Annotated in this window: 112 protein-coding genes and 1 pseudogene (1 of these 113 running past the window's edge); 55 read left to right on the plus strand and 58 right to left on the minus strand. The window is 61.2% G+C overall.

Annotated elements, in window-relative coordinates:
- The first annotated feature begins 134 nt into the window (after positions 1 to 134).
- Together HKK54_RS19225 and HKK54_RS19230 are read left to right on the plus strand one after the other, a co-directional pair.
- Positions 135 to 2,786: a sensor histidine kinase gene (locus HKK54_RS19225; RefSeq protein ID WP_010176198.1), complete on the plus strand. Its 2,652-nt coding sequence runs from the start codon at positions 135 to 137 to the stop codon at positions 2,784 to 2,786.
- Between the two features lie 37 nt (positions 2,787 to 2,823).
- Positions 2,824 to 3,519 carry a response regulator gene (locus tag HKK54_RS19230; protein WP_003218747.1) on the plus strand — a complete coding sequence of 232 codons (696 nt, stop codon included), beginning with the start codon at positions 2,824 to 2,826 and terminating at the stop codon, positions 3,517 to 3,519.
- A gap of 129 nt (positions 3,520 to 3,648) precedes the next feature.
- Here the strand turns inward: HKK54_RS19230 and HKK54_RS19235 are convergent, their stop codons facing one another.
- Positions 3,649 to 4,686 (minus strand): patatin-like phospholipase family protein, encoded by a 1,038-nt coding sequence (locus HKK54_RS19235; protein WP_010176195.1) that lies wholly within the window; start codon positions 4,684 to 4,686, stop codon positions 3,649 to 3,651.
- Positions 4,687 to 4,903: 217 nt separating this feature from the next.
- On the opposite strand from HKK54_RS19235, the gene HKK54_RS19240 reads away from it, so the two are divergent.
- The 3 genes from HKK54_RS19240 (at position 4,904) to HKK54_RS19250 (ending at position 6,940) form a co-directional block, all read left to right on the plus strand.
- On the plus strand, positions 4,904 to 5,182 hold the full coding sequence (locus HKK54_RS19240) for a hypothetical protein (protein ID WP_010176194.1): 279 nt from the start codon (positions 4,904 to 4,906) through the stop codon (positions 5,180 to 5,182).
- A 94-nt stretch (positions 5,183 to 5,276) separates the two neighbouring features.
- Positions 5,277 to 6,041 carry a CHAD domain-containing protein gene (locus tag HKK54_RS19245; RefSeq protein WP_169387491.1) on the plus strand — a complete coding sequence of 255 codons (765 nt, stop codon included), beginning with the start codon at positions 5,277 to 5,279 and terminating at the stop codon, positions 6,039 to 6,041.
- Between the two features lie 101 nt (positions 6,042 to 6,142).
- The gene (locus tag HKK54_RS19250; RefSeq protein WP_169387492.1) at positions 6,143 to 6,940 is read left to right on the plus strand and encodes an acyl-CoA thioesterase; all 798 of its coding nucleotides are present in this window, start codon (positions 6,143 to 6,145) and stop codon (positions 6,938 to 6,940) included.
- A gap of 19 nt (positions 6,941 to 6,959) precedes the next feature.
- Here HKK54_RS19250 and HKK54_RS19255 read toward each other — a convergent pair.
- The 3 genes and pseudogenes from HKK54_RS19255 to HKK54_RS19265 form a co-directional block, all read right to left on the minus strand.
- Positions 6,960 to 7,217, minus strand: a pseudogene (locus HKK54_RS19255) (terminase); the annotation flags it as partial.
- A gap of 108 nt (positions 7,218 to 7,325) precedes the next feature.
- A complete protein-coding gene (locus HKK54_RS19260) occupies positions 7,326 to 8,807 on the minus strand; it encodes a methyl-accepting chemotaxis protein (RefSeq protein WP_169387493.1) in 1,482 nt (493 codons plus the stop codon).
- Between the two features lie 96 nt (positions 8,808 to 8,903).
- Positions 8,904 to 9,710: a TatD family hydrolase gene (locus tag HKK54_RS19265; protein ID WP_169387494.1), complete on the minus strand. Its 807-nt coding sequence runs from the start codon at positions 9,708 to 9,710 to the stop codon at positions 8,904 to 8,906.
- Positions 9,711 to 9,948: 238 nt separating this feature from the next.
- On the opposite strand from HKK54_RS19265, the gene HKK54_RS19270 reads away from it, so the two are divergent.
- The 3 genes from HKK54_RS19270 (at position 9,949) to HKK54_RS19280 (ending at position 12,473) form a co-directional block, all read left to right on the plus strand.
- The gene (locus HKK54_RS19270; protein WP_169387495.1) at positions 9,949 to 11,370 is read left to right on the plus strand and encodes a transglycosylase SLT domain-containing protein; all 1,422 of its coding nucleotides are present in this window, start codon (positions 9,949 to 9,951) and stop codon (positions 11,368 to 11,370) included.
- Between the two features lie 103 nt (positions 11,371 to 11,473).
- Positions 11,474 to 11,908 carry a DoxX family protein gene (locus HKK54_RS19275; protein ID WP_010176187.1) on the plus strand — a complete coding sequence of 145 codons (435 nt, stop codon included), beginning with the start codon at positions 11,474 to 11,476 and terminating at the stop codon, positions 11,906 to 11,908.
- Positions 11,909 to 12,164: 256 nt separating this feature from the next.
- Positions 12,165 to 12,473, plus strand: coding sequence for a hypothetical protein (locus HKK54_RS19280; protein WP_003218736.1), 309 nt, complete (start codon positions 12,165 to 12,167; stop codon positions 12,471 to 12,473).
- 4 nt (positions 12,474 to 12,477) lie between these two features.
- Here HKK54_RS19280 and HKK54_RS19285 read toward each other — a convergent pair whose 3' ends face one another.
- Genes HKK54_RS19285 through HKK54_RS19295 form a run of 3 tightly spaced genes read right to left on the minus strand, consistent with a single transcriptional unit; the run spans position 12,478 to position 15,947 of the window.
- Entirely contained in the window at positions 12,478 to 14,283 is a 1,806-nt protein-coding gene (locus tag HKK54_RS19285; protein WP_169387496.1) for a Gldg family protein, read from the minus strand.
- A gap of 15 nt (positions 14,284 to 14,298) precedes the next feature.
- Complete coding sequence (locus HKK54_RS19290; RefSeq protein ID WP_169387497.1) at positions 14,299 to 15,024, minus strand: ABC transporter permease; 726 nt, start codon at positions 15,022 to 15,024, stop codon at positions 14,299 to 14,301.
- The gene (locus HKK54_RS19295) at positions 15,021 to 15,947 is read right to left on the minus strand and encodes an ABC transporter ATP-binding protein (RefSeq protein ID WP_010176183.1); all 927 of its coding nucleotides are present in this window, start codon (positions 15,945 to 15,947) and stop codon (positions 15,021 to 15,023) included. The genes HKK54_RS19290 and HKK54_RS19295 overlap by 4 nt, the downstream gene beginning before the upstream one ends.
- Before the next feature lie 320 nt (positions 15,948 to 16,267).
- On the opposite strand from HKK54_RS19295, the gene HKK54_RS19300 reads away from it, so the two are divergent.
- Together HKK54_RS19300 and greB are read left to right on the plus strand one after the other, a co-directional pair.
- Entirely contained in the window at positions 16,268 to 17,470 is a 1,203-nt protein-coding gene (locus tag HKK54_RS19300; RefSeq protein WP_169387498.1) for a hypothetical protein, read from the plus strand.
- A gap of 159 nt (positions 17,471 to 17,629) precedes the next feature.
- Positions 17,630 to 18,103, plus strand: coding sequence for a transcription elongation factor GreB (greB, locus tag HKK54_RS19305; RefSeq protein WP_010176181.1), 474 nt, complete (start codon positions 17,630 to 17,632; stop codon positions 18,101 to 18,103).
- A 46-nt stretch (positions 18,104 to 18,149) separates the two neighbouring features.
- Here the strand turns inward: greB and HKK54_RS19310 are convergent, their stop codons facing one another.
- Together HKK54_RS19310 and HKK54_RS19315 are read right to left on the minus strand one after the other, a co-directional pair.
- Positions 18,150 to 20,660, minus strand: a complete 2,511-nt coding sequence (locus HKK54_RS19310) for an ABC transporter permease (RefSeq protein ID WP_169387499.1) — start codon at positions 20,658 to 20,660, stop codon at positions 18,150 to 18,152.
- Positions 20,660 to 21,343, minus strand: a complete 684-nt coding sequence (locus HKK54_RS19315) for an ABC transporter ATP-binding protein (RefSeq protein WP_010176179.1) — start codon at positions 21,341 to 21,343, stop codon at positions 20,660 to 20,662. Before HKK54_RS19315 ends, HKK54_RS19310 begins: the two co-directional genes overlap by 1 nt.
- Positions 21,344 to 21,353: 10 nt before the next feature.
- On the opposite strand from HKK54_RS19315, the gene HKK54_RS19320 reads away from it, so the two are divergent.
- The 3 genes from HKK54_RS19320 (at position 21,354) to HKK54_RS19330 (ending at position 23,350) form a co-directional block, all read left to right on the plus strand.
- On the plus strand, positions 21,354 to 21,959 hold the full coding sequence (locus tag HKK54_RS19320; protein WP_010176178.1) for an arylesterase: 606 nt from the start codon (positions 21,354 to 21,356) through the stop codon (positions 21,957 to 21,959).
- Positions 21,960 to 22,015: 56 nt separating this feature from the next.
- On the plus strand, positions 22,016 to 22,309 hold the full coding sequence (locus HKK54_RS19325; RefSeq protein ID WP_169387500.1) for a hypothetical protein: 294 nt from the start codon (positions 22,016 to 22,018) through the stop codon (positions 22,307 to 22,309).
- Positions 22,310 to 22,381: 72 nt separating this feature from the next.
- Positions 22,382 to 23,350 (plus strand): L,D-transpeptidase family protein, encoded by a 969-nt coding sequence (locus tag HKK54_RS19330; protein WP_010176177.1) that lies wholly within the window; start codon positions 22,382 to 22,384, stop codon positions 23,348 to 23,350.
- A 132-nt stretch (positions 23,351 to 23,482) separates the two neighbouring features.
- Here HKK54_RS19330 and oprI read toward each other — a convergent pair whose 3' ends face one another.
- Positions 23,483 to 23,734: an outer membrane lipoprotei OprI gene (gene oprI, locus HKK54_RS19335; protein ID WP_003172710.1), complete on the minus strand. Its 252-nt coding sequence runs from the start codon at positions 23,732 to 23,734 to the stop codon at positions 23,483 to 23,485.
- 626 nt (positions 23,735 to 24,360) lie between these two features.
- On the opposite strand from oprI, the gene HKK54_RS19340 reads away from it, so the two are divergent.
- Positions 24,361 to 24,642, plus strand: coding sequence for a GNAT family N-acetyltransferase (locus tag HKK54_RS19340; protein WP_003189869.1), 282 nt, complete (start codon positions 24,361 to 24,363; stop codon positions 24,640 to 24,642).
- Between the two features lie 112 nt (positions 24,643 to 24,754).
- On the opposite strand, the gene HKK54_RS19345 is transcribed toward HKK54_RS19340, so the two are convergent.
- Complete coding sequence (locus HKK54_RS19345) at positions 24,755 to 25,831, minus strand: 3-deoxy-7-phosphoheptulonate synthase (RefSeq protein WP_003218719.1); 1,077 nt, start codon at positions 25,829 to 25,831, stop codon at positions 24,755 to 24,757.
- A 133-nt stretch (positions 25,832 to 25,964) separates the two neighbouring features.
- Positions 25,965 to 26,399, minus strand: coding sequence for a PilZ domain-containing protein (locus HKK54_RS19350; RefSeq protein ID WP_010176171.1), 435 nt, complete (start codon positions 26,397 to 26,399; stop codon positions 25,965 to 25,967).
- Between HKK54_RS19350 and HKK54_RS19355 the strand changes: the two genes are divergently transcribed.
- The 5 genes from HKK54_RS19355 (at position 26,398) to cysB (ending at position 30,325) form a co-directional block, all read left to right on the plus strand.
- Positions 26,398 to 26,790, plus strand: a complete 393-nt coding sequence (locus tag HKK54_RS19355) for a hypothetical protein (protein ID WP_010176170.1) — start codon at positions 26,398 to 26,400, stop codon at positions 26,788 to 26,790. The two genes, HKK54_RS19350 and HKK54_RS19355, sit on opposite strands and share 2 nt — an antisense overlap.
- Positions 26,787 to 27,749 carry a putative 2-dehydropantoate 2-reductase gene (locus HKK54_RS19360; RefSeq protein ID WP_169387501.1) on the plus strand — a complete coding sequence of 321 codons (963 nt, stop codon included), beginning with the start codon at positions 26,787 to 26,789 and terminating at the stop codon, positions 27,747 to 27,749. The genes HKK54_RS19355 and HKK54_RS19360 overlap by 4 nt, the downstream gene beginning before the upstream one ends.
- Before the next feature lie 15 nt (positions 27,750 to 27,764).
- Entirely contained in the window at positions 27,765 to 28,682 is a 918-nt protein-coding gene (locus HKK54_RS19365) for a 5'-nucleotidase (RefSeq protein ID WP_010176168.1), read from the plus strand.
- A gap of 63 nt (positions 28,683 to 28,745) precedes the next feature.
- Complete coding sequence (locus HKK54_RS19370; protein ID WP_010176167.1) at positions 28,746 to 29,246, plus strand: universal stress protein; 501 nt, start codon at positions 28,746 to 28,748, stop codon at positions 29,244 to 29,246.
- Between the two features lie 104 nt (positions 29,247 to 29,350).
- A complete protein-coding gene (gene cysB, locus HKK54_RS19375) occupies positions 29,351 to 30,325 on the plus strand; it encodes an HTH-type transcriptional regulator CysB (RefSeq protein WP_010176165.1) in 975 nt (324 codons plus the stop codon).
- A 5-nt stretch (positions 30,326 to 30,330) separates the two neighbouring features.
- Here the strand turns inward: cysB and HKK54_RS19380 are convergent, their stop codons facing one another.
- Positions 30,331 to 30,813, minus strand: a complete 483-nt coding sequence (locus HKK54_RS19380) for a GreA/GreB family elongation factor (protein ID WP_169387502.1) — start codon at positions 30,811 to 30,813, stop codon at positions 30,331 to 30,333.
- Between the two features lie 15 nt (positions 30,814 to 30,828).
- On the minus strand, positions 30,829 to 31,197 hold the full coding sequence (locus HKK54_RS19385; RefSeq protein WP_169387503.1) for a hypothetical protein: 369 nt from the start codon (positions 31,195 to 31,197) through the stop codon (positions 30,829 to 30,831).
- A gap of 131 nt (positions 31,198 to 31,328) precedes the next feature.
- Between HKK54_RS19385 and earP the strand changes: the two genes are divergently transcribed.
- Positions 31,329 to 32,462 (plus strand): elongation factor P maturation arginine rhamnosyltransferase EarP, encoded by a 1,134-nt coding sequence (earP, locus tag HKK54_RS19390; protein ID WP_169387504.1) that lies wholly within the window; start codon positions 31,329 to 31,331, stop codon positions 32,460 to 32,462.
- A 49-nt stretch (positions 32,463 to 32,511) separates the two neighbouring features.
- A complete protein-coding gene (locus tag HKK54_RS19395) occupies positions 32,512 to 33,084 on the plus strand; it encodes an elongation factor P (RefSeq protein WP_003218698.1) in 573 nt (190 codons plus the stop codon).
- 67 nt (positions 33,085 to 33,151) lie between these two features.
- Here the strand turns inward: HKK54_RS19395 and HKK54_RS19400 are convergent, their stop codons facing one another.
- From HKK54_RS19400 to HKK54_RS19415, 4 genes are all read right to left on the minus strand, one after another.
- Positions 33,152 to 34,168, minus strand: a complete 1,017-nt coding sequence (locus tag HKK54_RS19400; protein ID WP_010176161.1) for an alpha/beta hydrolase — start codon at positions 34,166 to 34,168, stop codon at positions 33,152 to 33,154.
- 25 nt (positions 34,169 to 34,193) lie between these two features.
- Positions 34,194 to 34,613, minus strand: a complete 420-nt coding sequence (locus HKK54_RS19405) for an organic hydroperoxide resistance protein (protein WP_169387505.1) — start codon at positions 34,611 to 34,613, stop codon at positions 34,194 to 34,196.
- 150 nt (positions 34,614 to 34,763) lie between these two features.
- Positions 34,764 to 35,216, minus strand: coding sequence for a MarR family winged helix-turn-helix transcriptional regulator (locus HKK54_RS19410; protein WP_169387506.1), 453 nt, complete (start codon positions 35,214 to 35,216; stop codon positions 34,764 to 34,766).
- 77 nt (positions 35,217 to 35,293) lie between these two features.
- Entirely contained in the window at positions 35,294 to 36,244 is a 951-nt protein-coding gene (locus HKK54_RS19415) for a LysR family transcriptional regulator (protein WP_010176157.1), read from the minus strand.
- 108 nt (positions 36,245 to 36,352) lie between these two features.
- Here HKK54_RS19415 and HKK54_RS19420 point away from each other — a divergent pair, with 108 nt between their 5' ends.
- Positions 36,353 to 37,102 (plus strand): sulfite exporter TauE/SafE family protein, encoded by a 750-nt coding sequence (locus HKK54_RS19420; protein WP_169387507.1) that lies wholly within the window; start codon positions 36,353 to 36,355, stop codon positions 37,100 to 37,102.
- Here HKK54_RS19420 and HKK54_RS19425 read toward each other — a convergent pair.
- Positions 37,092 to 37,973: a LysR family transcriptional regulator gene (locus tag HKK54_RS19425; RefSeq protein WP_178120986.1), complete on the minus strand. Its 882-nt coding sequence runs from the start codon at positions 37,971 to 37,973 to the stop codon at positions 37,092 to 37,094. The two genes, HKK54_RS19420 and HKK54_RS19425, sit on opposite strands and share 11 nt — an antisense overlap.
- Positions 37,974 to 38,043: 70 nt before the next feature.
- On the opposite strand from HKK54_RS19425, the gene HKK54_RS19430 reads away from it, so the two are divergent.
- Entirely contained in the window at positions 38,044 to 38,250 is a 207-nt protein-coding gene (locus HKK54_RS19430) for a DUF1127 domain-containing protein (protein WP_010176154.1), read from the plus strand.
- Between the two features lie 45 nt (positions 38,251 to 38,295).
- Positions 38,296 to 39,525, plus strand: a complete 1,230-nt coding sequence (locus tag HKK54_RS19435) for a winged helix-turn-helix domain-containing protein (RefSeq protein ID WP_169387510.1) — start codon at positions 38,296 to 38,298, stop codon at positions 39,523 to 39,525.
- Here the strand turns inward: HKK54_RS19435 and HKK54_RS19440 are convergent.
- On the minus strand, positions 39,505 to 40,851 hold the full coding sequence (locus HKK54_RS19440; RefSeq protein ID WP_010176152.1) for a class II 3-deoxy-7-phosphoheptulonate synthase: 1,347 nt from the start codon (positions 40,849 to 40,851) through the stop codon (positions 39,505 to 39,507). The genes HKK54_RS19435 and HKK54_RS19440 overlap by 21 nt on opposite strands.
- A 119-nt stretch (positions 40,852 to 40,970) precedes the next feature.
- On the opposite strand from HKK54_RS19440, the gene HKK54_RS19445 reads away from it, so the two are divergent.
- The gene (locus tag HKK54_RS19445; RefSeq protein ID WP_010176150.1) at positions 40,971 to 41,726 is read left to right on the plus strand and encodes a spermidine synthase; all 756 of its coding nucleotides are present in this window, start codon (positions 40,971 to 40,973) and stop codon (positions 41,724 to 41,726) included.
- A gap of 868 nt (positions 41,727 to 42,594) precedes the next feature.
- Here HKK54_RS19445 and HKK54_RS19450 read toward each other — a convergent pair.
- The gene (locus tag HKK54_RS19450) at positions 42,595 to 43,386 is read right to left on the minus strand and encodes a crotonase/enoyl-CoA hydratase family protein (protein ID WP_010176149.1); all 792 of its coding nucleotides are present in this window, start codon (positions 43,384 to 43,386) and stop codon (positions 42,595 to 42,597) included.
- Between the two features lie 423 nt (positions 43,387 to 43,809).
- On the opposite strand from HKK54_RS19450, the gene HKK54_RS19455 reads away from it, so the two are divergent.
- A complete protein-coding gene (locus HKK54_RS19455) occupies positions 43,810 to 45,483 on the plus strand; it encodes a DEAD/DEAH box helicase (RefSeq protein ID WP_003209050.1) in 1,674 nt (557 codons plus the stop codon).
- Between the two features lie 69 nt (positions 45,484 to 45,552).
- On the opposite strand, the gene HKK54_RS19460 is transcribed toward HKK54_RS19455, so the two are convergent.
- A complete protein-coding gene (locus tag HKK54_RS19460) occupies positions 45,553 to 46,320 on the minus strand; it encodes a DODA-type extradiol aromatic ring-opening family dioxygenase (RefSeq protein ID WP_169387511.1) in 768 nt (255 codons plus the stop codon).
- Between the two features lie 102 nt (positions 46,321 to 46,422).
- On the opposite strand from HKK54_RS19460, the gene HKK54_RS19465 reads away from it, so the two are divergent.
- Entirely contained in the window at positions 46,423 to 47,079 is a 657-nt protein-coding gene (locus HKK54_RS19465; protein WP_169387512.1) for a thiopurine S-methyltransferase, read from the plus strand.
- A 51-nt stretch (positions 47,080 to 47,130) separates the two neighbouring features.
- Here HKK54_RS19465 and htpX read toward each other — a convergent pair whose 3' ends face one another.
- Together htpX and HKK54_RS19475 are read right to left on the minus strand one after the other, a co-directional pair.
- Positions 47,131 to 48,018, minus strand: a complete 888-nt coding sequence (htpX, locus tag HKK54_RS19470; RefSeq protein WP_003209055.1) for a protease HtpX — start codon at positions 48,016 to 48,018, stop codon at positions 47,131 to 47,133.
- Positions 48,019 to 48,332: 314 nt separating this feature from the next.
- Entirely contained in the window at positions 48,333 to 49,544 is a 1,212-nt protein-coding gene (locus tag HKK54_RS19475; protein ID WP_010176146.1) for a pyridoxal phosphate-dependent aminotransferase, read from the minus strand.
- 202 nt (positions 49,545 to 49,746) lie between these two features.
- Here HKK54_RS19475 and msrB point away from each other — a divergent pair, with 202 nt between their 5' ends.
- From msrB to HKK54_RS19490, 3 genes are all read left to right on the plus strand, one after another.
- Positions 49,747 to 50,139 carry a peptide-methionine (R)-S-oxide reductase MsrB gene (gene msrB / locus HKK54_RS19480; RefSeq protein WP_010176145.1) on the plus strand — a complete coding sequence of 131 codons (393 nt, stop codon included), beginning with the start codon at positions 49,747 to 49,749 and terminating at the stop codon, positions 50,137 to 50,139.
- Between the two features lie 132 nt (positions 50,140 to 50,271).
- Positions 50,272 to 50,757 (plus strand): glutathione peroxidase, encoded by a 486-nt coding sequence (locus HKK54_RS19485; RefSeq protein WP_010176144.1) that lies wholly within the window; start codon positions 50,272 to 50,274, stop codon positions 50,755 to 50,757.
- On the plus strand, positions 50,754 to 51,206 hold the full coding sequence (locus HKK54_RS19490) for a MarR family winged helix-turn-helix transcriptional regulator (RefSeq protein WP_010176143.1): 453 nt from the start codon (positions 50,754 to 50,756) through the stop codon (positions 51,204 to 51,206). The genes HKK54_RS19485 and HKK54_RS19490 overlap by 4 nt, the downstream gene beginning before the upstream one ends.
- Here HKK54_RS19490 and HKK54_RS19495 read toward each other — a convergent pair.
- Positions 51,190 to 53,499, minus strand: coding sequence for a hybrid sensor histidine kinase/response regulator (locus HKK54_RS19495; protein ID WP_169387513.1), 2,310 nt, complete (start codon positions 53,497 to 53,499; stop codon positions 51,190 to 51,192). The two genes, HKK54_RS19490 and HKK54_RS19495, sit on opposite strands and share 17 nt — an antisense overlap.
- Before the next feature lie 167 nt (positions 53,500 to 53,666).
- Between HKK54_RS19495 and HKK54_RS19500 the strand changes: the two genes are divergently transcribed.
- Positions 53,667 to 54,557, plus strand: coding sequence for an ATP-binding protein (locus HKK54_RS19500; protein ID WP_010176140.1), 891 nt, complete (start codon positions 53,667 to 53,669; stop codon positions 54,555 to 54,557).
- Complete coding sequence (locus HKK54_RS19505) at positions 54,554 to 55,036, plus strand: GAF domain-containing protein (RefSeq protein WP_010176138.1); 483 nt, start codon at positions 54,554 to 54,556, stop codon at positions 55,034 to 55,036. Before HKK54_RS19500 ends, HKK54_RS19505 begins: the two co-directional genes overlap by 4 nt.
- Positions 55,037 to 55,073: 37 nt before the next feature.
- Here the strand turns inward: HKK54_RS19505 and HKK54_RS19510 are convergent, their stop codons facing one another.
- The 8 genes from HKK54_RS19510 to HKK54_RS19545 all read right to left on the minus strand — a co-directional run bounded on the left by HKK54_RS19510 (position 55,074) and on the right by HKK54_RS19545 (position 63,927).
- On the minus strand, positions 55,074 to 58,706 hold the full coding sequence (locus tag HKK54_RS19510; protein ID WP_169387514.1) for a transporter substrate-binding domain-containing protein: 3,633 nt from the start codon (positions 58,704 to 58,706) through the stop codon (positions 55,074 to 55,076).
- Positions 58,707 to 58,714: 8 nt separating this feature from the next.
- Positions 58,715 to 59,341 carry a response regulator transcription factor gene (locus tag HKK54_RS19515; RefSeq protein WP_169387515.1) on the minus strand — a complete coding sequence of 209 codons (627 nt, stop codon included), beginning with the start codon at positions 59,339 to 59,341 and terminating at the stop codon, positions 58,715 to 58,717.
- Positions 59,342 to 59,590: 249 nt separating this feature from the next.
- The gene (locus tag HKK54_RS19520; RefSeq protein WP_010176135.1) at positions 59,591 to 59,998 is read right to left on the minus strand and encodes a response regulator; all 408 of its coding nucleotides are present in this window, start codon (positions 59,996 to 59,998) and stop codon (positions 59,591 to 59,593) included.
- A gap of 225 nt (positions 59,999 to 60,223) precedes the next feature.
- On the minus strand, positions 60,224 to 61,555 hold the full coding sequence (locus HKK54_RS19525; RefSeq protein WP_003209075.1) for a deoxyguanosinetriphosphate triphosphohydrolase: 1,332 nt from the start codon (positions 61,553 to 61,555) through the stop codon (positions 60,224 to 60,226).
- A gap of 72 nt (positions 61,556 to 61,627) precedes the next feature.
- Positions 61,628 to 62,791 (minus strand): EAL domain-containing protein, encoded by a 1,164-nt coding sequence (locus HKK54_RS19530; protein ID WP_010176134.1) that lies wholly within the window; start codon positions 62,789 to 62,791, stop codon positions 61,628 to 61,630.
- 93 nt (positions 62,792 to 62,884) lie between these two features.
- The gene (locus HKK54_RS19535) at positions 62,885 to 63,226 is read right to left on the minus strand and encodes a hypothetical protein (protein ID WP_010176133.1); all 342 of its coding nucleotides are present in this window, start codon (positions 63,224 to 63,226) and stop codon (positions 62,885 to 62,887) included.
- Positions 63,223 to 63,609: a phage holin family protein gene (locus HKK54_RS19540; RefSeq protein WP_003209078.1), complete on the minus strand. Its 387-nt coding sequence runs from the start codon at positions 63,607 to 63,609 to the stop codon at positions 63,223 to 63,225. Before HKK54_RS19540 ends, HKK54_RS19535 begins: the two co-directional genes overlap by 4 nt.
- Positions 63,610 to 63,612: 3 nt before the next feature.
- Positions 63,613 to 63,927, minus strand: coding sequence for a DUF883 family protein (locus HKK54_RS19545; protein ID WP_010176132.1), 315 nt, complete (start codon positions 63,925 to 63,927; stop codon positions 63,613 to 63,615).
- A gap of 348 nt (positions 63,928 to 64,275) precedes the next feature.
- Here HKK54_RS19545 and HKK54_RS19550 point away from each other — a divergent pair, with 348 nt between their 5' ends.
- The 11 genes from HKK54_RS19550 to HKK54_RS19600 all read left to right on the plus strand — a co-directional run bounded on the left by HKK54_RS19550 (position 64,276) and on the right by HKK54_RS19600 (position 74,750).
- Positions 64,276 to 65,484, plus strand: coding sequence for an ammonium transporter (locus HKK54_RS19550; RefSeq protein WP_010176130.1), 1,209 nt, complete (start codon positions 64,276 to 64,278; stop codon positions 65,482 to 65,484).
- An 88-nt stretch (positions 65,485 to 65,572) separates the two neighbouring features.
- A complete protein-coding gene (locus HKK54_RS19555) occupies positions 65,573 to 66,592 on the plus strand; it encodes a beta-ketoacyl-ACP synthase 3 (protein ID WP_169387516.1) in 1,020 nt (339 codons plus the stop codon).
- Complete coding sequence (locus tag HKK54_RS19560) at positions 66,592 to 67,599, plus strand: NAD-dependent epimerase/dehydratase family protein (protein WP_169387517.1); 1,008 nt, start codon at positions 66,592 to 66,594, stop codon at positions 67,597 to 67,599. Before HKK54_RS19555 ends, HKK54_RS19560 begins: the two co-directional genes overlap by 1 nt.
- Positions 67,596 to 68,450: an MBL fold metallo-hydrolase gene (locus HKK54_RS19565; RefSeq protein ID WP_010176123.1), complete on the plus strand. Its 855-nt coding sequence runs from the start codon at positions 67,596 to 67,598 to the stop codon at positions 68,448 to 68,450. Before HKK54_RS19560 ends, HKK54_RS19565 begins: the two co-directional genes overlap by 4 nt.
- Entirely contained in the window at positions 68,440 to 69,798 is a 1,359-nt protein-coding gene (locus tag HKK54_RS19570) for a F390 synthetase-related protein (protein ID WP_169387518.1), read from the plus strand. Before HKK54_RS19565 ends, HKK54_RS19570 begins: the two co-directional genes overlap by 11 nt.
- A complete protein-coding gene (locus HKK54_RS19575; RefSeq protein WP_169387519.1) occupies positions 69,786 to 70,934 on the plus strand; it encodes an ATP-grasp domain-containing protein in 1,149 nt (382 codons plus the stop codon). Before HKK54_RS19570 ends, HKK54_RS19575 begins: the two co-directional genes overlap by 13 nt.
- Complete coding sequence (locus HKK54_RS19580; protein ID WP_169387520.1) at positions 70,931 to 72,070, plus strand: hypothetical protein; 1,140 nt, start codon at positions 70,931 to 70,933, stop codon at positions 72,068 to 72,070. Before HKK54_RS19575 ends, HKK54_RS19580 begins: the two co-directional genes overlap by 4 nt.
- The gene (locus HKK54_RS19585; RefSeq protein ID WP_169387521.1) at positions 72,067 to 73,068 is read left to right on the plus strand and encodes an aromatic ring-hydroxylating oxygenase subunit alpha; all 1,002 of its coding nucleotides are present in this window, start codon (positions 72,067 to 72,069) and stop codon (positions 73,066 to 73,068) included. Before HKK54_RS19580 ends, HKK54_RS19585 begins: the two co-directional genes overlap by 4 nt.
- 79 nt (positions 73,069 to 73,147) lie before the next feature.
- The gene (locus HKK54_RS19590; RefSeq protein WP_010176117.1) at positions 73,148 to 73,384 is read left to right on the plus strand and encodes a glutaredoxin family protein; all 237 of its coding nucleotides are present in this window, start codon (positions 73,148 to 73,150) and stop codon (positions 73,382 to 73,384) included.
- Positions 73,385 to 73,458: 74 nt separating this feature from the next.
- On the plus strand, positions 73,459 to 73,794 hold the full coding sequence (locus HKK54_RS19595; protein ID WP_029616120.1) for a hypothetical protein: 336 nt from the start codon (positions 73,459 to 73,461) through the stop codon (positions 73,792 to 73,794).
- Between the two features lie 65 nt (positions 73,795 to 73,859).
- Positions 73,860 to 74,750: a pseudouridine synthase gene (locus tag HKK54_RS19600; RefSeq protein WP_085989930.1), complete on the plus strand. Its 891-nt coding sequence runs from the start codon at positions 73,860 to 73,862 to the stop codon at positions 74,748 to 74,750.
- Between the two features lie 57 nt (positions 74,751 to 74,807).
- On the opposite strand, the gene HKK54_RS19605 is transcribed toward HKK54_RS19600, so the two are convergent.
- A complete protein-coding gene (locus tag HKK54_RS19605; RefSeq protein ID WP_003209090.1) occupies positions 74,808 to 75,029 on the minus strand; it encodes a YgdI/YgdR family lipoprotein in 222 nt (73 codons plus the stop codon).
- An 80-nt stretch (positions 75,030 to 75,109) separates the two neighbouring features.
- Positions 75,110 to 75,712, minus strand: coding sequence for a molybdenum cofactor guanylyltransferase MobA (gene mobA / locus HKK54_RS19610; protein WP_169387522.1), 603 nt, complete (start codon positions 75,710 to 75,712; stop codon positions 75,110 to 75,112).
- Positions 75,713 to 75,787: 75 nt separating this feature from the next.
- Here mobA and moaB point away from each other — a divergent pair, with 75 nt between their 5' ends.
- Positions 75,788 to 76,327, plus strand: a complete 540-nt coding sequence (gene moaB / locus HKK54_RS19615) for a molybdenum cofactor biosynthesis protein B (RefSeq protein ID WP_003209092.1) — start codon at positions 75,788 to 75,790, stop codon at positions 76,325 to 76,327.
- Positions 76,311 to 77,537, plus strand: coding sequence for a molybdopterin molybdotransferase MoeA (locus tag HKK54_RS19620; RefSeq protein WP_178120987.1), 1,227 nt, complete (start codon positions 76,311 to 76,313; stop codon positions 77,535 to 77,537). The genes moaB and HKK54_RS19620 overlap by 17 nt, the downstream gene beginning before the upstream one ends.
- Positions 77,538 to 77,599: 62 nt before the next feature.
- Here the strand turns inward: HKK54_RS19620 and HKK54_RS19625 are convergent, their stop codons facing one another.
- From HKK54_RS19625 to minC, 5 genes are all read right to left on the minus strand, one after another.
- Positions 77,600 to 78,889 (minus strand): M18 family aminopeptidase, encoded by a 1,290-nt coding sequence (locus HKK54_RS19625; RefSeq protein ID WP_003209095.1) that lies wholly within the window; start codon positions 78,887 to 78,889, stop codon positions 77,600 to 77,602.
- A 195-nt stretch (positions 78,890 to 79,084) separates the two neighbouring features.
- Positions 79,085 to 79,720, minus strand: a complete 636-nt coding sequence (locus HKK54_RS19630; RefSeq protein ID WP_169387523.1) for a pseudouridine synthase — start codon at positions 79,718 to 79,720, stop codon at positions 79,085 to 79,087.
- Between the two features lie 96 nt (positions 79,721 to 79,816).
- On the minus strand, positions 79,817 to 80,071 hold the full coding sequence (gene minE / locus HKK54_RS19635; protein WP_003175252.1) for a cell division topological specificity factor MinE: 255 nt from the start codon (positions 80,069 to 80,071) through the stop codon (positions 79,817 to 79,819).
- 3 nt (positions 80,072 to 80,074) lie between these two features.
- Positions 80,075 to 80,887: a septum site-determining protein MinD gene (gene minD / locus HKK54_RS19640; RefSeq protein WP_010176105.1), complete on the minus strand. Its 813-nt coding sequence runs from the start codon at positions 80,885 to 80,887 to the stop codon at positions 80,075 to 80,077.
- A gap of 199 nt (positions 80,888 to 81,086) precedes the next feature.
- Positions 81,087 to 81,824, minus strand: coding sequence for a septum site-determining protein MinC (gene minC / locus HKK54_RS19645; protein WP_003209099.1), 738 nt, complete (start codon positions 81,822 to 81,824; stop codon positions 81,087 to 81,089).
- A gap of 118 nt (positions 81,825 to 81,942) precedes the next feature.
- Here minC and HKK54_RS19650 point away from each other — a divergent pair, with 118 nt between their 5' ends.
- Both HKK54_RS19650 and HKK54_RS19655 read left to right on the plus strand, forming a co-directional pair.
- A complete protein-coding gene (locus tag HKK54_RS19650) occupies positions 81,943 to 82,878 on the plus strand; it encodes a lipid A biosynthesis lauroyl acyltransferase (protein WP_169387524.1) in 936 nt (311 codons plus the stop codon).
- A gap of 32 nt (positions 82,879 to 82,910) precedes the next feature.
- Positions 82,911 to 84,056, plus strand: a complete 1,146-nt coding sequence (locus HKK54_RS19655) for a patatin-like phospholipase family protein (RefSeq protein ID WP_010176102.1) — start codon at positions 82,911 to 82,913, stop codon at positions 84,054 to 84,056.
- An 81-nt stretch (positions 84,057 to 84,137) separates the two neighbouring features.
- On the opposite strand, the gene HKK54_RS19660 is transcribed toward HKK54_RS19655, so the two are convergent.
- The 8 genes from HKK54_RS19660 to puuE form a co-directional block, all read right to left on the minus strand.
- Complete coding sequence (locus HKK54_RS19660) at positions 84,138 to 84,923, minus strand: outer membrane protein OmpK (protein WP_003209104.1); 786 nt, start codon at positions 84,921 to 84,923, stop codon at positions 84,138 to 84,140.
- Complete coding sequence (locus tag HKK54_RS19665; protein WP_169387525.1) at positions 84,920 to 85,315, minus strand: hypothetical protein; 396 nt, start codon at positions 85,313 to 85,315, stop codon at positions 84,920 to 84,922. The genes HKK54_RS19660 and HKK54_RS19665 overlap by 4 nt, the downstream gene beginning before the upstream one ends.
- Before the next feature lie 43 nt (positions 85,316 to 85,358).
- A complete protein-coding gene (locus HKK54_RS19670; RefSeq protein WP_010176099.1) occupies positions 85,359 to 86,711 on the minus strand; it encodes a nucleobase:cation symporter-2 family protein in 1,353 nt (450 codons plus the stop codon).
- A gap of 135 nt (positions 86,712 to 86,846) precedes the next feature.
- Complete coding sequence (locus HKK54_RS19675) at positions 86,847 to 88,148, minus strand: urate hydroxylase PuuD (protein WP_008432185.1); 1,302 nt, start codon at positions 88,146 to 88,148, stop codon at positions 86,847 to 86,849.
- A gap of 50 nt (positions 88,149 to 88,198) precedes the next feature.
- Positions 88,199 to 88,702 (minus strand): ureidoglycolate lyase, encoded by a 504-nt coding sequence (locus tag HKK54_RS19680; RefSeq protein ID WP_010176097.1) that lies wholly within the window; start codon positions 88,700 to 88,702, stop codon positions 88,199 to 88,201.
- Positions 88,703 to 88,823: 121 nt separating this feature from the next.
- A complete protein-coding gene (gene alc, locus HKK54_RS19685; protein ID WP_010176096.1) occupies positions 88,824 to 89,819 on the minus strand; it encodes an allantoicase in 996 nt (331 codons plus the stop codon).
- A gap of 82 nt (positions 89,820 to 89,901) precedes the next feature.
- Positions 89,902 to 90,417, minus strand: a complete 516-nt coding sequence (uraD, locus tag HKK54_RS19690) for a 2-oxo-4-hydroxy-4-carboxy-5-ureidoimidazoline decarboxylase (protein ID WP_169387526.1) — start codon at positions 90,415 to 90,417, stop codon at positions 89,902 to 89,904.
- Entirely contained in the window at positions 90,414 to 91,340 is a 927-nt protein-coding gene (puuE, locus tag HKK54_RS19695; protein ID WP_169387527.1) for an allantoinase PuuE, read from the minus strand. Before puuE ends, uraD begins: the two co-directional genes overlap by 4 nt.
- Positions 91,341 to 91,729: 389 nt before the next feature.
- Between puuE and uraH the strand changes: the two genes are divergently transcribed.
- On the plus strand, positions 91,730 to 92,083 hold the full coding sequence (gene uraH, locus HKK54_RS19700) for a hydroxyisourate hydrolase (protein ID WP_169387528.1): 354 nt from the start codon (positions 91,730 to 91,732) through the stop codon (positions 92,081 to 92,083).
- A gap of 156 nt (positions 92,084 to 92,239) precedes the next feature.
- A complete protein-coding gene (locus HKK54_RS19705) occupies positions 92,240 to 97,453 on the plus strand; it encodes a dermonecrotic toxin domain-containing protein (protein WP_169387529.1) in 5,214 nt (1,737 codons plus the stop codon).
- Here HKK54_RS19705 and HKK54_RS19710 read toward each other — a convergent pair.
- The 3 genes from HKK54_RS19710 to HKK54_RS19720 all read right to left on the minus strand — a co-directional run bounded on the left by HKK54_RS19710 (position 97,450) and on the right by HKK54_RS19720 (position 100,111).
- Entirely contained in the window at positions 97,450 to 98,076 is a 627-nt protein-coding gene (locus HKK54_RS19710; protein WP_010176088.1) for a LysE family translocator, read from the minus strand. The two genes, HKK54_RS19705 and HKK54_RS19710, sit on opposite strands and share 4 nt — an antisense overlap.
- Before the next feature lie 63 nt (positions 98,077 to 98,139).
- The gene (locus HKK54_RS19715) at positions 98,140 to 99,486 is read right to left on the minus strand and encodes an NCS2 family permease (protein ID WP_010176087.1); all 1,347 of its coding nucleotides are present in this window, start codon (positions 99,484 to 99,486) and stop codon (positions 98,140 to 98,142) included.
- A gap of 190 nt (positions 99,487 to 99,676) precedes the next feature.
- Positions 99,677 to 100,111 (minus strand): MarR family winged helix-turn-helix transcriptional regulator, encoded by a 435-nt coding sequence (locus tag HKK54_RS19720; protein ID WP_010176086.1) that lies wholly within the window; start codon positions 100,109 to 100,111, stop codon positions 99,677 to 99,679.
- An 81-nt stretch (positions 100,112 to 100,192) separates the two neighbouring features.
- Here HKK54_RS19720 and HKK54_RS19725 point away from each other — a divergent pair, with 81 nt between their 5' ends.
- The gene (locus HKK54_RS19725; protein WP_169387530.1) at positions 100,193 to 101,359 is read left to right on the plus strand and encodes an aminotransferase-like domain-containing protein; all 1,167 of its coding nucleotides are present in this window, start codon (positions 100,193 to 100,195) and stop codon (positions 101,357 to 101,359) included.
- Positions 101,360 to 101,370: 11 nt separating this feature from the next.
- Positions 101,371 to 101,973, plus strand: coding sequence for a glutathione S-transferase family protein (locus HKK54_RS19730; protein WP_169387531.1), 603 nt, complete (start codon positions 101,371 to 101,373; stop codon positions 101,971 to 101,973).
- A gap of 75 nt (positions 101,974 to 102,048) precedes the next feature.
- On the opposite strand, the gene HKK54_RS19735 is transcribed toward HKK54_RS19730, so the two are convergent.
- Complete coding sequence (locus tag HKK54_RS19735; protein ID WP_169387532.1) at positions 102,049 to 102,936, minus strand: LysR family transcriptional regulator; 888 nt, start codon at positions 102,934 to 102,936, stop codon at positions 102,049 to 102,051.
- 131 nt (positions 102,937 to 103,067) lie between these two features.
- Here HKK54_RS19735 and HKK54_RS19740 point away from each other — a divergent pair, with 131 nt between their 5' ends.
- Genes HKK54_RS19740 through HKK54_RS19750 form a run of 3 tightly spaced genes read left to right on the plus strand, consistent with a single transcriptional unit; the run spans position 103,068 to position 106,004 of the window.
- The gene (locus HKK54_RS19740; protein ID WP_169387533.1) at positions 103,068 to 104,360 is read left to right on the plus strand and encodes a CitMHS family transporter; all 1,293 of its coding nucleotides are present in this window, start codon (positions 103,068 to 103,070) and stop codon (positions 104,358 to 104,360) included.
- 1 nt (position 104,361) lies between these two features.
- Entirely contained in the window at positions 104,362 to 105,693 is a 1,332-nt protein-coding gene (locus tag HKK54_RS19745; RefSeq protein WP_169387534.1) for an acyclic terpene utilization AtuA family protein, read from the plus strand.
- A complete protein-coding gene (locus tag HKK54_RS19750; protein WP_010176076.1) occupies positions 105,690 to 106,004 on the plus strand; it encodes an AtuA-related protein in 315 nt (104 codons plus the stop codon). Before HKK54_RS19745 ends, HKK54_RS19750 begins: the two co-directional genes overlap by 4 nt.
- 95 nt (positions 106,005 to 106,099) lie before the next feature.
- On the opposite strand, the gene HKK54_RS19755 is transcribed toward HKK54_RS19750, so the two are convergent.
- The 5 genes from HKK54_RS19755 to HKK54_RS19775 all read right to left on the minus strand — a co-directional run bounded on the left by HKK54_RS19755 (position 106,100) and on the right by HKK54_RS19775 (position 108,875).
- Positions 106,100 to 106,471, minus strand: a complete 372-nt coding sequence (locus HKK54_RS19755) for a glutathione S-transferase N-terminal domain-containing protein (protein WP_010176073.1) — start codon at positions 106,469 to 106,471, stop codon at positions 106,100 to 106,102.
- A gap of 104 nt (positions 106,472 to 106,575) precedes the next feature.
- The gene (gene folE, locus HKK54_RS19760) at positions 106,576 to 107,121 is read right to left on the minus strand and encodes a GTP cyclohydrolase I FolE (protein ID WP_003204506.1); all 546 of its coding nucleotides are present in this window, start codon (positions 107,119 to 107,121) and stop codon (positions 106,576 to 106,578) included.
- 79 nt (positions 107,122 to 107,200) lie between these two features.
- Positions 107,201 to 107,758 (minus strand): Smr/MutS family protein, encoded by a 558-nt coding sequence (locus HKK54_RS19765; RefSeq protein ID WP_169387535.1) that lies wholly within the window; start codon positions 107,756 to 107,758, stop codon positions 107,201 to 107,203.
- A gap of 75 nt (positions 107,759 to 107,833) precedes the next feature.
- Positions 107,834 to 108,154: a hypothetical protein gene (locus tag HKK54_RS19770; protein ID WP_010176065.1), complete on the minus strand. Its 321-nt coding sequence runs from the start codon at positions 108,152 to 108,154 to the stop codon at positions 107,834 to 107,836.
- A gap of 130 nt (positions 108,155 to 108,284) precedes the next feature.
- A complete protein-coding gene (locus HKK54_RS19775; protein WP_010176063.1) occupies positions 108,285 to 108,875 on the minus strand; it encodes a cysteine hydrolase family protein in 591 nt (196 codons plus the stop codon).
- A gap of 239 nt (positions 108,876 to 109,114) precedes the next feature.
- On the opposite strand from HKK54_RS19775, the gene prmB reads away from it, so the two are divergent.
- Positions 109,115 to 110,023 carry a 50S ribosomal protein L3 N(5)-glutamine methyltransferase gene (gene prmB / locus HKK54_RS19780; RefSeq protein ID WP_003213129.1) on the plus strand — a complete coding sequence of 303 codons (909 nt, stop codon included), beginning with the start codon at positions 109,115 to 109,117 and terminating at the stop codon, positions 110,021 to 110,023.
- Positions 110,024 to 110,160: 137 nt separating this feature from the next.
- On the opposite strand, the gene HKK54_RS19785 is transcribed toward prmB, so the two are convergent.
- Positions 110,161 to 110,438, minus strand: the 3' end of a protein-coding gene (locus HKK54_RS19785; protein ID WP_169387536.1) for a hypothetical protein. 526 nt of this gene lie beyond the right edge of the window; the window shows 278 of its 804 coding nt (coding positions 527–804); the start codon falls outside the window, past its right edge; it ends in the stop codon at positions 110,161 to 110,163.

Below are 110,438 nucleotides of genomic sequence, written 5' to 3' on the forward strand. Positions count from 1 at the left end.
GCAAGCCCGCTCCCACAGTTGATCTTTGTTGAACACAAAGTCTGGATTCACTGAAGATCAAATGTGGGAGCCGGGCTTGCCCGCGATGACGGCGTCACTATCACCACATCAACACCTGAAGGAAGACTGCCCGCATGAGCGACTCCGGCCGCGCCGATGCCCTGTTAGCCGAACTGCCACGGGACGGCCGCGGCCGGCTCAAAGTCTTCCTCGGCGCCGCTCCCGGCGTGGGCAAGACCTACGCCATGCTCCAGGCCGCCCACACTCAGATGCGCCAGGGCGTGCGACTGATTGCCGGCGTAGTGGAAACCCACGGCCGCGCCGAGACCGAAGCCTTGCTCAGCGGCCTGCCGCAACAGCCGCTGCTGCGCTCCGAATACCGTGGCGTGATGCTGGAGGAAATGGACCTCGACGGCCTGCTCGCCGCCAGGCCCAAACTGGTGCTGGTGGACGAGCTGGCCCACAGCAACGCCCCCGGCAGCCGTCACGAAAAACGCTGGCAAGACATTCAGGAATTGCTCTCTGCCGGCATCAACGTATTCACCACGGTCAACGTCCAGCACCTGGAAAGCCTCAACGACCAGGTACGCGGCATCACCGGCGTGCAAGTGCGTGAGACCTTGCCCGACTGGGTCCTGCAGGAAGCCGACGAGCTGCTGTTGATCGACCTGCCATCCCGCGAACTGCTGGAGCGTTTGCGCGACGGCAAGGTCTACGTGCCGGAACAGGCCCGCGCCGCCATCGACGCCTTCTTCACCCAGACCAACCTCATGGCCCTGCGCGAGCTGGCGATGCAAACCGCTGCGGCCCACGTCGACGACGACCTGGCCCAGGGTTACCGCCAACTGGGCCAGGCCGCGCCCGCCGTGCGCGGCCGGCTGCTGGTGGGCGTGGACGGCGATGCCCAGGCCGAACGCCTGGTGCGTCATGCCAGCCGTGTGGCCCAGCGTCGGCATTTGCCGTGGAGCCTGGTGCATGTGGATAACGGCCGGGTGCGGGATGAGCAGTCGCGCCTGCGCTTGCAAAACGCCCAGCAACTGGCCGAGCGCCTTGGCGGTGAAGTGGTGTTGCTGCGGGCGGGGGAGGTGGCGAAGACGCTGATCCAGCATGCGGCTGAACGGCGGGCCAGCTTGATTCTGGTGGGGCAATCGCGGCCGCGCTGGCGGCGTAATCTGTTTGGCGGCGGCTTGGCCGCGCGCCTGCTGCGTAATGCCCGGGGTCTGGAAATCAACGTCCTCGACAGCGACGAAATCCCGGCCCCGCCACGCCTGCCGGATGTGCGTGGGCTCGTGTGGTTTGACTATGCGCTGGCGGTGGTAGCGACCGTGATCGCGGCGGCCGTCGCCTGGGGTGTCGCCAGTGTGCTGCCGTTGCCGAACATCTCGCTGGTGTTCCTGGCCGCCGTGCTCCTGGTGGCGGTGCGCAGCAGTCTGGGCCCGGCGCTGGCATGTGCGGCGTTGTCTTTCCTGAGCTACGACTTCCTGTTTATCCCGCCGAATTTCTCTTTCGCGATCCAGCGTGAAGAGGACGTGCTGACGCTGTTGTTCTTCCTGCTGATGGCGGCGCTCACCGGCAACCTCGCCGCGCGCCAGCGCCGGCAGTTGCAGGCGTTGCGCGATACCCAGGAAGAAACCACCGAGCTGCTCGACCTGTCGCGCAAGCTCACCGCCGCCACGGATCGCCAGGCGGTGATCAGTGCCGCCGCGCACCATCTGGAAGGCTGGAGCGACCTGCAATTGTGCCTGCTTAACCGCGACGGGCAGGGCGACTGGAAGGTCGAGACCGGCGGCCCGATCACCTTCACCGAAGCCGAGCGCGCTGCCGCCGATTGGGCCTGGCAACATGATCAGCCGGCAGGCATGGGCACCGGCACCTTGCCGTTTGGTCGCTGGTGGTGGTGGCCGTTGTCCAGCGAGGAGGGGCCGTTGGGCCTGCTGGGTGTCAGCCCGAAAGCCGGTCTCGAATTGAGCGGCCAACGCCGTCGCCTGCTCACCGCCTTGAGCCAGCCATTGGCCCAGGCCCTGGCCCGTGCGCAACTCGGCCAGGAACTGGAAGCGGCGCGCCTGCATGGCGAAACCGAGCAATTACGCAGCGCGTTGCTGGCCTCGGTGTCCCATGATTTACGCACGCCGCTGACCTCCATGCGCGGCAGCATCGACAGCCTGCTGGCCCTCGGTGAGGCGATTCCCCTGGAGGATCGCCGGGAGTTGCTGGAAGGCACCCGCGATGAAGCCGAGCGCCTCGACCGCTACATCCAGAACCTGCTGGACATGACCCGCCTGGGCCACGGCGCCCTGAAGCTGGCGCGGGATTGGGTTTCTCCCGGTGATATCGTCGGCAGTTCCCTGGGCCGCTTGCGCGCGGTATTGGCGCCGCTGCAAGTGACCACCGACGTGCCGCCCGAGCTGCCACTGCTCTACGTGCATGCGGCCTTGATCGAGCAGGCGCTGGTCAACGTATTGGAAAACGCCGCACGCTTCTCGCCGCCCCAAGGTCGCTTGAAGCTCAGCGCGGGCGTGGTGGATAACCAATTGTTTTTTGCCGTCGCCGATGAAGGCCCGGGCATTCCCGAGGAGGAGCGTGCGAAGATTTTCGACATGTTCTACACCGCCGCCAGAGGTGATCGTGGCGGGCAGGGCACCGGGCTCGGTCTGGCGATCTGCCAGGGCATGGTCGGTGCCCACGGCGGGCATATCAGCGTGGCCGACGGCATTGAAGGCCGCGGCACCTGCATCACTTTATTCCTGCCATTGCAGGCCCAGCCTGGCCTGGAAAGCGAACCTTGAGCTACCCTCTTTTCTTCACGGATTTTGATTGGACACCATGAGCCAGACTGCGACGATTTTGGTCATTGACGACGAACCGCAGATCCGCAAGTTCTTGCGTATCAGCCTGGCCTCCCAGGGCTACAAAGTGATTGAGGCCGGCACCGGCAACGAAGGCCTGGCCCAGGCCGCCTTGAGTAAACCGGACCTGCTGGTGCTCGACCTCGGCCTGCCGGACATGGACGGCCAGCAGGTGCTGCGTGAGTTTCGTGAGTGGTCCACGGTACCGGTGCTGGTGTTGTCGGTGCGAGCCAGCGAAGTGCAAAAAGTCGAGGCACTGGACAACGGCGCCAATGACTATGTGACCAAGCCGTTTGGCATCCAGGAGTTTCTCGCGCGGGTGCGCGCGTTGCTGCGCCAGGCGCCGGCGGGGGAGGCCCAGGAAGCGGCGTTGCGCTTTGGCCCGTTGACGGTAGACCTGGCCTATCGCCGGGTGCTGCTGGACGGTGTCGAAGTGGCGCTGACCCGCAAGGAATACGCGGTGCTGGCGCAGCTGGCGCGGCATCCCGGGCGGGTGATTACCCAGCAGCAACTGCTCAAGGATATCTGGGGCCCGACCCATACCGAGGACAGCCATTACCTGCGGATTGTGGTGGGGCACCTGCGCCAGAAGCTGGCGGATGATCCGACTCAGCCACGGTTTATCGTGACTGAGGCCGGTGTTGGGTATCGGCTATTGAACACCGAAGCCTGAAGCGTTAGCTCAACCTGTGGCGAGGGAGCTTGCTCCCGTTGGAGTGCGCAGCGCTTCCAGGATTTTGGGGCCGCTACGCAGCCCAACGGGAGCAAGCTCCCTCGCCACAAAAGCACTAGTCATAAAACGTCAGTGTTGCTCACTCTCATACCGGTCCAGTGTATCGCTGGCAATCTCCCGCCCCAGTGCGATCAACTCCGGCGCCTTGTAGAACTCGAAAAACCGACAAACCCGCTTCGGCACGTTGATCAGGATATCCGGCGGGTACCCGGCGATCTTGTACTGCGCCAACGACGTCTGCATCACCTCAAAACTCTGGTTGATCAAATCCAGCAGCGACGCCGGCCCCACGTTATCGATGATGAACGAACCGGTCGCCGACTTCGGCGCGCCGGCCTTTTCCGGTGCGGCCGCCGGTTGCTGCGCTTCGGGTTCGGCAGACTCCAGCCACGGGTTGATATCGGCAGCCTGGGCCAACAGCGCTTCCTGCTCCAGCATTAACAGCTGCTCTGCCTGCTTGCGGCGAAACGGCAAGTGCGAACCCAGTGAACGCACCAGGTTGTCGAAGCGGCTCCTGAACGCCGGCGGACGCTGGATCACCGGCAGCGTGTAGTGCTTCTGGTTGGTGGAGTTGAGGTTGACCGCAATGATCAGGTCGCAGTGGCTCGACACCACCGGCACGATCGGCAAAGGGTTCAAGAGGCCGCCGTCCACCAGCATGCGGTTGCCCTGCATCACCGGGGTAAACAGGCTGGGAATTGCCGCCGAGGCGCGCATGGCCTGGTGCAGGCAGCCTTCCTGGAACCAGATCTCCTGCTGGTTGGTCAGGTCGGTCGCCACGGCGGTGTAGGGAATGCGCAGGTCTTCGATATTGATCTCGCCGACGATCTTGCGGATCTGCCCAAAGACCTTTTCGCCACGGATCGCCCCCAGGCGAAAACTCACGTCGACCAGGCGCAGCACGTCCAGGTAATCGAGGCTTTCGATCCAGTTTCGATACTCGTCCAGCTTGCCCGCGGCATAGATTCCGCCAACCACCGCCCCCATGGAGCAGCCCGCGATGCAGGCGATGTCGTAGCCGCGTTTTTCAATTTCCTCGATCACGCCGATATGGGCGTAGCCCCGGGCGCCGCCGGAGCCCAGCACCAATGCAACACGTTTCTTCATGACCTGATCCTTTGCAAAACAGGTGACCACAATGCACCCATCAAGGGGCGCGCTTCAATCATCAGCGCTGCAACCGATTATTTTCGCGATCGGGCTACTCTGCTCGGGTATGCTCTGGCAATCGGCACTGCGGATTCAGGCAGTCGGATAAGGCACTTTTCGGTGTAGACAACGTCTACACCTGTGACTGTTTTTTCTTTTCTTGAGGTGTCATTTGATGAAAGCCTGGATGTGTGTGCCTGTGATCGTGTTGGCCCTGGCCGGTTGTGCCGGGAAAACTGCTTATCGCGACAGCTGCGGCACGCAACTGGATGCTGCGTGGCACGAACTGGACCTGGCCAAGGCCGAAGGCTTTGCCGGCACCGTGAGTTATTCCAAGGCCCTTTCATTGCTGACTGGCGCCAAGACCCAGCAGCAGTTCGAAGCCTTCGAAGGCTGCTCGAACAAGGCCGAAAAAGCCCGCTTCTATATTCGTGAGTCTCGTGCAGGGCGTTGATCCCGGTCAGGGTGTCAGGGAGCGGTAATCGTTAGGGTTGTACGTGGCGTTTGTATTGCCAGGCGCCACGCTAGTCAGTTAACAGGGGAAGCGCATGGCAGGGTTGGTAGATCAGTTGGTCGCTCAGGTCATTGGCCTGGAAGTAGGGTTGCTGAACTGCCAGGCGCGCCTCGCCGCCGTCACGGACGACGAGGCCCTGCATGGCCTGCGCACCACCGTGCGGCGCTTGCGCAGCCTGTTGCGGCCATTGCGCGGGTTGCCCGGTGTCGAGCAACTCGAACAGGCCGCCAGCGCCGTCGGCCAACTGACTACACCCTTTCGCGACCGTGAAGTGCTGGCCGCGTACCTCCATCAGCACGGCTATCACGAGGCGGCTGACCGGCGTACCCGGCAGCAGGCGGCCACCTACCGCTCGGTCGCACAAGGGCCGGAGCTGGCGCAACTGCTGTTGATCCTCGAGGCATTCCCCCGCTTTATCCGCGCCTCCCAACGGCAGAAGCTGCTCAAGGGTCTGCGCGCGCGCATTGAAAAACGTTTGGCCAAGCAATGGAAACGGCTCGGCGAGGCACTCCACGACCCGAACCATGACCGTCACCGCCTGCGCCTGTTGATCAAGCGCGTGCGTTATGCGGCCGAGGCTTATCCCGAGCTGGACAAGCTGCCCCCCAAAGCCGTGTCCCGTCTCAAGGCCGCTCAAGGTGCCCTCGGCGATTGGCACGACTGCTGGCAATGGCTGGCGCAAGCCGGGCACGAGCCCGATTTGCAGCCGTGCGTGCCCGGCTGGCACCGCACCATGGCCAAGGCCGAAGGGCAGGCGGATCGTGTGCTCGATAAGCTGAGTGCTGACTGCTTCGCTTGAGTCCGCGGCCTATCTGTCCGGCTTTTTGGCTGGAATAGGTGCTGTACGGCGCAGGCCGGGTGGTTAAGATCCCTCAATCCTTTTTTCAAGTTGAGATCGCCATGCGCTTTAGTGATTTGCTCGACGCTGCCCGCAACCATCCCCTGGATGTTTCGATCCCTGCCGAATGGGCCCAGGGCCGTGCCACTTTTGGCGGCCTGGTGGTGGCGTTGCAATACGAAGCCCTGCGTGCACAGGTTCCGGCAGATCGCCCGCTGCGTTCGCTGGCGGTTACCTTTGTCGGCCCGGTGGCGCCGGATGTTTCGGCAAGCTACGAAGTCGAAGTGCTGCGCGAAGGCAAGGCTGTCAGCCAACTGCTGGGTCGTGTGGTGCAGAACGGTGAAGTGATGACCCTGGTGCAGGCCAGTTTTGGCGCCTCGCGGCCATCGCAGATCGATGTTGAAGCCGAACCGGCGCCCACCTTCAAACACTGGGATGAGTGCCAGGAGTTGCCTTACATCAAAGGGGTGACACCGGAGTTCATGCGGCACCTGGCGATGCGCTGGAGTGTGGGTGGCCTGCCATTCACCGGCAATAAATCCCGTGAGATGGGCGGCTGGGTGCGCTTGCGTGGCGATGTGAAGGAAGAGCCGCTGACCGAAGCGCATATCCTGGCGCTGGTGGATGCGTGGCCCCCGTCGGTGTTACCGCACCTGACCCAACCAGCCGCGGGCAGCACCCTGACCTGGACCATCGAATTCGTGCAGCCGCTGCAGACCCTCAGCACCCTGGACTGGTGCCAGTACTTGGTCCATATCGAGTATGCCCGCGACGGCTACGGCCATGCCGCTGCGCAGCTGTGGAGCCCCGACGGCCAGTTGATCGCTATCAGCCGTCAGTCGGTGGTGGTGTTCGCCTGAGGCTTCAGACCAGCAGGTGTTGATCATGGGAGGCGTCGCTGGCGCGGGCCTCCAGGCGACGACCGTGGTGCTGCAATGCCAGTGCCGCCACAATGCCGACAACGCCAATAGCCACACTTGCCGGGTTCTCGCTGAACACCCCGGACACCATCAACAGGAAGCCGATCACCAGCAGGGGCAGCGCCAGCAGTTGCAACACTTGATTGGTCCCATGCTGATGATTTTGCGGGTGGGTGCGCCATTGCCAGGCGGGGAGATTTGGATGACGTTTGCCCATGATCGTGATTCCTCTGTCCGTTGAAACATCTTGAACAGAGTGTAGGCCGGGCAGGGTGGGGCGGCGAATCAAGGATGGCTATGGGGGCCATAGCCATCCCTTTAAGGTTTACAGCTTCAACTGGCCGATGGCCTTGTTCAGTTCCCCGGCCAGGGTTGCCAGCTCATTGCTGGTGGTCGCCGAGTCCACAGTCTGTTGCACGGTGTTCTCGGTGACGTCTCGAATGCTCACCACTGCCCGATTCATTTCCTCGGCCACATGGCTTTGTTGTTCGGCGGCGACGGCAATCTGCGTGTTGCTCTCGCGCATTTGCGCCACGGCGCCGGTGATTTCGGCGAGGGCAATCCCGGCTTCCTGAGCCTGTTGCACACAGTCGTCGGCCTTGAACGAGCTTTCCTGCATGAAGTCCACCGCGTCCCGGGTGCCGGCTTGCAGGGCTGAAACCATGCGCGTGATTTCATCGGTGGAGCTTTGCACGCGCTTGGCCAGGTTGCGCACCTCATCGGCGACCACGGCAAAGCCCCGGCCCATTTCGCCGGCGCGGGCGGCTTCGATGGCGGCGTTCAGGGCCAGCAGGTTGGTCTGCTCGGCGATGCTGTGAATCACCCCGACCACCCCGTTGATTTTCTGGCTGTCCTCGGCCAGTTTCTGGATCATTTCGGCGGTCTGCTGCACGCCGGTGGACAGCCCGGCAATCGAGCGCTGTACCCGGCTGACCACTTCCTGGCCGCTGCCGGCGAGGGTGTCGGCCGTCTGGGACAGGTCGCGGGTAGCGCCGGCGTGCTGGGCGATATGGTAGACGGTGGCGGTCATCTCGTTGATTGCGGTGGCGGCCTGGTCGGTTTCGCTTTGCTGGCCGAGCATGCCGTGCTGCACTTCGTTCATGCTGCTGGCCAGGCGTGCGGCGCCGTCGTCCAGTTGCTTGGCGGTGCGCGCGACGGTGTTGACCACCCGTTGATAACCCGCCTGCATCGCGTTAAAGGCACTGGCCATCTGCCCGACCTCGTCCTCGCAGGCCAAGGGCACGCGGGCCGCGAGGTCGCCGGTTTTTTCGACGTGCAGCATCACGTCTTTCAAGGTGTTGAGCTGGCTCAGCAGAAAACGGATCAGCAACTGTGAGGCGCCAAGCATCGCCAGCATCAGAATCATGACCGCCACCGCGTAGTTGGCGAAACGTTCTTCGAACACTTGGCTCAGGCTGGGGGCGTAGGCCAGCACGGCGACGTGTTGGCCGTCGGCGCGGGTGATCACCTCGGCGCCCATCAGCGGGTTTTCGCCGAACAGTGGCATGGGGTTGATATCCACCCAGCCGTTGGCCGAGTCGAGGGCTGACAGATCCTGGTCGCCCAGCTGTGGGAGTTTGCCCTTGGCAAATGTCAGCCAGTGCTCGCCCTTGGGCAGTGGCTGGCCGGCGGGCCAAGCACCGAGCAAGTGCGCCTGGGCTTGCGCCGACGCCTGGGAGGCGTGGCTGCGGGCCTGCTGTTCGAGCTGCACGGCGTACAACACCAGCAACAGGGTGGTGATGAACGCGACCGCGTTGACGGCCCAGAATTTGTACTTCAGTGAGATGTTGCTAAGCCAGGCACCCATGGAAGGTTTTCTCTGATAGCGGAAACAGCATTGGCAAGGTGCCATTATTGTGCCGCTATCGAGTCGACAGGTTTTGATATGGGTCAATGCGCCGCGTCAATCCGGCACAGGCAATCCAAAAAACGCGCGGGCGCAGGCGGTAGTGTGTTGCGCGAGGTCTTCCACGGTCTCTTCGCGGTGCAAGGCCACTTCCCGCAGGATCTCCGGCAAATAGGCCGGCTCGTTGCGACCGTTTTTCGGCTTGGGCCGCAGGGTTCGTGGCAGCAGGTAGGGCGCGTCGCTTTCGAGCATCAGACGGCCCCGGGGAATTTCCCTGACCAGCGGATGCAGGTGCGTCCCGCGACGCTCGTCGCAGATCCAGCCGGTGATGCCGATATGCAGGTCCAGGTCGAGGTAGCTGAACAATGCGCGCTGCTCGCCGGTGAAGCAGTGCACCACAGCGGCGGACAGGTGATCGCGATAGTCCCGCAGGATTTCCAGCAGGCGCTGGTTGGCGTCGCGTTCGTGGAGGAATACCGGGAGTTTCAGCTCCACGGCCAGGGCCAGATGCTCTTCGAGGACTTTTTCCTGCTGGGGGCGCGGCGAGAAGTCCCGGTTGAAGTCCAGCCCGCATTCACCCACCGCACGTACACGGCTTTCCTTGAGCAAACCGCGCAGGCGCCTGGCGCTTTCGGCATTCCAGTCACTGGCGGAGTGGGGGTGGATACCGGCAGTGGCGAACAGGCGTTGCCCGCTTTCGTCCAACTGCTGGCACAGCTCCAGGGCCTGTTCGCTGCCGTCGACACTGGTACCGGTGAGCACCAATTGGCTCACCCCGGCGGCGTAGGCACGGTCGAGAACGGCCTGGTGCTTTTCGTCGAAACTTGGGTTGGTCAGGTTGACGCCGATATCAATGAGTTGCATGGTGCTACCTCCGCCTGCGGTCGGAAAGCATATCAGAGCTGTAGATTTATAAGAAAAGCCAAGAACTACAACGAGTTAAAGCTGTCTTTGAAAGTCGCAAGTAACACCGTGTTTGGTTTGTCGCCATCTGCCGTGCAACCCTTGTGCCCAAAGCCTGCGCTCATGGCGCTCTGTTTCTGTCCCCCAACGCCTCGTTTTTCGCGAAGCAATGGGCAGTATTCTTTCTTCCGGAGAGCGGATGATCCGACCCTCGGCGTTGCTTGTGTTGTGCCTGACGTTACTGCTGCCCATGGCGGCGGTTGCGCGTCTGGACGGGCCGCTGGAAGTGACCAAACCCGGCAAGGTCCGCGACCTCGCGGAAATCCGCAGCAGCCGCACCCTGCGGGTGTTGGTCAACCAGAGTCGCAACAGTTCCGGCGAAGTCCAGGGCCAGGCCATCGGTGTTGAATACCATCGCCTGCGCGCTTTCGAGCAGTACCTCAACGGTCACGCCCGTGACGGAGAGGAAATCAACCTCAAGATTATTCCCAAGGCCAAGGATCAGTTGATCGGCGCGTTGGCCCGCGGCGAGGGCGACCTGGTGGCGCCCGGCGAATTGCTCGATGTGAAGGCGGCGCACAAGATTGCCACCAGCGACCCGATTGCGAGCGACGTGCCGTTGTGGCTGGTGGGGCTCAAGGGCGAGCGACGGTTTACCAAACTGGAGCAACTGTCCGGGCGCACGCTGGCGCTGACCACCGGCAGCGCCGCGTCGGATGCGATCAATCAGGTCAACCAGAAACTGGCGCTGCACAAGTTGCCACCGGTGAAGGTGGAGTGGGTAGACCCCAGCCTGGCGGTGGAGGACGTGCTGGAGATGGTCCAGGCCGGGATTTTCCACCTGACCATCGTCGAGCGACCGATTGCCGAGCGCTGGGCGAAGATCCTGCCCAAGCTGCGTTTTGACCGGCAAGTAACCATCAGCGAACCGGGCCAAGAGTATTGGTTCGTACGCCAGGATGCCTCGATGCTGCGGGCCAGTATCGACCGTTTCCTCAAGACCTACCGCACCCCGTCCGACCAGGATGTGGCCTTCCAGCGCATCTACCGCCGTCTCTATCAAGTACGTTATCCACTGGCCCGGGCCGACCGCCAGCGCCTGGAAAAGCTGCGCCCGGTGCTGCAAAAGCATGCCCGGGAGCAAGGCATGGACTGGCTGAACCTGGCCGCGTTGGCCTTCAAGGAGTCGGCCCTCGACCCCGGCGCTCGCAGCAGTGGCGGCCCCACCGGCCTGATGCAGATCACCCCGTCGGCGGCGCAACGGGTCGGGGTCAATAACATCGAGAACCTGGACAGCAACGTGCAAGCGGGCGCGCGGTACCTGGCGATGATCCGGCGCAAGTTTTTCTCAAGCCCCAAACTCAATGAGCGCGAACGCATGGCCTTCGTCCTGGCGGCCTACAACATGGGCCCCGAGCGGGTTCAGGGAATGCGCGCCGAAGCCCGGCGCCGGGGGCTCAACCCGAATCAATGGTTTTTCCAGGTCGAGCGCATTGCCATGGAGCAAGTGGGAATGGGCGGCGTCAGCTATGTTAATAGCGTGAACAAGTATTACTTGGCGTTTGATCGGGAGCGGGAGTCCCTTGAGCCACCGGCAGCGAAAATTGCCTCGCGCAAGTAATCTATTTTTTCGATGTTAATTAGGCAATTTATCGGCTTTTATCATTGTTTAAACTGATTAATATAGCGGCCAACCAACCCCTACCTTGAAAAGGATTATCAGCATGAGCCCATTGATCACCCGAATCCTCTCCACCCGCGCCGGCTACGGCCTGACCGTTCTGCGAATTTTTGTCGGAATTATCTTCGCCGCTCACGGTTCGCAGAAACTCTTTGGCTGGTTTGGCGGTGGCGGCCTGGCGGGCACGGCCCAATGGATGGAAAGTATCGGCCTGGCGCCGGGTACCTTGATGGCCGTGTTGTCCGGCGGTACCGAGTTCTTCGCCGGGCTGGCGCTGATCATCGGTTTGCTGGCAAGGCCTGCGGCGCTGGGCCTGACGATCATTTCCCTGGTGGCGATTTTCTCGGTGCATATCCATAACGGTTTGTTCATGGCCAACAACGGTTATGAGTTCGCCCTGGCGCTGCTGGGCGGTACGCTGGCGGTGTTGCTGGAAGGTGCAGGCAAACTGTCTGCCGACCGCGCCATCACTCACTGATCCCGCGAAATTCCCTTTAAAGGCCCGCCCCGTGCGGGCCTTTTCGTTGCCAGGGATTCTTGACACCGCCCTAGCGGCTTCTCTAGGATGTTGCCCATGCGCCGATTTAAACAGCTAATTGCGGGGCGCCACCGGTGACTGATCACAGTCCCGACAGAAGCCAGAGCCCATGGGCCGGTTTCGAAATTCCGCTAAAGCGCTGGTTCGGTGTTGCCTCTCACCTGCCCGCAGACTTTCGAGGCAGAGACACGACACGATGAATGCACTACGCCCCCTCATACGCCTGGCCCCGATCACCGCGGACCTTACCCAACGCAATCCGAAAATCCTTCTGGGCGGCAAGCACCAGCCGACGCTGTTGCGCTATCTGGATGGCTGGCCGCGCCGTACGGGGCGGCCTTCGGCGTTTCTGATCCAGTTTGTCGAAGACGGCGACTCCCTCGCGCGCTTTGCATCCAACAGCTTTGACCTGGCCGTGATTCAAGCGCCGAGTGCGAGTGATGCGGGCGAAGTGATACGCCAGTTGACCCGTATTGCCCGGCAAGGGCTGATCGCCCGGCGTTGAACCCTCAGTAAAACGCCGCTGAAGGCAAGTGCTGGCGACGGCGACGAACCAGGAACATACCCCACGCAATCAGGCACAGTATCAGCGGTATCGGCAGGATATTGAGCAGCTTAATCTTGCGCTCCAGGGCATGAACCTGTGCGTATGCCTGAACCTTCAGCGCGTGAATTTCCATGGGCACTCGCAAGCGTTCCTTGTTGAGTGCCTGCAGCAGTACGTTGGAGGTGACCGCCTGGACTCCTGGCGAAAGGGTGCGGGGGTTCAGTAATTGCCACTCCTTTTCCGTTTGCTCCAGGCGTTGCGCCAGTTCGGCGGATTTTTCCCGGTAGGCCTGTGCAGCGTCTTCGCGCATTGCCTGCAGCACCTGCAGTGATCGACCGCCGCCTGCGCGGGGGCGAACGTTCATCAGGGCATCGGGCGCCGCCAGGTTATCCAGGGTGTTCAAGACAAACATCGCGTTATCGGACGACGCTCCGCTCATCGTGCGGTTGCCTGGGCCCATTCCTGCCACTCGGTCGCTGAGCAGGTCGGTGTCGGCGACCACCACGACATGGATGTTCGCAGACTTTTGCACGCTGGCATCACGCCCGTTGATCCCCTCAGGGAAAGCGGAATAGGCAGGCCCCTCGACGCGGGCGGCAATCACCTGTTGCTGGCCGCGCGCGGTTGCCTCGTTGTTCAGTGAATCAAACGGTGCTGGCAGGGCGAAGCGCTCGGCATCAAACAGTGCCGCTTGCCCGGAGCTTTGGAGCAGGGGAGTGAAGGTCATACGGCTTTTTTTGGCGGGAGCCAGCGCGCCACTGCTCAAGACATTCACGCTGCGCAGTTTCCAGGTGCTGATGTCATCCTGTGCCATCGCCTGGCGGGGCAGGGTCAGCGCAGCGGGGTGGCGCACCGCTGGCTGGCCGGTGGTCATGATCACTGAGGTGGCATAGTTGCGATCGGCGAGTACCTTGTTCGTCGACATCTGGATGCCCCAAGCGCTCAGCAATGCTTCCAGCCTGGGGTTTTCCGGGCTTGTGAGGCTGGCGTCCAGGCCGGTTAGCGGGTCGATAAACATCATCAATTTGCCTGCGCCCAGCACAAACTGATCGATTGCGTACAAGGTTTGATCAGGCAGTTTGCCGGGGTGAACCACCATCAAGGTTTTGACGTGTTCGGGAATCTTCTCGATACCTGGCTCCAGCGTGACGAGCCTGAATTGGCGGCGCATCTCTTGAAGCAGCTGCCAGGCAGGCGTATTCACGCCGTTGCGCTCGTCCCGCTCACCCTCCATTGGCAGCCGGGATATCAGGCCTATGACGGGTTGCTCGGGGTGAGTCGCCTTATGAATCAGATGGCTGATTTCATATTCCAGCAGTGATTCCCGGTCCGGGCTGAATGACTCGATGCTGTGTGGCCCATGATCGGCGCTGCTTGCGACGAGGCCGAAGAACCCTTGTTGGTCGTCAAGTCCCAGTAGCCTGGCCTTGTACTCATCCTCTGAAAAAGGGGTGGGGTCGATAAGGTGCAGGTTGATTTTGCCCTTTGCGAATTTTTCATACTCCCTGAGCAGTAACTCCACACGTTTACTGTAACTTTCCAGCGAGTTGGTTCTTTGCGGATGTTTGCTGGAGTTGAAAAAGTACAGGTCGACTGGCTGTTCCAGTGAGGTGAGTAGTGTCTCTACAGGCGCGGAGAGTGTATGAATTTTTTGTTCTGAAAAATCCAGCCGTATATTCGGAAGCTTAAGTGCCCATACTAGGTTAAATGCAAGAAAGAGCAGCAATAGGGTGAGAATTGTGAGGCTGGCGCTTAGTGGCGTTCTCATCGTCATGTGTCCTTCTCAACCGTTTCTGACATTCAGGGCGATGATCGTTGCAGCGAGAAAGGTTACGATCAGGCTGATAAAGTACAAACTGTCCTGAAGAGCCAGAACACCCTGGTCAATGGCATCGAAACGCGTCGATGGGCTCAGGGAAATAATCCGGTCAATAAGCCAGAGGGGGGCTTGGTGTTCAATGGCATCAAGAATCGATGACAACCCACTGGCGGCCAGCAGCAAGCACAGGGTTACTGTAAATATCACCACCCGGTGATGGGTCAGTGTGCAGATAAAACAGCCCACCGACAGATAACTTCCGGCTAATAGCCAACTTGCCAGGTATTGGGAGGCGATAACGGTATTGTCCGGATTTCCCAAGTAGTTAACCGTGATAACCAAGGGGAAGGTCAGCAACAAGGCAATTCCGGAAACGACCCAGGCTGCCAGAAATTTACCGGCAACCATTTCGAAGCCAGTGACCGGCAGGGTCTTTAGAAAGTCCATGGCACCGGTGTTGTGCTCGTCCGCCCACAGTTGAGTGGCAAGCACTGGCGCCAACAGTAAATACAGCCAGGGGTGCAGTTGGAAAAAACCCAGCAGGTCAACACTGCCTTGCTCCAGTAGCTGGCTTGTATGGAAGCCAAATGCAGTGGCTGCTGTCAGGAATGCTGCCGTGCTCAGATAAGTGACGGGGGTTGAAAAGTAACTGGCAAGTTGACGCTTGAATATGACCGGTAGACGTTTCAATTTGATGCCTCCTGGCTCATATGGTTGACCACTTCGTCCAAACGCCCGGTCTCCAGGTTCAGGGCATTGATTTTCCAGCGGCGGTGAGTGATCAGTGCGTTGATATGGGGGTAAATGGTTTGCCCCGGTATGGCGAGCACGGTCACTGTGCCGGGGGTCTCGCGGTCTTGCTCGATACCGGCGACCCCGGGCAACACCGCCAGGGCGAGCAGGTCCAGCGGCGTGTCTGCGGCAAGGGTGACCGCCTGGTAATGACGGGAGCTGCGCTGCAGTTCGGGCAAGGAAGTGTCTGCCACCAGGCGACCGTCGGCGATTACCAGGGCCCTGTTACAAATGCGGGTCAGCTCTTCAGGCGTTCGGGACGCAACAATGATCGTCATTTCGTCGTTCAACGACTTAATGAGCATTCTGACTTTGTGTTTTTGGTCGGCGCTCAGCCCTTCCGTTGGCTCATCGAGCAACAGTAGGCTGGGGTCATGCAAGATTGCCTGCGCGATCGCTACTTTGCGTTTCAAGCCTGGCGGGAGGGTTCCGATCGGGCATTTGAGTATCCGCCAAAGCTCCAGCCGTGCGACCGCCCGGTCAATCATTTTGCGCTTTTGCGCGCCATGGAATCCGCGTACTCCAGCGATAAACTCAAGAAAGCCTTTCACGCTCATTGCGTTGTGGGTCAGTAATGACTCTGGCTGGTAGCCTGTCACCTTCTTCGCCTGGAGAGGGTTGTGGGCTATATCATTACCGAATATTTTTATATGACCTGAAGAGGGTGCGATCGAGCCTGAAATCATTTTGATGACAGTTGTTTTTCCCGCGCCATCATTTCCAAATAGTCCCAGGCATTCCTGGGGTTGGGCGTTGAACGAAAAATCATGAATGATGCTTTTTCCGCCCATCTTTTTTGTCAGGCTCGTTATCTCGATCATTATGCTTTTCTACTGAATGGATATGGCAAGGCGCGATTAATTCGATGCCTCGATTAACCTGCTTGAGCAGCAGGTTGTGGATGTTCGAAAAGTCAAAACTTGAAATCTTTATGATTGGCGCGTGTCCAGTGTCGTACTGTTAAAAAATGGTACGTTCAATGGGCAGTCTTGGAAACGCTGAAACGCCTGAATAAGATAAGTCCTACGTGCCAAGCGATAGCTCGCTGAAACAATTGTTATGTTTTTAATGCTTCAATTACTGTCGTCTTTTATTTGGCGTGTATTCGAAGTCCGCCAATTTTTAATGGAGCCTGATCATCATGCTGCTTCTACGTACCCTTGTTCTTGAACAGTCCGGGCATGATGCACCGGTCAACGGTGCCCTGCTGTGTGGTTTTGCAGTGGCTCAGATTGCTTCGAACTTCCTTGCCTATAGTCTGGATGAAGAGACGGAGCCCGGTAGTTCACGGGTGTATATTGCGGCGTTACGTAAAAAGTCCGAACGGTACTTTCTGGGGGCGATAGACTCCAGGGAAGATCTGCAAATAGCGACCCAAGTCTTCAAGCAAATCCTGACGCTCGCCGCTGCACCCGGGGCAAAGTCCGCGAGCACCGGCGAGACGCCGATTCCCTATCATTTCGTCGATCTGAAAGGTTGCAAGCTGCCCCCCGCCAGGCCCGAAGATCATCACTCGCTGACGATCAAGAAATCCCTGGTGATGAAGGTGATTACCCTGGGCACTTCGGCGCCCGGTTTGCCCGCCATCGAAAGCAGTTCATTGATCGTGCCGTCGATTCGTTTCTCCTCAAGGATGGTTTCTCCTCCAAGGGCGGCGGAACACTCGGAGCCTGCGCCACCCGTGCCCGAACCGGCGCCCCAGGCAACCATGGAAGTGTTTGAGATAGCCGAGCCACTCGTTGAGTTGCCACCGCCAGCACTTGCCGAGGCACCTGTGGTCGCCGCTCCACCGCAGGCGCCGGCAGCCCGCCAACCTGAACCTGCCCGGCCAGAGTCGGCTTCGTTGTTTGAAGTGGACGATACGCTGGCCAATCTTGCCCGAGTGGCGCAGGAGTTGACTCAGCAAAAGCTCACCGTGCTCAGGCAGGAGGAAGCGCTTGAGCAGTTACGCCTGGAACTGCGTCAGGAAAAGGCAGACATCGAGCAGGGGAGCCAGCGGAGTGCCGAGAGGGTTGCCGAAAAAGAAGCGTCGCTGGAGTTGTTGGCGCGCACGCTGGCCACTCGTGAGGAAGAACTGGCTGACGGCTCGGCGTTAAACCGTGCGGAGCAGCGTCGAATCGACGAGCGTATGCGCTATCTGGAGAGCCAGGAAACCCAGTTGCACAACCGTGACCTGGACGTTCGTCACAAGGAGCAGCAGCTGGCGGCCGCACTGTTTCAGTTGCCTGTCCTGCGGGACAACCTGAGGGTTGCATTGCAAACCCTGGATGAGTCTCTCGCGTGGCTGAATGAGACTGGACGCAGCCAGCCTGAAAGTCGCCTGCTTCAGTCGGATGCAGACTGACACTGTGCCGGTCCCGGCACCGGAATGCGTCGGCGGGTCTGGCTACTTTCCTGTGTTCATTTATCATCGACCCCCACAGTCGGCATTGGGCGTTGAATGCGTTGCGCCTGATGCGGCAGCGGGTCAGAAAAATGGAAACTTCCAGGGGATGTAGAGCTTTTGAGCACCAAGCTGATTACCAAAGAAGGTCATGAAGCCCTGAAAAAGGAGCTTGATTACCTGTGGCGAGAAAAGCGTCCTGATACCACCCGTAAAGTGACATGGGCCGCTTCCCTGGGGGACCGGAGCGAAAACGCCGACTACCAGTACAACAAGAAGCTGCTGCGGGAAATTGACCGCAGGGTGCGCTATTTGCGCAAGCGCCTGGAAGACATGCGCGTGGTTGAGTACATGCCCGAGCAGGAAGGCAAGGTGTTTTTCGGCGCCTGGGTAGAGATTGAAAACGAGCAGGGCGAGACCAAGCGTTTTCGCATCGTGGGTTACGATGAGATATATGAGCGTATGGACTACATCTCCATCGACTCACCCATGGCTCGCGCACTGCTGCGCAAGGAAGTGGATGACGAGGCGCTCGTGCAGACCCCAACCGGCGAAGTGTGCTGGTGGATCACCGCTATCGAATATGTGAAGTAACCACGGATGGCCCGCGCGCTTTGAAGAGCGCGGGCCATCTGCGTTTTCAGCCCTCGCGCAGTACCGTCAACGGGCTGGCATTCAGCGCGCGGCGAGTGCCGAATACGCCGGCCCCGCCGATCAGCACCGCGCCGATCACCGGCAGCAGCAACAGCAAGGGGTGCGGGTGCCAGGCCAGGTCGAACGCATAGCGATACAGCACCAGCGTCACCAGTTCCGTGCCCAGCGCCGCCAGCAGGCCGCTGACCGCACCCAACAGACCAAACTCGATACGCCGGGCCTTGACCAGCAACTTGCGTTCCGCCCCCAGCGCCCGCAGCAGGGCACCTTGGCGAATCCGCTCATCGAGGGTTGCCTGGAGCCCGGAGAACAAGACCGCCATTCCCGCCGCCAGCACGAACAACAGCACGTACTCCACCGCCAGGGTGACCTGGGCCAGAATGCTGCGCAATTGTTCAAGCAGTGCCTCCACTTGCAGGATGGTCACCGCCGGGAAGGCCCGGGACAGGTCGACGATCTGCTGGTCGTGGCCGGGCGCCAGGTAGAAGCTGGTGAGGTAGGTGGCCGGCAGGTCCTTCAAGGTGCCGGGCTGGAAGATCATGAAGAAGTTGGGCTGGAAGTTGTCCCAGTTGATTTCCCGCAGGCTGGTGACCCGGGCTTCACGGTTTTCCCCGCCGACGGTGAATACCAGATGATCGTTGAGCTTGAGTTTCAGGCTATCAGCGACCTTCGCCTCCACCGAGACGCCAGGGATTTCGTCGGTCGGCTGCGCTGTCCACCAGGAGCCCGCCGTCAGCGTGTTGCCTGGTGGCAGGTCGGCGGCCCAGGTCAGGCTCAAGTCCCGCTGTACCGCACGATCGCCGCTGGAGTCCTTGCTGACGATCTCCTGCACCGGTGCGCCATTGATGCTGATCAGTCGCCCCGGCACCACCGGATACAGCGGGGCAGACTGCGCCTGCAGTTCCAGCAGGCGTGCGCCGAAGGTGTCTTTGTCGGCGGGCAGGATGTTCAAGGCGAAATAGTTGGGCGCGTCCTTGGGCAACTGGTTTTGCCAGGTGTCGAGCAATTCGCCACGCAACAATGCAATCAAGCCCATGGACAACAGGATCAGCCCGAACGCCAGGGACTGGCCCGCCGCAGCCAGTGGATGACGCAGCAACTGGCCCAGCCCCAGGCGCCAGGGCAGGGAGGCCCGGGCCAGCAGGCGTCGCAGGCTCTGCAACAGCAGCAGGAGCAGGCCGCCGAGAACCAGCGCGGCAATCACTCCGCCGCCCAGCAGGGCGAACGTCAGCACCAGGTCGAGACTCAGGCGCCACATGATCAGGCCCAGGGCGAACAACGCGGCACCGTAAACCATCCAGGTGCTGGAAGGGATGGGCAGCAGGTCACGTCGCAGTACCCGCAGCGGAGGCACGCGTCCCAGCGCGGCGAGTGGCGGCAGGGCGAAACCGGCGAGGGCCACCAGCCCGGTTCCGATCCCGGCGATGGCTGGCAGCAACCCACCGGGCGGAACGTCCGCTGGCAGCAGGTCATGCAACAGCGCAAACAGACCCAACTGCGCCAGCCAGCCGAGCAGGGCGCCGGTCAGGCTGGCCAGCAGCCCCAGTACGGACAGTTGCAGGCTGAACAGCAGCATGGTCTCGCGCCGCGACAACCCCAGGCAGCGCAGCAAGGCACTGGCATCAAAGCGCCGGCTGGCGAAGCGGTTCGCCGAGAGCGCTACCGCCACGCCGGAGAGCAGCACCGCCACCAGGCTGGCCATGTTCAAGTAACGCTCGGCTTTGCCCAGGGCGCCACCGATCTGCTGGTTACCGTCGCGCGCATCCTGCAGCCGCTGGTTGGCCGCCAGGCCGGGCTTGACCAGGTCGCGATAGGTTTGCAGCACAGTGCCGCCCTGCGGCGCGCGCCAGAGGTCGCGATAACTGACGCGGCTGCCGGGCTGCACCACGCCGGTGGCATCGAGGTCGGCCAGGTTGATCATCACCCTGGGCGTGAGGCTATAGAAGTTGCCGGCTCGGTCCGGCTCGTAGGTCAGCACGCGGGCCAGGCGCAGGGTCTTCATGCCGACGTCGATGCTGTCGCCGATTTTCAGGTTCAGTGCCGTCAGCAGCCGTGCTTCCACCCAGGCTTCACCGGGCTTGGGGCCACCTCCGGGAGTTTCCTCGCCGAACGGCTCGGCGGCGCTCTTCAGCTCGCCGCGCAAAGGATACTCCTCGTTGACCGCCTTGATGCTGGACAGCTGGATGCCGTTGTCGGTGGCAATCACGCTGGAGAACTCCACGACCCGGGCGTGCTGCAGGCCCAGTTCGGTACCGCTCTGGATTTGCTCGGTGCGGGCGGGTGAACTGCCTTCCAGCACCAGGTCGGCCGCCAGGAACTCTGTGGCGCGCAACATCATGGCGCCGTTCAGGCGAGCCCCGAAGTAACCGATGGCGGTGCTGGCGGCGACAGCCACCAGCAGGGCGAAGAACAGCACGCGCAGTTCGCCGGCGCGGGCATCGCGCAGCAACTGGCGAAGGGCAAGGCTGAACAGGCGCAACAGCGGCAAACGTGCCATCAAGGCTCCAGGGGCGCGACCATCAGGCCGGCTTCAAGACGGATCAGGCGGCGGCAACGGTGGGCCAGGCGCTCGTCATGGGTGACCAGCACCAGGGTCGTGCCGCTCTCTTTGTTGAGTTCGAACAGCAGGTCACTGATGCGCTCGCCGGTGTGGCTGTCGAGGTTGCCGGTGGGTTCATCGGCAAACAGCACGTCCGGTTCGGCGGCAAACGCCCGGGCAATCGCCACCCGTTGCTGCTCGCCGCCCGAGAGCTGGCGCGGCGAATGGGTCAGGCGCTGGCCCAGGCCGACGCGCTCGAGCAGGTGTCTGGCGCGTTCGCGGGCATCCTTGCGGCCGTCCAGCTCCAGCGGCAGCATCACGTTTTCCAGCGCATTGAGGCTGTCGAGCAACTGGAAGGACTGGAACACAAACCCTACGTGCTCGGCACGGATGCGCGCGCGTTGATCTTCGTCGAGGGTACTCAGGGCTTGCCCGGCGAGGGTGACTTCGCCACTGCTGGGCAGGTCGAGGCCGGCCAGCAAGCCGAGGAGGGTGGATTTGCCGGAGCCGGAGGCGCCGACGATAGCCAGGCTATCGCCCTTGTTCAGTTCCAGGCTCAGTTCGTGCAGGATAGTCAGTTCACCTTCCGCGCTGGGAACCACTTTGCTAAGGTTTCGCGCGGTGAGAATGCTTGCGCCCATGGAGAATCCAATGCGAATGTGGTTTTTGAGTGCTGGCCTGGCCTTGATGTGCATGGCCCAGAACGCAGCGGCGGGTACAGTCCTGATCGTTGGCGATAGTATCAGTGCCGGTTTCGGGCTGGATACCAGCAAAGGGTGGGTAGCGTTGTTGGGACAACGGCTCAAGAGCGAAGGTTTCGACGATAAAGTGGTCAACGCCTCCATCAGCGGCGACACCAGTGCCGGAGGTCTGGCGCGGCTGCCGGCGGCGCTTGCAGAGCATAAGCCCGACCTGGTGATCATTGAGCTGGGGGGCAATGATGGCTTGCGTGGGCAGCCACCTGCGCAATTGAAACAAAATCTTGCATCGATGATCGACCAGTCCAAAGCCAGTGGTGCCAAGGTGCTGTTGTTGGGCATGCAGTTGCCGCCCAATTACGGCCCTAAATACACCACCGCGTTTGCCGAGGTTTACGGGGCCCTGGCCAAGGAAAAAAACGTCCCGCTGGTGCCGTTTTTCCTGGAAGGTATCGGCGGCCATCCAGAGCTGATGCAGGCTGACCAATTGCACCCGGCAGTTGGCGCGCAGGGCAAGTTGCTGGAAAATGTCTGGCCAACGCTAAAACCACTGCTATGACGCTTTTCTAGCAGCGGTCTTTCGGCTAAGGTGGCGCCCCCGATTTGGAGCCCCCGATGTCGCGTCCTGCCTGGTCCCTGTTTGCCTACCAACTGATCGAGCCTAACGAGCAGCTGGATCTGTTCGCCTGCCAGGAAGTCCGGGTGCATCTGGTGACGCGTCAATTGGAGTTGGGCGGGTCCATCGACCGTACCCTCTGCGGTACGTTATTGCCCGCTCAGCCACGCTGGTCGTCGGTGGATCGCTCGATCTTCCAGGACCAGCGTTTGTGCCCCTTGTGCCGGGCGATCCTGGAGTCGCAAAAGCGCGGCACACCGCCGATCTGGCCAGAGCTGCGCTTCGAACTTTGAATATGGGTGCCCGCCGGGCAGCCGTGTACAATCCATTTTTTACTACCCGTCGATCTGCGAAGGAATTCCCGGATGTTGTCGCGCCTCTCCGTCGTCACCTGCTGCCTGTCTCTTGCTGCGCTCTGCGCGGCCGGTTCCGCCGCAGCCTTGCAGTTGCCTTTGCCGCCACCGGGTGAAGATATCGTTGGCCAGGTCCAGGTGATCAAGGCCAAGTACGAAGATACCTTCGCCGACCTGGGCACGACCTACGACCTGGGTTATTCGGAGATGGTCGCGGCCAACCCGGGCGTCGATGCCTGGTTGCCGGGGGCGGGTACCGAGATTGTGTTGCCGACGCGCTTCATCCTGCCGCCGGGCCCGCGTGAGGGCATCGTGATCAACCTGGCGGAATACCGGCTCTACTACTACCCCAAGGGCCAGAACGTGGTGTACACGTTCCCGTTGGGGATTGGCCGTGAGGGCTGGGGCTCGCCGGTGGCCCACACCACGATCACGGGCAAGATCCCGAACCCGACCTGGACCCCGCCCGCCTCGATCAAGGCCGAGCACGCCGCCAATGGCGACCCGTTGCCCAACGTGGTGCCGGCCGGCCCGGACAACCCGCTGGGGCCGTTCAAGTTCACCCTGGGCACACCGGGTTACCTGATCCACGGCTCCAACATGAAGTTCGGCATTGGCACCCGCACCAGCCACGGCTGCTTCCGCATGTTCAATAACAACGTGCTGGAAATGGCCAGTATGGTGCCGGTGGGCACGTCGGTGCGGATCATCAACGATGCGTACAAGTTCGGCGCAGCCGGTGGCAAGGTGTATCTGGAAGCCCATACGCCGCTGAACGACGACGGCACCCCGTCGGTGGTCGACAAGCACACTGCGGTGATCAACGCCTTGCTCAAGCGTGAAGACCTGTCCAGCAACCTGCGGGTCAACTGGGACCAGGTGCGTGATGTCGTTGCCGCCGAAGACGGTTTGCCGACTGAAATCGGTGTGCCGGGCGGGGCGCCGATGGTGTCGAGCACGCCGGTCGATCTGCAGCAATAAGCCTGCAGGTGCCATAACCCGTTATCGCCTTGCGCGGTAGCGGGTTTTTTATTGCCCGGACGTCAGCCAAATTCCAGGCAAAAAAAAGCCGATCCAAGAATGGATCGGCTTGATAACAACCCCGAAGGATTATTACTTGCGGCTTGCTTTTTCAAGCATGCGCAGAGCGCGCTCGTTAGCTTCGTCAGCAGTCTGTTGTGCTTTTTGAGCAGCAGCCAGAGCTTCATCAGCTTTACGGTAGGCTTCGTCTGCACGAGCCTGGGAGCGAGCTGCTGCGTCTTCAGTTGCAGTCAGACGAGCTTCGGTTTCTTTGGAGACGCTGCTGCAACCGGTAGCCAGAACTGCGGCCAGAGCCAGAGCAGAGAATTTCAGAACGTTGTTCATCGTGTTCCCCTTCAAGGACTTTCTATTAAATGGCTACTTTCTCAGAGTGAGCTAATAGCCGGCGTACATACTACCCATTACTTGTAGTAAGTAAACTGACGTAGCGCAAGAAGCAAAAAAAATTCTCGCGGCCAATCTATTTTGGCTAATCTTTTGAGAGTCTGTATAAAAATTATCCAGATTTTTGCACTCTGCCGGGGATTGGATCCAGCCTGAAAGGGCCGGCTGGCATGTGTTAAGCCATGTAAACATAAGTCATTTTATATATCGTCCCCGACACTATTGTTCAGATTGTCTTTTCGCCCCTCGGTATCTTTTGTGCATGTAGAGGTGACTTTAAGAGCGGGTGTTCGTCTCAAGCTTCAACTGCCGGCAATGTTCAGGCCATCGACCTAAGGATGCTCGATCGCCCTTTCTATGTCCGCCAGCGCAGAAGGATGACGAGTGCGCCTTGAGCAATTACGTGATTGGTGCCTACTATTTCCATGGGCTGGTTGTGAGCGCTAGTGCAAGGCACTGGCGGCTTTTCTCGTTGTCGAAACCGGCACCGGGTGGCGTAGATGTTCCTTCGCCGGAAAAACATCGGTAAGGTAGGGGTCAGAAACCAAGACCCGCGAGGAGTAGTGATGAGCGAGGCGTTGTCCATCCACCATGACCAGGCTGGTCATCAGTTCGAGACCAATGTGGACGGTCATCGTGCCTATCTGACCTATATGGACCTTGGGAAGCAGACCCTGGATATCTATCGCACCTTCGTGCCCAACGCGCTGCGAGGCCGTGGCATCGCTGCCGCGCTCACCGAGGAAGCGTTGAAGTTTGCCGAAGAGGCAGGTTATACGGTGATCCCGTCCTGCTCCTACGTGGAGCGCTACATGGAGCGCCACCAGCGCCATGCCGCGAAGCTCTGAGTAGCGTAAGGCGGGGCGCGGAGCGTCCCAGGCGGCATTCCCACGCAGAGCGAGGGAACGATCAAAAAAAACGCCGGGCTTAGCCCGGCGTTTTTGTGTCCGCAGTCTTTGCTCAGCCGCGTTGGCGCTTGGGCAAGACGTCCTTGAGCTTGGCATGCATGCTGCGCAAGGTGGTCTCGGTAGCAGACCAGTCGATGCAGGCATCGGTGATCGATACGCCGTATTGCAGGTCGGCCAGGTCCTTTGGAATCGCCTGGCAGCCCCAGTTCAGGTGGCTCTCGACCATCAGGCCGATGATCGACTGGTTGCCTTCCAGAATCTGGTTGGCCACGTTCTCCATCACCAGCGGCTGCAGGGCCGGGTCTTTGTTGGAGTTGGCGTGGCTGCAATCGACCATGATGTTCGGCTTGATCTTCGCCTTGTTCAGCGCCTGTTCGCACAGGGCCACGCTGACCGAGTCATAGTTGGGCTTGCCGTTGCCGCCACGCAGCACCACGTGACCGTAGGCATTGCCCTTGGTGGTAACGATGGACACGCCACCTTCCTGGTTGATGCCCAGGAAACGGTGCGGGCTGGAAACCGACTGCAGGGCATTGATAGCCACGGTCAGGCCGCCATCGGTGCCGTTCTTGAACCCGACCGCCGAGGACAGGCCGGAAGCCATTTCCCGGTGGGTCTGGGATTCAGTGGTGCGCGCACCAATCGCCGACCAGCTGATCAGGTCTTGCAGGTACTGCGGGGAAATCGGGTCAAGGGCTTCGGTTGCCGTCGGCAGGCCCATCTCCGCCAGGTCCAGCAGCAGTTGACGACCGATGTGCAGGCCATCCTGGATCTTGAACGAGTCGTCCAGGTACGGGTCGTTGATCAAACCTTTCCAGCCGACAGTGGTACGCGGTTTCTCGAAATAGACGCGCATCACCAGATACAAGGTGTCGGACACTTCCGCCGCCAGCACTTTCAGGCGCTCGGCGTATTCGTGGGCAGCCTTGAGGTCATGGATCGAGCACGGCCCGATGACCACGAAAAGGCGGTGGTCGGTGCCGTCGAGAATCTCACGGATGACTTCGCGGCCCTTGGTGACGGTCTGCAGGGCAGCGTCGCTCAGGGGGATTTCGCGCTTGAGCTGATCGGGCGTGATCAGGGTCTCGTTGGATTCGACGTTAAGGTCGTTGATCGGTAAATCAGCCATCGTGTTACTCGTCAGGGTCACGGGTGCCGGCCGCCAGCGATCCCCGTGCGGCGGAGCACAGCATGATTTAAGTGCAGCGGGGAGCGGAACCTTAGCGCGTTACAAGCCTGGGAGACAATGGGCAAAGGCCGCTTTAATCCAGCGCTGCCTGCACAAAAGCCTCATGGGAGAACTCGCTGGCATGGCGTGTGACCCATTCGCGGGCCAGGGCTTCGCTCTGCCGGGGTGTCGGCATGGCGCCTTCGTTGAGCCGGCAGTAACGTTCGATCTGGCACACTTGCTCGCCCATCCGCGCACCGAACAAGGCCTGCTCATCGGTAAAGGCAATGCCGACGCGGTAGCCGTTTTCAGCCTTGCGGCACCAGGCTACGTAGCCCGGATAGCGGGCCGTCAGGCCCAGTGAAGGGATGTGCATCTCGATGGCCGTGCCCTGGCGCCAGGCGCGGGGGTAATTGCAAGCGACGCCGCCCAGGCCGATAGTGTGCAGCCGTTGGCGGGAAATGCCGGAAATGGGACGTTGGGTTAATTCGACAGCGACATCATCAGGGTGAGGAAAGAAACGACCCATGCACACGGACTCCGAGCACCGTCCAGTTGACGGCGGTGGCAGCAGTATAGTGAAAGAACTGCACCTTACCGATTTGGATATCGACCAGCAATTGTTGGGGCTTCCGGGCACCTCGCTGCTGGTGTTTACCGGTGACGGATGCTCGCGCTGCCGCTTCCTGCACCAGCAACTGCCGGGTTGGGACTTGCCGGTGGACCGGGTCTGCTGGGTGGATGCAGGTCACAATGGTGGCGCGGTGGAGCGCTACGAGATCTTTCATCTGCCGGCGTTGTTTGTGGTGTGTGACGGCAAATTCCATGGAATATTAGCGTCATTGACGCGTCTGACCGCCGGCGACCTGACTCAGGGTGTGCAGCAGGCGCTCAAACGAATTCCAGAGGAGTTGCCATGATTGACGTAACAAAGCAGTCGCCACGGATCGGGATTATCGGCACCGGGGCCATTGGTGGCTTCTACGGTCTGATGCTCGCGCGTGCCGGCTTCGATGTGCATTTCCTGTTGCGCAGCGAGTACGCGGCGGTCAGCGAGCGCGGCCTGCAACTTAACAGCACGATCCACGGAACGGTGCACCTTCACCCGGTGCAGGCCTATGCCCGCGCCGCAGATATGCCGCCATGCGACTGGCTGCTGGTGGGCACCAAATCGACGGGTAACGTCGAATTGGCCCCGACCATCGCCCAGATCGCCGCCCCGGACGCCAAAGTCATCCTCCTGCAAAATGGCCTCGACGTAGAGGACAGCCTGCGCGAACACCTGCCGCCGTCGCTGCACCTGCTGGGTGGCCTGTGCTACATCGGTGTGCATCGCTCCGGGCCGGGAATTGTCGAGCACCAGGCGCTGGGCCGGGTCAACCTGGGTTACCACAGTGGCCCGGCGGCAAACGATGACGCCGACCGGCAGGCGATTGTCGAAGCAGGGGCTGCACTGTTTCACCAGGCCGGCATCGATTCCCAGGCCATGGCCAATGTGCATCAGGCCCGCTGGCATAAACTGGTGTGGAACGTGCCGTACAACGGTCTCTCGGTATTGTTTGGCACCGGCACCACGGCGATGATGGCGGATGAGTCCAGCCGCGAACTGATCCAGGCGCTGATGGCCGAAGTGGTGCAGGGTGCCCACGCGTGCGGGCATGAAATCCCCGCCAGTTACGCCGGGCAGATGTTCACCATGACCGAGAGCATGGATGACTACCTGCCCAGCATGTATCACGATTACGTGCACAAGCGCCCGCTGGAGCTGGCGGCGATCTACGCACGCCCCTTGGCTGCCGCAAAGGCGGCGGGTTGTGAATTGCCACGCATGCAGGCGCTGTACCAGGCCTTGAGTTTTATTGATCGGCATAACCGCTGATTCGGGGGAACACACATGGCAAAGGGATTGGGCGACAAACTGGTGCTGGCGATTTCCTCGCGGGCCCTGTTCGACCTGAGCGAAAGCCACAGGGTTTACCTGGCACAAGGGGTCGAGGCCTATCGCAAGTACCAGATCGACCACGAGGAAGAAACCCTCGAGCCCGGTGACGCCTTCCCGCTGGTGAAGAAACTCCTGAGCCTCAACGCCAGCCTCGGCCGTGCCCGGGTCGAGGTGGTGCTGGTGTCGCGCAACAGTGCCGACACCGGCTTGCGCGTGTTCAATTCGATCCAGCATTACGGCCTGGACATCTCCCGCGCCGCGTTCGTCGGCGGGCGCAGTCCTTATCCTTATCTGGCCGCGTTTGGTTGCCACCTGTTCCTGTCCACCCATGCCGAAGATGTGCGCAGCGCCCTGGATGCCGGGTTTGCCGCCGCGACCATTTTGTCGGGCGGCGCAGGGCGGGCTTCCAGCGCTGAATTGCGGATCGCTTTCGACGGCGACGCGGTGCTGTTTTCCGACGAGTCGGAGCGCATCTACCAATCGGGAGGCCTGGAAGCCTTCCAGGCCAGCGAGCGGGAGTCGGCACGCGAGCCGTTGCGCGGCGGTCCGTTCAAGGGTTTCCTGGCGGCGCTCAATTTGTTGCAGCGTGAGTTCCCCGACGAGTCCTGCCCGATCCGTACCGCGCTGGTGACCGCCCGTTCTGCACCTTCCCACGAGCGGGTGATTCGCACGCTGCGCGAATGGGATATCCGTCTCGACGAGTCGCTGTTTCTCGGTGGCCTGGAAAAGTCGGCGTTCCTCGAAGCCTTTGCCGCCGATGTGTTTTTCGATGACCAGGAAGGGCATTGCGAGAAGGCCAGGGAGTTCGTGGCCACCGGGCACGTCCCCCATGGGATCAGTAACGAGTTGAAAATTCAGACCGAGGGCTGAGCACTGCCAAAGGCGCTGCTAAGCTGAATCAATCTCCGCCATCCTGGCTGTCCAGGAGGTTCTATGATTCGTTCGATGTTGTACGCCACGGACCTTGGTCTGTACGCGCCTTATGTGATGCAACATGCCCTGGCGCTGGCACGAACGTTCAAGGCTGATCTGTATGTGATTCATGTGGTCGAGCCCATCGGGCTGTTCGCCGAATCGGTGTTGCAGAGCTACCTTGATGAGCGGGCCTTGAGTGAATGGCAAAGCCAGGGGCTGACCACGGTGATGGCAACCATCGAACAACGGGTGCTCGACAGTTTTCGCGAGGAGCTGGGGGAAGGGGAGCAGGACCTCAAGTTGATCCGTTCGGTGCGAGTGATCCAGGGCGATCCCTGCGAAGTGATTCTCGACCAGTCGCAGAAACTCTCCGTGGATTTGTTGATCGTAGGTAGTCACAGCCAGGCGGTCGGGGTGGCGACACCCCTGGGGAGAACCGCCGCACGGGTGTTGCAGCTGTCTCAGGTGCCGGTGTACCTGGTGCCGCTGTTGCAGCGTCGACGCAGTGATGACGTGTGATTGGTAGAAAACGATAAAAAGTTCTAGATTTATCCGTCTAACCTTTAATATAGTTATATACCGTCGCTGATACCCGTGGCGTCTATCCGCTTTGAGGGACACATATGAAGCTTCAACAACTGCGCTACATCTGGGAAGTGGCGCACCACGACCTCAACGTTTCCGCTACTGCTCAAAGCCTTTACACCTCGCAACCCGGTATCAGCAAGCAGATCCGCCTGCTCGAAGACGAGCTGGGCGTTGAAGTGTTCGCGCGCAGCGGCAAGCACCTGACCCGCGTCACCCCGGCCGGTGAGCGCATCATCACCACTGCTGGCGAGATCCTGCGCAAGGTCGAAAGCATCAAGCAGATCGCCCAGGAATTCTCCAACGAGAAAAAGGGCACCCTGTCGATCGCCACCACCCACACCCAGGCACGTTACGCGCTGCCACCGGTGATCAGCAGCTTCATCAAGCAGTACCCGGACGTGGCCTTGCACATGCACCAGGGTTCGCCGATGCAGATCGCCGAGATGGCCGCAGACGGCACCGTCGATTTTGCCATCGCCACCGAAGCCCTGGAGTTGTTCGGCGACCTGGTGATGATGCCGTGCTACCGCTGGAACCGCTGCGTGGTGGTCCCTCAAGGTCACCCGCTGGCCAAGCTGCCGAAGCTGACCCTGGAAGCCCTGGCTGAATACCCGATTGTGACGTACGTATTCGGTTTCACCGGCCGTTCGAAACTCGACGAAGCCTTCAGCCACCGCGGCCTGACGCCGAAAGTGGTGTTCACCGCCGCCGACGCCGACGTGATCAAGACTTACGTGCGCCTGGGCCTGGGCGTCGGCATCGTCGCCAAAATGGCGGTCGACACCAAGCTCGACAGCGACCTGGTGGTGCTCGATGCCAGCGAACTGTTCGAATCCAGCGTGACCAAGATCGGTTTCCGTCGTGGCACCTTCCTGCGCGGTTTCATGTGCGACTTCATCGAGAAGTTCGCCCCGCACCTGACGCGCGAAGTCATGGCCAAGGCCATCCAGTGCCACAACAAGCAGGAACTGGAAGAGCTGTTCGACGGCGTTGAACTGCCGGTTCACTGATCGGCTTATTTCACCTCGGTAACAGCAAACTGTTGCCGAGCGCCTCCCACCAGAATCTCCACCTCATCCCCTTCGAACTTGCCCAACAGGCTTTCGCCCAGGGGCGAGCGTGGGGTGATGACGGTCACCGGTTGCCCCACCACATCGACTTTCAACCCTGCGCCGTCCGGTGCCAGGAATAGCCACTGCTGGCGATCGTTTTCATCCACCAGCCCCAGCAATGCGCCCACCTCGATCCCGCGTTGGTCATCGTAGGCACGCAGCTGCATGTTCTGGCAGAGCGTCAGCGCCTGCCTGATTTCCTCGACGCGCCGGGCCTGGCCGGCGGCCAGGTAGGATGCCTCCAGCCCCAGGGTGTCGTACTTGTTCTCGGCGATGTTTTCTTCGTGGGTTGCGGTTTCGTACGCAGTTTGCGCAGCGCGCTGGGCGATATCGAGATCGACCGCGAGCTTGTCCAGGACCAATTGGTGAACGGCGTACTTATTCATGGGCGGCTTTCGTGATCAATCGCAAAATTGCAGGACGTTGGCCCGGCTCTTGTCGTTGGGGGCGTTCTGGTCCTGTTGCAGCCAGAACTGGCATTTGGGGTTGGACAGGTTGCGCGGGTTATTGCGGGCCTGGTCCAGGGTCTGCTGTTGCTCCTGCTTGCGCAGGTTCTCCTGGTACTGCTCGAACATGCGGTTCGGCGGCTCCGGTGCGACCACCTCCGGTTTGCCCAACTGCTGCACCATTCGGGTCACCGGTGCCACGGTTTGCTCAGGCAAATAGCGGGACCCCAGCCATACGCTCAGCACGATGGCGATAAACCCCAGCCACAAGCCGAAGGCCACGGCGATACTGAGCTTGAACAGCGAGAACGAACGATCAGACATGGTGGCCTCCTGGCGGGCACGTGCGGCATGGCGCCGATTGTCCCACAGCCGCGTGCAGAATAATCGTGATCAACCCTTCGCAATCGAGGCTTTTATGCGGACAATCGAGCCTTTGAATGTTGGAGCCCGGAATGAAAGCCCGCTGGGATATTTTTTGCAGCGTCGTCGACAACTACGGCGACATTGGCGTGACCTGGCGCCTGGCCCGGCAATTGGTGGCGGAACACGGTTGTGCGGTGCGCCTGTGGGTCGATGACCTGCGGGCATTCGAACGCATGTGCCCCGAGATTGATGTGCAGGTGCACCAGCAGTGGCAAGAGGGCGTCGACGTGCGCCACTGGCCTTGCGACTGGCCGCAGACCGACGCGGCAGACGTGGTGATCGCCGCATTCGCCTGCCAATTGCCGCCTGACTACATGGAAGCGATGGCCGCACGCGAACGCACGCCGTTGTGGATGAACCTGGATTACCTGAGCGCCGAAGACTGGGTAGTTGGCTGCCACGGGCTGCCTTCGGTGAAATTCAAGGGCGTGCAAAAGTACTTCTTCTTTCCCGGATTCCGTCCCGGTACCGGCGGTTTGCTGCGCGAAGCCGGGCTGCTGGAACAGCGCGATGCCTTCCAGCAAGACGCCGCCGCCCGGCAGCAGTTTCTGCAGGCGCTTGGGGTTTTCCCGACCACTGGCGCGCGGATCATGTCGTTGTTTGCCTACGAAAACGCCGGGCTGGCCAGTTGGCTCGACGTGCTGGCCGCCGATGGGCGTGCCACTCATCTGTTGGTGCCGGAAGGGCGGATCCTGGGTGATGTGCAGCGCTGGCTGGGTGTCGAGTCGTTAAGCGTGGGCGACGTGCACCAGCGCGATGCCTTGACGGTGCAGGTGCTGCCGTTCGTACGCCAGGAGCAATACGACCGATTGCTCTGGTGCTGCGACTTCAACGCCGTGCGCGGCGAAGACTCCTTTGTGCGGGCGCAATGGGCCGGTCGACCCCTGCTGTGGCACATCTACCGCCAGGACGAAGACATTCACCTGGACAAGCTGGATGCCTTCCTTGAGCTGTACACCGAGGGCCTGTCACCCGCCGCAAAAACCGCATTGGTCACTCTTTGGCAGGCCTGGAACGCTGATGGCGATATGGCACAAAGCTGGAAAATGCTCCTCGAACACTGGCCGGAAGTGACCGCGAACGCCGAAAGATGGGCTCTGGAACAAGGCTCGCGGACCGATCTTGCGACGGCGCTGGTACAGTTTTATGTAAATTGGATATGATACGCGACCTTGATTTTTGTAAATCCCATCCAAATTTCGGATATTCGCAATGAAAACTGGTAAAGAACTGAAACCCGGTACAGTGATCCGTCTCGAAAACGACCCTTGGCTGGTTCAGAAAGCTGAGTTCACCAAGTCTGGTCGTAACAGCGCAATCATGAAGACCAAGCTGAAGAACCTGCTGACCGGTTACAAGACCGAGATCGTCTACAGCGCCGATGACAAACTGGACGACGTGATCCTCGACCGCAAAGAAGCGACCCTGTCCTTCATCAGCGGCGACACCTACACGTTCATGGACACCACCGACTACACCATGTACGAGCTGAACGCTGAAGACATCGAAGCCGTTCTGCCGTTCGTGGAAGAAGGCATGGAAGACGTCTGCGAAGCTATCTTCTTCGAAGACCGTCTGGTTTCCGTAGAGCTGCCGACCACCATCGTGCGTAAGGTTGCCTACACCGAAGGTTCCGCTCGCGGCGACACTTCGGGCAAAGTGATGAAGCCTGCCAAGCTGGCTAACGGTACCGAACTGCAAGTGGCCGATTTCATCGAAATCGACGACCTGATCGAGATCGACACCCGTGAAGGTGGTTCGTACAAAGGTCGCGCCAAGAAGTAATTCTTGCGCCACCGGTACGACAGAAAAAGCCCGACCATGAGTCGGGCTTTTTTGTGGGTGCCGTTTTTTACTTCAAGTGTTGCTTCAGTTCCTCGGACGCCTGCAGCAGCGCCGAACGGACTTCCGGAACCTGGCTGACGACGTTCAGCAAACCGTAGTCATGGATCATGCCGTTGTAGCGCACGGCGGTCACCGGTACACCGGCTTCATCCAGCTTGCGGGCATAGGCTTCGCCTTCGTCACGCAGTACGTCGGAGCCTGCGGTCTGAATCAGTGCCGGAGGCAAACCCTTGAGCTGTGCGGCAGTTGCCCGCAGGGGCGACGCATAGATCTCGGCGCGCTGGTTGGCATCGGTGGTGTAGTTGTCCCAGAACCACTTCATCATGTTTCGGGTCAGGAAGTGGCCTTCGGCAAACTGGTTGTAGGACCCGGTGTCGAAGTTGGCGTCGGTCACCGGCCACAACAGCAGTTGGAACTTGATCGCCGGAGTGCCCTTGTCCTTGGCCATCAGGCTGACCACGGCTGCCATGTTGCCGCCGACGCTGTTGCCGGCGACGGCCAGGCGTTTGCCATCAACGTTGATCTCGCTGCCATGTTCGGCCACCCACTTGGTTGCCCCGTACGCCTGGTTGATCGCCACCGGGTAGTGCGCTTCAGGTGATGGCGTGTAATTGACGAACACCGCCGCCGCTCCCGAACCCACCACCAGGTCACGCACCAGCCGCTCGTGGGTCGGGAAATCCCCGAGGACCCAGCCGCCGCCGTGGAAGAACATGAACACGGGCAATGTGCCCTTGACCCCGGCCGGACGCACGATGGTCAGGCTCAGCGGCTGGCCATCGACCTGAATGGTCTTCTGGCTGACGTCGGCCTTGGGCAGCGTGAGCTTCACTCCCGATTGCGCGCCAGTCAGCACCGCCCGCGCTTCCTTGGGCGTCAGTTGCTCCATCGGTTTGCCGGTGCCGGCGTTCAATGCATCCAGAAACGCCTGGGTGTTGTGCTCCACGTCACCGCTCGCCGCAAAGGCGTTGGTGATCGAGAAGGCGAGCAGGGTGCCGGTGAGGACTTTGCCAAATGTGTTCATGTTCTTCTCCAAAAAACCGCGTGGGTTAGACGGTTACGTGCAGGCGTACATCGACGTTGCCACGGGTGGCGTTGGAGTAAGGGCAGACCTGGTGGGCAGCGTCGACCAGGCTTTGCGCATCGTCCTGGGCCAGGCCAGGCAGGCTGATGTGCAGGTCGATGTCCAGGCCGAAACCGCCGGGGATTTGACCGATGCCGACGTGGGCAGTGATCGAAGCGTCATCCGGGATTTTGCGTTTGGTCTGGCTGGCGACGAATTTCAGGGCACCGATAAAGCAAGCGGAGTAGCCGGCAGCGAACAGTTGTTCCGGGTTGGTGGCCTGGCCGCCTGCGCCGCCCAGCTCTTTTGGCGTGGAGAGTTTTACGTCAAGGATGTTGTCGCTGGAAACAGCACGACCATCACGGCCGCCGGTGGCGGTGGCTACTGCGGTGTAGAGAGCTTGCATGGTGATTTCCTCGTCAGTATTTGCGCTAATTGTTTGCGCGCTAAGTAAGTGGCGAGATGAATGTATCGCGCTAATAGTTAGTGCGCAAGATAAATTTACAAAAAAATCCGCGTGTGAGAGTTGGAGCCCTCTGGCACGCGGATTCCGGGGTTAAACGCTACGCTGCAAATTCCCGCGCAGCGCCAGCAAATCGCCCTGCAGCTTGCGAAGCTGTTCGATGTCCAACCCGCTGGCACCCAGGATGCACTGTGGGATATCCATGGCCTTGTCCCGCAGGGCGCGCCCGGTCTCGGTCAATTCAACCACCACCACGCGCTCGTCTTCGCGGCTGCGGGTGCGGCTGAGCAGGCCTTCGGCTTCCAGGCGCTTGAGCAGCGGCGTCAGGGAGCCGGGGTCCGTCAGCAGGCGGTTGCTGATTTCCCCGACGGTCAGGCCATCTTCTTCCCACAGCACCATCATGGCCAGGTATTGCGGGTAGGTCAGGCCGAGGGCTTGCAGCAGCGGTTTGTAGACCTTGGTCATCAGCAACGAGGTGGAGTGCAGGGCAAAACACAGTTGGTTGTCGAGCAGCAAGGATTCGCAGGTATCGAGGGGCTTGGTCATGGCAGTGCCTTAAAACGTGTCTGGTTTTGAATCTAGCGGGCAAACCTTTAACGCGCCAGACAATTCTGTCCGGCCGGTCAGCCCAAGCCGCTTTGCAGCGCCAGATCCCACGGCGGCACGGGGCTGAAGCGTGCCTTGAGGTATTCCAGCAATAAGCGGCTGCGGGCGTTGGCCTGTTGCTCCAGGCGCAAGGCATAGATGCCGGCGGTTTCAGGTGTCGGCAAGCCGTTCTCGCAGAACAGCGGTACCAGTTCGCCGCGCACCAGGTATTCACTGGCGAGCCAGGTGGGCAGGTGCGCCACACCCAGCCCGGCGAGGGCGCCTGACAGCAGGGCTTCGGCGTTGTTGGCGCTCATGCGGATGCGTTGCGGGCGGTAGGTGGCCTTGCGCCCATCCAGTTCAAAGCGCCAGGCGAACATGGGGGCCAGGCCTTCCCAGTCCAGGCCATCGTGTTCGTTCAACTGGCTGGGATGGGTCGGTGTGCCACGGTTCTTCAGGTAGCCGGGGCTGGCGCAGGCGATGCGCACGATGCTGGCCAGGGGCGTGGCGATCAGCCGGGTGTCGACGATATGCCCGGCCCGCAGCACCAGGTCGACCTTGCCCAAATGCTCGCCCTGCATGTCGACAAAGCTGTCGATCAGGTGCAGGTGCACGTCGAGGCCCGGGTACACGTTAAGAAAGTCGGCGATGGCCGGCGCAAGGTGCCGCCTGCCGAAGGCGGCCGGTGCGTCCACGCGGATCAGCCCTTCAGGTGCATGGCTCAGCGACACCGCTTCGGCCCGCGCCAGTTGCAGCTCGCTGACAATCCGCCGGGCGCGCTCGGCGAACGCCAGGCCGGCGGGCGTCGGCACCACAGCATGAGTGCTGCGCTGAAACAGCCGGCTGCCCACCGAGGCTTCCAGGCTGTCGATGCGCCGCGCCACGGCCGAAGGCGTGAGCGGATGACGGCGGGCAGCGGCAGAAAAGCTGCCGGCTTCCAGCACATCGAGAAACAGGCTCAGTTGATCGGTCAGGGTATTGGGGTTCATCAGTGGCTGCTTGTGCGAAGTTGGCATAGCCATTGTGCGTTGCTGTGCGTTTCCGCGCCAGAGCGGACTGCGTAGCATGCAAGGCCTGGGATCGGCGGGAGCGAAGTGGTGGCAGATTTAGCGTTGTATTTGGTCATGGGCGTGGCGTTGGGCACTGTCGGCGGCTTGTTCGGGATTGGCGGTGGGTTGATTGCGATTCCCGTGTTGGGCGTGTTTTGCGGCCTGGACCAACAGATCGCCCAAGGTACGGCCCTGGTGATGGTGGTGCCGAATGTGATGCTTGCGTTGTGGCGCTATCACCAGCGCAACCGGATTGAACTGCGCCATGCCTTGCCGCTGGGCGTGATGGGCTTCTCCTTTGCCTGGCTGGGTTCGATCTGGGCGGTGGGCATTGACGCGGGCGTGATGCGGGTGGGGTTTATCGCGTTCCTGTTAGTGTTGGCGTCCTACAACCTGCTCAGAATGTTTACCCATAACGCGCCGCCTTCGGCGCAGATGCGCTATTCCTGGCCATGGCTGGGGGTGCTGGGTGCGGCGTCCGGGTCCATGGGCGGTTTGTTCGGGGTGGGCGGCGCGGTGGTGGCCACGCCGGTGCTGACCAGCATTTTCGGCACCAGCCAGGTGGTGGCCCAAGGGCTGTCGCTGGCACTGGCCTTGCCGAGTACCAGCGTGACCCTGGTGACCTACGCCTGGCACCAGGAAGTGGACTGGCTGATCGGCGTGCCCCTGGCCGTCGGCGGCCTGCTCAGCATCAGTTGGGGGGTGAAGGTCGCCCACGCCATGCCGGAGCGCCTGTTGCGCGGGCTGTTCTGCGGTTTCCTGGCGGTGTGTGCGGTGATGCTGACCTTTAAAGTTTGAAGCCTTCGAGGATATATTCCGCGAGGCATTCGGTGATCGGCGAGGTAGTGCGTGGGTTGCGCAACAGCCGCAGATTGACCGACGGCAGCGGCGGGAAACCGTCCGCTGCGCCCAATATGCGCAGGTCTTCGGTCACCAGGCTTTCCATATTGATCGTGACGGCCAGGCCGGCACCCACCACCGCCAGGATCGCGGCGCCGTTGGAGCTGTGATACGCCAGTCGATACTCCTGCCCTTGTGCATCCAGCGCGGCGCGTGCCCACTGCGTGCAAAAGCTGTCGAGGCCGGAAATGGCCAGGGGCAGGGCGCTGTGCTCGTCCATGCAAAAGCAGGGCGCCGCCACCCAGACCATGCGTTCATGGCGCAGCAGTTCGCCGATTTCATTTCCCGGTTCGCGGCTGATAACGGTCAGGTCGAGGTCCCGGCGCTGCATCAGGACCAGTGACGATTCACAGTGCATTTCAATCTGGATCAGTGGGTAAGCCTTGGAAAAGCGTTTGAGAATCCCCGGCAGGTAGCGCATCACGTAGTCGTCCGGGGTGCCGATGCGCACCAGTCCGACCATGTGCGGCTCGCGCAGGGTGTTGAACACCTCGCTGTGCAGCTTCAAAATCCTGCGGGCATAGCCCAAAAGCACCTGGCCCTCGGGCGTCAACCGCACCTGTCGGCCATCGCGCTCGAACAGCTTGCGCTGCAACACATCTTCTTCCAGGCGTTTCATCTGCATGCTCACCGCCGACTGGGTGCGGTTGACTTGCTCGCCGGCGCGGGTGAAACCACCCTGATCGGCGATGGCGACGAAGGTGCGCAGCACTTCGGTGTCGATACTCGGGTAGCTGGACAATCGATCAATCTCCGAGATGTATTGCATAAGAAACATTCGTTGGATTGATCATAGCGCCAGGCACAGACTTCAGTCATCCCCACTGGAGGGCGAGATGATGAAAGGTCAAAGAGGTTTTGTGTTGATGGCGAAGCGGCCGTTTTCCGGGTTGCTTCAGTTGGGTTCCCGCTGGATCGCCGTGCACCGTGAACGCCAGTTGTTGATGGGCATGAGCGATGAGGCGCTCAAGGACATCGGGCTCAACCGTGGCGATGTCGAGCAGGAAAGCCGCCGGCATTTTTGGGAAGACCCGCTGCGAAAATGACTCGGGATGCAGTAGGGTGGTTCGCGAGCACACAAGGAGATGCACATGCCCGCAGAACTGTCCTTTTCCCTCAAGCAGGCGCGACGCCTGGCGCTGGCCGCCCAAGGCTTTTCCGGGCGCCAGCCGCCGGCGCTGATCAAGGCCGCGCAGGTCAATCGCCTGGTTGAGCGTTTGGGCGTGTTGCAGATTGATTCGGTAAACGCGGTGGTGCGCTCGCACTACCTGCCGCTGTTTTCCCGTTTGGGTAACTACTCTCCCTTGATTCTTGAACAGGCCGCGTGGAGCTCGGGTCGGCGCCGTTCGCTGTTCGAGTATTGGGGCCACGAGGCCTCGTTGCTGCCGATGGCGCTGTACCCATTGATGCGCTGGCGCATGGAACGGGCGGCTCAGGGGCAGGGCATCTATCAGCAGATGGCCCGCTTTGGTCGCGAACAACAGGCCACCATCACCCGGGTGCTGGGCATCGTCGAACAGCAGGGCGCCTTGGGTGCGGGCAGTTTGTCGACCCGCGAGGAGCGCGCCGGTCCCTGGTGGGACTGGAGCGATGAAAAACATGCCCTGGAATGGTTGTTCGCAGCAGGCTTGGTGACCGTCGCCGGACGCCGGGGGTTTGAGCGGTTGTATGACTTGCCGGAGCGTGTGATCCCGGCCGACATTCTCCAGCAAGCCCCCTTGAGCGAGGGCGAGGCCCAGCGCGGCTTGCTGCTGCACAGCGCCACGGCGTTGGGGGTGGGTACTGAAAAAGACCTGCGCGACTACTTCCGCCTGGACCCGGGCGACAGCCGTGGACGCCTGGCGGAGTTGGTCGAGGACGGGCAATTGGTCACGTGCCAGGTCCAGGGCTGGAAACAGCCGGCCTATTGCCTGCCCGAGCCAAAAGTCCCGCGCAAGGTGCCTGCCAGTGCGCTGTTATCGCCTTTTGATTCGCTGATCTGGGAGCGTAGCCGTACCGAGCGTTTGTTCGATTTCCGCTATCGGCTGGAGATCTACACACCCCAGGACAAACGGGTGTACGGCTATTACGTGTTGCCGTTCCTGCACAATGAGCGGATCGCGGCGCGGGTGGATTTACGCGCGGAGCGGGCGGCAGGGCGCCTGGCGGTGCATGCCGTTCACGAGGAAGAGCCGGGGCTGGACGAGGAGGGCATGCAGGCGCTGGCCCTGAATCTGCGGCAGATGGCCGACTGGCTCGGGCTTGAACAGATACAGCTCAATTGCCAGCGGGCCAGTGCGGCGCGGTTGCGCGTGGCGCTCTTAGCGCTTGACCTGTTTTAGCGTCTCGGCAATCAGGAATGCCAGTTCCAGCGACTGATCGGCGTTCATCCGTGGGTCGCAGTGGGTGTGGTAGCGGTCCGACAGCCCGTCCTCGGTGATCGGCCGCGCGCCGCCGATGCATTCGGTGACATTCTGCCCGGTCATTTCGATATGAATCCCGCCGGCGTAAGTGCCTTCGGCTTCATGCACCTGGAAGAATTCCTTCACCTCGCTGAGGATCTGCGCGAAGTCCCGGGTCTTGTAGCCGCTGCTGGCTTTGATGGTGTTGCCGTGCATCGGGTCGGAGCTCCACAGCACCTGCTTGCCTTCGCGCTGTACCGCGCGGATCAGGTTCGGCAGGTGGTCGCCGACCTTGTTCGCGCCCATGCGCGCAATCAGGTTCAGGCGGCCCGGATCGTTGTCCGGGTTGAGGATGTCGATCAGGCGGATCAGGTCGTCGGGGTTCATGCTCGGACCGACCTTGACCCCGATCGGGTTGTTCACCCCGCGCAGGAATTCGACGTGGGCACCGTCCAGTTGACGGGTACGATCACCAATCCACAGCATGTGTGCCGAGCAGTCGTAGTAGTCGTTGGTCAGGCTGTCGCGGCGCACGAAGGCTTGTTCGTAGTTGAGCAGCAGCGCCTCATGGGCGGTGAAGAAACTGGTCTCGCGCAGTTGCGGTGAGCTGTCCATGCCGCAGGCGCGCATGAAGGCCAGGGTTTCGTCGATACGGTCGGCCAGTTGGCTGTACTTCTCGGCCAGGGCCGAGTTGGCGATGAAGTCCAGGTTCCACTTGTGCACCTGATGCAGGTCGGCAAAACCGCCCTGGGCAAAGGCTCGCAGCAGGTTCAGGGTGGCGGTGGACTGGTGATAGGACTGCAGCAGGCGGTCCGGGTCCGGCACGCGGCTTTTTTCGTCGAAGCCGATACCGTTGACGATATCGCCGCGGTAAGCGGGCAGGGTGACGCCGTCGATGGTTTCATCGTTGGAAGAGCGCGGCTTGGCGAACTGGCCGGCCATGCGCCCGACCTTGACCACCGGGCAGCCGGCGGCGAAGGTCATCACAATCGCCATCTGCAGCAGCACCTTGAAGGTGTCGCGAATTTTTGCCGCCGAGAACTCGGCAAAACTCTCCGCGCAATCGCCGCCTTGCAACAGGAACGCGCGACCCTGGGTCACCTCGGCAAACTGACGGCGCAACTCACGGGCCTCGCCGGCAAACACCAGCGGCGGATAGCTCGCCAGGTTTTGCTCGACCTGCGACAAGTGTGCAGCGTCAGGGTACTGGGGTTGTTGCTGGATCGGCAGGGCGCGCCAGCTGTCGGGGCTCCAGGGTTGGCTCATCATGAACTCGAGTGATTTGCGGTCGGGGCTGCCATGTTATCAGCAATTAGTACGTGACCTGCTGCCGCCGGTTCGCCCACAATCCCGGCTTTCCCGTTGGCACGCCGTTAGGAGTTGCAATGTCTGAGGAGCGCGTCGAGCGCCTGCTGGCCGAGGTCCATGATGACTTCGGCATGATCCGCGTGCTGGAAGTGGCCGATTACCGCTTTCTCGAGTTTGGCGATGCCATCGAGCAGAGCTGCGTGTTTACTGCCGACCCGAGTTGGCTGGAATACGACTACACCCGCGCGATGTTGATTGGGGCGTTGTGCCATGAGCGGCCGGAGAGTGCGTTGTTCCTTGGGTTGGGGGCGGGGACGTTGACCCAGGCGTGCCTGAAGTTTCTGCCTCTGGACGATGTTGAAGCCATCGAGTTGCGGCCGGATGTGCCGCGCCTGGCCATCGAGTTTTTGGGGTTGGACGATGATCCTCGGTTGTACATCCGCGTTGGGGATGCCCTGGAGTTACTGCCCACTGCGGAGTCGGCGGACCTGATTTTTGTCGATCTGTATACGGATGTTGGTCCTGGGGTGGGGCATCTGGCCTGGACGTTTCTGGAGAACTGCCAGAAGAAGCTCAATCCTGGTGGGTGGCTGGTGATTAATCAGTGGGCTACCGATGATGGCAAGCCGTTGGGGGCGGCGTTGTTGCGTGGGTTGTATCACCGGCATTATTGGGAGCTGCCGGTGAAGGAGGGGAATGTGATTCTGCTGGTGCCGGCGGATCTGGATCAGGGGCTTGATGTGGCTGCGTTGTCGGCTCGGGCGGAGGTCTTGGCGCCGCGGTTGGGGTATTCGCTGCAATCGCTGATTAAGGCGATTCGGCCGGCTACTTAGGTTTTTGGGGGTGTACATATCCGTTATTTGGGTAACGGCGGCTTATGGTTTCGCTCTTACAGCGACTCACTTTGGAAAAGCCCCAAAGTAAGCAAAGGGCTCTGCCCCGCCTGTCGGCACCTCGCCTAGGCTCGGTGTTCCCTCACTCCGGCATTGCTCCGCGGGCCGCCGCGACGGGGCGTCCCTGCCCCGTCGCGGCTAAACCGGCGTCCTGCCGGTTTACCCGCTCCTCAATCCCTGCGTTCGGCCTCGGGCTGAGTGGGGCAGTCAGAGCCAGATCAAGATCAAAAGCAAGAGCACAGCGGCCTACAGGCCGGCTTGAGTGGTAGAAGCCAGATCAAAAGCCAAAGCCAAAGCGAAAACCAAATCTGAAACGGATGCAGCTCTGCTTTTCTGTGGGAGCTGGCTTGCCTGCGATGCAGACAACTCGGTCTCTCAGGTACACCGAGGCGATGTCATCGCAGGCAAGCCAGCTCCCACATTTGACCGTGCCCGCTGTAGATTTTGATCTTGATGTTGCCTTTGCTTCACACCACTCAAGCCGGCCTGTAGGCCGCTGTGCTGTTGATCTGCTGTTGATCTTGATCTTAGGCGCCCCGTTAAACCACGCTGGCCGAACGCAGGTAGTACGGAGCGGGTAAACCGGCAGGACGCCGGTTTAGCCGCGACGGGGCAGGGACGCCCCGTCGCGGCGGCCCGCTTCGTGCTGCCGGAGTGAGGGCACACCGAGCCTAGGCGAGGTGCCGAGTGGTGGGGCAAGAGCCTTTTGGTTACTTTTGGGCTCCTTTCAAAAGTGACCCGCTGTAAGAGCGGAACCAATAGAAGCCATAACCAAAAAAACGGATATGTACCCCGCCCCAAGCCCCGATCAACAGCCTTTAAACACCCCGGGCCGCTTCTCGACCATCGCCCGTACGCCCTCCTTGGCATCCTCACTGTTCAACAGTTTCTCCACCAACACCGGCAACCCGGCCGCCGCCGCGGTCTCCCCCTCAATCCTGGCCTGTCGCGCCGACATCAGCGTGGCCTGCACCCCCAGCGGCGCCTGCTGTGCAATGCGGTTTGCCAGCGCCACCGCCCGGGGCAGCAAATCCTCGCTGGCCATCACCTCCTGCACCAACCCCAACCGCAGCGCCTCATGGGCATCAAATTCATCCCCCGTGAGCAACCAGCGCATGGCGTTCCCCCACCCGGCAATCTGATGAAACCGCAACGTCGCGCCCCCAAAAGGAAAGATCCCACGCTGCACTTCCATCTGCGCAAAGCGAGTGTTGCTGGCGCACAGGTTGATATCCGCCGCCAGCATCAGCTCGATCCCGATGGTCAGGCAATAACCCTGGGCCGCGACAATCACCGGCTTGCTCACCCGGGGCCCCGCGAAAACACCCCACGGATCACAACCACCCAACGGCGGCTGCCAGCCTTGTGCCATGGTCGGGCCCACATTGGCCAGGTCCAGCCCGGCGGTAAAGTGGTCGCCATGCCCAAAGACAATGGCCACCCGCGCTTCCTCATTGCGATCAAATTCGCCATACGCCAGGCTCAACTCATTGAGCAATTCCAGGTCGAACGCATTGCGCTTGGCCACGCGATCCAGGCCCAGTAACAGGATATGGCCCTGCTGTTCACGGCTGACGCGGCTGCTGGTGGCTGGGTTCATGGCGTGTGCCCTCGGGCGCAAAGGGAGGTTTCGGACCGAAGGGCCCGCTGTTCAGGGTGAACCGTTTAAGCGTCATGACCAACAGGGCCGGGCCTTTGAAAAATAGACCCTGGCGCCCGGATGCGCAAAGCCTTTGATGCAGAGCCGTTCACCTGGGTTTTCCGATAAAAAAAGCTCCCTTTTTCAGCGATTTCCGGTATAGTGCGCGCCGGCCTTTAACCGGGCCGCGTTTAGGTAGCGCAATTCCCCGAAGTCAGCTTCGGCTGCACGTCCGCACAGCGGACTCTTCCTTGACGAATCTTTTTCATTCATTCGTTTTCGCAAATCCCCGCCGACAAAGCAGCCAGGGCGACTCTTGAGTCTCAACACGGCATGCGCAGCTTTGGAGCATGGGTCTTTGCGGATGCACTTAGAGGCAGACCCATGACCCAGGAAACCGGCGGCTTCGCCGCTTTTAATCTTAACCCGAATATTCTTGCTGCCGTCATCGCGACTGGCTACGAAGAACCTTCGGCTATTCAGCAGCAATCGATCCCGATCATCATGGCCGGCCAAGACATGATTGGCCAAGCGCAAACCGGTACCGGTAAAACCGCCGCGTTCGCCCTGCCAATCCTGCACTGCATCGATCCTGCCAAGCGCGAGCCGCAAGCCCTGATCCTGGCGCCAACCCGTGAGTTGGCGCTGCAAGTAGCAACCGCTTTCGAAACCTACGCCAAGCAAATGCCGGGCGTTACCGTTGTGGCCGTTTACGGCGGCGCGCCTATGGGCCCACAACTGAAAGCAATCCGTAACGGCGCACAGATCGTTGTCGCCACTCCGGGCCGTCTGTGCGACCACCTGCGTCGCGACGAAAAAGTGCTGTCGACCGTGAACCACCTGGTTCTGGACGAAGCTGACGAAATGCTCAAGCTGGGCTTCATGGACGACCTGGAAGTCATCTTCAAGGCGCTGCCAGCGACCCGTCAGACCGTACTGTTCTCGGCTACCCTGCCACAGTCGATCCGTGCCATTGCCGAACGCCATCTGCGCGATCCGCAACACGTGAAGATCCAGACCAAGACTCAGACCGTTACTGCGATCGAACAGGCTCACCTGTTGGTTCACGCTGACCAGAAGACCTCGGCTGTATTGAGCCTGCTGGAAGTCGAAGACTTCGACGCCCTGATCATGTTCGTGCGCACCAAGCAAGCGACCCTGGACCTGGCCAGCGCCCTGGAAGCCAAAGGCTACAAAGCCGCTGCGCTGAACGGTGACATTGCCCAGAACCAGCGTGAGCGTGTGATCGACTCCCTCAAGGATGGCCGTCTGGACATCGTTGTGGCGACCGACGTTGCTGCCCGTGGCCTCGACGTTCCACGTATCACCCACGTGTTCAACGTTGACATGCCTTACGATCCGGAGTCCTACGTTCACCGTATCGGCCGTACCGGCCGTGCGGGTCGCGAAGGTCGTGCACTGCTGCTGGTGACTCCACGTGAGCGCCGCATGCTGCAAGTGATCGAGCGTGTAACCGGTCAGAAAGTTGCCGAAGTCCGCCTGCCGGATGCCCAGGCCGTTCTCGATGCCCGCATCAAGAAGCTGACCAACAGCCTGTCGCCGCTGGTGGCTGACGCTGAATCGACCCATGGCGACCTGCTGGACCGCCTGACTGCCGATATCGGTTGCACCCCGCGTGCCCTGGCTGCAGCCCTGCTGCGCAAGGCTACCAACGGTCAGGCCCTGACCCTGGCTGCCATCGAGAAAGAACGCCCACTGGTACCGAACAACGCCCCGCGCGGTGATCGTCCAGAGCGTACCGGTGACCGTCCGGACCGTGGTGATCGTGAGCGTCGTGCTCCGGTTCCATTGGCTGAAGGCCGTGCTCGCTGCCGTACCGCGCTGGGCGCGCGTGATGGTATCGCCGCCAAGAACCTGCTGGGCGCTATCCTCAATGAGGGTGGCCTGGCACGTGAAGCGATCGGTCGCATCCAGGTGCGTGACAGCTTCTCCCTGGTGGAGCTGCCGGAAGATGGTCTGGAGAAACTCCTGACCAAGCTGAAGGACACTCGCGTTGCCGGTAAGCAGTTGAAGCTGCGTCGCTACCGCGAAGATTGATCCGCCCCTGGGCTGATTGATCGAACATAAAAAATCCCCGACTGGTTCGGGGATTTTTTTTGCCTGCAATCAAGCGAAACGATAGATATCCATGCCCAGCGCGCCCAGGGTGAAGCCTTGGTGGGCGGTGCTGAATTCTCCGCCGGCGCCCCGGGCGAAATACAGCGGCAGCAGATGCTCATCACTGGGATGACTACGCACGGCATGGGGGGCCTGGCGGCGATAGTCGTGCAACGCGGCTTCATCGTTGGCTGCCAGTTTGCTGACCATCCAGTCGCGAAAGTCCCGCGCCCAGGGCTCGATGCTTTCCGGCCCGGCGTGCCAGTCCAGTTCGCCCAGGTTATGGGTGATGCTGCCGGAGCCGATCAGCAGCACGTCTTGTTCCCGCAGGCTCGCCAGTGCGTGCCCGACGCGGGTTTGCAGGGCAGGGCCCATGCGGCTTGGCAGCGACACCTGCACCACCGGGATATCGGCAGCCGGGTACATCAGCGACAGGGGTACCCAAGTGCCGTGGTCGAAGGGGCGCTGGTCATCAAGGCGCGCCTCCAGGCCATCAGCCTTGAGCAATTGCACGATTTGGGTGGCCAGCTGCGGGTCACCGGGGGCCGGGTACTGCACGGCAAACAATTCCCGGGGGAAGCCGCCGAAGTCGTGCCAGGTCTCGGGGGCCGCGCTGCCTGTCACGAGCAAACCCTGGCTTTCCCAGTGTGCCGAGACCACCACAATGGCCTTGGGTCGTGGCAGCTCGGCGGCCAGGCGCTTGAGGACCGGGCCGCTGGCACCGGGTTGCAGGGCAAGCATGGGCGAACCGTGGGAGATAAACAGGCTGGGAAGCATGAGTAGGGTCCTGAGGGTTAAGATGGGACCATCTTCAATCAGATCATTGATCTAAATCTAATATAAGTTTTAGCGCTATTTGATCAAGTTTTAGGGTGAATCATGGAACCTGGATTTTGGCATGAGCGTTGGGCGCGCAATCAGACGGGTTTCCATCTACCCGAGGTGAATCCTTACCTGCTACGCCACTGGCCCGATCTGGGCGTGGCGAGCGGGGCGCAGGTGCTGGTGCCGTTGTGCGGCAAGAGCCTGGACCTGGTGTGGCTGGCGAGCATCGGGCATCGGGTGGTGGGGGTTGAGCTGTCGGAAAAGGCCGTTGAAGAGTTCTTCCGCGAGCAGGAGCTGACGCCGCAGGTTAGCCAGCGCGGCGCTTTCAAGGTCTTCCAGGCGGGCTCCATCGAACTGTGGTGCGGGGATTTCTTCGCGCTGGATGCCGGGGCCGTGGTTGATTGCACAGCGCTTTACGATCGTGCGGCGTTGATTGCCTTGCCACCGTTGATGCGGGCGCGGTATGCCGCGCATTTGAGCGGGATCATGGTCGGAGGCAGTCGCGGCCTGTTGATCACCCTCGACTATGAACAGACGCAAAAGGCCGGCCCGCCATTTGCGGTGAGCCACGAGGAAGTGAAGTTGCTGCTCGGCGCGCAGTGGAGCCTGGAGGTAATGGAGGAGCAGGACATTCTGGACGACAGCTGGAAGTTTGTTCAGGAGGGGGTCACACGCCTGGACGAGCGGGTTTATCGGTTGGCCAAGGGCTGAATCGCGCCCACAAAAAAGGGGCGATTGAATCGCCCCTTCTTCTTGTCGCTGTCAGCCGCGACGACGCAGTGCGTCAATCCGCTCTTCCAGCGGTGGGTGGCTCATGAACAGGCGAGCCATGCCCTGCTTGATGCCACCGTTGATGCCAAAGGCCGTCAGGGTGTTCGGCATGTGCACCGGCAAGCCCTGTTCGGAGCGCAGGTGTTGCAGGGCGCTGATCATGGCGCCGGTACCGGCCAGGCGTGCACCGGCTTCGTCTGCGCGGAACTCCCGTTTGCGTGAGAACCACATCACGATCGAGCTGGCGAGGAAGCCCAGCACCAGTTCGGCGAAGATGGTCGCCACGTAGTAGGCCATGCCTTGGCCCTGTTCGTTCTTGAAGATCACCTTGTCGACAAAGTTGCCGATGATCCGCGCGAAGAACATCACGAAGGTGTTCACCACGCCCTGCACCAGTGCCAGGGTGACCATGTCACCGTTGGCGACGTGGCCGATCTCGTGGGCCAGCACCGCCTTGATCTCGTCGGGCGAGAACCGCTCCAGCAAGCCCTGGCTGACGGCTACCAACGCGTCGTTCTTGTTCCAGCCGGTGGCAAAGGCGTTGGCTTCATAGGCCGGGAAGATCCCGACTTCGGGCATCTTGATCCCGGCTTCGCGGGACAGTTGCTCGACGGTTTGCAGCAGCCATTGCTCATGCCGGGTACGTGGCTGGGTGATGATCTGGGTGCTGGTGCTCATCTTCGCCATCCACTTGGAGATGAACAGCGAGAAAATCGAACCGGCGAAACCAAAGACCGCACAGAAGATCAGCAGCTGATTGAGGTTCAGATCAACCCCGTTGGCCGCCATGATCCCATTGAAGCCGAAAAGGCTCAGCGTGATGCTGGCAATCAGCACGACCGCCAGGTTAGTGGCCAAGAACAGCAGAATGCGCATCATGGTTGTAGAATTCTCCTCATGCTTAATATGTCGCGTACTGCGGGGTATATAAGGTGCGGCATGGGGCTATTCAACCGAGGGACTATTTCAAACTGTGTCCTACAGCTTGAATGTAGAGCCTTGAAGGGAATTTCCGAAGCTATGGGTGGCCCGGGCGTTCCGCTCCATTGCCTTGCGGCCCTGTAATTATAGGGTGATGCCGGAACAAGGGGCGAACCGGTAAGTGTAAAAGGTGCAGGGGCCTGCACAGGGCAGAGAAGTGTTGCCAGATAATCGCCGTACGACCGCGAGTGGGCCGTACGGCGCAATGTTCGTTACTGGCGATAGGACTTCAGGAAATGGCCGATACGACCGATGGCCATCTCCAGGTCATCCACCCGCGGCAAGGTGACCACCCGGAAGTGATCCGGCCACGGCCAGTTGAACGCCGTGCCCTGGACCACCAGCAGCTTTTCCGACAGCAACAGGTCGAGCACGAACTTCTCGTCGTTGAGGATCGGGCACACTTTCGGGTCGATCCGCGGGAAGGCGTACAGCGCGCCCATGGGTTTGACGCAGCTGACACCCGGAATCGCGTTCAGCAGTTCCCAGGTACGGTTGCGTTGCTCCAGCAGGCGGCCTTGTGGCAGCACCAGGTCGTTGATGCTCTGGTAGCCGCCCAGTGCGGTCTGGATGGCGTGCTGGCTCGGCACGTTGGCACACAGGCGCATGTTGGCCAGCATGTCGATGCCTTCGATGTAGCTTTGGGCATTGTGCTTGGGACCGGAGATCGCGATCCAGCCGGAACGGAAGCCCGCCACCCGGTAGGATTTCGACAGGCCGTTGAAGGTCAGGCACAACAGGTCCGGGGCCAGGGAAGCGGTGCAGATGTGCACGGCGTCGTCGTACAGGATCTTGTCGTAGATCTCGTCGGAGAACACCACCAGGTTGTGCTGGCGGGCCAGTTCGAGCATGCCCAGCAATACTTCCTTGGAATACACCGCGCCGGTGGGGTTGTTCGGGTTGATGATCACCAGGGCTTTGGTGTTCGGGGTGATCTTGGCCTTGATGTCGGCCAGGTCCGGGAACCAGTCGGCGCCCTCGTCACACAGGTAATGCACCGGATGGCCGCCGGCCAGCGTCACGGCAGCGGTCCACAGCGGGTAGTCGGGCGCCGGCACCAGCACTTCGTCGCCATTGTTGAGCAGGGCCTGCATGGACATGACGATCAGTTCGGAAACGCCGTTGCCCAGGTAGATGTCTTCAATGCCGACACCTTCAACCTGCTTTTGCTGGTAGTACTGCATGACCGCCTTGCGCGCGCTGAACAGGCCTTTGGAGTCGCTGTAGCCCTGGGCGGTCGGCAGGTTGCGGATCACGTCCTGGAGGATTTCGTCCGGCGCTTCGAAACCAAAGGGTGCCGGGTTGCCAATGTTCAGCTTGAGGATGCGATGGCCTTCCTCTTCCAGGCGTTTGGCGTGCTTGAGCACTGGGCCGCGAATGTCGTAGCAGACGTTGGCGAGCTTGTTCGATTTGCTGACCTGCATGGCGATGTGATCCTGAAAATGAACGATCCAGACGGTGTGAAGACTACCGTGCTGAGAATCCTGCGTTGGCCTGACCCATAAATACGTTTGAATGCCGGTAACGCGGGTGCCAGACTGGCGCTTTGAAGAGGCGCAATCATACGTGCCGCCTGATCCATGGAAAAGACACAGATCAGGCTTTTTCAGTTGCCGAGGTGTACCGATGGAAAAGTTGCAGAAAACCGTTGATGAATGGAAAGCCATGCTCGACCCGGAGCAGTACAACGTGTGCCGTCTCAAAGGCACCGAGCGACCGTTCAGCGGCAAGTACAACGGCACCAAGACCGACGGCGTTTACCACTGCATCTGCTGCAATGAGCCGCTGTTCGATTCCAGGGCCAAGTTTGATTCCGGCTGCGGCTGGCCCAGCTTCTACGAGCCGATTGCCGAGCAGGCGATGGTCGAGATTCGGGACATCAGCCACGGCATGATCCGTACCGAAGTCACCTGTGCCAAGTGCGATGCGCACCTGGGCCACGTGTTCCCGGATGGCCCGCCGCCGACCGGCTTGCGGTATTGCATCAACTCGGTGTGCCTGGACCTCGTGCCACGCTAGACCCTGCGCCGGCTGCGGACCTTTGCGTCCGCAGCGGCCGTTATATCCAGGTATAAGTCCGGGAAATTCAATTGCACACAATTGAATTGCCTACTATCTTTTGGTTCTTCCTGTTTATTTCGAGGCACTGCCATGAGCGACAACCTGCTGAGCATTCCTTGCACCACCATCAAGGGTGAGCAAAAGACCTTGGCCGACTTCGCCGGCAAGGCGATTCTGGTGGTCAACACCGCCAGCAAATGCGGCTTCACCCCGCAATACAAGGGCCTTGAAGAACTCTGGCAGCACTACAAGGACCAGGGCCTGGTGGTGTTGGGTTTCCCCTGCAACCAGTTCGGCAAGCAGGAGCCGGGCAACGAAGGCGCCATTTCGGAATTTTGCGAGCTGAACTTTGGTGTCAGCTTCCCGCTGTTCAAGAAGATCGACGTCAACGGCAGCGAGGCGCATCCGTTGTTCGTCCAGCTTAAAAAGCAGGCCCCGGGTTTGCTGGGCTCCAAGGGCATCAAGTGGAACTTCACCAAGTTCCTGATCGGCCGCGACGGCCAGGTGGTCAAGCGCTTTGCGCCTACCACCAAGCCCCAGGATCTGACCCAAGAGATTGAAGCCCTGCTCAAATGACCGACCTGTCCCTGGCCCTCGATGACCAACTGTGCTTCAAGCTGTACGCCGCCTCCCGCGCAGTCACCCGGGCCTACAAGCCGATGCTCGACCGGTTGGGCCTGACCTACCCGCAATACCTGGTGATGCTGGTGTTGTGGGAATGGCAGGCGGCAGCCCTGCCACAACCTACGGTCAAGGCGTTGGGCGAGCGCTTGTTGCTGGACTCCGGCACGCTGACGCCGCTGCTCAAGCGCCTGGAGCAGCTTGCGCTGGTGCGGCGTCAGCGCAGTACGCTGGATGAGCGCGAAGTGCACCTGAGCCTGACGGATGAAGGCCGGCACCTGCGTGATCAGGTGCAACCGCTGAAGGCACAGCTGTTGTGCGACAGCGGAGTTGATCTGAACCAGGCTGATGCCTTGCGTGACGGCCTGGATGAGTTACTGCGCCAGGTCAGAGACTTGTCGTAGTCGGCACCCACAGGTCGAGCAAGGTCTTGAGTTCTTCCCGGCGAAACGGCTTGGCCAGGTAGTCATTCATGCCTGCCGCCCGGCAGCGCTCGCGTTCCTCGGACATGGCGTTGGCGGTCAGGGCGACAATCGGCAGGTCCGGCCAGCGCCCGCTGCGGCGAATCTGCCGGCTGGCTTCATAGCCATCCATCACCGGCATGTTGCAGTCCATCAGCACCATGTCGAAGCTGTGTTCTTCCAGCAGCTTGAGGGCTTCGCCACCGTGGGCGGCGACGGTCACCTCGCAGCCAAGCTTGCCAAGCATGCCCTTGGCCACCAGTTGATTGACCGGGTTGTCTTCCACCAGCAGGATGCGCGCCCGGTGAGCGAGGGGGCCGGTTTCCAGCTGGATCAGGTCAAGGACCAGGTCCGGATCGATGCGCAAGTTGCGTTGCAGTATCTGGTACAGCGCCGTGCGGCTGAGAGGTCGGGCCTGTTGCTGCAAAGGCGCCAGGGCTGCGACTTCTTCACTCGGCATGAAGTTGCCGTAGGCGGTCACCAACAGGATCGGCGCGGTGATCGCCGGGCGCAGGCGAAACAGGCATTCGGGGCAGTCGGTGATCAGCAGGTCGGGATTCTGCCCGCTCAAGTCATCGTCGATGGAATAGAAGCGCGGCGCCAGCCCCCAACTCGGCAGCAGGCTGTCGAGCAGTTCAGCCAGGCCGCTGCTGGTGCTGGTGATCGCGATCACTTCCCCTGCCAAAGGTGCCAGGCGCGCAGCCGGTAAATGCGTCGGCAATGGCAGGTCGGCGCAGAACTGGCTGCCAAAGCCTGCCTCGGAACTGATGCTCAGGCGGCCCTTCATGGCCTCGCACAAATTGTGGGTCAGTGCCAGGCCCAGGCCGGTGCCGCCGAATTGACGCGTGATGCCCGCACCGGCTTGGGTGAACGGCTGGAAGATTTTGACCTGGGCGTCCTGGGCGATCCCGATGCCGGTGTCGCAGACCTCGATCCGGACACGGCCGGCCTGGGCGCTGAGGCGCACGTCCACTCGGCCAAAGCGCGTGAATTTCAGGGCGTTGGACAGCAGGTTGCTGACAATCTGCCGTACCCGCGTCGGGTCGCCCAGCACCTGTGCGGGAAACTGCGGGTCGATCAGGCACGTCAACTCCACACTGGGCGCGGCGTTTTGCGAGAGCAGGTTGGCGGTGTCTTCCACCAGTGAGCCGAGATCGAAGGGGATGCTTTCCAGCTCCAACTGGCCGGCGTCGAACTTGGACAGGTCGAGGATATCGTTGAGCAATTCCACCAGCACTTTGCCCGAGTCATGGGCGATCGACAGCTGCTGGCGTTGCTCGGCATTCAGCGGGCTGTCGAGGGAGAGAGCGATCATCCCCAGCAGGCCGTTGAGTGGCGTACGGATTTCATGGCTCATGTTGGCGAGGAACGCCGCCCGTGCCTGAGCCATGCCAAGGGCTGTCATCTTCGCGGCTTCCAGCTCGTCGTTCGACAACGTCAATCGGTGGTTGATGGCCTTGAGTTCGGTAGTGCGCGCGGAAACGATGTCTTCCAGTTGCCCGAGGTATTCCGTCAGGCGGTTCTCGGCATGCCGACGTTGCTGGATTTCGGTCTCCATGTTTTCGAACTGTTGGTTGGCGACGTTGACCAACACCCCGATTTCGTCGTGTTCGTGCCCCGGCGGGCAGTCCAGGCGTTCGTGCTTGCGGGAGCTCAGCTCGCGGATAATGCGCACCAGCGGCTTGGTCAGCATGACGTAGAACAGTGCCAACAGAATCCCGGTGAGGATCAGGCTGCGGGCGAATCCGTTGAGCAGGGTGATCTCGGCGCGGCGCAGGAAGCGGCTGCCGAACGCGTAGGTGTCGACGTCGAGCCGCAGCACACCGAGGGCGTCATTCGGCATGTGGGTGAGGTACAACCGGTCTTCGAATTCACGGTTGGCGCCAAACAGGAAGTCGCTGATGGGGCGGTAGGTGCTTTCCTTGCGCGGGCGATGCACATCGGCCAGTACCAACCCGTTGTTGTCGATCAGTTGTGCACGGGTGATGGCAGGGGAGTGCAACAGGCCCAGGGTCAGTTCCTGAGCGAGTTCGGCGTCGATGTTATAGGCGATGCGCGAAGCCGGGTTATGGCTGATTTCAATCAGCGCACGTATTTCACGGTTGATGGAAGCGTCTTCGCTGGCATAATCAATCCCAATCTGTATCAGGCTGAGCAAGGTTCCCAAGACGAATCCGACCAGCACTGTCAGTCTGGCTTGTTTATAAGACAAGCGGTGGGCGAACTTGATATCCATCGGGTGCTGTACCACTTTACGTTTCCTTTCGCCCGGCAAGCATAGCTGAACATCCACAGGCTCAAACTTGCCCGGCATGAATCGATTTTATTCGGTGCAGCCCTGCACGGTCTGCCTCAGGGTTGCCAATACGCCATCTTTTACAAGAACTTGCCAGAGGAATAGTCGTGGATTCTCGATTGAATGCCTTTCTTGAGCGTGCCGATGCGGTGCTTGCTCGCCTGGAACCCCTTTTGCCTGCCCCGCGCGAAGCCGTTGACTGGAACCATTGCCTGGCTGCCCGTTGGCAGCGCGAAGGCCGCAGCGGCTTTTTGTTGCCGCTGGAAGTCAGCCTGGACATGCGCCTGTCCGACTTGATCGGTGTGGATAAACAGCGCGAACAATTGGCCCGCAACACCCAGCAGTTTCTCGAGGGTTTGCCGGCTAACCATGCGTTGCTCTGGGGCTCGCGCGGCACCGGTAAATCGTCCATGGTGCGGGCCTTGCTGGCCCAGCATGCCAAGGCCGGATTGCGCCTGATCGAGATCGAACGCGATCATCTGGCGGATCTGCCGCGGGTGGTTGAGCAACTGATCAAATTGCCACAGCGGTTTGTGCTGTTCTGCGACGACCTGTCCTTCGAGGCCGGTGAGAGTGATTACCGCGTGCTCAAGAGCGTACTCGACGGCTCCCTGGAGCAGGCACCGGAAAACGTCTTGTTATACGCCACCTCCAACCGTCGTCACCTGGTGCCCGAAAACCAGAGTGATAATGAAAACTGGAAGAACATAGACGGTGAACTGCACCCCAACGAAGCGGTGGAGGACAAGATCGCCCTGTCTGACCGTTTCGGCCTGTGGCTGTCGTTTTACCCGTTCAACCAGGAGCACTTCCTGGATGTGGTCGAGCACTGGATCGGTGAGTTGGCGAGCAAGGCCGGTTTGCAGTGGCAGCGTGATGAAGCGCTGGACATCCTCGCGGTGCGCTGGGCAACCGGGCGTGGCAATCGCAACGGTCGTTGTGCCTATCAGTTCGCCCGCTATTGGGTGGGCCTCAAATTACTGGAGCGTCAACCATGATCGATTTGCAACAGGCCGGCACCGGCCTTGATGGTTACGCCATGCTCCACGCGCAGCTGGAATCCTTGCTGGCGGATGAGCGGGATTTCATTGCCAATGCGGCACAGTTTTCCGCGTTCCTGTTCAATCAGCTGGACGATTTGAACTGGGCGGGCTTCTACCTCAACCGCAATGAAGAGTTGGTGCTTGGGCCGTTCCAGGGGCAGATTGCCTGTGTGCGCATTCCGTTTGGCCGCGGTGTGTGCGGCGCGGCTGCGGCCTCGCGGCAAACCCAGCGGGTGGAAGACGTGCACGCGTTCCCTGGGCATATTGCTTGTGACAGCGCCTCGAACAGCGAACTGGTGGTTCCGCTGGTCAAGGAAGGGCGCCTGATTGGCGTACTGGATCTGGACAGTCCATCGCTGTCGCGGTTTACCCCGCAGGATCAGGCCGGCATCGAGCAGTTGGCGGCGATTTTCCTGCGGTTGACCGATTGCTGATGGGCTGACCCTCCTGTAGGAGCGAGCAAGCTCGTTCCTACAGACGGCCCAGCACGTCCAGTTGCATCTGTAACATCCTCTCCAGCTCAAGCATGGATTTCTCTATTGCCTTGATGCCTGCCTCGATCACGTGTGGATTGTCGCGTTCGCCACATGCCAGTTCCAACGCTTCGCATTGCCCGGACAGGGTATTGGCCTGGATGATCCGGGCGGCGCCCTTGATTTTGTGGGCCTGGTCGATCATGTCGTTGGCAGAGGCTTGCCGGGCCAGCAGGGCCATCAGGTCGACCCGATCATGCCGGCTGCTGTTGAGCAATTCTTCAAGCAACCGGCGGCTCAACTCTGGGTCGCCGCCTGTCATCGCGTCCAGGCTTTGAAGGGCAAACGCGTTGCGGGTGGGGAGCGGGTCGACTTGCGCCAGATGCTGCTCCAGCGCAGTGAGGCTGATGGGTTTGAACAGGCAATCATTCATGCCCGCGTCGAAGCAGCGTTGTTTCTCCTCCGGTTGGGCATTGGCAGTGAAACCGAGTATCACACACGGTGCTTTTTGCTCGCGCTGCTCATACTCGCGAATGGAACGACTCAACTCGTAGCCATTCATGATCGGCATATTGCAGTCGGCGATGACCAGGTCGAAATGTTCCTGGCGCCACGCCTGGAACCCGGCAGCCCCATGATGCGCGGCGGTGAACTGATGGCCGAGAAAGCCCAGTTGCTGGCACATGAGCAAGCGGTTGGCCGGGTGGTCGTCCACCACCAGTACATTGAGAACCGGCGCCGGCGTGGTCGCGGCAGGCTCCAGTTTGTCGACGGCCTTGACCGGCTGCAGGCTGGTCATCGTCAGGCTGACGTGTACCTGGGTGCCCACCATGGGTACGCTGCTCAGGCTCAATTGGCCGCCCATCATCGCGCACAGGCTGCGACAAATCACCAGGCCCAGGCCCGCGCCGCTCCGGGCCAGGTGCCCGGAGTTGTCGGCTTGGGCAAAAGGCTCGAACAGGCGTAGCTGGTCTTCACGGTTGATCCCGATGCCGGTGTCCTCCACCACCAGTTTCATCTCGATCTGTTGGGGTTGCCCGGTCTCCTTCAGGTGCACCTTGATCTTTACCTGCCCGCGCTCAGTGAACTTGATCGCGTTGCTCACCAGGTTCGACAGCACCTGCTTGAACCGCAAGGGGTCGATCAGTACGTCGGTGCCGTCGACATCGGGGGTGAACTCCAGCGCCAGGCTCAGGGTTTTCTGGCGCGCCAGGCCATCGAACACGCGGACCACTGACTCGATCACCTCCCGCAGGTTGACCCTTTCCGGGGCCAGGCTCAGCCGACCGGATTCGATGCGTGCGATGTCCAGAATGTCGCCGATCAGCTCCAGCAGGTCCTTGGCCGAGTTGTAGGCCACCTCGATGGCGGGGCGATCCAGATGCCCCTGGTCGGCACGCTTGAGTGTCAGCTCGAGCATGCCAATCACCGCATTCATGGGGGTGCGGATTTCGTGGCTCATGGTCGCCAGGAACGTGCTCTTGGCGCGGTTGGCCTCGTCAGCGCGTTCCTTGGCAGCGCGAAGTTCATCGAACAGTTGGCGCCTTTCACTGATATCGATCCAGCCGCCGATGATGCCCTGCACCTCGCCCATGGAGTCGCGGTACGGAAGGATCCAGTGATAGATCGTGAGTTTTTTTCCGTGAACATGCAGGGTGCGATCAAGGATCAGTGGTTTGCCTTCGGCCACGACCTGTTGATAGTCGGCATGGTATTGAGCCGCTTCCGTCTCAAGGGCCATGCCCATCTGGGTGATGCTCTTGCCAATGACGTCTGCGCGCTTGACGTCGAACGTTTGCAGGTAGCTGTCGTTGCAGGTCTGCAGGAAACCGTTGTGGTCACGTACGTAGATCGGATGCGGCGTTTCATTGACCAGCGCCCGCATGAATTCGAACTGGTCACTCAGGGCGCGCTCGGCCAGCTTCCGATGTTTGATCTGGCGCTGCAGATAGCCGTTCCACGTCAGGGAAATCAACAACAGCAGCCCGGTGCCGATGATGATCTGGGCGATCAGGCGATGATAGTTGCGCCAGTAACCATCGGATGCGGCGTTGTAGCCACGCCAGCGGCTATTGATGGCCGTCAACTCATCCGGCGCAATACTGAGCAGCGCCTTGTCGAGGATCGAACTCAGCTCGATGGCGTGACGGGACGTTGCCAGGGCAAACGTGGCTGGCAGCGTGCCGATGCTGGAACTGATCTGCAATTTATCCTGGAACACCGGTGACGAGAGGAAGTAGTTGGCGATCACCAAGGGGGTCACGGCACCTTCTACCTGTCCCTGCACCAATAATTCGGATGCCTTGAAGGTATCACCGGCTTCCACCAGGGTGATCCGGGCAAATTCCTGGCGCAGGAACTTTTCCAGCGGATTGCCCTGGGTGATCGCCAGGCGCGTGCCGGCCATCTGTTGAAGGCTGGCGGGCGCCCCCGTCTCTTTGCGTGTCAGCAGAACGTAGGAGTTTTCCAGATAGGGTCGGCTGAAGGTCAGCAGGGACTCGCGCCCGGTACTCGGCGTGATGGCGCCGATGATGTCGGCAGCGCCGGAGTGGACCAGATTGATCATGCTGGAGACGTCGCGCACGTGTTGAATCTCGAAGCGCAGGCCGGTTCGCAGCCGGATCAGCTCAAGCAGGTCGGCGGTGACGCCCCGGAAGTTGCCATCGGTATCAAAGAATGTGAGTGGGGCGAAGGTTTCGTTGACGACGACCTTCACCACCGGGTTTTCCTTGAGCCAGCGTTCTTCGCGCAGGGTCAGTTGCAGCTTGCGGTCGGTCAGCAGGATGTCGCTGCCGGCGCTCCAGCGTTTGGCGATGCTGTCGCGTTCATAGGTCGATACGCCGTCGAGCACCGAGTCGACGATGCTCAGGAGAATAGGCTGGTCCTTGCGCAAGGCGAAGCTGAAACCGTGCGCCTCGTGCTTGCCGAAGTTGGCCATGCGGATATTTCTCAGGTAGCCCTTGTTGATCATGTAGTGAGTGGAAATGGTGTCGCCCAGGAAGACGTCAGCCTGGTCGAACGCCACCGCGTTCAAGGCATTTTGATAGGACGGGTAGGCGTGGATGGTTGCTTTTGGATACAGCGCCTGGACCTCGTCCATGGGCAGGTAGTGATAGACAAGACTCAGGCGCAGGCCTGCCAGGCCGTCGCTCAGGTTGCGGTTTTCGCCTTCGCGGGTGACCAGTACCGGCTGGTCCACCGCGTAGGGCAATGACAGGACGATGTCCGGATTTGCCGCTTCAAAACCGTTGGACGATCCGAGAAAGTCGATCTCGCCGTTTTCCAGCGCCTGGATCGCGGCCTCTCGGGTGGAGTAGCGCAACACCGTCAGCGGTATTGCCAGCGTTTTGGCCACCAGGCCGGCGTAATCGGCAGTCAGCCCTTCATAGTCACGCCCGCTGGAGGTGATGTCGAAGGGCGGGTAGTCGGGCCCGGAGGTGCCCAGTATCAATTCCCGCTTGTTTTGCAGCCACTGGCGTTGTGTCTTGTTCAAGGGGGTGTCGAGTTGAACGGCACCCGCACGCCCCAGCAGTGCATATTGCTCGGGAACCGGTTGTTCGGCAGGCACGGAAGTGCTGAGGCATACCCCGATACTCAAAATGATTAGATAGTCCTTTATACGCCTGGGCATCCGATTTCTCACACTAGCGCGTTACGTTTTGCCATCTCGATAAGTTCTACCAAGGATTTGGCTTTTAGTTTTTGCATGAGCCTTTTTTTGTACGTACTGACGGTTTTGTTACTAAGGAACATGCCTTTGGCTATTTCCTTGTTTGTCCGGCCCTGGGCAAAAAGTTGTAATACCATGAGTTCGCGATCATTGACCACTTTGAAAAGTTCAAGCTCTTCGTTGCAATCTGTTTCATTGTTGTTGCCATTAAGGGCCTGGCTCGGGAAGTAGTTGTAACCTGACAAGACTGCCCTGATGGCACTGAGCAGTTCACTCAGGTCGCCTTCCTTGCAGACATAACCATCGGCGCCGGAGCGCATGCACCGAGTGGCAAAGAGCTTGGGGGTCTGGGCCGTCAGGATCAACGTCTTGGTCGAGGTACTCATTGCGTTGAACCGGCACAGTACTTCCAGGCCGTCGAGTTTCGGAATCCCGATATCAAGGATGATGAGGTCCGGCTGGCACTCCTTGACCTTTTGTATCGCATCACATCCGTTATCGGCTTCTCCAACAACTTTATAGCCCTCGTGTTCTAACAACATTCGAATGGCAAGCCGGATAACAGGGTGGTCGTCGATAATAAAAACTGAGTTCATAATCAAATCCCATACAAGCGCAAATAAAGTCGGCACATTAGCTCACATGGCAATGAAGGAGGATGAACTTGATGTGGAACAAACGTAAAACAAGAATGTTCCTACATTAAAAAAAGCAAAGGATTACGCTTCGTGAGGTATTTGTTGTTGGGGTGCAAGAGTTTTGCGTGGCTGAAATTTAAAAGTAAGTGGCAGTGGGTGGACGGTTTTATAAATAGGGTTTTTCGTATGGCTCAGGCGTTTAACTTCCTACTTTTTTGTTGAGCGCGGAAGGGGCAATTGGCGTATGAGTTCGCTCAACTCAATGGCGCTCAACGGCTTCGGCAAGTAGCCAAGTAACGGAAAGTTACGCTGGTATGCCTGAGCCTTCAGGTTTTCCAGTTCATTCACGGGCAGGCCGCTGAGCAAGATCGCGGACCTTATAAAGCCTCTGCGGTGGGCGATTTCAATCAACTCCAGCCCGGGCAGGTCTGGCAAGCATTGATCACACAGCAGAATATCGAATGGCAGTGCGGTTTGTGTCATCTGTCGAATGGCCTGTTCGGCATTTTCAGCGAGGGCCAGGTCGTGGTAACCATAGTTTCGTAACAAACATTGGGTCGCCAGCAATTGAAAAGGATGATCCTCCACCAACAGGATACGAAGTTGTTCGTGCATGGTTTTTTCCATGAAAGGGGCAAGTGCCCTGAAGACGCTCCGCCAGGGCGTGTAGTAAGAAGTTAATGGGCCCGTCAGCTATCGGGCGTAGGAACAGTTCGAAAGACTGCGATCAGGGCGCGCGATTATTCATTGCGGCGGGGAAGAACTTCGATCAGGCCGCTCTGTTCCGTGCGTAGGGCGATTCTTTGAAAGGTGGCCCTGGCCATAAGCCAGGGCTCTGCTTCATTGCGGGCTGGAGCGTCCGGTCATTTCGCGGGCCATCTCACTGGCGTAGCTGTCGGTCATACCGGCGATGAAGTCGATCATGCGCAGGAACGAGGCGTGTAATGACCACGACGGGTCGGGGGCACTGTTGCCCAGCAGGTCGAGGATGCGCCGGTTCTTGAACGACGGAGTACGCCCGCCATGTTGTTCCAGGGCCGCACCGCAGAAGGCGTTCAAGAGGATTTCCAGGGTGGTGTAGGCGCCGATTTCATGCAGGGTCTTGCGCTTGTCCTGGAAGATTTTCTTGCGGGCCATGTCCTTGGCATCCAGCACGCAGCGCTTGGCCGGGCCGTGCATGTGTTCCACCAGGTCTCCCGGCAGGGTACCGGCCAGCAAGGCGTCCTGTTGCTCGACGAACGCCCGGGCCGCGGCATTGGTCAGGTGCTCGATGGCCTTGCCCCGCAGAATCGCCAGCTTGCGTCGCCGGGAGTCCAGCGGGCCGAGCTGCCGATAGGTTTGCGGTAAGTCGTCGCCCACCAGGTCCAGCAGCAATGACTCGACCTCGGCGTATTCCAGCAGCTCCATTTCCAGGCCGTCTTCAAGGTCGATCAGCGCGTAACAGATATCGTCGGCAGCCTCCATCAGGTACACCAGCGGGTGGCGGGCCCAGCGTTGCTCTTCCAGTTGCGGCAAGCCGAGTTTCTGGGCGATCTGTTCGAGAATCGGCAACTCGCTCTGGTAGCAGCCGAACTTGTGCTTCTTGTAGCCCAGGGAGTCGGCGTGCCGGGCAGTCCAGGGGTATTTCAGGTAGGTGCCCAAGGTGGCGTAGGTGAGCCGGGTGCCGCCATCGAACTGGTGGTATTCCAGTTGGGTGAGCACCCGGAAACCCTGGGCATTGCCTTCGAAATTGAGGAAGTCATTGCGCTCGGCGCTGCTCATGTCATCCAGCCAGCCACGTCCGGAAGCCTGTTGGAACCAATGCCGGATCGCGTCTTCACCAGAGTGGCCGAAGGGTGGATTGCCGATGTCGTGGGCCAGGCAGGCCGACTGCACCACCATGCCCAGGTCACTCGGGTCGCACCAGTCGGGCAGGGCGCTGCGGATCGTCTCACCCACACGCATGCCCAGGGACCGGCCCACGCAACTGACTTCCAGGGAGTGGGTCAGCCGAGTGTGGATGTGATCGTTGCTGGTCACCGGGTGCACTTGGGTCTTGCGGCCCAGGCGGCGAAACGCGCCGGAAAAGATGATGCGGTCGTGGTCTTTGTGAAAGGGGCTGCGGCCCAGTTCTTCCGGGCTGTGCAGGGGTTTTCCAAGACGTTCGCGGGTTAGCAGGGTGGGCCAATCCAAGGCGGGTACTCTCCGTGCGGTGAATGACGTCGCCCAGCTTCCCGGTTCAGCCAGGCCTGCGCAAGCGAAAAACTACAGGCCGACGGCGTCGATATCGATTAACAGCAGGCGCTGACCATTATCAAAGAATTGTCCGGCCGTCAGGCAGTATTGGTTGGTGGTGGCGTCGCGATAGGTTGATGACAGGCTCAAGCGCCGCTCCTCCCAGCCCTCGGCGAGCAGATGATAGAAGTACGGGCGCCATGACCAGTTATGTCCCAGGTAGCGGCTGTCGGCTTGCCAGGCACCCTGGTGCCATTCGAAATTGGGCGTCAGTTGCGTGCCATGCCGATCACACTGGTAAAAACGCAGCAGCCAGGGAAACGCCGGCAATTGCGGCAGCTGGCTCAGGGGCGCCTGTGCCTGCGCCCAGGTTTGCAGGATCTGCATCAGTTCTGCCAGTTGGTGGCGCAGGTGCATGATCCGGCCGCGCTCGGCCAGCTTCTGCTGGACATACCCGGTGCGCAGATGGGCGAAACGCGGCACGAACGCGTCGGTGGCGAACCAGTCCAGTTGGGCCTGGGCAAACAGGTAGCCCTGGACATAACGTGAACCACATTCCAGGGCGAAATTCAGCTGTGCCTCGGTTTCCACGCCTTCGGCAATGATCCAGCAGCCGGTTTTTTCCGCCATCTGCGCCAGTGCGCGTACCACCTCACCACTTGGGCCGCCCCGGGCAGCGGCCTGGAACAGGCGCATGTCCAGCTTGAGGATGTCTGGCTGCAAGGCCAGCACCCGGTCCAGCTGGGAATAGCCGGCGCCGAAGTCATCAATGGCAATCCGCGCCCCGGCCTCGCGGTAGCGCTCCACCACTTCGGCCAGGCGCAGGATATCGCCGCCCAGTTCCGTGATCTCGAACACGATGCGGCGCGGGTCGACGTTGTGTACCTGCAGTTGTTTGAGGCTCGGCAGGGCCTGACCCGGGCGCAGGCGGGTGATCCAGCGTGGCGAAATATTCAGGCTGAGGAACCAGTCTTCCGGCGCTTCATGCAGGCGGCTCAGGGCGTTGTCACGAATCTGCCGGTCCAGTCGGCGCAAGGCTACGGAGGGCGTGCGCGGGTCGGCAAACAGCGGACCCACCGAGCGCAGTTGGCCGTTCGCCTGGCGCAGGCGGCCCAGGGCTTCTACGCCGGCGATGCGGCCGGTGGCGGTATCGATGAATGGCTGGAAGCAGGCGAGCGGTTGCCCGTCGATCACGGGGCCTCCTTAAAAGACCGGAAATGAAAAAGGCCCGGCCCTCGATGGAGAGGGCCGGGCCTGATCTGTTTGCAAGAATGCAGCCAGCGCGGCTCAACTTTTGCGCGAAGCACCTTGCATGGCCAGTTTGATCAGCGGGATCAGACCGGCACCCAGCCGCACCAGGCGGGTCATGGTGCCGATTCCGCCGCCCTTGGCGCCTTTGCCGGTGAGAAAGCCCAGCAGTGTCACCACGCCCACGCCCCACAGCGGCGCGTGCTTGATGCCAAAGCCGTCCTGCCAGCTCTGGCCCATGTTGCGGACCTTTTGCAGCGGCAGCATCAGTTGCTGGGACTCGTGACGAATTTCCTGGCGGTGCATTTCCATGCGCAGGCGGATCAACGCCTTGCGCATCTCCCGCCGGGAAGTGTTTTGCGGCAATTCAGTCAGGCTCATGGCAGCAGGCGCTCCCGGTCGTTGGCCAGTTCTTCGAGGGTGGCGTGGAACGGCGTGGACTCATCGAACACCGCCGCCTTCAAGCGCAACCCGCAGAAAGCGGCGGCCAAGATGTAGAACACACACAGGCTGATGATCCCGGTCAGGCGGTAGGTGTCCCACACCAGAATCATCACCAGCGCCGACAGGCCCACCAGCAACAGCAAGGCAAACACCAGCGCCAGGCCGGCAAACAGCAGCAGGCTGACGGTGCGGGCTTTCTGCTCCTGCAGCTCGATGCCAAACAGCTCGACGTGGCTGTGCAGCAAACCCAGGACAGCCGCGCCCAGGCGCCGTGAAGTAGAACTTGGGCCCGTGGACGAGCCGGATTCGCCGATAGACATAAATTAGCGCCTTGTAGCCAGCAGGCCGATCAAAAAGCCCACACCGGCCGCGATGCCGACGGACTGCCAAGGGTTGGCCTGGACATAGTCTTCCGTGGCCGTGACAGCCGCCTGGCCGCGTTCGCGCAGGGAGTCTTCGGTCAGTTGCAGGGTTTCCCGGGCCTTGAGCAGGCTTTCGTGAATCTTGCTGCGCAGTTCATCCGCCTGGTCGCCCGCGAGGATCGCGGTGTCGTCCAACAGCTTCTCGGTATCGCTGACCAGGGTTTGAAAATCCGCCATCAATATTTCTTGAGCAGTCTTTGCCGTATTTCTGGCCATGGTTATCTCCGTGAGTGGCTGGTCTGTTTACTTTTGGTTTCGAGTCACCGGCGTCGGTGAAGGTTCACTGCAATTGTCTGGTACAGCTTTTGCTTTGCCTTGGTGCGCGGGCCAGGGGCCTTGCGCTGAATCCGGGCGGTTGGGGCTAAAACCCTGAAAAACCTTACCCTAAATAACTAAAACTCGCGGAAAAACCCTGTCGGATTCTGCCTTTCTCACTGAACGCTGCGCTAAAGCGGTTCACGGCCTCAATAGAGGGTCGGGCCGCCGGTGCCAATTTAGTGCGCGTCATGAAGGTCATGAACTGCTTTGGTGCTTTTTCCTGCATGTGCAGGCCTGCCATTCTCCATGGAAAATTTGCAAAGCGCGGTGGACACCCTCGTCCACAGTTCCAACACGCTGTTTATTCTGATTGGTGCGGTCATGGTCCTGGCCATGCACGCCGGCTTTGCGTTCCTGGAAGTCGGCACCGTGCGCCAGAAGAACCAGGTCAATGCCCTGTCGAAAATCCTCAGTGACTTCGCCATCTCCACATTGGCCTATTTCTTTATAGGCTATTGGATCTCCTATGGCGTGACGTTCATGCAACCGGCGGCGGTGATCAGCGCTGACCACGGCTATGGCCTGGTGAAATTCTTCTTCCTGCTGACCTTCGCTGCGGCGATCCCGGCGATCATTTCCGGGGGGATTGCCGAGCGTGCACGTTTTGTTCCGCAACTGTGTGCCACCGCGTTGATCGTGGCCTTCATCTACCCGTTTTTCGAAGGCATGGTGTGGAACGGCAACTACGGGCTGCAAGCCTGGTTGCTGGCCACCTTCGGCGCCAGCTTCCATGACTTTGCCGGCAGCGTCGTGGTGCACGCCATGGGCGGCTGGCTGGCGCTGGCGGCGGTGTTGCTGCTGGGGCCACGGCAAGGGCGTTATCGGGAGGGGCGGCTGGTGGCGTTTGCGCCGTCGAGCATCCCGTTCCTCGCGTTGGGCTCGTGGATTCTGATCGTCGGCTGGTTTGGCTTTAACGTCATGAGCGCGCAAACCCTCTCTGGCGTCAGCGGGCTGGTGGCGGTCAATTCGTTGATGGCGATGGTCGGCGGCACGGTCGCGGCGTTGGTGATCGGGCGCAACGACCCTGGCTTCTTGCACAACGGCCCGTTGGCCGGCTTGGTGGCGATCTGTGCCGGTTCCGACCTGATGCACCCGGTAGGCGCGCTGGTGACGGGCGTGGTGGCGGGGGGCTTGTTTGTCTGGTGCTTCATCGCGGCCCAGGATCGCTGGAAGATCGATGATGTGCTGGGTGTGTGGCCGCTGCATGGCCTGTGCGGCGTGTGGGGCGGGATCGCCTGCGGGATCTTCGGCCAGACCGCCCTCGGTGGGCTGGGCGGCGTGAGTCTGTTCAGCCAGTTGATCGGCACCGCGCTGGGCGTGCTGGTGGCGCTGGTCGGCGGCTTCCTGGTGTACGGTGTGATCAAGCGCGTTTACGGCCTGCGCCTGAGTCAGGAAGAGGAGTATTACGGCGCCGATTTGTCGATCCACAAGATTGGCGCCGTCAGTCAGGACTGAGGGGCGGTTTGCGTTTAGGGGGTTGCGCCTTGCCGCTGCTAATATGGGCAAACAACAACCAGGCGACACCCTTTCAAACGGAACTTGAATGCCAACCTCTCAACGTTTGCCCCTTGCCCACAGGCCAATAATAATCCTGGGGACCGGGCATGCACTGCCTGAGCACATCCTCACCAGTGCGCAACTGGATGTTCAACTCGGCCTGGTAGCCGGCAGCGTCGCTCGCGTCAGCGGCGTCACCCATCGGCACGTGGCCAGCCGTCGCGAAAACGCCGCGAGCCTCGGTGCCATCGCCGCACACCGGGCATTGCTGGCCGCGGGGCTGGCGCTGGAGCAGATCGACCTGGTGGTCTGTGCCAGTGGCACCATGGACCAGGGCATGCCGTGTAACGCCGCGTTGTTGCACCGCGAATTGGGGTTGGGGTCTTCCGGCATTCCCGCCATGGACATCAATGCAAGTTGCCTGGGGTTTATCGCCGCGCTGGATACGCTGTCCTGGCCGCTGCTGGCCGGGCGCTACCAGCGCATCTTGCTGGTGTGTTCGGACATCGCTTCCTGCGGGCTGGACTGGCAGCAGGTGGAAGTCTGCGCAATCTTCGGCGACGGTGCTGCGGCGGTGGTGCTGGCGGTCAGCGACGTCGGGTCGAAAATCCTGGCCTCAAACCTCAAGACGTATTCCGAAGGCGCAGATTTGTGCCAGATCCCCGCCGGCGGTTCGCGTCATCACCCGCGGCGCATCGACGGCCCGTTCGAACCACTGACCAGTTTTTCGATGCAGGGCAAAAGCGTGTTTCGGCTGGCGGCCAAACACCTGCCCATGCTGGTGGATGAACTGCTGGATCAGGCCGGTTTGACCAAGTCGCAGATTGATTGGGTCATCCCGCACCAGGCCAGCCAGCAGGCGATGCAGCATGCGGCCCGGCGGTTGGGATTTGCCCCTGAACAGGTCATCGACATCTTCGCTTCGCACGGCAATCAGGTGGCGGCGTCACTGCCCACCGCGCTGGATATCGCCGTCCGTGACCAGCGTATCCAGCGCGGCCAGCGCCTGATGTTGATAGGTACCGGCGCGGGCTTATCCCTTGGCGGCATGGTCCTGGAGTACTGATGAAAGTTCTCGTCACCGGTGGCACCGGATTCATTGGTCGGCACATTGTCTGGCGCCTCGTCGGCCAGGGGTGTGAGGTGCAGTTTACCGGCCGCAATGCCCGTGCTGCGGCCGAGGTCATTCGCCAGAGCCCCGGCGTGGCATCCTGGGTGCCGCTGGAACACGGCACCTCAGGGGCTTGCCGCACGTTGCTCGATGCCTCGCATGCGTGTGCGGCGGTGGTTCATTGCGCGGCGCTGTCCTCGCCATGGGGCACGGTGCCAGCATTTGCCCGAGCCAATCTCGATTCCACTGCCGAGGTGCTGAATGCCTGCCGCGTCAACCAGGTGAAGCGGCTGGTGCACTTGTCCACACCCAGTCTGTATTTTGCGTTCCGTGATCGTCTCGATATTCGTGAAGACGAACCACTGCCACCCCCGGTCAACGAATACGCGCGCAGCAAGGCATTGGCGGAAGTGCGGGTGAATGAGGCGGGGCTTGCCGAAGCAGTGATCCTGCGCCCGCGTGCGGTGTTTGGCCCGTGGGACGCCACCTTGATGCCACGTTTGGTGCGGGTGATGCAGCGCGGGCCGATTCCGCTGATGCGAGGGGGGCAGGCGCAACTGGACCTTACCTGCGTCGACAACCTGGTACACGCGGTGCTGTTGAGCCTGACCCAACCGCTGCCTCGGGCGGTGTGCACCTATAACGTCAGCAATGGCACGCCGTTGACGGTCGCTGACTTACTGCAACGCGTCGCCGAGCAGTTTCAACTGAATCTGCGCACCCGGCGCGTGCCATGGCGACTCATGGACGCGCTGGCTCGGGTGCTGGAAGTCGGCGCACACCTGAGAGGCAGCGGCGAGCCGTTGCTGACACGCTATGGCGCCGGTGTGCTGGCGTTCAGCCAAACCCTGGACCTGAGTGCCATTCGAAACGAGCTGGGCTACCGCCCGGTCGTGACGCAGGACGAAGGCATCCGCCAGCACGCACAGTGGTGGCTTGCCCAACAAGGAGTGGGAGCATGAGCCGTACTGTCAGCCTGAGTGTGTTGCGCGCCGGCTGGTGCCAGCACCTGGAATGCCTGGCCGATCGGGGAGGGCGCTGGGTGCCGACGCGTTTTCCGGCCTTGTGCGGTTTGATCCGCCATCCCGACGCGGGCTGGATACTCTACGACACCGGTTACGCCGAGCACTTTTTTAACGCCACCCAGGCACTGCCCGAGCGCCTGTATCGCAGCGCGGTGCCGGTCGAGCTGCCGGTGAAAGAACAGCTGCTCACGCAATTGCGCGCATTCGGTATCGGTCCCGATGACATACGCACGGTGATCATTTCGCACTTCCACAGCGATCACATCGCCGGGCTCAGGGACTTCCCCCAGGCCAAGTTCATCGCATTGGAGGCCGACCGCAAACACATCGACAGCCTGCGGGGCCATCGCTGGCGAGCGACCCTGGGCGGTCATCTGCCGGCGTTGTTGCCCGACGATTTCGCCGCGCGCATGACCCTCGCCGACACCTGCAAAAAAGCCGCGCTGCCGGACTGGATGACACCGTTTCATCAAGGTCTGGATCTGCTCGGCGATGGCAGCCTGCTGGGCGTTCCGCTGCCGGGGCATAGCGAAGGGCAGTTGGGTTTGTTCATGCCCGATGCCCAGGGGCGACCGGTGTTTCTGGTGGCCGACGCGTGCTGGTCGGTCCCCGCCTGCCGTGCCGGGCGGTTGCCGGCGCCACCGGCCTTGTGGTTTGCCAGCCACGATGCCAAACAGTATCGCCAGACCTACAGCGGCTTGGGCGAGTTGATTCGCCGCGAACCGGCCGTGGCCGTGCTGCCTTCCCATTGCACCCATGCCTGGGAGGCGTTCGGCGATGAGCGATGAGCGCTTGATCGGCACATTGCGCAGCGCAGCCAGTTTCCTGCACAGCCGCTACCGGCTGCAGTTTGCCCGCCGGGAACAACTGGAAGCCTGGCAGGCACGCCAGTTGAAGTATTTCCTGCAACGGGTATTGCCTCAGTCGCACCGTTTCAAGGGGCAGGTGGTGACGGACCTGAGTGCTTTGCCGCTGATGGAAAAAGCCACGCTGATGGGCGATTTCGCCGGGTTCAACACCCGTGGCTTGAGCCTGGCGCAGGTGCTGCCGGTGGCACGCCGGGCTGAAGAGTCCCGGGATTTCAGCCCGACGCTGGGTGACCTCACCGTCGGCTTGTCGAGCGGGACCTCGGGTAATCAAGGTGTATTCCTCGTCAGCAGCCTTGAGCGTCAACGTTGGGCCGGCATCCTGCTGGCGCGCACGCTGCCGCGTCATCTGCTGCCACGCCTGCTTTTTCCATGGCGCGCGCCGTTGCGCATCGCATTCTTTCTACGGGCCAATAGCCGGCTCTACACAACGCTGGCCAGTCGACGCATCGACTTTGCCTTCCACGACCTGACCCTTGGGCTCGACGCCAGCCTGTCGCGTCTCAACACTCAGCAACCCGACGTACTGGTGGCGCCGGCCACGGTATTGCGCGGGTTGGCCGAAGCCGCGCTGGCCGGGCGCCTGTCCATCCGCCCGAGCCATATCCTGTCGGTGGCGGAAGTCCTCGAAACGGCGGATGCAGAAGCGGCGCAGGCGGCGTTCGGCGTGGCTCCCCGGCAGATTTACCAGGCCAGCGAAGGCTTCCTTGGCTACACCTGCGAACAGGGTACTTTGCACCTGAACGAAAGCCACCTGCACATTGAGGCGGATTGGCTGGACGCCGCGCGCACACGTTTTCAGCCGATCATCACCGACTTCTCCCGACGCACCCAGTTGATCGTGCGTTACCGTCTCAACGATGTGTTGCGGGTGACCCAGGCGCCTTGCGCGTGCGGGCGTGTCGAACGCGCGATTGCCGCGGTCGAGGGGCGTATGGATGACATTCTTTGGCTGCCCGACGTGAGCGGTGTTCAATTGCGCGCGCTCTATCCGGATGTGCTGCGGCGCGCCTTGCTGATGCACGGTGAGTGCTTGCGGGAATATGAAATCCACCAGCAAGGCCTGCACTGGCAGATCAACGTGCAAGCTGGCGGTGATCACGCCGACCTGTGCCAGGCCTTGATCCAAAGCATTCACGCATTCTGCCAGCAGCAGGGGCTGCAACCTCCGGCGTTCAGTTTCGGCCAGTGGCAGCCGCCGCCGGCGTTTGCCAAGCGCCGCCGTCTGAAACTGCTGCAACTGCCCGAGGGTTTGCCATGCATGTACTGATTCTTGGCGCACGCGCCCCAGCGTGCCTGGAGTGGGCGCGGGCCTTTGACGAGGCGGGCTGGACGGTCAGCGTGGGTGATTCCGTGAGCCAGCCGCTGAGCCGTTTCAGCTGTTCGGTGCAACACTTTGTGCGCTTGCCGGAACCTCGACAGGCTCCCGCCGCCTGGATCGAGGCGCTAGCGCGGGTGATCCAGGCGCAGCACATCGATTTGCTACTGCCCACCTGCGAGGAAGTGTTTTACCTGGCTCACGGTCTCGCACGCCTGGCGCCGCTGTGCCGGATATTGACCAGCGATTTTGCCTTGCTGCATCGCTTGCATCACAAGGGGCGCTTTGCCGCCATGACCGAGGGGTGGGCGTTGGCGGCGCCTGAAACCCGGCTGTTGACCGATCGCCCGGCGGTGCAGGCATTGATGGATGAAGCAGGCCAGTGGGTGTTCAAGCCGGCTTATTCGCGTTTTGCCTCCCAGACGTTGATTCGTCCGTATGCCGGGCAACTGGTCAAGGTACAGCCCAGTGAAGCGGCGCCGTGGGTGGCGCAGCGGTTTATCGAGGGCCGGGAATACTGCAGCTTCAGCGTGTTGATCGACGGTGAGTTGCGCGCCCACAGCTGCTACCACCCGCGCTACCGGGTGGGGCGTGGGTCGGGGATTTATTTCGAGCCTTGTATGCCAGTGCCAGTGCGCCAGTTTCTAGAACAATTCGGTCGCGAAACGGGCTACACCGGGCAGGTCGGCTTCGACTTTATCGAAGAGTCGGGCGGACATTTTCATGTCCTGGAATGCAACCCGCGAGCCACCAGTGGGGTGCACCTGTTTGACAATCAGCGCAAGCAACTGGTGGCCAGCCTGACTGGCAGCGGCGTGCTTGAACCCACCTGCGAACCCCGGATGATTGCGCTGGCGATGCTTCTGCTGGCAGCGCCGCAGCGGGTATTGAACGCGGGCTTCTGGCGTGACTATAGCGATGCCCGGGATGTGATTACCCGCCAGGGTGACTTCTGGCCCCTGCCTGCCCAACTCCTGAGCCTGGCGGAAATCATCGCCCGCGCGGCTTCCCGGCGCTGCGGGCTGCTGGCCGCGTCCACCGCAGACATCGAGTGGAACGGCCAGCCGTTGAGCGAGTACCTGCCATGAGGTTACTGTTCGAAGAGCAACTGCTCAATGAGCCCCCACCCGCCGACGATAGCCTTGCCCGGCGCTATGTGCGCACCTGCGCCGGCGGCGCGCTGATCGGCAACGTCAGCACCCGCATGGCGCTGCTCGACACCGGGACGCAGCAGTTCCCTGTCAGTATCACCGAGGGCCTTGAGCCGGATGGCAATTGCTACGTGGTGTCGCCTCAAACCGCCTTCAGCGGTTACGCCCTCGAAGAGATCAAACGCCTTGGACGCCCCCGGCTGACCTGGCCGCTGAAGGTCCTGACCCAGGGCGTGCAGCACATGTTGCGCTGGGCCAGGATCGACAAGCTGGTGCAGGTCAACAACTGGCTTCTGTCCACCAACCTTTACCCCGGCGATTGGGACATCAACGAGTTGCCGGCGATCACCGCCTTGCTGCAGCGAACGTTTCCCGATCACGGGTTTGGTTTTCGCTCGCTGAATGACTTCAGCAATCGGCCATTGCGCCAGCGTCTGGAAAACCTCGGCTACCTGAGTATTCCCACTCGGCAGGTCTATCTGTTCGATGGCCGGGAGGGGGCACAGGCCGCGTTTCTCAACCACCACAACACCCGGCTTGACGCCACGTTGCTGCGCCGCAGCCCCTATGAAGTGGTGCCGGGCGCAGCGCTGGACGACGCCGACTTCCAACGCATCGAGCATCTTTACAACCTGCTTTACCTGGACAAGTACTGCACGCTGAACCCGCACTACAGCGCCCAGTGGATGCAGCGTGGTCAGCGCGAAGGCTGGCTGGAGATGCGCGCGTTACGCAACAGTGAGGGGCGCATTGACGGTGCCCTGGGCTGGTTTGCCAATGCGGCACTGATCAGCACGCCGATCGTGGGTTACGACACGGGCTTGCCACAGCGGGCCGGGTTGTACCGCCAGCTCACGCGGTTGTGCCTGCAAGAGGCGGTTGAGCGCGGTGTGGTGCTGAATTTCAGTTCGGGTGCTGCCGGGTTCAAACGCTTGCGCGGGGGCCAGCCGCAAATCGAATACAGCCTGATCCATGTCGCCCATTTATCCTGGGGCCGCAGGTGGGTTTGGCGCGTCCTGAGCCAACTGTTGCATGGCATCGGTGTGCCCCTGATGCGCAGGTTCAAACTATGAGTCAGGTAAACGCCTGGTGGCCGGTAGCCCTGAGCCACCAACTGCGCAATGCTCCGTTGGCATGCCAGCTTTTGGGTCTGCCGCTGGTGCTGTTTCGGGATGAGGGCGGGCGCGCCGCCGTCCTGCCTGATCGCTGCCCTCATCGCTTTGCGCCATTGAGCGCAGGCAAGGTGCGCGATGGGCAGATCGAATGCCCCTATCACGGTTGGCGATTTGCCGCCGACGGGCGCTGTACGCGGGTGCCGGGCACCGAGCAGGCAGCGTGCAACAAGCCGTTGCTGGATAGTGTGCAGAGTTGCGAGGCCCACGGGCTGGTCTGGGTCAGTCCAGGGCCCGAGCGTCCGCAAGCACCGCCGGTTGCGCCTGCCCCGCAGCAGCAGAACCTCGACACGTTCTGGATAACCGACCAGGTGCAGTGCTCACTCCAGGACGCTGCGGAAAATTTCCTCGACGGGTTTCACACGCATTTCGTGCATGCCGGGTGGATACGACACGACAGGCAGCGGCAAAAACTCAGGGTTCGGGTGCGCGCCCTCGCAGACGGCGTGGAGGCGGTCTATAGCGAAGAGGGCAAGCAGTCAGGGTTGATCTCACACTGGTTCGAGGGCGAGCGTGGCGTCAGCATGGGACGCTTTCGTTTGCCGGGGCTGGCCGAGATCGAATACCGCGATGCACGCGGCGGCGTTAACTTGCTGGTCAGTGCGTGGATGACGCCGAGTGGCGATGGCCAATTGCGCTTGTTTGCCCGGGTGGCCACGACACGCGGAGTATTGCCGGCGCTGCTCAAGCGTTGGGTGTTGCGCCGGTTGTTCGGGGTGATCCTGCGCCAGGACCGTCAGATCCTCGAGCGTGTCAGCGCTAATCAGCGGCGCTTTCACCGCATCCCGGCGACGCCCCTGGATGGGCCGCAAGACCTGCTGGGGCCTGGCATACGACAGTTGCTGGAGAACGGTCAGCCACTGGTCTTTGCCGAGAGAGAGCTGGAAATCTGGCTGTAGGGGCGTCAGGAAGGGGCCGTGTTTTGCGGTACCCGGACACTGTTAGAATAGGCACCTGATTCTTCCCGGACCCTTTGCCATGCTTCCTGAATGTCAGTTGTTCGGCACCCTGGGCTGCCACCTGTGTGAGTTTGCCGAAGCCGAAATCATGCCGTTGGTCGAACACGGCCTGTTGGTGGAGTTGGTGGATATCGCCGATTCCGAAGCCTTGTTCGAGGCCTACGGCCTGCGGATTCCGGTGCTGCGCCGGGTGGACACGGGCGCCGAGCTGGAGTGGCCGTTCGACGAAGCGCAGGTGGTGAACTTTCTTGGCTAGCACTCGGCGATGGCGAGTTCCCGATTATTCGGTTACTGTATGTTTGTACAGCGATTGAATGAGAGGGAACGCCCGTGGTGAATGTTGAACAACTGAAAAGCAGCGTCAATCGCATGTCCGCCGACGTCGTGCGCGACGCGGTGAACGAGCTGCGCCTCGATGGCCTGGTCACGGAAGGCAAGACGCCGTTTAACAAAGTGCATTTCAATACCTGCTTTGCCGAGATCGAGGCGCTGTTCCAGCGTGCCGGTTATCACAAGCAGCTGGATGTGGTGGGCTATCAGGGCTTGCTGTACGCGCTTTACGATCCAGGCCGCTGGGAAGCGGTGGATGTGCTGCGCTGGCTCAAGGAATTCACCGAGGCGGCCAGTGCATCGCCGGTGTTGCGCGCGGAATTGGTCAAGGCCTGAATCTGTGCTGGGCCTGATCCAGCGGCATGCGGGATAATGCCCGCCTGTATGTCCACGTCTTGAGCCTGCCCATGTCCGTTTTTTCCGCTGCCCAGCACCAAGCCAGCACCTTGTACCTGCCGCCAGGCGCCTGGGCGACCGTGCTGGATTGCCTGTGTGAGCACTTCCCGGCCATCAGCCGTGAACAATGGCTGGACCGCGTCGCCCGGGGCCGGGTGCTGGACATCAATGGCGCCCCCATCCACCAGGACCTCGCCTACCGCGAAGGCCTGTGCATCTACTATTTCCGTGAAGTGCCGAACGAGAAAGTGATCCCGGTACAGGAGACCATCCTGTACGCCGATGAACATTTGGTGGTGGCCGACAAGCCGCATTTTCTGCCGGTAACGCCCGCCGGTGAGTACGTCGAACAAACCCTGTTGCGGCGCTTGATTCGCCGCTTGGACAACCCGGCCTTGGTGCCGCTGCATCGCATCGACCGGCATACGGCGGGGCTGGTGTTGTTTTCGGCCAATCCCCGGACGCGTTCGGCGTATCAACAGCTGTTTCCCACGCGCAAGATCGACAAGTTCTATGAAGCCATTGCCCCGGCCTTGCCCGGGCTGACGTTTCCGTTGGTGCATAAAAGCCGGCTGGTGGATGGCGAGCCGTTCTTTCGCATGCAGGAAGGCGAGGGGGCGAGCAACACCGAGACCGCAGTCGAGGTGCGGGAAAAGCAGGGTGACTTGTGGCGCTATGGCCTGTTTCCGGTGACCGGCAAGAAACACCAGTTGCGGGTGCACATGACGGCGTTGGGCGCGAGTATCTGCAATGACCCGTTCTACCCTGACGTCATCAAGGATGCCGAGGATGACTACGCCAATCCGCTCAAGCTGCTGGCCCAGGGCGTGCGTTTTATCGACCCGGTGACCGGCCAGGAGCGCAGTTTCCGCAGCGAGATCAGCCTGGACTGGTAAACCCCAGGTACGAAAAAGCCCGCATCAAGCGGGCTTTTTCGTATCCGGCGTTAAGACTTACAGGTCTTTAACGGTGCGAACCTGATCCTTGTTGATCTGGGTGCGCTTGCCATCCAGCTGTTCGAATTCGTAGAAGCCGGTGGACTTGTCGAATTTAGGAGTGTCGACGGCCTGGATTTCGCGACCGTCATTCAGGGTGATCACTGTTGGCGAGGCGCAACCGGCAAGGGTAGCGAGGCCCAGTGCAAGCATGAGAGCGGCGATGGTCCGTTGAGTCATGAGTTTGTCTCCGAGAGAATGCTTTGTTGAGTACTGACCTTGTGACGTGTGCAACGCCGGCAAAGTTCCTTGTTCGACGTTCATTCTGACACGCTGGGCGGGCGGTGCAACAACTCAGGTGTGTTGAAGTTGGCCAGACGAGGGTCATCCGCAGGGCAATCCAGGGCCTTGGCCCCCAGCGCCTGCATGATCTGGCGTGGGCTGCGCTCGCCGGCTGCCCAGGCACGCTCGAAAGTTTCATGTAGCAGAGTGGGTATCACACACAGCAACGGCTCCCAGAAGTCGCCATGGCGCACCATCACCGGCAGCAACGGGTTTTGCCGGGCCGTGCTGAGCAGGTCGGCGAGCAGTTGCTCATCGATTTGCGGCACGTCGCACGGCAACACCAGCAGATGCCCATGCCGTGCCGCCGCCAGCCCTGCGCGGATACCGGCAAGGGGGCCGGGGAAGTCCGGGCTGTCATCGCCGACCAATTGGTCGGCGTACGCCGCGTACTGCGCCTGGTTGCGATTGCAGGAGATGATCAGGTCGTCGGTCAACGGCCGCACCAGGCGCTGCAGGTGCGCAATCAGCGGCTGCCCGTGCCAGTCGAGCAAGCCCTTGTCGAGGCCGCCCATGCGCTGGCCGCGGCCGCCGGCCAGCAACAGCACGGAGCAGGGCAGTGGGAAAGAATGGCTTGGCATGACGGCTCCTGCGGGCAGTGAAATGGGGGGCTGTGATATAACATCGGGCTGTTCCTTCGACAACCGGACCGAGCCATGAAAGCCAAGGCTGATGCGCCCTTTGTACCCCTGAATATCGCTGTATTGACGGTCAGCGACACCCGCACCCTGGAAACCGACACCTCGGGCCAGGTCTTCGTCGACCGCCTGACCGCCGCCGGCCACCTGCTGGCCGAGCGGGTGCTGCTTAAAGATGATCTGTACAAAATCCGTGCGCAAGTGGCGCACTGGATTGCCGAAGATGTGGTGCAGGTGGTGTTGATCACCGGCGGCACCGGCTTCACCGGCCGCGACAGCACCCCGGAAGCGGTGAGCTGCTTGCTGGACAAGCAGGTAGATGGTTTTGGTGAGCTGTTCCGGCAAATTTCCGTGGCCGATATCGGCACCTCCACCGTGCAGTCCCGTGCCCTGGCCGGCCTGGCCAATGGCACCCTGGTGTGCTGCCTGCCGGGCTCCACCAACGCGGTGCGTACCGGCTGGGACGGGATACTCGCCGAGCAACTGGATAACCGTCACCGCCCGTGCAATTTTGTCCCGCATTTGAAACAGGCCGAGCCCTGTGAATCCCGTGGGTAAGCCGGGCAAGACCGGCACGTTGATGCCGGTGGAAGACGCCCTCGAACAACTGCTGGCGATGGCTGAGGCAGCGCCGATTCGCGAGCAGGAAACCTTGCCGCTGGCCGAATGTGACGGCCGGGTGCTGGCGCAGGCGCTGGTTTCTACCCTGGACTTGCCGCCGTGGCCCAACAGCGCCATGGACGGGTACGCCCTGCGCCTGGCGGACTGGACCGGCGAGCCACTGGCAGTCAGCCAGCGCATTTTCGCCGGCACGGCACCGCAGCCCTTGGCCGCCGGCACCTGTGCACGGATCTTCACCGGCGCCCCGGTGCCGGAAGGGGCGGACTGCGTTGAGATGCAGGAAAACGCCGTGGTCCACCCTGATCAGCGCGTGAGCTTTACCGAGTCGCTGCAGGTGGATCAAAACATCCGTCCCCAAGGCCAGGAAACCACCGTGGGCGAATTGGTGCTGCCCGCGGGTACACGCCTGGGCCCGATCGAACTGGGGCTGGCCGCATCCCTGGGCCGTGATCGCCTGGAGGTGATCCGTCGCGCCCGTGTGGCCGTGCTGTCCACCGGCGACGAGTTGATCGAGCCGGGCCTGCCGTTGGGCCCCGGGCAGATCTACAACAGCAATCGCCGGGTGTTGTGCAGCTGGCTGGAGCGCCTGGGCTGCGAAGTGGTGGACGCCGGGATCCTGCCGGATGACCTGGAACAAACCCGCGAGCGCCTGGGGGCGTTGGGCTCGGTTGACCTGATCCTGTCCACCGGCGGTGTGTCGGTGGGCGAGGCGGATTTCCTCGGGATTGCGCTGCGCGAAGAAGGTGAACTGGCGCTGTGGAAGCTGGCGATCAAGCCGGGCAAGCCGCTGACGTTCGGGCATTTTCGTGGCGTGCCGGTGATCGGTTTGCCGGGCAACCCGGCGTCGACGCTGGTGACCTTCGCCTTGCTGGCGCGGCCTTACCTGTTGCGCCGCCAGGGCGTGCAGGATGTGCAGCCGTTGCGCATTGAAGTGCCGGTGGGGTTTGTGTGGGCCAAGCCGGGGAACCGTCGCGAGTACTTGCGCGGTCGGCTGGAGCAGGGCAAGGCGATCATCTACCGCAACCAGAGCTCGGGTGTGCTGCGCAGTGCGGCCTGGGCCGAGGGGTTGGTGGAAGTGCGGGAAGGGACGACGCTGGAGATCGGTGATCGGGTCAACTTCATTCCGTTGAGTGAAGTCTTGAGTTAGGTATTGCAGTGCCCTGTGGTGAAGGGGCTTGCCCCTCACCACAGGTACAGCATTAGCCTCGGTTACGGCAAATCACGACTCGCGTAAAACGCACTCAACACCTTCACCAGGTGCGCCAGGTCATGGCTGCCGCACAGCTCGCGAATCGAGTGCATGGCAAACGTCGGCAAACCGATGTCCACGGTGCGCACGCCAAGGTGGCTTGCCGTGATCGGGCCGATGGTCGAGCCGCACCCCATGTCGCTGCGTACCACAAAGCTCTGCACCGGCACTTCTTCAGCCATGCACAGATGGCGGAAGAACCCGGCCGTTTCGCTGTTGGTGGCGTAGCGCTGGTTGCTGTTGACCTTGATCACCGGGCCGGCATTGAGTTTCGGGCCGTGGTTGGCGTCGTGCTTCTCGGCGTAGTTGGGGTGCACGCCGTGGGCGTTGTCCGCAGACACCAGCAGCGACTTCTGGATGGTGCGTACGAATTCATCACCTTCCGGCAGCAGGCGACGCAGGGTCTGCTCCAGCATCGGGCCGTCGGCACCGCAGGCGGAGCACGAGCCGACTTCTTCGTGGTCGTTGCACACCAGTACGCAGGTTTCGTCGGTTTCGGCGGTGAGCAAGGCTTGCAGGCCGGCGTAGCACGACAGCAGGTTGTCGAGGCGGGCACCGGCGATAAAGTCGCCATTGAGGCCAATCACCGCGGCGCTCTGGGTGTCGTAGAAGCTCAGTTCATAGTCGAGCACCACATCGGCGTTCAGGCCGTGTTCACGGGCCAACTGCTCGGTGAGCACTGCGCGGAAGTCCACACGCTCGTCACCGGCAAACTGCGCGAGGATCGGCGGCAGTTCGGTCTGGGCATTGATCGCCCAACCCTGGTTGGCTTCACGGTTCAGGTGAATGGCCAGGTTGGGGATGATCGCGATGGGCAGCTTGAAGTCGATCAACTGGCTTTCGACCTTGCCGTCACGGCGGAAAGTCACGCGGCCAGCCAGGGACAGGTCGCGGTCGAACCACGGTGCCAGCAGCGCGCCGCCGTACACTTCCACACCCAGTTGCCAGAAGCCCTGGCGTTGCAGTTCAGGTTGTGGCTTGACCCGCAGGCACGGGCTGTCGGTGTGGGCGCCGACCAGGCGGATGCCGCCTTGCAGGGGCGAGTGGCGGCCGAGCTTGAAGGCGATGATCGAGGAGTCGTTGCGGGTCACGTAATAGCGCCCGTTGGCCTCGGTGGTCCAGGTCTCGCGCTCGTCAAGACGCTGGAAACCGGCCGCTTCCAGGCGCTGTGCAAGGGCGGCGGTGGCATGAAACGGGGTAGGGGAGGCCTTGAGGAAGTCGATCAGGCCTTGGTTCAACTCTTCGCGCATAAGTAGCTCCAGACAGCAATGGCGCGAGTTTACCGTATTGGCTCAGAATTTGGAGGGAAGCTGCTTTCTTGATACGGGCACAAAACCCATGTGGGAGCTGGCTTGCCTGCGATAGCGGTCTGCCAGTCACCAATATGGGGCTGACACACCGTTATCGCAGGCAAGCCAGCTCCCACATTTGATCGGGGTTGCAGCTTAAAACGGCGCCGGGCACTCGAAGCGCAGACGCTCGCCGCTCTGGGGATGGGTGAAGCTCAACATGCTGGCGTGCAGGCACAGGCGTGGCCAGGCGGCCAGTGCCTGTTCATGGGCGTACAAACCGTCACCCAGCAACGGATGCCCGATGGACAGCATGTGCACCCGCAGTTGATGCGAACGGCCGGTGATCGGCGTCAGTTCAACCCGGCACCAGTCGCCACAACGTTCCAGCACTTTCCAAAACGTCAGAGCGTTCTTGCCGAACTCATAATCCACCACGTGCCGTGGCTTGGTCGGCGGGTCGTAGCGCAATGGCAGGTCGATGCTGCCGCTGTTCAGTTCCGGTTGGCCCCAGCACAGCGCGGTGTAGGCCTTTTCGGTTTCCCGGTCGTGGAACTGACGGGACAGTTCACGGTGGGTGTCTGCGTCGCGAGCCAGCAGGATGATGCCCGACGTTTCCCAGTCCAGCCGGTGGACGATGCGGGCTTCGGGGTAGCCGTTTTCCTGCAGGCGGGTGATCAGGCAGTCCTTGTTGTCGTCGGCGCGACCGGGCACCGAGAGCAGCAGGGTTGGCTTGTTCACCACCAGGACAGCAGCGTCCTGATGAAGGATATGGACATTGGACAACGGCATTAAAACAGCCTCGTAACAAACGCCAACGGCGGCTCGCTCACCCGGCCCCTTGTGGGGAGCCAGGTAACCGAGCCGCCGTGGCGACCGCCTTTTCGATCAACGATCAGGCAGGGTGATATTGAGTTCCAGAATCGAGCAGCTGCCGTCATTTTCCAGGGCGACATGCACGTCATCGTTGCCGATATTGACGTACTTGCGGATCACCTCAACCAGTTCCTTCTGCAAGGCTGGCAGGTAATCCGGGGTGCTGCGTTGGCCGCGTTCGTGCGCCACGATGATCTGTAGACGCTCTTTCGCTACCGACGCGGTACTTGGCTTTTTGTTGGCGCGAAAGAAGTCGAGAAATTTCATTGTTTAGTTGCCTCCAAAGATACGCTCGAAGAATCCCTTCTTCGCTACATCGAGGAAGCGATGTTCCACGGTTTTGCCCAGCAAGCGATCAACCGCATCGCTGTACGCCTGGCCGGCGTCGCTCTGGTCGTCGAGAATCACCGGCACGCCCTGGTTGGAAGCCTTCAGCACAGCCTGGGATTCCGGGATCACGCCCAGCAGGGTCACGGCCAGGATGTCCTTGACGTCTTCAACGCCGAGCATCTCGCCCTTGCTGACGCGCTCAGGGTTGTAACGGGTCAGCAGCAGGTGTTCCTTGATCGGCTCTTCGCCTTTCTCGGCGCGCTGGGACTTGCTGGCCAGCAGGCCGAGCATGCGGTCCGAGTCACGTACCGACGACACTTCAGGGTTGGTCACGACGATGGCTTCGTCGGCGAAGTACATCGCCAGGTGAGCACCGGTCTCGATACCCGCCGGGGAATCGCATACCACGTATTCGAAGGTTTCTTTCAGTTCGGCGAGGACCTTGCCCACGCCTTCCTTGGTCAGCGCTTCTTTGTCGCGGGTCTGGCTGGCGGCCAGTACGTACAGGTTCTCAAGGCGCTTGTCCTTGATCAGGGCCTGTTGCAGGTTGGCTTCGCCGTTCACGACGTTGACGAAGTCGTACACCACGCGGCGTTCGCAGCCCATGATCAGGTCGAGGTTACGCAAACCGACGTCGAAGTCGACGATGACTGTCTTGTGGCCGCGCAGAGCGAGGCCGGTACCGATAGCGGCGCTGGTGGTGGTCTTACCCACACCACCCTTGCCGGATGTAACCACGAGAATCTTGGCCAAGGTGTTTCACCCCTAAGGAAAAAGGACTTTTTAGCCCCTGAAAAACATCTCTTGAAACTCGCTGCAGGCGGGCAGCTCTTGTAGGAGAAAGCACGGTTTGCCTGGGCAAACCCCGCCTTAAAATTATTCCTACACAAGTTTTGCCGTTTTCGCTGTGCTATCAGAGTCTAGAGATGCTTGGAAAATGCGGCAGTATCCGTTAAAGACGAACGATGTTCAACACATCGCCCGACAGGCTGACTTGTACCCCGGCCCCCCACAGCGGATCGCGGCGCAAATCTTCCGAAACCTTGTACTGGCCTGCGATGGACACTAGCTCAGCGGTTAACTGCTGGCAAAAAATACGGGCCTTTGTGTCACCTTTTATGCCGGCCAGTGCACGACCACGCATGGGGCCGTATACATGGATGTTTCCGTCGGCGAGAAGTTCCGCCCCCGGACTGACCGGGGCGATGACGACAAGGTCGCCCCCCTGGGCGTAAATCTGCTGCCCGCCCCGTACGGGAGAGGTGATGATCTTTGTAGGCTTGATCGTCGGCTCCGGCGGTTTCTCGGGTTTTTTCTTCTCTTCGCCGACCAACGGATCGAGCGGACGCTCCCGTGCACCGGACGGCGGCAGTACTGGCAGTTCAATGGCGATTGCCGCGGCAATGTCTTCGATACGGCTGGCACGAATCGCCAGGGTGCGCAGGCCATGTTGACGGCACACACGCATCAGACCGGGCAGGTCGACAGCGCCCTGGCCGGCCGGGAGTTTGTCCAGGGCCAGCACCAGCGGCGCATTGTTGAAGAAGTTCGGCGCGAGGGCGACCTTGGCGGCGAGCTGGCGGTCCAGGGCATCAAGGTCATTGCGGGCCAGTTCCAGCACGGTAATGGCGAGCATGCTGCCTTTCAGCTGGAACACGGGATCTTGGTCTAGCGGTTCGGTTTGGCTCATGGTCGGCAAAGCGGCTTGTCACGAAAAGTGTCGAGACTTATAACGAGAACATCCGCTAGCCGCAAGCCGGGTCGAACCGTTGTAGAATGCGCGGCCGTTGTCTTTGCCGGAATCATTAATGGATCGCCCGCGTTTTCGAGCTGAATTTTTTCACCCGCGTTTTTGGCTGTTATGGCTGGGACTCGGTTTGCTGTGGCTGATTGTGCAGTTGCCATACCGGGTTTTACTGGGGATTGGCCGTGCCCTGGGTGCGGGAATGTACCGGGTAGCCGGTGAACGTCGACGCATTGCGGCGCGAAACCTGGAACTGTGCTTCCCGGAAAAATCCGCCAAAGAGCGTAAACATTTGCTCAAGGAAAACTTTGCCTCCACCGGCATCGCCTTCTTCGAGATGGCCATGAGCTGGTGGTGGTCCAAGCCGCGCCTGGCGCGCCTGGCCCATGTCGAAGGGCTGGAGCACCTCAAGCAGGCGCAACTGGAAGGCAAGGGCGTGATCCTCATGGCCCTGCATTTCACCACCCTGGAAATCGGCGCCGCGTTGCTGGGGCAGAAACACACCATCGACGGCATGTACCGCGAGCACGGCAACCCGCTGTTCGATTTCGTCCAGCGCCGTGGCCGCGAGCGGCACAACCTCGACTCCCTGGCCGTAGAGCGCGAAGACGTGCGCGGCATGCTCAAGCTGCTGCGCGCTGGCCGCGCCATCTGGTACGCACCGGACCAGGATTACGGCGCCAAGCAAAGTATCTTCGTGCCGTTGTTCGGCATTCAGGCCGCCACCGTGACCGCCACCAGCAAATTTGCACGCCTGGGCAAGGCGCTGGTGGTGCCGTTCACCCAGGAACGCCTGGCCGACGGCAGTGGTTATCGCCTGGTGATCCATCCGCCGCTCACCGACTTCCCCGGTGAAACTGACGAGATCGATTGCCTGCGCATCAACCAGTGGGTTGAGGCGTCCGTGCGCGAATGCCCCGAGCAATACCTGTGGGCCCACCGCCGCTTCAAGAGCCGGCCACCGGGTGAGCCTAAGCTGTATGAGAAACGCCGTCGTTGATCTGAAGTCCCCAAGCAACATGGAGTGATGCAATGCGCCCAGCTGAACCGGTCACAGGTTTGATTCTTTCCGGAGGCGGGGCGCGGGCCGCCTATCAGGTGGGGGTATTGGCGGCGATTGCCGAACTGTTGCCGCCGGGGGCGGCCAATCCGTTTCCGGTGATTGTCGGCACCTCGGCCGGGGCGATCAATGCGGTCAGCCTGGCCAGCGGCGCGATGGATTTTACCGCCGCCATCCAGCGCCTGACTGCCTTCTGGCAAGGCTTTCGCAGCCACCTGGTGCTGCGCAGCGACTGGCCCGGGGTGATCAGCCAGGCGAGCCGGTTTCTTATCCACAGCCTGCTGGGGCTGGGAGCGCAGGTGCCGGTAGCGCTGCTCAACAGTTCGCCGCTGCGGGACTTGTTGCGGGACAAACTGCACCTGGAAGGCATCAACGAGTCGATCCGCCAGAAGCACTTGCATGCGGTGGCCGTCACTGCGTTTGGCTATGAGTCAGGGCAAGCGGTCACCTTCTATCAGGGTGGCGGCACCATCGATGCGTGGCTGCGGCATCGGCGCATCGGCATTCCCACCCAATTGACCGTTGAACACCTGTTGGCCAGCTCGGCGATTCCGCTGCTGTTTGCGCCGGTGAAACTCGATCAGGAATATTTTGGCGACGGTGCCGTGCGGCAATCGGCGCCGATCAGCCCTGCGCTGCACCTGGGGGCGAGCCGTGTGCTGGTGGTGGGCGTCAGTGGCAACCCGCGCGGCAACGACCCGTCGAACCCGGCACGCACGTTCACGGGCCAGGAGCCGACCCTGGCGCAGATCGGCGGGCACATGCTCAACAGCACGTTCATCGACAGCCTGGAAAGCGACATCGAATTGCTGGAGCGCCTGAACCAGTTCAGTCATGTGTTGCCTGCCAATGCGGCGATACAAGGGTTGGCGCCGGTGGAAGTGTTGGTGATCGCGCCAAGCCAGCCGATCGATGAAATTGCGGCACGTCATCGCCAGGAATTGCCGGCGGCATTGCGCCTGTTTCTGCGCGGGCCGGGAGCGACCAAAACCAGTGGCGCGGGCGTGCTCAGCTACTTGCTGTTCGAGGCGGGGTATTGCAGCGAGTTGATCGAATTGGGACGGCGGGATGCGCTGGCCAAGCGCGAAGAGCTGAAGCGGTTTCTGGGCCTTGGCTGATTACCTGTAGGAGTCCGGCTTGCCGGCGATAGCGCCCCTGAGAACGCCATCGCCAGCAAGCCGGGCTCCTACAGGGGAACATCAGAAGTGGTACTTCACCAACAGGCTCGCCGTGTCCTGATTGGTCTCGAACGCGCCGCTGTCCTGGATCCCGTATTTGTTCTTCCAGTAGTCGTACTCGATACCGACATACAACTGCTTCTCGCCCCAATGCAGCGCCTTGCCCAGGTCATATTTGATCTGCGGGTTGAAGTGCAGGTTGGCGTGGTAAGTCCCACGGGCGTTCTTGTCGTTGTCCACTACCCAGTCCATAAAGCCGTCGATCAGCACATTGGAGTTGCCCACCGGGATTGTGTACGACCACACCGGTGTGATCTGCCACACGCCATCACCCGGGCGATTGCCTTCGGTCTGGCGTTGATAGAAGTTCAACTGGAAGTAATCGAAACCAGGGATTGCCAAGTCGAAGCCCGGGCCCAGCAAGTACGATTCGTTATCGCCTTCACCGAACTCGTAAGTGAACGCCAGCAACACGTCCTTGATCGGACCGAACGACAAGTCCTTGTCGAAAATCTTGCCGAACGACAAGCGCGGGCTGAACTCACCGTAGTAAGTACTTGGGCCTACGTTGCCGTCTTCCTTGCCGTTGTAAAAGATGCGGTCGAGAAAGAAGAAGTTGTCACCGTACTTCCACGCGTCGGCGTGTTCGAAGGTCACGGTTTGCTGGATCTGCGGGTTAACAGTGAAGTTCTTGCCCCACAGATAAGTCAGGCTGTTGTTCTGCCACTGCAGCAGATCACCGGCCATGGCCTGGCCCCCGGCCAGCAGGGATCCTGCCAGCATCAGGCTGTTCACAGTACGTTTCATTCGGTTGCTCCCGAGGTAAAGGTTTCTGGTTTTTTTTCTAAGCGGACGCTCTGGTGTGGCGTCTTTTGGCTTACCGCAAAAATCGTCTGTTCGGTCAGCTTTAATGCTTTTAGCAAGAGCTGCGCCAAGGTGTTTAAAAAGCCAAAAAATCCCCGTCGGCTGCGATTGACGCAGTCGAATTCGGAGAGTTTTTGCACACATTGGCTGCGGACCTGGGGCCGGGATAAGTTGGCCTTGCAGTCAGCTTTTACATTCGCTGTTTTTTTTTGAGTCGATTTGAGCGGGCGCCGAGAATACTGACTCCCAGGCCTGTGCTCAAGTGCGCTGTTACAGAGCGCGCGGGGCGAGAATGGGGCACGGCGTCTGGCCGGCCCCGGGTGAATGGCGTGCATGGTGTATTCCCTGATCGTTATTGTTTTTGTTGGGACGCAGGAATCAATGTTGGTGTGCGTGTTCGCTGGTAACAGCGCGCTCGGCGCCACCCAGAATGTTGAATAACAGGTTCAGCGACAGCGCACTGATCGTGGCCATGGCGATACCGCTGTGAGTGATCGGGCTCATCCACAGCGGCAGTTGCGCGAAGAATTCGGGACGCACCACCGGGATCAAACCCATGCCAATACTCACCGCCACCAACAACTGGTTACGGCGGTCGGCGATGTCGGCTTCCTGGAGGATCTTGATCCCGGTGGCCGCCACCATGCCGAACATGGCAATCGCCGCGCCGCCCAGTACAGCGGGAGGAATCGAGGCCACGAGGAACGCGGCCTTGGGCAGCAGGCTCAGCACAATCAGAAACGCCCCGGCCATGATCGTCACCGACCGGCAGCGCACGCCGGTCATCTGCACCAGGCCGATGTTCTGCGCGAACGAGGAGTGGGTAAAGGTGTTGAAGAACCCGGCAAAAAACGACGCGCCGGCGTCACACAACAAACCGCGACGCAGCATCTTTGGCGTGACGTCCTGGCCGGTGATCTTGCCCAGGGCAAGGAACATCCCGGTGGACTCGACGAAGATAATCACCACCACCAGGCACATCGACAGAATCGGCGCCAACTCGAACTTGGGCATGCCGAAATGCAGCGGCGTCACCACTTGCACCCACGGCGCCTGCGCGAGGCCGCTGAGGTCGACCATGCCGATCATCCCGCACAACCCGTAGCCGAGGGCCATGCCGATCAGCACCGAGATGTTCACCCAGAAACCGCGCATGAAACGGTTGATCAGCAGAATGGTGGCCAGCACCAGTGCGGCGATCGCCAGGTAAATCGGTGAGCCAAACGTGGAGGCCGCAGCACCGCCGCCGGCCCAATTGACCGCGACGGGAAACAGCGAAAGACCGATGGCGGTGATCACGGTGCCGGTCACCAGCGGCGGAAAGAAGCGCACGACCTTGGACATGAACGGCGCGATCAGCATGCCGAAAAAACCGGCGGCGATGGTCGCGCCGAAGATCCCTTGCAGGCCGATGCCGGGCATGCCCGCCATGGCGACCATACTGCCGACTGCGGCGAAACTGGCGCCCATCATCACCGGCATGCGGATGCCGACGGGGCCGATGCCGAACGACTGGACCATGGTTGCGATGCCGGCCACCAGCAGGTCGGCGTTGATCAGGAAGGCGATTTCTTCACGGCTGAGGCCCGCGGCCTGGCCGATGATCAAAGGCACGGCGACGGCACCACCGTACATCAGCAAGACGTGTTGCAGGCCTACCAGAATCAGTTGCAAGAGGGGAAGCCGCACCATGGGGGGCGCGGCAGGAATCTGCGTTTCCAACTGGGACATGCAACACCTCGAATCTTTTTATTGTTGTGTTGTTCGGCATTCAATTGCCGGGTGGAACTCATTCTTCAAAACACGTCGCAGCTCTAGTGTGGGAGCGAGCAAGCCCGCTCCCACATTTGGATCTGCATCAGGCTGTTAGTTGGTACGCGCCCCCTGAGTGATCCATGTGCCAATCAAGTCCCGTTCCTGCTGGGTCATCTGGGTGATATTGCCCAGCGGCATGATCTGGCTGGCCACGGCCTGCGCCTGGATGCGCGGGGCCATTTGCTGGATCTGTTGGGGTGTATCAAACATCACCCCGGCGGGCGCGGTGCTGAACAGCGGGCTGGTGGGCTTGGCCGAATGGCACACCGCACAGCGCTCCTGAATCACCCCGTGGACCTTGTCAAAATCAATCGACGCCTGGGCCGGTGCCGCTTCGGCGGGAGCCGGTGCAGGTGCTGCTGGCGCAGCCGGTTTAAGCCCGCCACCCAACGCCGTTTCCGGCAGTGGCTGGTACTCGATCGCCGCGGGAGCCTTGGCCACTTCCGGTGCAGTCGCCACCGGTTTTGGGCCGGTCACGTAGGCCAGGCAAATCATTGCCAGCGCGCCCACCGGCAGGGTCCAGGCATATTTCTGGCTGTTATGACGGGTGTTGAAGTAGTGCCGTACCAACACGGCCGCCACTGCGATACCCGCCAGGATCAGCCAGTTGTATTGGCTGCCGTAGGTGCTCGGGAAGTGGTTGCTGATCATGATGAACAGCACCGGCAAGGTGAAGTAGTTGTTGTGGCGCGAGCGCAGCAGGCCCTTGGCCGGCAGTGCCGGGTCGGGCGTGCGGTTTTCCGCGATGGCCGCCACCAGTGCACGCTGGGCGGGCATGATGATGCGGAACACGTTACCCACCATGATGGTGCCGATCACGGCGCCCACATGCAGGTACGCACCACGGCCACTGAACACTTTGCTGAAGCCGTAAGCGGCGGCAATCAACAGCACGAACAGGATCAGGCCGAGCAGGGCAGGGCGCTTGCCCAGTGCCGAGTCGCAGAGAAAGGAGTAGATGAACCAGCCGGCCAGCAGCGAGCCGAGGCCCAGCAACACACCTTCCGGACCGCTGAGGCTGCTGCCCGGGGCCAGCAGGTACAAGGTCGGGTTGGCGTAGAACACCACGCACAGGAGCGCGATGCCGGACATCCAGGTGAAGTAGGCTTCCCATTTGAACCAGTGCAGGTTGTCCGGCATGGTCGGCGGGGCCAGTTTGTATTTTTCCAGGTGGTAGATACCGCCACCGTGGATCGCCCACAAGTCACCGGCGAGGCCGTCCTTGGGGTTGACGCGATTGAGGTTGTTTTCCAGCCAGACGAAGTAGAACGAAGCGCCGATCCAGGCGACGCCAGTGATCATGTGAACCCAGCGCACGCTCAGGTTCAGCCATTCCATCAAATGTGCTTCCACAGTCTTTACCTCTCGCCTGTCACTCTGTCGTCGAGTGATCAGACCTTCTCTTATTGGTGGGGGGCGAGGATCAACCGCTCATCCTCTTTGAAAAAATGCTCATCGCAGTTATTGCCTGTGCCACTGCGATCAACCACCAGGAAGTCATCCCGCTTTTCGATCGTCAGCACCGGGTGGTGCCAGACGCCGCGATGGTAATTAATGCCCTGCCTGCCGTTGGTAACGAAGGCGCGGACCAAGCCCGATACAGGTTCATCGCCAACGGGCGCGACCACGATCAGAAAGGGGTTGCCGAGCAGCGGAATGAAAGCCTGGCTGCCCAGCGGGTGTCGTTCCAGCATGCACACGGTCAGCGGCATGTCCTGCGCGTCGGCGCGGAAGATGCTGATGATCGCGTTGTCTTCTGGCGTGGCGGTTTGCACCGTCGCCAGTTTATGAAAGCGCATGGTCGACCCGTTGTTGATCATGAAGTGATCGCTGCCATCGGTTTCGATAACATCTCCGAAAGGGGCGAAGGCTTCTTTGGTCAGGGGTTCGATCATCAGTGTGCGCATGGCTGTCTTCTTAATCTTTTGAATGATGTGATTTCTGTGTAGGAGTCCGGCTTGCCGGCGATGGTGTCCGTGAGACCGCCATCGCCGGCAAGCCGGGCTCCTACAGATGTCGGTTCACCGCTTATTTGGCGACCTTACCGAGAACCCGCAGGCGGCTCACACCACCATCCGGGAACACGTTCAGACGAATGTGGGTGATCGGCCCCAGCGCCTTGATCTGCTCGGCAAACGTGTGTTCAGCGTGCATTTCCAGTTTCTGCGCCGGCAGCAGTTCGCGCCAGAACAGCGATTGGGTTTCGATCTGGCTGTCGGTGCCGCCCTTCACGAAGGCGCCCTGGATCGAGCAGGTGTCCGGGTAGTTGCCCTTGAAGTGCAGGGTGTCGACCACGATCTTCTCAATCTCGCCCGGGTGGCCCAGTGCGACGATCACCCAGTCATTGCCCGGCGTACGACGACGTGCAGTTTCCCAGCCATCGCCCATGTTGATGCCACGGCCCGGGTTGAGGATGTTGCTCATGCGACCGAAGTGTTCATCGGAGCAGGCCAGTGCACGGCCACCGTTCAGGGCCGCAGCCAGGTCAACCTGTTCGTTGTCGCCCACGGCCGACCAGTCGCGGAACGGAATGCCGTACACGCGCAGGCGGGCCACGCCACCGTCCGGGTAGATGTTGAAACGCAGGTGGCTGAAGGCCTGGTCGTTGTTGATCTCGTGGAAGTGATGGCTGTTGCCTTGCAGCTCCACGGCCGACAGCACTTCAACCCACTGGGTGTTGTCATCCGGCTCGCCGGACGCCAGGAAGCAGGCTTCCAGCGACGCCGATGGCGGGAAGTTGCCGGTGAAGAATGAAGTGTCGATGTCCACGCCTTTGATCGAGCCCGGTACGCCCAGGCGGATTACCGCGCTGTCGTAGCCTTCGAAGCGCTTGCGGCGCGACTCCCAGCCGTCCATCCACTTGCCGTTGTCATCGAAAACGCCCTCCTTCCACACGGCCGGGGTCGGCTGGAACAGGCGGTTGGCGTCGGCGAACCAGTCATCGGTCACAGAGATGATCTTGGTGCCCAGGCGGGCGTCGGCCAGGTTGACGAACTTCTCGAAAGGTACGGCGTAAGCTTTCATTCTTCTTGTCTGCCTTAAAGTAAGTGGCTTGGGATGCTCGCCAGGCCCTGGGCGTTCATGAAATCGCTCGGGCCAGGTCTGCTTAAAGAGTCAGTAATCGGAACAACGCGATCTTGTTGATCTCGGCCAGTGCGCATTTGAACTCGGCTTCCACCGAGTTGTGAATGCGCGTTTCAAACGCGGCCAGGATCTGATGCCGGTTGCTGCCTTTTACCGCCATGATGAAGGGAAACTTGAACTTCGCCTTGTAGGCATCGTTCAGCTCGGTGAAGCGCGAAAACTCGTCGCTCGAGCATTGGTGAATACCCGCGCCAGACTGTTCTTCAGTGCTGGCCGCGGTAAGCTGGCCCTGGACGGCAGCTTTGCCCGCCAGGTCCGGGTGAGCGTTGATCAGGGCCAGTTGACTGGTGTGATCGGCGCTCAACAGGATGTCGCTCATGCGCTGGTGCAGGGTTTCGATCTCGTCGATTGAAGAATCCTGGCCCAGGTCGAAGGCCTTTTCGGCCACCCATGGCGAATGTTCGTAGATGTCGGCGAAAGCTGTGACGAATGCGTCGCGGCTCAGGGTCGACGGTTTCAAGGTCTGGAACGCAGTCATTTGGCGGCTCCCTGGAAAGGGTGTACGTCATGCCAGTGACGGGCGATGTCGACGCGGCGGGTGAACCACACCTGGTCATGCCCCTTGGCGTATTCGATAAAGCGCTTGAGGGCGGCCAGGCGCGCCGGGCGGCCGATCAGGCGGCAGTGCAAGCCGATAGAGAGCATTTTCGGTGCGTCCGCGCCTTCGGCGTACAGTACGTCGAACGCGTCCTTCAGGTATTCGAAAAAGTCGTCGCCCTTGTTGAAACCCTGGACCTGGGTGAAGCGCATGTCGTTGGTGTCCAGGGTATAGGGGATCACCAGGTGCGGCATGCCGGTCGGGTTGTTGGGTTCCCAGTAGGGCAGGTCGTCGTCGTAGGTGTCGCAGTCGTAGAGGAAGCCACCTTCCTCCATCACCAGCCGCCGGGTGTTGGGGCCGGTGCGCCCGGTGTACCAGCCCAGCGGGCGTTCGCCGGTGAGTTCGGTGAGGATACGGATCGCTTCGAGCATGTGCTCGCGTTCCTGGGCCTCGTCCATGTATTGGTAGTCGATCCAGCGGTAGCCGTGGCTGCAGATCTCGTGGCCGGCGGCGACCATCGCGCGGATCACGTCCGGATGGCGCTGGGCGGCCATGGCTACGGCGAAGATGGTCAGCGGGATGTCGAATTCCTTGAACAGCTTGAGGATGCGCCACACGCCGGCACGGCTGCCGTATTCGTACAGCGACTCCATGCTCATGTTGCGCTCGCCTTGCAGCGGCTGCGCCGACACCATTTCCGAGAGGAAGGCTTCGGACTCTTTGTCGCCATGCAGGATGTTGCGCTCGCCGCCTTCTTCGTAGTTGAGTACGAACGACAGGGCGATACGGGCCTTGCCGGGCCAGTGTGGGTGAGGAGGGTTACTGCCGTAACCGATCAGGTCGCGTGGGTAGTCAGCGCTCACTGCAGTCTTCCTTCTTGTTCGTGGTAGCGGTGTGTGTGGCGGCCGGGCAGCGGAAAGACTGGGTGGCGTCACGACGATGACTGATTGTATACAACTTGGTGCGCACTTTGTAAGCCTGTATTTCTGCATTTTTTCCGCAGGGTCTTCGCAGAGTAGCATTGCAAGAAACCTGCCTGACTGGTCAGCTAATGGATAAAAGGTCGTTTAAAAGCAAGGACTGCTCATCAATCGGCTCATGCACCCACGATGACGGGGTGGTGCATAAGTTTGTGATTTTTATTGTGTACAATTTTTTTGAAAAGTGTCTTAATCAGTCATCGCCGGCTTTTTCAGTGCCCTGAAAAGGTGCGGTCTTTCACTTTACTGACTTCGGGAGGCGCGCAGACGCTATGGGACGTTTGACCACACACGTATTGGACGCCGCGCATGGCTGCCCCGGCAGCGCGATCAAGGTTGAGTTGTACCGTGTCGAGGGCACACAGCTTGAACTGGTGGCCAGCACCTTGACCAACAACGACGGCCGTTGCGATGCACCTCTGCTGCAAGGCGATAACTACCGCAGCGGTGTCTATCAGTTGCAATTCAGCGCCGGTGATTACTACCGCGCTCGCGGTGTGCAACTGCCCGAGCCTGCGTTTCTCGACGTGGTGGTGCTGCGCTTCGGTATCAGTGCCGAGCAGGATCATTACCACGTGCCGTTGCTGATTTCGCCTTACAGCTACTCCACCTATCGCGGTAGCTGAGTCGTCACCGCGCTTCACACCCCCAAAGCTCTTCGTTGGTTTTTCGCCCGCTCACACTGCGGGCTTTTTTTTGCCCGGCGTTCGGCCTAACTATGTAAGGCCCCTTGGAGCAACGCGCTGCTTACCCTCGGTTTTTCATCTGGAACCGATGGCGACATGACTACCGACCCCGATTCTCCCCAACCTGACCCCGATGACTCCCTGGACGAGCTGGCGCGCCTTCGTCTCCATCTAACCCGGCGCGTTGAATCAAGCCCCAGGCCCAGCCGGTTCATCAACCAACTGCAGGGTGCCCAGGCGCGCTGCCGCGAGGCCGAGAGACGGTTGCGCCGGTTGCTGGAGCAGGCGCCGAGTCTCCATCGCCTGGTGCGCAAGGCGCTGCGTGAAGCGTTCGACCTCGACCCCGACCGCCTGTTGTTCAGCGAGCCGGTGACGCCGGGCGGGCCGCTGGCAGTGGATAGCCTCACCGACCGGGCTCTGGGTCTGCTGGATAACCCGCAGTTCCCGATCAACATCAATCGTTACACCACACTGAGTATGCAAGGTGACGCCGTGGCTACATTGCCGTTCAGCGCCAGTGAAGCGTTGCACAAGGTCAATGCCCTGGATTTGCCCGGGCAAGTTCAGGCGGCGGTGTCCGGTTATTGGCAAGGGTTGGCATTTGGCAGCGCGCTATCCCGGGAAGAGCGCTGGGTGCAAGTGCACCTCGAGGCCTTCGCTGAAAGCGCGTATCTCGCCCACACGCTGTACGACTTGTCGGATCATGGGTTTGCCATGGCGCTGGGCATTCTCGATGCGCCCACCCCACAGGTCCGTACCCGGGCTGGCGGTGCGTGGGAGCGCTTGCAGGTCAGCCCGGTGCTGTGGCCGTCGGATGCAGGAAGCGGGGTGCCCTTGGCCGGCGCGCTGCATATCTACCGCTCGGGAGACGCCCTGGACAAACGCCAGGTGGTTTACCTGCCAGGGCTTGGCCAAGGGTTTCATGAGTTCGCCAGCCTGGCACAGATGCAGGTCAAGTTGCCCGCCCTGATCAACGGCGTACACCGGGACGTGTTCTGGCAACAGTTGCCCCTGCGGCGCCGGCACGGGTTGGCGAAGGATTTCGGCGTATACCGTGGGCCGACGCTGGCGGGGGATGCACTCAGGCATAGCGCGTTGGCGCAGGTGTACCTCCAGCGGGACAACGAACGGGACTGCCTGCTGGCGCGGCATGCGTCCCGGGTGAGTGCGGACAGGGCAAGCGTCGCGTGGAGCGCCTCCCAGCGATTGCGCCGGGTGGAACAGGCCCGGCGCCGGTCGCCTGCCGACGAAGGGTTGCGTGAGGCCGTTGAGCAACTGCTGGAGTGGGACCGCCAGCGCCGGGCGCCGGAAGTCAGCTGTGCAGCACTGGCGCCGGGCCTGGCCAGGGGAACCGCCGAGGCGTTGGTGCGGCGTCACGAGCAAGGGCTGTTGGCGCTGCTGAACCCGGCGGACCTGAGCCAGGACTACCGGCCTTACAGCGACGTTGAGACCTTGCACACGCAATGGCTTGAACGCGTAGAGAAGCTGCACGGGATGCTGGACGGCCACGAACATCGCCTGGGCGACAGGGCGTTCTGGCTGGAAAAAGTGCCCGGTTCGACCGCCAGTCGCGGCGTACAACGGCTGAATGTTCAGCGTTCAGCGTTGATTAAAGACGCGCACCTTTATTATCGCCTGGGGTTGCTGGATGAGGTCGAGCGTACGTTGCTGACCGAGGTGTACACCGTGCCAAGGGCCAGCGACCGGGCGGCCAGCACCACCCGCGTTCTGCAACTGTCCGTCGGGCGCGGGCGGCAGACGCTCTTCCGATTGGTCGGGGTGCTGGTGGTCACCACGCGGGAAGCCGTCAGCCACGCTGATCGCTTGCAGCCTGTGGTGCTCCAGGTGCCGGGAAAGTACGGCGGCTTTCAGGTGTTCGGCTCGCTGGATGAGTTATCCGCCAGCCTCGATGCCAGCCTCAAGAGCCCGGACGGTTCGGTGCTCTGGCACTGCATCCCGCAGGATCAACGCCAGGAAGCCCGCGAGGTGATCCACGCGATGGCTGCTGGCGAGCCGACACTCGTCTACTACGAGGTGATGGAAGGCAACGTGCTCTCCGATCCGTTCAAGGAGCAGATCGAGCACTCCGCGCGGACCGACCGTTGGGTGGGCCAGGGCGGGCGGCCGTTCAGCGAGGTGACTGACGTGGCGCTGACACGCACGTTGCTCGCCCGCGAGCTGGCTGACAGCCTGCATCTGCCCCTCGGCACCGCGCGTACCCGGGCGCTGGCCACTATCAGCGTGTTGCGCATGGCGGTGGCCCAGGCCAAAACGTTGCCGGCCTGGCTGACAAGTGCTTCGCGCCCGTTGCGCAAGCGCTATCAGCGGTTGCACACGCATTACCTGGCCAGCGCCGGTGCTCTTGAGCAGGAACTGGGGCAAGTGCTGCCGAGCCTTGAGGCATTCGCCCGCAAGACCTTGGTCGAGGCATTAAAGCGCGAGGGGATAACTGCACCGCTGGATATCGACACGCCGTTCCTGGACATGCCCGACGATGTCAGCACTCATTGGGAATCTCATCCCCAGCGTCCGGCCGGGGATTCCGGGGTCCGGACGGTGGTCAGCCAGGAGCGGCATACCTACAGCCTGTTGCAATTGGCCTTGCACAACCTGGACGCCGACGCGCCCTGGACGCGCGAGCGACTGCGCCACAGCCGCTACCTCGAACCTCTGTGGGCGCAGCATCTGCCAGCCGAGGGCCTGACCCGTCTGATCGCCGGCCTGGACCTGGCGGGCCAGTATGAGCGATTGATTGCCCATGCGTTCTATCCGGATGCCAGCGGGGCGCCCGCCAGGTTGTCCACCGCGCTGCTGGAGCGGCCGTGGTTGCAGCGTGCGCGGCGGGATCATTTCAGCGCCCGGCAGCAAGGGCTGAGCGAGGGGGCGTTGAGTGGGTTCGCCACAGCCCTGGCCGCCAGGACGCCCGGGGATTTGAAGAAAAATGGTCATCACCTGCAAGTGTGTTGCGTGCATCTGGCGGCACTCACCCTTGAACAGCCACGGCATATCGCCGGGGTGTTGGTGATCGATGACCGGGCGCTGGGCAAGACGCTGCTCTACTGGCCGGCGGTGAAGGGCTATCCGCCGTTGACCGAGCACGACAGTGTGGCGGCGGCCCGGCAAGCATTAATCACCGCGGCGCTGAGCCCTGGAAACCTTGAAGTGCTGGCTCAATCCATTGCTCCCGGCTGGGAGGCGCAAGCCCTGGAAAGCTACCCGGTGGCGGTTCGGCCAACCCGTGGCACGCCTGATCGCACCTATCATGCCCTGTCGAGGTGGGGCGCCATCTGGCCTTTTTCCTTTGCCTCCCTGTGGGGTGTGGTGCAAGCCGTCCGGGGTTGGTTTGGGGTGCGGCGTGCCCAGCCGGCGGCGGCAGTGGCGGAGATTGAAAAAGAGATCCACGAACAGATCGAACAGGCCCCGCAGCAGTGGCTGGGCATTACCCCGACCACCGGCTGCGACCTGCTGCGCATGCTCACGCACGCCCAGGTATTGGCGATGCAGCGCGACGTACAGGCGGTCGCCAACTCCGCCAGGGACCTTGTCAGTTATCGGCAACTGCGCCTGGGCGAGCAATCGGCGGCGCGGGTGCGCGGGCTGTTGTCGTTCATCCCCGGGGTGAGTGTCGGGGTGAATCTCTACGAGGTGCTGCTGGCCGCCCGGCGTTTTCACCACAGCGGAGACGCCCGGGACGGGGTTGCTACCGGCTTTGCCACGTTGATCCTGATCGCTGACGTCGCGCTGACGGCATTCCCGCTGGCCAAGGGAACTCCCAAATCCGGTTTGCCGGTCAGGCGAGTGTCGATGTTATCGGCCCTGAACGTGATCCGCCGCCCGCGACGGCCCCATGGCGTCAACTCCGGATTACCGCCGGTAGCCCGAGCCTTCAAGGGGCTTGAGGGCTACCGCAAGGACCTGACGCTGGAGGGCTCGGTGGCTTTGCACGGGCCGATCAACCAAGGCAGCCATGTGAAGGGCGGCCAACAGTTTGTCGTCGAGGACAGCCATGCCTATCCGGTTTATCGGCGGCGGAACGAGCCGGCGTTGCGCTTGAAAAGCGCCAGTGACAGCGGCCAGAACGAACTGTTGCTGTCCATTGAAGAGCCTGGCGAGTGGTTGCTGGGCGCCGATGCGCCACCCACGCCTCGGGCAGGTCCAAGCTCCGGCATACGGCGTCCATGGGAAGCACCAAGGGGCGGCACAGAGTGGGTGGCACCCTCGGCTTCGCATTTCGAACGGATGGAGCGGCAACCCTTGTTGGCCTCCACCCACTGGCATCCCTGGGGCCGCCTGCTCAACGAGCAGGCGGTGGTGGAGATTTCGGCGTCACGCCGCTTGTATCGGGTTCAGGGTGTGCCAGGTGTTGACGCGGTAAAACTGGGTAACCATTACTACGAACTGTTGCCCAATGGTTCGACCGTACCGGACGGCGTCATTTTTTTAAGAGCCCCCGAGTTGCCCTACGCACCTGCCCGGGATGAGCTGGCCCGCTGGTTGATACCCGGCGTGGTAAGCGAGCAACCCATACCGGCCACCTGGGGCGCGGGTCCGGCGTGGGTCCCTCGTGAACCGTTGTTCAACCATCCCTTGTCAATGTCGGTGGGCATGGCATTCCCCGGTCTGACCCCGGCCAGTCAGCGCTTTGTGGCGGAACGCCTGATGGAGCTGGCGGATTCCGGTCGTTCGATGACCGCAACCCGAATCCTCAATATCCGCGCGACGCTGGACGACTGGCTGCCACCAGCGCCCGCATTAACCGGGCAAACGGACGATTTGTTACGCATGCTCAGGCCTGTTTCAAGAAGGCGCCAGGTCAGTATCAATATTGGGCAAGCAGGGCAAGCGCCGGGCCTGGAGCGCGTGGATTTCCAGTTGCCGACCGCCCTTGATCCGAGGTTGCTGGCCCACACGGCGAGGGCACTGGACCGCGCCCGGCCCCTGGCGGCGCAAGCCGCTGTGCGGTCAGTGCTGGAGCGGCAGGGGTTTGTGCTGCAGACGCTGCGCAAGGGCAGCCCGGCCAGCCTGGTCAACTTTGTCTGCACCCATCCGAAGTCGACCAACCTGTATTACGTGCTGACGCGCTGGACCGAAACTCCGAGCGTTGCCCTGGGGTCGGGAGGCCTGGTGCAACTGTCTGACGCCTGGTTGCGCAGCAACGCCCGGTCGACGGTCCTGGGGCGGGCGCAAGCGCACCAGTCGGTTCTCCAGGCGCTGAAAGAGGGGCGTCTGGTCAGAGTCGTCGCGGGCATACATCACAACGCCCGCTCCAACAGCGTCACGGTGTACTTCGTCAGAGTGACGGACCTTTAGCGGCTCAACAATGACGCCGCTCCGGCCCCGGAAAACAGCCCGGCGCTGATCCGGTTGAACCAGCTCTGGCCCTTGCCGCTGCGCAGGTAGCGCGCGGCACCATGGGCGCCGAGGCCGTAGGCCAGCTTGCACAGCAGGTCGAGCACGGTCCAAGTGGCGATCATGATCAGCAGCTGTGGGAGAAAGGCCTGCTGGGCGCTGAGAAATTGCGGCAGGAAGGCGGCGAAAAACAGAATGTCCTTCGGGTTGCTCGCGCCCAGCACAAAGGCCCGGCCAAACAGCGCGCGAAAACGCGGGGTGGCGGCCACTGGCGGCACGTCGGCGCCGTGGGACGGTTGCCGGGATTGCTGCCAGCTCTGCCAGGCGAGGTAAAACAGGTACACCGCACCGACGATCTTCAGGGCGCTGAACAGCTGTTCCGAGGCCAGCAACAACGCACCCAGGCCCAGCGCCGAGGCGCTCAACAGGCAGATCGAGGCAATCACCCCGCCGAGAAACGCCGGGTACGAACGGCGCAGGCCGTAGTTCAGGCTGTTGCTGATCATCAGCAAGGACAGGGGGCCGGGGATCAGGATCACCACCAGCGCAGCGCCGCTGAACAGCAGCCAGGTTTCCAGACTCATTGCATTCCTCCATTCGTACAAAAGCCCCACCCGACGGGGTGAGGCGGGGTGAAGCGGGTTGGCCTACAGGAACGCGAACTTGGCGATGAAGATCGCGCAAAGCACCCACAGGCTGATGGAAATTTCCTTGTGTTTACCGGTGCCTGCCTTCAGCGCCACGTAGGTGATAAAACCCAGGGCGATGCCGTCGGCGACCGAGAAGGTCAGGGGCATCATGATCGCGGTGACGATCGCCGGAATGCTGTCGGTGGCGTCATCCCAGTTGATATGGGCCATGCCACTCATCATCAGCATCGCTACATAGATCAACGCACCGGCGGTGGCATAAGCGGGAATCATGCCAGCCAGCGGTGCGAAAAACATCGCGGCGATAAACAGCACGCCCACGGTGACGGCGGTCAACCCGGTACGGCCACCGGCGGCCACCCCGGCGGCGCTTTCCACGTAGCTGGTGACCGGCGGCACACCAACCATGGCGCCGAACACGCTGGAAGCACTGTCGGCTTTCAGGGCGCGGGAGAGGTTTTCGATCTTGCCGTCGGCATTCACCAGGCCTGCACGCTGGGCCACGCCCATCAAGGTGCCGGCGGTGTCGAACATGTGCACAAACAGGAAGGCGAACACCACGCTGATCATGCTGACATTAAACACGCCCATCACGTCCATCGCCATCCAGGTCGGCGCCAGGCTTGGCGGGGTGGCCAGGATGCCGTGGTATTCCACCAGGCCCAGGCCCCAACCGGCGAGGGTCACGGCGATGATGCTGATCAGGATCGCGCCGAATACCCGGTGGTAGCTGAGGATCGCGATCAACAGAAAGCAGACGGCCGCCAGCAGCGGGGCAGGCTCATGCAGGGAACCGAGCTTGATCAGTGTGGCCGGGCTTTGCACGATGATGCCGGCGGTTTTCAGGCCGATCACCCCGAGAAACAGCCCCACACCCGCGCCCATGGCGTGGCGCAGGCTCACCGGAATGCTGTTGAGCAGCCACTCGCGGATGCGTGAGAGCGTCAGGATCATGAACAACACACCGGAGATAAACACCGCACCCAGTGCGGTCTCCCAGTTGTAGCCCATGGTGCCGACCACGGTGTAGGTGAAAAACGCGTTCAGGCCCATGCCTGGCGCCAGTCCTACGGGCCAGTTGGCGTACAGGCCCATCAGCAGGCAGCCCAGCGCCGCAGCGATGCAGGTGGCGACAAATGCCGCGCCATGATCGATGCCGGCGTCGGCCATGATGTTGGGGTTGACGAAGATGATGTAGGCCATGGTGATAAAGGTCGTTAGGCCGGCGATCAGCTCGGTCTTCACTGTGGTGCCATGCAAGCGGAGTTTGAACAGGCGTTCCAGCCAACCGTTGTGGGGTGGCGAAAGGTCGAGCGTAGGGGCTTCGGATTTGCGGCTTTCCACAGCAAGTACTCCTCAAGAGTTTTATTGTTATTTCCAGCGCCGGACACATGAGTGGGCAGCAGCGCTTTGAGGTACCAGCGGGTTTTGTTGACCAATAGGTCAGGAACTCGCACGAAGCGAATTATGCTTTTGTATACAAATAAAGCAAATAATGTTTTCTATTTTGTGTGCGAAAAGGATGAAAGGCAATTCAGGATTGGCCACCGAGTGCCTTGTTTACTGCCAGCCAGCCCTCTACTGCCGTCTCGCCAGCCTCGGCAAACGCCCGTTGCAGCAGCTTCACTTGCTCGCGACGCAACGACTGTTCGAAACGCTGACCTTCTTCGGTCAACTCCAGCAGGCGCTTACGTTTGTCGGTCTCTGAAGCCACGCTATTCACCAGGTGCATTTCCTGCAATTGGCGCAACGGCATGTTCAACGCCTGTTTGCTCACGCCGAGCAATTCCAGCAATTCCTTGACGCTCAAGGCCGGGTAGCGCGCGATAAAAAACACGATGCGTTGATGCACTCGGCTCAAGCCGCGGCGCTCAAGCATTTCGTCGGCCTTGGCGGTGAACGCTTGATAGCCGAAGAAAAAGGCTTCCATGGCGGTTTGCTGGCTGGTCTGGTTTTTAAGGTCAAGCATATTGACGTATCTGCCCAAGTCGTCGTAATTTCGGTCAAGCAGTTTGACGTATTTTCCTCAGGTTTTGCTACCGGTGACCCTATGGCCTTCTCAGAACGTGTTTCGCGTCTTAAAAGCTCCCTGATCCGTGAAATCCTCGCGGCGGCGCAAAAGCCACAGGTGATGTCCTTCGCCGGTGGCCTGCCCGCGGAAGTGATGCTGCCCAAGCTGGAATGGGAAGGCATGCCGCTGAATATTGGCCAGTACGGCATGAGCGAAGGCGAGCCGCAGCTGCGTGAACTGCTGGCCGCCGAGGCGCGGGGGCTGGGCATTGCGTGCCAGGCCAGCCAGGTCATGGTGGTCAGCGGTTCCCAGCAAACCCTGGATCTGGCGGCCAAGCTGTATATCGACAGGGGCACCAGGATCCTGCTGGAAGGCCCGACCTATCTCGCGGCGTTGCAGATATTCCAGCTGTTCGGCGCCGAGTGCCTGACGGTGCAGCTTGAAGCGGATGGTCCGGACCTGAAGGCGCTGCGCAACAGCCTTGAGCAGCATCGTCCATCCTTCGTCTACCTGATCCCGACGTTCCAGAACCCGTCAGCCGTGCGCTACAGCGAGGCCAAGCGCGAAGCCGTGGCTGCACTGCTGGACGAGTTCGGCGTGACCCTGATCGAAGACGAACCCTACCGCGAGCTGACCTTCGACGGTGGCAGCGCGCAACCCATCGTCAGCCGCCTGAAAAAGGCCAGCTGGATCTACACCGGTACCGTGTCCAAGACCCTGTTGCCGGGCCTGCGGGTCGGTTACCTGATCGCCAGCCCCGACCTGTTCCCGCACCTGCTCAAGCTCAAGCAGTCGGCCGACCTGCACACCAACCGGGTTGGCCAGTGGCAAGCAATGCAATGGATCGGCACCGAGAAATACCAGCACCACCTGGTGGAACTGCGCAGCTTCTACCGAGGCCGCCGCGATGCGTTCCAGGCTGCCCTGGAGCGACATTTCAGCGACCTGGCCGACTGGCAAATACCCCAGGGCGGATTATTCTTCTGGCTGACCTTGAAACAACCGCTCGACACCCGCACCTTGTTGGCACCTGCGCTCGACCAGGACATCGCGTTCATGCCCGGTGAACCGTTCTTTTCCGAGCCGGATAACCATCACGGTCACTTGCGGCTCAATTTCAGCCATATCGACCCGGCGCGCTTGGACGAAGGTCTCAAGCGTCTCGCTGCGGTGGTCCGTCAAGCACAGCACGCGCAAGCGGCATAAGGGGAGCCTCCATGTACAAGGTCTACGGCGATTACAAATCGGGCAACTGCTACAAGGTCAAACTCATGCTCAGCCTGCTGGGCATCGACTATGAGTGGATCGATATCGACATTCTGAAAGGCGACACCCAGACCGCCGAGTTCCTGGCCAAGAACCCCAACGGCAAGATCCCGGTGCTGGAGCTTGAAGACGGTACCTGCCTGTGGGAATCCAACGCGATCCTCAACTTCCTGGCCGACGGCAGCGAGTTCCTGCCGACCGAACCGCGTCTGCGCACCCAAGTGCTGCAGTGGCAGTTTTTCGAGCAGTACAGCCATGAGCCGTACATCGCGGTGGCGCGGTTTATCCAGTTTTACCTGGGGCTGCCGGAAGATCGGCTGGAGGAATACAAGAAGCTGCACAAGGGCGGTTACAAGGCCCTGAAGGTGATGGAGCGCCAGTTGCAGCTGACGCCGTACCTGGTGGGCGACCAGTTCTCGATTGCCGATGTGGCGTTGTATGCCTACACCCATGTGGCGGATGAAGGTGGTTTTGACCTGGGCGCTTATCCGGGCGTGCAGGCGTGGCTGAAACGCGTGGCCAGCCATCCAAAACACGTGGCAATGCTGGGCTGATCACCGAAACCCTGTAGGAGCCCGGCTTGTCGGCGATAGCGCCCTCAACGACGCCATCGCCGGCAAGCCGGGCTCCTACAAGGGGCGCAATTCTTCATTGAGCAACTCAAAACAGCGCTGCGCCGCCGGGCTCAACGGCTGCCCACTGCGACTGATCAACCCGATCTCCCGGTTCACGCCCGGATGATCAATCGTAATCCGCTTCAACCCCTCCAGGCTGTCCGCCGCCGACTCCGGCAGGATACTGATCCCCAATCCCTGCCGTACCAGCGCCAATACCGTCGACATGTAATTGGCCTCCATCCCCGCTTGCATCGTCACCTGTCGCTCATCGAACAACGCGTCTACCTGTTCGCGCACGCTGCTGTCGCGCCCGGTGAGGATGATCGGCTGATTGGCCAGTTGGGTCAGGGTCAACCGGCCATGGCGCGCCAGGGCGTGATCCAGCGGCACAAACGCACACAGCCGGTCATTCAGCACCGGTACAAACGCCAATCCGTGACTCAGCCGCGCTCGTACACCAATGCCGAAATCCACCTCACCCGAACGCACTTGCGCATGAATCCGATGGGCCACCAGGTCGTGCAGCCGCACCTCGATCCCGGCGAAACGCTCGCGAAACAGACGCAGGGCGGGAGGCAAGGCGCCGGCGCACACGGAGGGCAGTGCGGCGATGGTCACCACGCCCCGGCGCAAGGCCGCCAAGTCGCGGGAGCCGGTGACGATGTTGTCCAGGTCCAGCAACAACTTCTCCATCGGCCCACGGGCATCCAGGCCGGCAGCGGTGATGCTGACGTGGCGCGGGCTGCGGTCGAGCAGGGCAACACCGAGCCATTCTTCCAGTTGCTGCACCTGAACGGTCAGTGCCGAGGGCGACAAGTGCAGCTCATTCGCCGCCCTGGTAAAGCTTCCCGTGCGGGCAACGGCGAGAAACGCCTGGATATGCTGGATCGAATTTTTCATTTTTATTTTGCTCGAGCGTTTTGTTTTTACGAATATGAAGTGACGAATATTCCAATTTACAAAGCCTAACGCGATTCCAATACTCCAGGGAAAACAATAACCGGCCGAAAACGCCGTTCTGGAGCTACCCCATGCTCGCTACCCTGGGTGTCATCACCATCCTGTGCCTGCTCACTGCCGTCATGAGCAAGCGCCTCTCGCCACTGGTGGCCCTGATCGCCTTGCCGATCATCGCCGCGCTGCTCGGCGGGTTCGGCCTGCAAACCAGCGCCTTCATCATCACCGGCATCAAGAACGTCGCCCCCGTAGTGGGCATGTTCGTGTTCGCGATCCTGTTTTTCGGGATCATGAGCGATGCTGGCATGCTTGACCCCATCATTGATCGCATCCTGCGCACGGTAGGGACGCGTCCTACACGAATTGTCGTCGGTACGGCGACGCTGGCGCTGCTGGTGCACCTGGACGGCTCCGGCGCGGTGACCTTTTTGGTGACGATACCGGCGATGCTGCCGCTGTATACGCGGCTGGGCATTGATAAGCGCATCCTGGCCTGTGTGGCGGCGATGGCGGCCGGGGTCAACTTCCTGCCGTGGACCGGCCCGGTGCTGCGCTCCTCGGCGGCGTTGCATGTGCCGGTGGCGGACCTGTTCCAGCCGCTGATCCCGGTGCAGATCGTCGGCCTGGTCTTTGTGTTCGCCTGCGCCTGGTGGCTGGGCCGCCGTGAAGAAAAACGCCTGGGCCTGGGCGCCGGCTCCAGTGTGGACGCGGTGCCGCAACGGGTGCTCAGCGACGATGACATCGCCCTGCGTCGCCCGCGGTTGTTCTGGGTCAACCTGATCCTGACGGTGCTGGTGATGGTGGTAATGATCGCCGGTTGGGTCGATCCGGTGGTGATGTTCATGCTCGGCACCGTGGTTGCGCTGTGCATCAACTACCCGAATGTCGACGCCCAGCGTGCGCGGATCGACGCCCATGCCAAAACCGCCCTGACCATGGCCAGCATCCTGCTTGCCGCCGGGGTGTTCACCGGCATCATGCAAGGCACCGGCATGCTCAAGGCCATCGCCGAAGTGGCGGTGGCGCAGATTCCGGCGGGCCACGGCAAGCTGATCCCGGCGGTGGTGGGCTTTCTGTCGATGCCGTTGAGCATGTTGTTTGATCCCGATTCCTACTACTTCGGCGTGATGCCGGTGATTGCCGAAGTCGGCAAGGCGCTGGGTGTCGACCCGTTGCAAGTGGCCCAGGCCTCGCTGCTGGGCGTGCACACCACCGGCTTCCCGGTCAGCCCGCTGACGCCCGCGACTTTCCTGCTGGTGGGCCTGTGCAAGATCGAATTGGCCGATCACCAGCGCTTCACCATCCCCTTTCTGTTTGCCGCGTCAGTGTTGATGACCCTGACGGCTTTGCTCCTGGGAGTGATTTGAAATGAAAACCTTGCGCATCGGTTCCGGCGCCGGCTACTCCGGTGACCGTGTCGAACCTGCGGTGGAATTGGCCGAACGGGGCGACCTGGATTACCTGGTCTTCGAATGCCTGGCTGAACGCACCATCGCCCTGGCGCAACAGGCACGCATCAGCGACCCACAAGGCGGTTACGACCCGTTGTTGAGTGAGCGCATGCGCCGTGTGCTGCCCTTTGTCGGCCAGCCCGACGGCCGCCGGCGCCTGCGGGTGATCACCAATATGGGCGCGGGCAATCCGGTGGCGGCGGCGGTTGAAGTGCGGCGGATTGCCAGCGAATTGGGGCTTAACCTCAAGGTGCTGGCGGTGGTGGGGGATGACGTGCTTGAGGTGTTGCGCCGCGAGCCGGAGCAGTTGCTCGACAACGGCCAGACCCTGGGCTCATTGGGTGACCGGCTGATTTCCGCGAATGCCTACCTGGGGGCCGAGGGCATTATCGAGGCCTTGCGCGCCGATGCCGACGTGGTGATCACCGGCCGGGTAGCAGACCCGTCGTTGTTCCTGGCGCCTCAGATGTTTGAATTTGGTTGGGCTGCTGATGATTGGCAGCGCCTGGGGCGCGGCACGCTGGTGGGGCATTTGCTGGAATGTGCAGGGCAGGTCAGCGGCGGCTACTTTGCCGATCCGGGCTTCAAGGATGTGGACGACCTCGCGCGGCTGGGCTTTCCGTTGGCCGAGATTGACGCAGACGGTGAAGCCTTGATCACCAAGGTCGCCGGGTCCGGCGGGCGGGTCAGCCGTGCCACCTGCACCGAACAACTGATCTACGAAGTGCACGACCCGGCGGCGTACCTGACGCCGGACGTGTGCGCGGACTTCTCCAGCGTGTCGTTTACAGAGGAGGCCGTGGACCGGGTGCGGGCACACGGCGCAAACGGGCGGCCACGGCCTGAACAGTTGAAAGTCAGCGTGGGGTATCTGGACGGCTGGATCGGCGAGGGGCAGATTTCCTACGGCGGCCCGGGGGCGGTTGCCCGTGCGCAACTGGCGCGTGATGTGGTCCTCAAGCGCCTGGAATTGACTGGCGTACGCATGCAGGACGTGCGCGCCGAATTGATCGGCATCGACTCCCTGCACGGCCCGCGCAGCACTGTTGAACCGTGGGAAGTGCGCTTGCGCATCGCCGCCCGTTGCGAAGAACGCAGCGAGGCGGTGCGCGTCGGCAATGAAGTGGAAACCCTCTACACCAACGGCCCGTCCGGTGGCGGTGGTGCCAGCAAGGGCCTGCGCCAGGTGGTGGCAGTGGCGTCATTGCTGTTGCCCCGTCACGCGGTCAATCCGAGGATCGAATCATGAAGCTGCACACCCTGGCCCACTCCCGTACGGGAGACAAGGGCGACACCTCGAACATCTCGATCATTGCGTATCGGGCCGAGGACTATCCGCTGCTCTGCGAACACCTGACGGCTGAGGCGGTGGCGGCGTTTTTTGCGCCGTTGCTGGAGGCGGGGGCGGCACCGGTGCGGCGGTACGAGTTGCCCAACGTGCAGGCACTGAACTTCGTGTTGCCGGGGATCCTGCGGGGCGGGGTGACGCGGTCGCTGGCGCTGGACGCCCATGGCAAGTGCCTGGGTTCCGCGCTACTGGACCTGCACATCAACCTGTAGGAGCCGGCTTGCCGGCGATAGCGGCTTGAAGAGGGGCGGAGAACCCGCCGGCCTCATCGCTGGCAAGCCAGCTCCTACAAAGGGCAGGGCGGGTTTCAGACCGCCGCAAACCGCTTGTCGAGGTAATCGATGATCACCTTGGAGTCGTACATCCAGGTGGTCTGGCCGTTCTCTTCAATGCGCAGGCACGGCACCTTGATCTTGCCGCCTTGCTCCAGCAGGGTCTGGCGGTCCTGCTCGTTGTTCTTCGCGTCCTTCAACGCCACCGGCACGTTCAGGCGGCGCAGGGTGCGGCGGGTCTTCACGCAGAACGGGCAGGCGTGGAACTGATACAGCGTCAGGTCCTTGGCCGACTGGTCGACCAGGGCTTGAGCGCTCGCCGGGCGTTGTTGCTTGCGCGGGCGGGTGATGAAGTCGCCGAAAATGATGATCTGGCCGAGGCCGACTCGAAGCGCTTTAACGAACACGGTTATAAACCTCTTGCCCTAGACTTAAGGGGTCGCAGCTTACCTGATTTTTCACAGGCGAAAAAAAACCGGCGATGAACGCCGGTTTTTCCAGGTGCTGCGTGTTACTTGATCAGGCTGAGAAACTCGCTGCGGGTAGCCGCGTTTTCGCGGAACTCACCCAGCATCACCGAGGTGATCATCGACGAATTCTGCTTCTCCACACCGCGCATCATCATGCACATGTGCTTGGCCTCGATCACCACCGCAACGCCCAGGGCGCCGGTCACCTGCTGGACCGCATCGGCGATCTGGCGGCTGAGGTTTTCCTGGATCTGCAGGCGACGGGCATACATATCGACGATACGCGCGACCTTCGACAGGCCCAGCACTTTGCCGCTCGGGATATATGCGACGTGAGCCTTGCCGATAAACGGCAGCAGGTGGTGTTCGCACAGCGAGTACAACTCGATGTCCTTGACCAGCACCATTTCGCTGTTGTCAGAGCTGAACAAGGCACCGTTGGTGACTTCTTCGAGGGTCTGTTCATAGCCGCGGCAAAGGTACTGCATGGCCTTGGCGGCACGTTTTGGCGTGTCGAGCAGGCCCTCGCGGGAAACGTCCTCGCCGAGCTGGCCGAGGATCGCGGTGTAATTCTGTTCCAGGGACATGAAACTACCTAGTGGGATTTTCGCAAAGGGCAAGGGTACGGCGGCCGACACATCGCTGCAAGCCTGACGATGGCACTTGTTACTCGTCGCGGCCTTCCATCATGGTGCGCTTGAGCATTACATACACCGCGCCGGCGCCGCCGTGGCGCGGTTGGCACGAGGTGAAGCCGAGCACCTGGGAATGCTGGCGCAGCCAGGTATTGACGTGGCTTTTGATCATCGGCCGCTTGCCGTCCAGGCGCACAGCCTTGCCGTGGGTGACGCGCACGCAGCGGATTTCGAATTTGGTGGCTTCGGCGAGGAACGCCCAGAGGGTTTCGCGGGCTTTTTCGACGGTCATGCCGTGCAGGTCCAGGCTGCCCTCGAACGGGATCTGGCCGACCTTGAGCTTGCGCATCTGGCTTTCCTGCACGCCGTCGCGGGCCCACATCAATTCGTCTTCGGGGCCTACATCGATAACGAATTGATCCGACAGGCCGTCCACGGTGGTGGCGTCGATACGCACGGTCGCCGCCTGGCGCAGCTTGGCGATCTGGGCGCGGTCGGTCTTGGGTTTGCCGGTCTCGGCGCGATCGTGCTTGATCGGCTTGACGCCGCGCAGCTCGTTCTTGAATAGGGAAAAGTCGTCGTCTTGCATGTCAGCCTCCGCGAAGGGCGGGCAGTTTACCTAATCGCGGCGGCTTGATGCGCAACAAACGCTATCTGGATGCCATCAGTCGTGCTTTTTCATCAGGTGCGACGCGATGTTCAATGACAGGGGCTGGCGCATGCGCCGACGCAAACGGCGCCACAGCCATACGCCGAACCACAGTACCAGCAGGCCGATCACCAACAGTATTGCAGAACCGCCAGGGCTGGCATTCAGCTCGCCCAGTGCCGGTGAGTGTCCCAACAAACCAGCGGCGCCGGCGATTGCCAGCAGCACGCCCACTATCGCAAACAGCGCGGCAAAGCCGGCGCCGATGCGCAGACGCCAGTTGCTCGGGCCCTTGGGGCGCAAGCGACGAGCGTCAAAACCATCGGATATCTTCATTCCGACCTTTCCTCCAGGGTATCGGCCCTTCGACCGGAAGATACACAGGTTGTTCCGGGTACAGAGGCAATTGCTGCAAATGACAGGCTTTTGCGGATGAGCGGGCGGTTACCCGCTCATCGAAGGTCGATCAGATCAGATCTTTGGTCAAGGCGAGGGTGGCGAAGTTGTCAGCCATGATGGCCATTTCGGTCTGCTGCACGTGGTCGGCGCTGAGGATGCCGCCTTTGTAAGGCAAGTCGCGGGTGGCGCAGGCGTCTTCCACCAGGGTGCAACGAAAGCCCAGGTTCTTCGCCGCGCGCACGGTGGTGCTGACGCTGGAATGGCTCATGAAGCCGCAGACAATCAGGTCCAGGGAGCCGAGGTCCTGCAGGTGCTTCTCAAGGCCGGTGCCGTGAAAGGCACTGGGCAGCAGCTTGCCGATGATGGTTTCGTCGGCCTGGGGTTCGAGGCCGGGAATGAATTCACCGCGCTCGCCCTGGGGATCAAACAGCCCGCCGACCGTGCCCAGGTGGCGCACATGCACGATCGGGCGCCCGGCGTTGCGCGCGGCAGCGGCCAGTTGCTTGATGTTATCGACAGCAGAATCCATGCCCGAAAGGGCGAGGGGGCCACTGAGGTATTCCTTCTGGGCGTCGATGATCACGAGGGTCGCATGGTTCAGGTTCGCCGCTGCGTAACCACGACCGCTGAGTTGAAACATCGTCTTTGGAACGGACATTCTGGGGCTCCTGTGAGTGGGGCTTTTGTGACATTGTCCTCTGGCTGAGCGCTTCTGTGAATCGCTACCATCGTAAGGTACGCCGTTGTTGGCGTGTAGCGATGTCAATAGGGCACTACGTTTAAGCAAAAAGCACGATTAAGATGAAATCCGACGTGCGGCAAAGGGTTTTTCGTACATCGTCGGTACAGCTTAAGACTGTTAGAATCGCCGGTCGTTTTTTCCAGGAGCTTGCCCCCGTGATCACTTCCCGCCTGCGCACCTTGCGCGACCACATCCGATGGGCCGTCAGCCGTTTCCATGGGGAAGACCTGTTTTTCGGCCATGGCACCGACAACGCCTGGGATGAAGCCCGGCAACTGGTGCTCGGCGCCTTGCACCTGCCGTGGGAAATTGCCGACAGCTACCTGGATTGCAACCTGGAAGAAGAGGAAATCTCCCACGTGCAGCGGTTGCTGCACCGCCGTATCCATGAGCGTGTCCCTACCGCCTACCTGTTGAAGGAAGCCTGGTTCTGCGGCATGTCGTTTATCGTCGATGAGCGCGTATTGATTCCACGTTCACCCATTGGCGAGCTGATCGAAAACCGCTTCGAACCGTGGCTGGGCACGCCGCCGGCACGCATTCTGGACCTGTGCACCGGGTCCGGCTGCATTGGTATTGCGTGCGCCTACGAATTCCAGGACGCCGAAGTGGTATTGGGCGACCTGTCCTTTGAAGCGCTGGAAGTGGCCAACCAGAACATCGAGCGCCACGGGGTCGATGAGCGTGTGTATACCGTTCAGGGCGATGGCTTTGACGGTTTGCCGGGGCAGCGGTTTGACCTGATCGTGTCCAACCCGCCGTATGTCGACGCCGAAGACTTTGCTGACATGCCGGATGAATACCAGCACGAGCCGGAACTGGGCCTGGCGTGCGGCGATGATGGTTTGAACCTGGTTCGGCGGATGCTGGCCGAGGCGGCGGATCACTTGACCGAGAAGGGCTTGTTGATTGTCGAGGTGGGCAACAGCCAGGTTCACGTCGAGGCGCTGTACCCGGAAGTGGACTTTGCCTGGCTGGAGTTCCAGCGCGGTGGGCATGGCGTGTTCATGTTGACGGCTGAGCAGTGCCGGGCGCATCAGGCGGTGTTTGCCGCCAGGGTCTGATCTAACGGCAGGAATACGGTCAGTGTGGGAGCTGGCTTGCCTGCGATAGCGGAGTGTCATTGCCGGGGATGCTGGCTGATACACCGCTATCGCAGGCAAGCCAGCTCCCACATTTGTATCCGGTTTCTGCAGAAGGATTACCGATGCGTTGCAATCCAGATCAACAACCCCGCCTGAAACACGGTAAACGCCACCAGGCAGGTAATCGTGAAGCGCAGCCCGCTGTCTTCGCGCTTGAACTTGGTGACCTTTTCCTCTTCCTTGCGCAGCTTCACTTCCTGCTCGGCCAGGTTCTGCTCGGCCTGTTGCAGCATCTGCGCCGCTTCCAGAATTTCCACGAACTGCAGCTTTTCAGTGTTCCAGCTGTCCAGCACATCGCTGACCTTGCCCGGCTGCACGTTGCCCTTCAAATGCT

Source organism: Pseudomonas sp. ADAK13 (assembly GCF_012935715.1).
GTDB lineage: Bacteria > Pseudomonadota > Gammaproteobacteria > Pseudomonadales > Pseudomonadaceae > Aquipseudomonas.

Excerpts from the sequence above, each read along its gene's own strand:
- HKK54_RS19225 (WP_010176198.1), top strand. The coding sequence starts at position 135 with ATGAGCGACTCCGGCCGCGCCGATGCCCTGTTAGCCGAACTGCCACGG.
- HKK54_RS19230 (WP_003218747.1), top strand. The coding sequence starts at position 2,824 with ATGAGCCAGACTGCGACGATTTTGGTCATTGACGACGAACCGCAGATC.
- HKK54_RS19235 (WP_010176195.1), bottom strand. The coding sequence starts at position 4,686 with ATGAAGAAACGTGTTGCATTGGTGCTGGGCTCCGGCGGCGCCCGGGGC.
- HKK54_RS19240 (WP_010176194.1), top strand. The coding sequence starts at position 4,904 with ATGAAAGCCTGGATGTGTGTGCCTGTGATCGTGTTGGCCCTGGCCGGT.
- HKK54_RS19245 (WP_169387491.1), top strand. The coding sequence starts at position 5,277 with ATGGCAGGGTTGGTAGATCAGTTGGTCGCTCAGGTCATTGGCCTGGAA.
- HKK54_RS19250 (WP_169387492.1), top strand. The coding sequence starts at position 6,143 with ATGCGCTTTAGTGATTTGCTCGACGCTGCCCGCAACCATCCCCTGGAT.
- HKK54_RS19260 (WP_169387493.1), bottom strand. The coding sequence starts at position 8,807 with ATGGGTGCCTGGCTTAGCAACATCTCACTGAAGTACAAATTCTGGGCC.
- HKK54_RS19265 (WP_169387494.1), bottom strand. The coding sequence starts at position 9,710 with ATGCAACTCATTGATATCGGCGTCAACCTGACCAACCCAAGTTTCGAC.
- HKK54_RS19270 (WP_169387495.1), top strand. The coding sequence starts at position 9,949 with ATGATCCGACCCTCGGCGTTGCTTGTGTTGTGCCTGACGTTACTGCTG.
- HKK54_RS19275 (WP_010176187.1), top strand. The coding sequence starts at position 11,474 with ATGAGCCCATTGATCACCCGAATCCTCTCCACCCGCGCCGGCTACGGC.
- HKK54_RS19280 (WP_003218736.1), top strand. The coding sequence starts at position 12,165 with ATGAATGCACTACGCCCCCTCATACGCCTGGCCCCGATCACCGCGGAC.
- HKK54_RS19285 (WP_169387496.1), bottom strand. The coding sequence starts at position 14,283 with ATGAGAACGCCACTAAGCGCCAGCCTCACAATTCTCACCCTATTGCTG.
- HKK54_RS19295 (WP_010176183.1), bottom strand. The coding sequence starts at position 15,947 with ATGATCGAGATAACGAGCCTGACAAAAAAGATGGGCGGAAAAAGCATC.
- HKK54_RS19300 (WP_169387498.1), top strand. The coding sequence starts at position 16,268 with ATGCTGCTTCTACGTACCCTTGTTCTTGAACAGTCCGGGCATGATGCA.
- HKK54_RS19310 (WP_169387499.1), bottom strand. The coding sequence starts at position 20,660 with ATGGCACGTTTGCCGCTGTTGCGCCTGTTCAGCCTTGCCCTTCGCCAG.
- HKK54_RS19315 (WP_010176179.1), bottom strand. The coding sequence starts at position 21,343 with ATGGGCGCAAGCATTCTCACCGCGCGAAACCTTAGCAAAGTGGTTCCC.
- HKK54_RS19320 (WP_010176178.1), top strand. The coding sequence starts at position 21,354 with ATGCGAATGTGGTTTTTGAGTGCTGGCCTGGCCTTGATGTGCATGGCC.
- HKK54_RS19325 (WP_169387500.1), top strand. The coding sequence starts at position 22,016 with ATGTCGCGTCCTGCCTGGTCCCTGTTTGCCTACCAACTGATCGAGCCT.
- HKK54_RS19330 (WP_010176177.1), top strand. The coding sequence starts at position 22,382 with ATGTTGTCGCGCCTCTCCGTCGTCACCTGCTGCCTGTCTCTTGCTGCG.
- oprI (WP_003172710.1), bottom strand. The coding sequence starts at position 23,734 with ATGAACAACGTTCTGAAATTCTCTGCTCTGGCTCTGGCCGCAGTTCTG.
- HKK54_RS19340 (WP_003189869.1), top strand. The coding sequence starts at position 24,361 with ATGAGCGAGGCGTTGTCCATCCACCATGACCAGGCTGGTCATCAGTTC.
- HKK54_RS19345 (WP_003218719.1), bottom strand. The coding sequence starts at position 25,831 with ATGGCTGATTTACCGATCAACGACCTTAACGTCGAATCCAACGAGACC.
- HKK54_RS19355 (WP_010176170.1), top strand. The coding sequence starts at position 26,398 with ATGCACACGGACTCCGAGCACCGTCCAGTTGACGGCGGTGGCAGCAGT.
- HKK54_RS19350 (WP_010176171.1), bottom strand. The coding sequence starts at position 26,399 with ATGGGTCGTTTCTTTCCTCACCCTGATGATGTCGCTGTCGAATTAACC.
- HKK54_RS19360 (WP_169387501.1), top strand. The coding sequence starts at position 26,787 with ATGATTGACGTAACAAAGCAGTCGCCACGGATCGGGATTATCGGCACC.
- HKK54_RS19365 (WP_010176168.1), top strand. The coding sequence starts at position 27,765 with ATGGCAAAGGGATTGGGCGACAAACTGGTGCTGGCGATTTCCTCGCGG.
- HKK54_RS19370 (WP_010176167.1), top strand. The coding sequence starts at position 28,746 with ATGATTCGTTCGATGTTGTACGCCACGGACCTTGGTCTGTACGCGCCT.
- cysB (WP_010176165.1), top strand. The coding sequence starts at position 29,351 with ATGAAGCTTCAACAACTGCGCTACATCTGGGAAGTGGCGCACCACGAC.
- HKK54_RS19380 (WP_169387502.1), bottom strand. The coding sequence starts at position 30,813 with ATGAATAAGTACGCCGTTCACCAATTGGTCCTGGACAAGCTCGCGGTC.
- HKK54_RS19385 (WP_169387503.1), bottom strand. The coding sequence starts at position 31,197 with ATGTCTGATCGTTCGTTCTCGCTGTTCAAGCTCAGTATCGCCGTGGCC.
- earP (WP_169387504.1), top strand. The coding sequence starts at position 31,329 with ATGAAAGCCCGCTGGGATATTTTTTGCAGCGTCGTCGACAACTACGGC.
- HKK54_RS19395 (WP_003218698.1), top strand. The coding sequence starts at position 32,512 with ATGAAAACTGGTAAAGAACTGAAACCCGGTACAGTGATCCGTCTCGAA.
- HKK54_RS19400 (WP_010176161.1), bottom strand. The coding sequence starts at position 34,168 with ATGAACACATTTGGCAAAGTCCTCACCGGCACCCTGCTCGCCTTCTCG.
- HKK54_RS19405 (WP_169387505.1), bottom strand. The coding sequence starts at position 34,613 with ATGCAAGCTCTCTACACCGCAGTAGCCACCGCCACCGGCGGCCGTGAT.
- HKK54_RS19410 (WP_169387506.1), bottom strand. The coding sequence starts at position 35,216 with ATGACCAAGCCCCTCGATACCTGCGAATCCTTGCTGCTCGACAACCAA.
- HKK54_RS19415 (WP_010176157.1), bottom strand. The coding sequence starts at position 36,244 with ATGAACCCCAATACCCTGACCGATCAACTGAGCCTGTTTCTCGATGTG.
- HKK54_RS19425 (WP_178120986.1), bottom strand. The coding sequence starts at position 37,973 with ATGCAATACATCTCGGAGATTGATCGATTGTCCAGCTACCCGAGTATC.
- HKK54_RS19430 (WP_010176154.1), top strand. The coding sequence starts at position 38,044 with ATGAAAGGTCAAAGAGGTTTTGTGTTGATGGCGAAGCGGCCGTTTTCC.
- HKK54_RS19435 (WP_169387510.1), top strand. The coding sequence starts at position 38,296 with ATGCCCGCAGAACTGTCCTTTTCCCTCAAGCAGGCGCGACGCCTGGCG.
- HKK54_RS19440 (WP_010176152.1), bottom strand. The coding sequence starts at position 40,851 with ATGAGCCAACCCTGGAGCCCCGACAGCTGGCGCGCCCTGCCGATCCAG.
- HKK54_RS19445 (WP_010176150.1), top strand. The coding sequence starts at position 40,971 with ATGTCTGAGGAGCGCGTCGAGCGCCTGCTGGCCGAGGTCCATGATGAC.
- HKK54_RS19450 (WP_010176149.1), bottom strand. The coding sequence starts at position 43,386 with ATGAACCCAGCCACCAGCAGCCGCGTCAGCCGTGAACAGCAGGGCCAT.
- HKK54_RS19455 (WP_003209050.1), top strand. The coding sequence starts at position 43,810 with ATGACCCAGGAAACCGGCGGCTTCGCCGCTTTTAATCTTAACCCGAAT.
- HKK54_RS19460 (WP_169387511.1), bottom strand. The coding sequence starts at position 46,320 with ATGCTTCCCAGCCTGTTTATCTCCCACGGTTCGCCCATGCTTGCCCTG.
- HKK54_RS19465 (WP_169387512.1), top strand. The coding sequence starts at position 46,423 with ATGGAACCTGGATTTTGGCATGAGCGTTGGGCGCGCAATCAGACGGGT.
- htpX (WP_003209055.1), bottom strand. The coding sequence starts at position 48,018 with ATGATGCGCATTCTGCTGTTCTTGGCCACTAACCTGGCGGTCGTGCTG.
- HKK54_RS19475 (WP_010176146.1), bottom strand. The coding sequence starts at position 49,544 with ATGCAGGTCAGCAAATCGAACAAGCTCGCCAACGTCTGCTACGACATT.
- msrB (WP_010176145.1), top strand. The coding sequence starts at position 49,747 with ATGGAAAAGTTGCAGAAAACCGTTGATGAATGGAAAGCCATGCTCGAC.
- HKK54_RS19485 (WP_010176144.1), top strand. The coding sequence starts at position 50,272 with ATGAGCGACAACCTGCTGAGCATTCCTTGCACCACCATCAAGGGTGAG.
- HKK54_RS19490 (WP_010176143.1), top strand. The coding sequence starts at position 50,754 with ATGACCGACCTGTCCCTGGCCCTCGATGACCAACTGTGCTTCAAGCTG.
- HKK54_RS19495 (WP_169387513.1), bottom strand. The coding sequence starts at position 53,499 with ATGGATATCAAGTTCGCCCACCGCTTGTCTTATAAACAAGCCAGACTG.
- HKK54_RS19505 (WP_010176138.1), top strand. The coding sequence starts at position 54,554 with ATGATCGATTTGCAACAGGCCGGCACCGGCCTTGATGGTTACGCCATG.
- HKK54_RS19510 (WP_169387514.1), bottom strand. The coding sequence starts at position 58,706 with ATGCCCAGGCGTATAAAGGACTATCTAATCATTTTGAGTATCGGGGTA.
- HKK54_RS19515 (WP_169387515.1), bottom strand. The coding sequence starts at position 59,341 with ATGAACTCAGTTTTTATTATCGACGACCACCCTGTTATCCGGCTTGCC.
- HKK54_RS19520 (WP_010176135.1), bottom strand. The coding sequence starts at position 59,998 with ATGCACGAACAACTTCGTATCCTGTTGGTGGAGGATCATCCTTTTCAA.
- HKK54_RS19535 (WP_010176133.1), bottom strand. The coding sequence starts at position 63,226 with ATGAGCCTGACTGAATTGCCGCAAAACACTTCCCGGCGGGAGATGCGC.
- HKK54_RS19540 (WP_003209078.1), bottom strand. The coding sequence starts at position 63,609 with ATGTCTATCGGCGAATCCGGCTCGTCCACGGGCCCAAGTTCTACTTCA.
- HKK54_RS19545 (WP_010176132.1), bottom strand. The coding sequence starts at position 63,927 with ATGGCCAGAAATACGGCAAAGACTGCTCAAGAAATATTGATGGCGGAT.
- HKK54_RS19550 (WP_010176130.1), top strand. The coding sequence starts at position 64,276 with ATGGAAAATTTGCAAAGCGCGGTGGACACCCTCGTCCACAGTTCCAAC.
- HKK54_RS19555 (WP_169387516.1), top strand. The coding sequence starts at position 65,573 with ATGCCAACCTCTCAACGTTTGCCCCTTGCCCACAGGCCAATAATAATC.
- HKK54_RS19560 (WP_169387517.1), top strand. The coding sequence starts at position 66,592 with ATGAAAGTTCTCGTCACCGGTGGCACCGGATTCATTGGTCGGCACATT.
- HKK54_RS19565 (WP_010176123.1), top strand. The coding sequence starts at position 67,596 with ATGAGCCGTACTGTCAGCCTGAGTGTGTTGCGCGCCGGCTGGTGCCAG.
- HKK54_RS19570 (WP_169387518.1), top strand. The coding sequence starts at position 68,440 with ATGAGCGATGAGCGCTTGATCGGCACATTGCGCAGCGCAGCCAGTTTC.
- HKK54_RS19575 (WP_169387519.1), top strand. The coding sequence starts at position 69,786 with ATGCATGTACTGATTCTTGGCGCACGCGCCCCAGCGTGCCTGGAGTGG.
- HKK54_RS19580 (WP_169387520.1), top strand. The coding sequence starts at position 70,931 with ATGAGGTTACTGTTCGAAGAGCAACTGCTCAATGAGCCCCCACCCGCC.
- HKK54_RS19585 (WP_169387521.1), top strand. The coding sequence starts at position 72,067 with ATGAGTCAGGTAAACGCCTGGTGGCCGGTAGCCCTGAGCCACCAACTG.
- HKK54_RS19590 (WP_010176117.1), top strand. The coding sequence starts at position 73,148 with ATGCTTCCTGAATGTCAGTTGTTCGGCACCCTGGGCTGCCACCTGTGT.
- HKK54_RS19605 (WP_003209090.1), bottom strand. The coding sequence starts at position 75,029 with ATGACTCAACGGACCATCGCCGCTCTCATGCTTGCACTGGGCCTCGCT.
- mobA (WP_169387522.1), bottom strand. The coding sequence starts at position 75,712 with ATGCCAAGCCATTCTTTCCCACTGCCCTGCTCCGTGCTGTTGCTGGCC.
- moaB (WP_003209092.1), top strand. The coding sequence starts at position 75,788 with ATGAAAGCCAAGGCTGATGCGCCCTTTGTACCCCTGAATATCGCTGTA.
- HKK54_RS19625 (WP_003209095.1), bottom strand. The coding sequence starts at position 78,889 with ATGCGCGAAGAGTTGAACCAAGGCCTGATCGACTTCCTCAAGGCCTCC.
- HKK54_RS19630 (WP_169387523.1), bottom strand. The coding sequence starts at position 79,720 with ATGCCGTTGTCCAATGTCCATATCCTTCATCAGGACGCTGCTGTCCTG.
- minE (WP_003175252.1), bottom strand. The coding sequence starts at position 80,071 with ATGAAATTTCTCGACTTCTTTCGCGCCAACAAAAAGCCAAGTACCGCG.
- minC (WP_003209099.1), bottom strand. The coding sequence starts at position 81,824 with ATGAGCCAAACCGAACCGCTAGACCAAGATCCCGTGTTCCAGCTGAAA.
- HKK54_RS19650 (WP_169387524.1), top strand. The coding sequence starts at position 81,943 with ATGGATCGCCCGCGTTTTCGAGCTGAATTTTTTCACCCGCGTTTTTGG.
- HKK54_RS19655 (WP_010176102.1), top strand. The coding sequence starts at position 82,911 with ATGCGCCCAGCTGAACCGGTCACAGGTTTGATTCTTTCCGGAGGCGGG.
- HKK54_RS19660 (WP_003209104.1), bottom strand. The coding sequence starts at position 84,923 with ATGAAACGTACTGTGAACAGCCTGATGCTGGCAGGATCCCTGCTGGCC.
- HKK54_RS19665 (WP_169387525.1), bottom strand. The coding sequence starts at position 85,315 with ATGCACGCCATTCACCCGGGGCCGGCCAGACGCCGTGCCCCATTCTCG.
- HKK54_RS19670 (WP_010176099.1), bottom strand. The coding sequence starts at position 86,711 with ATGTCCCAGTTGGAAACGCAGATTCCTGCCGCGCCCCCCATGGTGCGG.
- HKK54_RS19680 (WP_010176097.1), bottom strand. The coding sequence starts at position 88,702 with ATGCGCACACTGATGATCGAACCCCTGACCAAAGAAGCCTTCGCCCCT.
- alc (WP_010176096.1), bottom strand. The coding sequence starts at position 89,819 with ATGAAAGCTTACGCCGTACCTTTCGAGAAGTTCGTCAACCTGGCCGAC.
- uraD (WP_169387526.1), bottom strand. The coding sequence starts at position 90,417 with ATGACTGCGTTCCAGACCTTGAAACCGTCGACCCTGAGCCGCGACGCA.
- uraH (WP_169387528.1), top strand. The coding sequence starts at position 91,730 with ATGGGACGTTTGACCACACACGTATTGGACGCCGCGCATGGCTGCCCC.
- HKK54_RS19705 (WP_169387529.1), top strand. The coding sequence starts at position 92,240 with ATGACTACCGACCCCGATTCTCCCCAACCTGACCCCGATGACTCCCTG.
- HKK54_RS19710 (WP_010176088.1), bottom strand. The coding sequence starts at position 98,076 with ATGAGTCTGGAAACCTGGCTGCTGTTCAGCGGCGCTGCGCTGGTGGTG.
- HKK54_RS19720 (WP_010176086.1), bottom strand. The coding sequence starts at position 100,111 with ATGCTTGACCTTAAAAACCAGACCAGCCAGCAAACCGCCATGGAAGCC.
- HKK54_RS19725 (WP_169387530.1), top strand. The coding sequence starts at position 100,193 with ATGGCCTTCTCAGAACGTGTTTCGCGTCTTAAAAGCTCCCTGATCCGT.
- HKK54_RS19730 (WP_169387531.1), top strand. The coding sequence starts at position 101,371 with ATGTACAAGGTCTACGGCGATTACAAATCGGGCAACTGCTACAAGGTC.
- HKK54_RS19735 (WP_169387532.1), bottom strand. The coding sequence starts at position 102,936 with ATGAAAAATTCGATCCAGCATATCCAGGCGTTTCTCGCCGTTGCCCGC.
- HKK54_RS19740 (WP_169387533.1), top strand. The coding sequence starts at position 103,068 with ATGCTCGCTACCCTGGGTGTCATCACCATCCTGTGCCTGCTCACTGCC.
- HKK54_RS19745 (WP_169387534.1), top strand. The coding sequence starts at position 104,362 with ATGAAAACCTTGCGCATCGGTTCCGGCGCCGGCTACTCCGGTGACCGT.
- HKK54_RS19750 (WP_010176076.1), top strand. The coding sequence starts at position 105,690 with ATGAAGCTGCACACCCTGGCCCACTCCCGTACGGGAGACAAGGGCGAC.
- folE (WP_003204506.1), bottom strand. The coding sequence starts at position 107,121 with ATGTCCCTGGAACAGAATTACACCGCGATCCTCGGCCAGCTCGGCGAG.
- HKK54_RS19765 (WP_169387535.1), bottom strand. The coding sequence starts at position 107,758 with ATGCAAGACGACGACTTTTCCCTATTCAAGAACGAGCTGCGCGGCGTC.
- HKK54_RS19770 (WP_010176065.1), bottom strand. The coding sequence starts at position 108,154 with ATGAAGATATCCGATGGTTTTGACGCTCGTCGCTTGCGCCCCAAGGGC.
- HKK54_RS19775 (WP_010176063.1), bottom strand. The coding sequence starts at position 108,875 with ATGTCCGTTCCAAAGACGATGTTTCAACTCAGCGGTCGTGGTTACGCA.